Genomic DNA, 114,984 nt, shown 5'->3' with positions numbered 1-114,984 from the left:
GCCGTCCTCGGCGGCGCGCGTCCGGGCCGCCAGTGGAGCCGTGCGGTACCGCTGTTCAGCGTGTTGCGTGGCGCGATGTCGCGGATCATCGACTATCAGCGCGTCGAGCTGCACTCCGTGTCGGAGGTCGCGGTCGTCGGTACCGCCGTCGAGCCGCTGATCCACGCGCTCGCCGAGCTGCTCGACAACGCCACCCGCTACTCCCCGCCGCAGACCCGTGTGCACCTGACCGCCATCGAGGTGCAGTCCGGGATCGCCGTGGAGATCGAGGACGGCGGCGTCAGCATGAGCGAGGAGGCCCGCAAGCGGGCCGAGCGGATGCTTCAGCAGGCACAGCAGGGCATCGACGTGAACGACCTGGGGGAGACCCCGCGGCTGGGTCTGGCCGTGGTCGGCCGGCTGGCGCAGGCGTACAACTTCCAGGTGTCGCTGCGGCCTTCCGCATACGGTGGTGTCCGGGCGGTGCTGATCGTTCCGCAGGACCTGATCACCACCGCCGCCGCGACCGGCCGTGCGCACGGTATCGGCGCGTCCTCGGGCCCGCGTACGGCCTGTACGGAGCGCCGCCAGGTGAACGGCGTGCCGCGGGCCGCCGGCCCCCGGCACGCCGCACCGCCCCCAGCCGTGCAGCCCGCCCCCGCTCCGGCCGCACCGTCCATCCCCGCGGCTCCCGCGCCGGCCGCCGCGGCCGTGCCCCCGCAGTTCCGCGACGACGTCCGGGAGGAGACCCAGGATGACCTCCCTCTCGTGACCGAACGGACCGCCAACGGGCTGCCGCAGCGCCGCCGCAAGTCCCGCGCCACGGCGCCCGTACTCCCCGCGGCTCCGGGCGCCCCTGCGGCACCTGCCGCCACGCCTCCCGCCGTCGGGACGGAGGACGCCGCGCCCGTACAGCCCGGTATGTGGCTCGCCGCGTTCCAGAGCGGCCTGTCCGGCGAGAGCCAGTCGAGCGCGTCGGGCCCGTCAGGCACGTCGGGTACGTCGGGGCAGTCGGGTGCGCGGGGCGCGTCGTCGGGCCGCCAGTTCCAGAACCAGTCGGGCATGGACCAGTCGGGCATGGACCAGTCGGGCATGGACCAGCCGGGTCAGAACCGGCCGAGCCACGACCAGTACGGCCATTCGGCCCCCGACCAGCACGGTCACCACGGTCGGCCGAATCACGACCAGCACGGTCGACCGGGCCAGTGGAACGTTTCCGCCGAGCAGCCCGCAGAGAGCGTCGGCCGGGCCGGTCATCCGGACCCCGCCGGTACGGGGACTTCAGTCAGTGCCGCTAGTGCAGCCAGTGAGAAGAGTGACGAGTCGTCGGAAAAGAGTGAGTAGCCATGATTCAGCACCGGCCCAACATGGACTGGATGCTCAAGGATCTCGCGGAGAGCGTTCCGCAGACCCGTCACGTGGTCGTGCTGTCCTCGGACGGCCTGCGCATGGCCCAGTACGGTACGGACACCGATACCGCCGACCGGCTGGCGGCGGCCTGCGCCGGACTGCAGAGTCTGGCGGGCGCGGTGTCCGCGGAGTTCCCGCACAGCGACGGCCGGATGCGCATGGTCGTGATCGAACTGGACGGTGGCTTCTTCTACTTGATGGCGGCGGGCGCCGGCGCTTATCTGGCGGTCCTGGCCGATGAGGGTGTGGACGCCGGGCTGATAGGCCAGCGGATGCGGGACCTGGTGGCCCGTATCGGCGAGCACCTCAGCAGCCCACCGCGCCACGACGGACAGGACGCATGAGCGGGCGCAGCGAGCGGATCGGTAGGCGGCGCGGGCCGCGCGCGGGTACGGCGGGGCGAAGCGGGGACACGGCATGAGCGGAGCGGACCAGGACTGGGAGGAGCAGAGCCCCGAGCGGCTCTACGTGATCACCGGCGGGCGCAGTGGCGCCTCCGGCCACACCACCTCCCTCGACCTGGTCACGCTGATCGTCTCGAAGGCCGGCCCGAAGCCGGGCATGCAGCCGGAGCAGGCGTCGATCATGCGGCTGTGCCATTCCCCGCTGTCCGTGGCGGAGCTGTCCGCCTACCTGCAGTTGCCGGTCAGCGTGGTCACCGTCCTGCTCGGAGACCTGCTGGCCGACGGGCGGGTGGTGGCACGCGCGCCCGTACCCCCCGCCCAACTTCCCGACCGTGCCCTTATTGAGGCGGTGATCCATGGACTTCAAAAGATCTGAAACGCTCGTCGAGCGCCCCGCTCAGGGGCCGCGGAGCGAGGACGAACTGCCCGAGACGGCCGCCGCCGCGGTCAAGGTCGTGATCGTGGGCGGTTTCGGGGTCGGCAAGACGACCCTGGTGGGCTCGGTGAGCGAGATCCGCCCGCTGACCACCGAGGAGACGATGACGCAGGCCGGTGTCGGCGTGGACGACATCGTCGGTGTCGAGCGCAAGACCTCGACCACCGTGGCGATGGACTTCGGCCGCATCAGCCTCAACGACGAACTGGTGCTGTACCTGTTCGGCACGCCGGGCCAGCAGCGCTTCTGGTTCCTGTGGAACGGGCTGTTCGACGGCGCGCTGGGCGCGGTGGTCCTCATCGACACCCGTCGCCTGGAGGTCAGCTTCGACGTCATCGGCCGCCTGGAGGAGCGCGGCGTCCCCTTCGTGGTCGCCATCAACTCCTTCCCGGACGCCCCCGTCCACCCCGTCGAGGAGATCCGGGGCGCGCTCGATCTGCCCCCCGAGGTGCCGATCGTCGACTGTGACGCACGGCTGCGTACCTCCAGTCGTGATGTGCTGATGACGTTGATGCGTTATCTGCACTCCCTTGCTGCGCGCTGATCGTTCGGAGTGCTTACCTGACCGTTCACTGACCGGTTGAGGCTTGGACGTCTTTCGTACGTGGTCCGTACGCGCCCGTATGTGGTCTCCCTACGAGCCCGTGCATCACCCGTGCGCGCTCGTACGCCGCCCGTACGCCGTCCATTCACCGCCCGGTGACCGCCGTGACACACCGGCGCTCACCGGGCGGCGGCACACCCACCCCGTGACGCCCCGCCGCCCCGCGCGACCTCCGCCTCGCCCCGTCCCCTCCCGTCCCCCCGTCCCTCCCGCCGCTCCTCCCGCCCGGTGCCGCTGCCCCCACCCCCATGGTGTCGCTGAGTGACCCCCCAAGTGGGGTGCGGACGCCCTCGTTGCCACCGCGCCCCGCCCATAGCGTCTGAGCAGCCGAAACATCGGCGAGCAGGTGCAGAGGTCGCAGCAGGTGCAGCAGGCGCCAGGCCAGAGGGTTCACGGAATGATCAGGCTTCGCCCGCGGGGACGCGGCAGAGCGACGGGGGACGCGGCGACGTTCCGCACGTCCGGCAACGACGGTACGGCGCCCCGGCCCGCCGCTCACGCCCCGGACTCGGACTCGGGGGCCGTGGCGACGGCCGACCACCCCCTCGGCTCCGACGCCGCGTTGACACTGGAATCCGTCACCCGCAGCTACCGCCGCGGCGCCAGGACCGTGGCCGCCCTGGATGACGTCAGCGTCACGGTCCGGCGGGGCAGCTCCGTGGCCGTCATGGGGCGTTCCGGCTCCGGCAAGACGACGTTCCTCCAGTGCGCCGCCGGCCTGGACCGGCCGACCTCCGGGACGGTACGCATCGACGGTACCGACCTGTCCCGGATCGGCGAGGAGCCCACCGGTGCCCTCGACCCGGTCACCGCCACCGGCGTACTGTCCCTGCTGCGCGGCGCGGTGGACCGCGCGGGGCACACGGTGGTGATGGTCACCCACGACCCGGTCGCCGCCTCCTGGACGGACCGGGCGCTGTTCATCGACGCCGGGCGCCTCGTCGGCGTACTGGACCAGCCGGAACCTGACGGCGTCGCGCACGCGATGCGGCAGCTCGGCGGCCGGGCGAGCTCATGACGTACGCACCTCGGGGCAAACCCGATATCCGCCCCCGCCGCACCACCCGTTTCCTCGCCGCCCGGTCGCTGAAGCTGCACCGCAAGGCGTGGGCCGCGGTGTTCGCGGTACTGGTGCTCACCTCTCTGGTGCTCGGCGGTTTCGCGCTGGCCACGCTGTCAGCGGTGACGGGGCACGCGCGGGTGGAGCGCTACGCGGGCGCCGCCGCGGTCGTCACCGGTGACCAGACCACCCGTTATACGGCGGAGTCCCTGGGCGGCGAGTCCCGGACGACTTCGGCGGAGCTGACGGAACGGGTGCGGGTGCCGCGTTTGGTACTGCCCAGGATCGCGGCCGTCCCGGGCGTACGGGCCGCCGTCGCGGACGACGCCTTCCCGGTCGCCGTAGCCGCGAAGCCCTCCGCCACCCCCACCGAAGCCCAGGCCACACCTCCCAGCCACAGCCCTAGCCCCAATTCCACCTCCGCTCCTACCTCCGCCCCCACCCCCACCAGTCCCCCCGCCTACGGCCACCCTTGGCAAGCAGCCGCTCTGGTCCCCTTCACGCTGCGCGAAGGGCGTGCCCCCGCCGGCCCTCGCCAGGTGGTCCTGGACGGTCACTTGGCCGACCGCGCGGGCGTTCGCGTGGGCGACGAGGTCACGGTGCAGTCGCTCGGCGACCCCGCCACGTACGAGGTGTCCGGCATCGCCGCCCCCGAAGGGCAGGGTGACCGCACCGGTCTGGCGCACCAGGGCGCCGTCTTCTTCACCGACCAGCAGGCGGTACTGCCGGGCAGCGTTACGAGGAGGACAGCACCGCCCTGCGCGTACTGACCGGCGACAGCCGCGGTGAGCCGGAGTTCCTCGACGCGGCCCCCGGTCGCTGGGGCCTGCTGCAACTCCTGGCGTCGGTCTGCGTGCTCGTCGTGATGATCGCCGTACTCGTGGTGGCCGGCACGGTCGCGCAGGCCGTGCACCAGCGCGCCCGCGAGATGGCGCTGCTGTGCGCGGTCGGCGCCACGCCGGGACAGTTGCGCGCGACGGTCAGCCGGGAGATCCGTACGGTCGCCGTCGCCGCCGTACTCGGCGCGATCGGCGCGGTGCCGGTCTTCGGCCTCCTGCTCCGTCTGCTGCGCAGCCGCGACGCCATACCCTGCCCACTCCCTGGTGGCTGTACGCGGCACCGCTGCCGACCGCCGGACTGACCGTCCTCGTGGCGTGGGCCGCCGGCGCCTTGGCCTGCCGGCGCACGGCCAGGATCCGCCCCGCGCAAGCGGTGGGCGAGGCACAGGGTGAGCCGGGGCCGCGGCCGTACCGTCTCCGGTCTGGTGATGCTGTTCCTCGGCGCGGCGCCGGCCGGTACGGCGGTGCTCCAGTTCGGCGAGGTGGCCGCGATGGCCGCGAGCACCGCGGCGGTGACGCTGGTGATCGGGTGCGCGCTGCTCGGCCCCTGGATCGCCCGCGGTGCCCTACGGGTGCTCGGCGCGCCCGCCCGACGGTTCGGCGGCGCGGGCGGCTACCTGGCTGCCTCCGCCGCACAGGCCAACGCGCGCCGGCTGGGCGCCGCGATCACACCGATCATCCTGATGGTGGCCTTCGTGGCCGTACAGCTGTCGGGTGGCGCGACGCTGGCCCGGCAGGGGGGCGGCAGGGCGAGGACGCGGTGCGCGCCGACCTGGCGGTCACCACGGAGGGTCCGGGCATCACGGAGGAGACCTTTCGCAGGATCGGGCGGGTGCCGGGGTGGCGGCCGCGTCGGGAGTGCTGCACAGCACGGTCGTCCTGGCGCGGGACGAACTGGGCGACCCCCGGCTGGACCGGCTGCCGGTCCTGGCGGTCAGCCCCGCGGCCCTGCCGCGCGTACTGGATCCGGGCATCGTCGAGGGCGACCCGGCCGAGCTGGGCCGCGGCACGGTCGCGGTGGGCAAGGACCGGGCGCGGTCGCTGGGACTCGGCATCGGATCCGTCGTCACGCTGCGGTACGGCGACGGGGCGAACGTCCCGCTGCGCGTGGCGGCCATCTACGAACGCTCGCTCGCCCTCGGCGACTTCCTCTTCGCCACCGAGGAACTGGCGCCCCACATGTCCGCACCCCTGCACTCCCGTGTCCTGCTGAGCCTGGACGCTCAGGCGCGCCCCGCACGGAGCGATTCGGACACCGGGCCCGCTGTCGGCTCCGACGGACACGACCACTCGGAGCAGGTACGGGCCGGGCACGTACTGGCCGGGCAGGCACAGGCCGATCTGCGGCAGGTAAGGGCCGCCGTACAGCGCGTACTGGCGGACACCGCGGTGGGCGCGCGCGTCGTGACGGACCCGGCGGGGGAGGAGCGGGAAGCCGGGGGCCGGGGCGTCGGAGAGGTGATCACCATGGTCGCGGTGGGCGTGATCGGCGGTTTCACCGTCATCGCCGTCCTCAGTATCCTCACGCTCATCATGATCGGCCGCCGCCAGGAGCTCCGGTTGCTGCGCCTCGTCGGCGCGGGGCGGCGGCAGGTCCGGCGGATGCTGCGCATCGAGGCGGCCGTCGTGGGGCTGGCGGGCCTGGTGGTCGGCGCGGTGGTCGCGGTGATCCCGCTGACCGCGCTCAGCCTGCCGCTGACCGGGGCACTGCCGTACCTGCCGCCCGCGCAGGCCGGACTGATCGTGGCGGCGGTGGCGGCGACGGTCGCGGCGGGCACCCTGCTGCCGGTGCGTCCCGTGCTCCGCAAACGCCACCCGGCGGGCCTCGGAAGGACGTGAAGGGCGTACGGGCTGCCGACGCTGCCCGAAGCCGTACGGACTGCCGGGACTGCCGGGACTGCCAGAAGCTGTACGGGCTACCGACTCCGCCCGAAGCCGTACGGACCACCGGGCCTGTCAGAAGCCGTCCGGAACACCGGGACTGCCAAGAGCCGCACGGGCCGGCTGCCAGGGCTGCAGAAGCCGTCAAGGCCCGCCGAATCCCCGACCAGACCCCAACAAACCCTGCCGAACCTCTCCCCCGCCCTTCGGCAGCGCCGCAACCTCACGCATAATCCGAATCTCCACCGGTAACTCCCTCACCGAGAGGTCACTCGCATGACGAACCCCTTCGAAGACCCGGAGGCGCAGTACCACGTCCTGACGAACGACGAGAACCAGCACTCGCTGTGGCCGTCGTTCGCGGAGATCCCGGCCGGCTGGCAGAGCGTCTTCGGCCCGGAGGGCCGGCAGGCGTGCCTGGACTACGTCGAGGAGCACTGGACCGACATGCGGCCCCGCAGCCTGGCGGAAGCCATGGGCAACTGAGCCCCCTGCCCACACGGAAAGCATTCCGGCACGGAGGCGCCGCGAAGCGCTCCCACCCGAAAGCACCCGCTCCGGCCCCGGAGCGGGTGCTCTTCGTGTTGACGGGTGCTCTTCGCCTTCACGAGCCGTAGGCGGCCCCTACCCCGTTCCACCGACACACATCACACCGTCGTCACCCGCAGCGCGAACGCCGCGAACCCCACCGCCAGCACCCCCGCACACACCCGCTGCCCCCGGGAGGCCCCCGTCCACGGCATCTCCAGCCGCCGCGCCACCCGGGCGATGAGGAAGAGCGTGACGGCGAAGAGCGGCAGCCACGGCAGCCGGGTCGCCATCCAGGCGGCGAAGTCGGGTGCGGTGGTCAGCCCCTCCACCGTCGTACCGGCGAACGAGGCCGGTACGGCGAGGGCCAGCATGGCGGTCTGGTGCCAGCACAGGATCGTCATCGCGGACCGGTTGACGGCCGTGACCGGTGCCCACAGCGCGGGCCGTCGCAGCAGGGCCGCGATGCGGTCGCGCAGCAGGATTGCCGCGCCCGACTGTGCCGCGGCGAGGGCGATCACCAGCAGCGACGGCGGGTGGGAGTTCGTACGGTCCTGGCCGGGGACGCCGACCATGCTCGCCGGATAGTGGAAGACCAGGAGCAGCAGCGCGAAGAGTGCGGCGCCGCCGGTCAGCAGCAGCCAGGCGCCGCGTCGGCCGAGCCGCTTCTCGCCCCAGGAGACGCCCAGTTGATAGCCGAAGAGCCAGCCCGGGATCAGGCTGATCAGCGTGGTCCAGTACGGGACCGAGTCGGCGTACGGGCCGTAGCGCAGGAAGTCCATGACGGCGACGACCGCCGCCAGCGGGAGGGCCGCCCAGCCGCCGAGCCTCCGCGAGACCGCCATGCAGTACGGCGTCAGCGCCGTCGCCACCGCGTACACGCCGACGAACCACAGGGGCTGGACGACCAGCGTGGCGGCCGTGTGCAGCGTCGTGACGGGAACTCCGGCCGCGTACAGGACGGCGGCGAGCACGGCCCAGACGGCGGTGACACCGACCGCAGGCCGTAACAGCCGGGCCAGCCGGCCGCGCAGCCAGTCGCCCGGCGACGCGCCGCGTCCGGTGGCGCGCCGGAAGGACAGCACGGAGGCGTAGCCGCCGACGAGGAAGAAGATGCCCAGCATCTGGAGCACCCAGGTGACCGGCGCGAGGGGCGCGAACGCGGACAGCGGGCTGGCGTTGTGCAGGGAACTGTCGGCGTCGCGGACGAAGCCGCCGACGAGCCAGTGGCCGGTCGGCACGGCGAGCAGGGCCAGCGCCCGCAGCCCGTCGACGGCCCGGTCGCGCCGGCCCTCCGGAAGGGCTCCGGGCGGGCCGGGCAGCGGTCTGCGGGGGCGCGACCGTTCGTCCAGGCTCATGCTCCGGCACCCGTTCTGTCCGTGGGACGCGGCATGGCAGCTTTCCTCTCCTCGCGCCCGGCCGGCCCGTGGACGTGCCACGGGCGGGCCGGGAGTCCGTCATGCGGGCGATCGCCGATCGCCGTCCATGCTGGTGCGAGAAGCCGCAGGAAACAGTCGGGCCAGGACCCGGATCAGGGTGGGGCAAACCTCACCGTGTCCCAGGGGGTCAGCCCCCGACGGGGCCCGTATGCGGGCCTGTCGGCCGGTCCCCCTACGGGCGCCCGGTGTTCGTATCATCACCCCTATGACCGCCGAGACTCCGGAACCTGCCTCCTGGGGCGAACTGCGCGCCTCCCACGCCGACCGGGAGGCCGTGGTGGAACGGCTGAGGGAGGCGGCGGGCGAGGGCCGTATCGACCTCACGGAGCTGGACGACCGGCTGGAACAGGCGCTGACCGCCAAGACCTTCGCCGACCTGGCGCCGCTCACCGCCGACCTGCCGCGGGCCGTCTCCGTGGTGGACCCGGGCGAGCCGCTGGTCCTCAAGGGCGGGGTCCACGGCGCCTCCCGTACGGGGCGCTGGGAGGTGCCCGCGCACATCACCGCGCACGGTGGCATGGGCGGCGTACGGCTCGACTTCACCCGCGCCGAGTGCCGACTGCCCGAAGTCGAGGTGGAAGTGTACGGAGAAATGGCGGGCGTCACGGTCGTCATCCCCGAGGAGTGGGCCGCGGACACCGGCGGCATCGCGACCGGCCTCGGCGCCCTCAGGGACAGGACCACCCCCGAGCGGCACCCGGGCACCCCGCTCATCCGGATCACCGGTTCCGTCGGCATGGCCGGTGTCGTCGTCCGCCATCCCAATGCCCGCGAACGCCGCCTCCTGAAGCGCGCACGGCCGAAGTAGGAAGCAGCCCGGCGGTGGGAACTCGTATGAACCCGTCGTCGCATTTCCTGGATGCGCCGACCTGGGCAAAAAGAATGGCCGGGAAGTCGGCCGGACGTTCTTGCGCCGCCTTCCGTGCCACCGCGTTCGTCTCAGCTGACGCGACGACTTCGCGCCTCCCATAAGGTCCGCCTCCCTCCCTTCTCCTCGCGTCCCTCTCGGGAAACCCGAAGGAATGGTTGTCGTGTTTCCGCTGTGGTGAACGCCTGTGACAGCCATGTACGTTGAACCGGGTGGGACCCCGGTTGCCCGGTGCAGCCACAGATGCGCTACAGGAGGCGGCGTGAACACGGAGCGGGCGGGGCGCGGCTTGGCCGGCAAGCTCAACCACCTCTTCGAGACCGTGCGGCGCGGGGACGGCCAGGAGTACAGCAACGAGTACGTGGCTTCCGCGATCCGACGCACCGGAGTGACGGTCTCCCAGAGCTACATCTGGCAACTCCGCAAGGAACGCAAGTCCAATCCCACGCTGAAACACCTGCAGGCGCTGGCCGATTTCTTCGGCGTGCCGGCCGCGTACTTCTTCGACGACGAGGTGACCGGCCGGGTGACCCGGCAACTGGACGAACTGGCGGCCGACCGCAGACAGCGGGAAGCGGCAGGCCACAGCCACGAGGTGAAACTGATGGCGCTGCGGGCCGGCGCGTTGTCGGAGGAAGGCCGCAAGCGGGTCATGGACCTTCTCGACATCGTCTACCGGCTCGAACAGGCCGAGCGCCGCGCCCCGGCGCCGGACGCCACGTAGGCCCCGGCAACCTCGTACCGGCACCCGGCGGTGAGCGGCATCGGCTCCGGCGTACCGGCTCTCCGGCGCATCGGCTCTCCGCCGTGCCGGCCAGGGCCTCCACCGCGGTCGCGGAGGATGGTGCGCCCCCGGCAGGACTCGAACCTGCGGCCAAGTGCTTAGAAGGCACCTGCTCTATCCACTGAGCTACGGGGGCCAGGTGGTGGGCGTGGATCACACGGGCCGCCGACAAGGATAGGGCCCGGTGTGCCTCGTCCCGGTTGCTTCACCTCCGTGGCACGTTGTGGAGGTTCGGTGAAGCGGTCCCGATAATCGCAGGCAGGTACGAATTCTGCACCGTTTTTGGCGCCTCACGCGTCGGGTGTTGTGCACTCGTTATGCCTGAGCCTCTCCGCTCGCGACTGCCTCATGCGTCGCTGATCCCGATCTGTACGGGTTTACGCGGCGCGCACAGAGGGCTATACGCTTCAAAAACCTGCCAAAATTGGGCATTCTGCACGAGTGGCAACCTTGGATGTACAACCCCGGCTCCTTGACGTCCTGTCCGCGCTGCGCGACCGCGTCGACGCCGCGCGCTTCCCGCTGCCACTGCCCGGCGCCGCCCGCGCCCGGCGTACCCGGTCCGAGTTGCTGGACCAGCTCGACGACTATGTGATGCCCCGCCTGCGCGCTCCTCAGGCCCCGCTGCTCGCGGTCGTCGGCGGGTCCACCGGCGCCGGCAAGTCCACCCTCGTCAATTCACTGGTGGGCCGACGGGTCAGCGAGGCCGGCGTGCTGCGGCCGACGACGCGTACGCCGGTGCTCGTCTGCCACCCCGACGACCACCACTGGTTCGCGGGGCGGCGCGTACTGCCGCAGTTCACCCGCGTCTGGGTGCCCGAGCAGGACGGCCCCGAGGAGCCCGACGCGTACGACGACACATGTGAACGCGAGTGCGCGTACACGTACGAAGGTGAAGACGGCGAGGAGAGCCGCGGCCAGGCGGAAAGCGCGGCGGGCGTGGCCCCCCTGCGCGTCGAGACGGACCTGGCGCTCCCCAGCGGGCTGGCCCTCCTGGACGCCCCCGACATCGACTCGCTGGTCGCGCGCAACCGGGAGCTGGCCGCCGAGCTGATCTGCGCGGCCGACGTATGGGTGCTGGTCACCACCGCCGCCCGGTACGCGGACGCGGTGCCGTGGCACCTGCTGCGGACGGCCAAGGAGTACGACGTCACCCTCGTCACCGTGCTGGACCGGGTGCCGCACCAGATCGCCACCGACATCTCGGCGCGCTACGCCGCGCTGCTGACCCGCGCCGGGCTCGGAGACGTACCCCGCTTCACCATCCCCGAACTGCCCGAGTCGGCCGGCGGCGGCAGCGGGCTGCTGCCCGCCACGGCGGTGGCCGCGCTGCGGCGCTGGCTGGAGCGGCACGCCCAGGACCCCGCGGTCCGCAACGCGGCGGCCGCCCGCACCACCGCCGGGATCCTGGCCTCGCTGCACTCCCGTATGCCGGCCCTCGCCGGAGCCTCCGCCTCCCAGCACGCCGCCACGCTGCGGCTGGCCGACCAGGTGGAGCAGGCGTACGAGGAGGCCGCGGCCCGGGTACGGCGGGAGGTCGAACAGGGCGAGGTGCTGTCCGGCGACGCCCGCGCCCACTGGCGCGACCACGAGCTCGGCGGCCGCCCCGACGAACTGCTGGACGCCCTCACCCACGGGCTCACCTCCCTGCTGCGCTGCGCGGTGGAAGAGGCCGACGAGCGGGCCGCCGAGGCGTGGCGCCGGGACCCCGCGGCGGCGGACGCGGCTCTGACGGAGGTCACGGACGCCGCCGCCTCCGCCGCGCGCCTGGGCGTGGTCGTACGGCGGTGGCGGCGCTGCCTGGAGGAACTGGCGGAGGAAGGCGTACGGGAGGCGCGTGCGGCACGAGGCGGACGCGCGGCGCGCGGGGCACGGTCCGGTGAGCGCGCGAAAACCGCGGCCGACCCGGAGGAGGCCGCTGCGCTGCTGGCCACCACCCTGCTGGGCGGCCGCCGGGCCCGTACAGCGGGCGAGGCCCTCGCCGACCTTCTGGGGGCGCAGGCCGCGGTACGGCTGCGCGACCGGGGCGGCCGGCTGCTCGACACGTACCTTCAGCGCGCGTTGGACGGCGAACGGGAGCGGCGCCTGACGCCGCTGGAGTCGCTGGGCGTACGGCCGGACCACCAGGCCGCGCTGATCGCCGCGCTGTCTCTACTGCAGAAGGAGAAGGTGACGCGGTGACTGCTCCTGTGGGGCGCACGGACGGGGACGAGAGCCGGGACCGCCGGAGCGGCCTTGGGAAGGAAGGCGCGCAGCCGGTGGCAGGGGAGCCGGCGGTGGGGGAGACGGGGGCGGGGATGGCCGGTCCGGTCGTACAGGAGGCCGCCGTATGGGAGCCGGACGTACCCGAGCGTCCCGTACGGGCCCCGGAGCCGCAGCCGGAAACGGCCGAGACATCGGCGGCGGCCACGGAAACCGAAGAGCCCCGGCCCTCCCCGACCCCGCCCCCGGCCGAGGCGCGTACCTCCTGGAACGACGGGCTGATCGCACGCCGCGCACAGGACGGTACCGACGCGAAGTCCGCCGGGCGGCGCCACGCCCGCGTACGGGAAGCAGCGGCGGAGTCCCGCGAGGGCAGACAGCCTGAGTGGCGTGAGTGGCCCGAGTGGCTGGAGTGGGAAGACCGGGACCGGGGCCCCCACCAGGAGGAGGACGGCTGGCTGGACGGGGACGAGTGGCACCAGCAGCGCGACTGGCAGGAGTGGGAGGACGAGGGCGACAGCGAACTCGAAGCCGTGCTGGCCGTGCTCCAGGAGCCCGCCGAGCCCGTACAGGAGCCCCGGAGCAGACGCGGCCGGGCACAGGAGACGAAGGAGTGCGTCCCCGCGCCCGCCCGCCGGCCCTCCAGGGAGTTCAGCGATTCCGGGGCCTCCAGGGAACGGCGTTCCGCCGGGCAGCGGCTGCGGCCACGCCTGGACGCCCTCCGGGAGCTGGTCGGGCTGTCCCGGACGCGCCTGGACGGGGCGACGCTGGCCGAGGCGGGGCGGGTGCTGGGCGCGGCGGACGAGCGGTACCGGCTGTCCGGGGAGCACACCGTCGTCGCCGTCGCGGGAGCCACCGGCAGCGGCAAGTCCTCCCTGTTCAACGCGCTCGTCGGGGCGGACCAGTCGGACGTGGCCGCGCGCCGGCCGACGACCTCGGAGCCGGTGGCCTGTGTGTGGGCCGGCGGCCGGCCGGGCGCGCACGAGCTGCTGGACCGGCTCGGCGTACCGGCGCGCCGCAGACACACACCGGCCGGCGGCGCGGCCGCACTGCCCGGCCTCGTCCTCCTGGACCTGCCCGACCACGACTCGGCCGCTACCGGGCACCGCGAGCAGGTCGACCGGATGCTGGAGCTGGTGGACGCGGTGATCTGGGTGGTCGACCCGGAGAAGTACGCGGACGCGGTCCTGCACGAAAGGTATCTGCGGCCGCTGGCGGGCCACGCCGAGGTGATGTTCGTCGTACTCAACCAGGTGGACCGGCTGCCGGGGGACGCCGCGGTGCAGGTGGTCGACGATCTGCGGCGGCTGCTCGACGAGGACGGGCTGGCCCTCGGTGAGCACGGCGAACCGGGTGCCGCCGTGCTGGCCCTGTCGGCGGCCACGGGTGAGGGCGTCGGGGAACTGAAGGAGGCGCTCCGGCAGTTCGTCGCGGAGCGCGGTGCGCCGGACCGGCGGCTGGCCGCCGACGTGGAAGCGGCGGCGGGGCGGCTGCGGCCGGTGTACGTGGCGGACGGGCGGTACGGGCTGACGGAAGCGGCCCGGGAGGAGTTCGAGGACTGGCTCGCCGAGGCGGTCGGCGCCGGGGCGATGGGCAGCGCGGCGGAGCGCGACTGGCTGCGGCACGGGGAGCGGGCGTGCGGCACGCCGTGGCTGCGCCTGCGGCTGCGCAGCCGCAGGCCGGGCGCGGGGCGTGGCCGGTCCGGGCGGACGAGTCCGGGGCGTACCGGGCCGTCGAAGCTGTGGCACCGGGACGCGTACACGGAAGCCGAGGCGGACGCAGCCGACGAAGTGAGCGGCGCAACGGGCGACGGCGACGCGGGCGGCACGGTGAGCGGCTGGGTGCCGGTGGACGGGCGGGCGGCGGCGCGGCCGTTGGTCGAGCAGGCCGTACGGGCCGTGGCGGGGGAGGCGTCGGAGGGGCTGCCGGCGCCCTGGGCACAGGCGGTGCGCGAGGCGGCGGTCCGGGGCGCCGAGGAGCTGCCGGAGGCGCTGGACCGGGCGGCGGCCGTCTCGGAAGGGGCCCTGCGCGCCGGGCCGCAGGTGCGGCCGCGGTGGTGGACGGCGGCCGGCGTGGCACAGGGGCTGCTGACGATGTCACAGATCACCGGGGTGCTGTGGCTGCTGGCCGTGGTGGTGGGCGCGGCGGATGCGGGGGAGTGGCTGTCCGCGCTGCTGGTGACGGCCATCGGGACGCTGGGCGGTCCGGCCCTGTCCTGGGTGTGCGGGGTGGCGGGGCGCGGTGCGGCCCGCCGGTACGGCCAGGAAGCGGAACGCCGGCTGCGTACGGCGGCGGCGGGCTGCGGCCGCGCCGCGGTGCTGGAACCGGTCGCCGCCGAACTGCTGCGCTACCGGGAGGTACGGGAGCAGTACGCGGTGGTGGCGGGGTTGTGAGGCGGTGGGCGGGGGGGGCTGAACCCGCCGCCAGGGTGACGGAGTTGTCCACAACCCGGCGGTAGCACACAGGCCCCGGCGAGCTCCGGCGAATCCGTGCAGCATGGATTCCACGCAGGCCCGGGAAACGGGCCGCAGGGCCCGCCGGGGGCCCGCGACGGGGGAGGCGATGACGATGTACGAAACGATGGTGACGCTGGTGGGGAACGCCGCGACGGCGGTCGAGCACCGGCAGACCACAACTGGCGCTTCGGTGGCGCGGTTCCGCCTGGCGACGTCCACGCGGCGCTGGGACAAGGAGCGCGGATGCTGGGCCGACGGGGACACGAGCTTCTATACCGTCCGCGCGTGGCGGACGCTCGCGGACCACGTCGCCGCCTCGGTCTCGCGCGGCGAACCCCTCGTCGTACACGGCCGTATGCGGGTGTGGGAGCGGGAAGTGCCCGAGGACAAGGGCGGACAGCGGCGGGTGTCGGTCGAGGTGGACGCCGTGGCCGTCGGACACGACCTGTCGCGCGGCACCTCCGCCTTCCGGCGGGGCGGCCGGACGAGTACGGAGTCGGCGCCGCCCCCGACCGGCCGGCCGGACGGGCTCGAGGCGCCCACCGCGCCCGTGGCTGCCCCGGCGTTCCCGGCCTCCCCGCCACCCCCAGCCCCTCCGGTTCCTGTTTCTGCCGACGAACCTGACTGGGCGTCACCGCCCCCGAAGGCCACCCGGGAGGAGGCGGGTATTGCCGCGACCTGACACCGCCCCGATGCTTCGTCGGCAATCTCCGGATGCCGTCCAGCGGCCCCCGATGCGCCTTACGCCTGAGAAGCGTTCAGTGCCCGGAAAGTCCCGGTGATTTGTCGATATTGCCAGGTCAAGTGGGGTGTAGTCGGTAACGATTGTGATTCGGATCGCTTATGGGACGGTATTGAGGGGGACCCTGTTGCGCCCGCTCTCTAGGATCCGTCGGGTACTCACGAGTACTCACGGGGGCTGATGTATTCGGCTGTTGAGTTCTTTGGGTTCATTCCGGCGAGGCATCTCCCCTATCGATCCCGCCTCGCCCAGAGGGGAAATTCATGATTTCAGTGAAGAGGCGGGGCGCAGCCCGCCTTGCCGCCGCGGTCCTGGCGTCGGGCCTGGTCGCGGCGGGAGCGATAGCCACCGCGGGCCCTGCCGCGGCTGACGACGCGGCGCCGGTCCACGGGGGCGCCAGTGCGACACTCGGCGGCCTGAAGACCTACGGCCAGGCGGTTCTGCACGCCAACGGCCGGGACCAGGAGATCGGTGCCGGGCTCTTCGAGATGACCGTCGACAACGGCGGCACCCTCCAGACGTACTGCATCGACATCAGCACGCCGACGCAGCAGCAGGCGAAGTACCAGGAGGTGCCCTGGAGCGCCTCGTCGCTGCACGACAACCAGGACGCCGGCAAGATCCGCTGGATTCTGCAGAACTCCTACCCGCAGGTCAACGACCTGGCCTCGCTCGCTCAGAAGGCCGGTGCCGGGAGCCTGAGCGAGAAGACCGCTGCCGCCGGTACCCAGGTCGCCATCTGGCGCTTCTCCGACCACGTGAAGGTCGACGCCGTCGACCCCGCGGCCGAGAAGCTCGCCGACTACCTGGAGAAGAACGCCAAGAGCCTGGCCGAGCCCGAGGCGTCGCTGAAGCTGGACCCGCCGGCCGTCTCCGGCAAGTCCGGCAGCAAGCTCGGCCCGGTCACGGTCCACACCAACGCCAACAGCGTGACCGTCTCCCCGGGCGCCGGTGCCCCCGCCGGCGTGAAGGTGGTCGGCGCCGACGGCAAGCCCGTGACCAAGGCGGCCAACGGCACCAAGCTCTTCTTCGACGTGCCCGCGGGCACGAAGGACGGCGCCACCTCGCTGACCGCGCAGGCCGCCACGAAGGTCTCGGTCGGCCGCGCCTTCACCGGCAGCGTCGGCCGCGTCAAGAGCCAGACCATGATCCTGGCCGGCTCCAGCGAGTCCACCGCCACCGCGACCGCCACCGCCTCCTGGAAGAAGCAGGGCGCGGCCCCGGCCGTCACCGCGGAGAAGAACTGCTCCAAGGGCGGCGTGGACGTCACCGCCACCAACAAGGGCGACGCGCCGTTCAAGTTCCAGCTCTCCGGCAAGGAGCACGTGATCGCGCCGGGCAAGTCCGAGACGATCACTGTCCCGGTCGGCGAGGACCAGGCGTACGAGATCACGATCGCGGGTGAGGGCGGCTTCAAGAAGACCTTCACCGGCGTCCTCGACTGCAAGACCGCCGGCACCACCCCCGGCAAGCCCTCGTCCCAGCCCAGCCCGGCCTCGGCCGGCGGCACCAGCTCCGGCAGCACCGGTGGCGGCGCGGGCGGCGACCTGGCCGAGACCGGCTCCAGCAACGCCACCCCGGTGATCGCGGGCGTCGCGGTCGCGCTGGTCGTCGTCGGCGGCGGCGCGGTCTTCTTCCTCCGTAAGAAGAAGGCGGGCGCCACCTCGTGAGCGAGGTACGGACGCCATCGCGTGATCAGTGACTCGTGAACAGCGACTCGTGATCCGTGACCGGTGACTGAAATACGGACGTCGCCCGGTCCCGGGGTGTGAGCCCCGGGGCCGCAGCAGGCCCGACCTGGCCCGCCCGCCCCGGCGCGGTCGGGCGCGGTCCGGCCCGGCGCGGCCCGCCCCGCGCCGTGACCGTCCGCACACCACCCACCGCCCTCCGTGCCCGAGCGAAAAACCGCTCCTCGGCCACGGAGGGCGGCGGCGTTTTCCCGGCCCGGGGCGGAACCCGTGCCCGGGCGGAACCCGGCTGCCCGTGCCCAGCCGCCAGCGGACCGCCGATGGCCCATGCCAGGCCCGCCCCGGCAGACCCCCACCGCACCCCCACCCCGTGCCCCGGATCACAGCCCTGTGAGGTACTCGTTTCCGTCGCGGGCTGGCCGTACGGCAAGATGGGGTGTGTTTGGCGGGCCCGCTCCTCCGCAGTGCCTCTGACCAGCTACGCAGTCGCCGAATAGGCGCCCACGGTGGGCCGTGGGCCGTCCGTGGGCCGTCAAGCCGCCTGCGGGAGGGGCCCGGACATCCCGCGCTGGAAAACCGCGGACACGGCTGCCCGGGTCCGCTCCTCACTGCTCGGCAGCAGATGCGTGTAGATCCGCAGCGTGAAACCGGGGTCCGAGTGTCCCAGGTAGACGCTCAACGCCTTGATGCTCTCCCCGCCATCCAGAAGCACAGAGGCGTAGAAGTGGCGTAGCGCGTGCATCCCGTCGTCCGGGGCGGCGGCGTAGCGCTCTCCCGGCCGCTTGGGCGGGATGACCCCCGCGAACGCCAGAGCGGGCTTCCACACGTAGTCGTCGAAGTAGCTGCGCCAGATGGCGTTGCCTACGCCACTGGTGAAGACCAGGTTGCGTGTGACTAACGGTCCGTCCGGGGTCCGCCACGGCAGCTTGACCTCGACCGGAGAAAATCGGGTCATGTGGTCCCGCAGGTATCCGCCCACCACCGGACTGAGCGGTGCGGAGCGAAGCTTGCCGCGCTTGGGCGGAGCGAATACGAGCGCTCCCCGGACACGCTTGACCTGCTGACGTACGTGCAGCCATCCGGCGTCGAAGTCGATGTTCTCGGCGGCCAGACCGAACACCTCTCCCTGGCGCAGGCCGCCTCCGCCGGCGGCGTCCACGGTGGCGGCGTACCGGTCGGGCAAACCGGCGCGGACCGCGAAAACGCGGCTCTCGGGCCACGGCTGGATCAACCGAGGGTCGGGCTCCGGGGCCTTCACGGACCGCGCATGGCACGGGTTCACCTTGATGACTCCGTCGTCAACCGCAGCGTTGAACAACGACGACACTGAGTCATAGATGCCGCGCCGGTAGGTCGCGTTCGGCAGGGCGGTTTGAAGAGTGCTCAGCCAGGTTCGCATGTGTTCGGGCTTGAATGACCCCATGGGGCGAGGACCCAGGTACGGGACGGCGTGAAGTCGGATGCGGCGGTCCACGACTTCCTGACTGCCCAGGTCCGTCGTCAAGCCTGTCAGCCACTTGACGGCGTACTCCCGGAACGTGATCTGTCCGGCCTTCGGGTCGATGAACTGGCCCGCGTCCATGTCTGCCTTGACGCGGTCCAACCATTTCTCGGCACGCTTCTTCTCGCGGTCCGGGAAGCTCTTGGACTGCTCCGTCCCGTCCGGGCCGACATAACGAGCGCGGTAGCGAAGCCCGATGCCGTAGCGGTCGGTCCTGACCCGTGAGGGCTTACCGTCGGGCCCCACCTCGGTCTTGTACCAGCGGTCTTGGATGTGACCTGCCAAGGGGTGAATCCTCCCCGGGAAAGTCGCAGGGGCACAGCGCCCGAGCTGTGCCCCTGCGGTGACGATGTTCAGGTGAGTGGTCAGGCGGCGGCGCTGTTGGCGGCCATCTGTTCCTGGGCCCAACGCTGGACGGCGGCGGGGTCGTAGCGGACGTGGACACCGACGCGGAAGCCTGGCGGGCCGATGCGCTTCTTACGCCAGTGGTAGACGGTCTCCAACGACACGTTGAAGATCGCGGCGACATCGCGAGGGGTGAGATAGCGGTCCGGAAGTTCGCCCCGGAGCATGGCGGTGGCGGGGGGTGTGGCCATTCGGTGGCTCCTCAGCAGTCGGGGGCTAGGGCAGTTTCGGGGGCCGCGCTTGTCCGAAGCGCGGATTTCTGCGTCATTGCGTCATCTGCGTCATTCGGTTCTGTGACCTGCGGCTTTGTATGACGCAGCGGTTCGGGGCTGCGTCATCGGCGCGTCATCGTCTGCGCCAGCGCATGACGCACATGACGCAGAATGACGCAGGCGGCGCTGTCTGCGTCATGCTTTTCGCCGCTGGTCAGGGGCCGGTTTCGCGCCCGCATGACGCACATGACGCAGCCGTCCCTACTTAGGAAAAAGGAGGGCGTCTCTTTGTGGTGCGGTGCACGCTCAAGCGTGGAGAAGGGGCCGCTTCGCGGCACGACCTTGCAGGGCGCCACGGCGCCGAACAGCAAGAGGAGCACCGGGGGCAAGGCGTGCTCCTCTTGCTTGTTCAGCGGCGCGTTCCGGTCAGAACGCCTGCTGCTGCTTGTGCCCCGGCGGTGCTTCCACGCGGGCCATTTCGAGGTAGCGGCCCGCCATGGTGCGGCCCGAGTCGATGAGGAGGCCCCGGGCGGCCAGGGTGGGCTGGAGGCGCTTGAGCCGGTCGGAGAGGACCTTGCCCGTGGTCGGCCAGCCTTTGGGCAGGGGGCGGAAGTCGTCGCCGGTGTAGAGGCTGCTGAGGCAGTGCAGCCATTCGGTGGAGGTCATCTGCTGCGCCGCTCCGGCTTCGATGGTGTCGGCGTGCCGCAGGACGGTCTGCGCGAGCAGATCGCCCTCGATCACGTCGTCATTCAGGTCGTCCAGGCTGGCCCGGTAGGCCGCGAGCGTGGCCCAGCCGGTCGCCGCATCGAGCTGCGCGCACAGATGCGCGAAGTCCGCCATCCGCAGATCGGTCGGCGTCTCCGCCTTAGCCGCACGGACCTTGACCGTCAGATCTAGGAGAGACCCGAGAATGACCGGCAGCACCTCGGCGTACTCCGCCCACAACTCCGCTTCGGTGCGCCGCACCCGCGGGCGTTCCAGGCGCAAGGGCAGGAGGCGTTCGGCGAGGTCGGGCCGGATGACACCCACGTCGATGCCGGTCAGCAGCAGGGGGCGGCGGTAGCGGGCACGGAACACGTCCCCGTCGGTGAACAGCGCACGCTTGACATTCTCGGCGCCGGTGACGATGCAGCACATCGCGTCCGACAGGTCCGGGGTCATGTGGGAGAGGTTGTCCAGGGCGGTGACCCACCCGGCCGCCACCGCCGCAATCAGGTTCTCCTCGTCCTTCGGTGCGCGGCGCAGGTCCCCGCTCATGCCCTCGACGATCCGTACGAGCATCCGCCCGCCGGTGGACTTGCCCGCCCCCTGTGGGCCGGTGAGGAACGGGGCGGGGACGGGCACCGACGGTCCTAGGCAGCCGATCAACCACGCGATGGCCAGGCATTCGGTCTGCGCGGTGGCGAAGTTGCACAGCCGCAGCAGCAGGTCGATGCCCTTGCCGTCGGTGTCCTTGGCCGGCAGGGGCAGTTCCCCGGTGAGCTGGGTGCGCCGCCAGCACACCTCACGCGGGTCAGGGACGGCGATGTCCCAGCCGGTGGGGTGGATACGGACGGACTGTCCGTCGGTGCGGCCCAGGTCGAGCCAGGTGGCGCCGTCGAATCCGGGGGCGACGCGGATGTGCACGGGCTGTACGTGCTCGGTCAGTGCGAGTGCTTCGATCAAGTCCAGTGCCTCCTTCATGGCGGTGCCGTTGAACACGCCGCACCCGTCCCTGAACAGGCCGACCATGAGTTCCTGGCGGTGGCTGCCGGTGGTGCCCTGGGAGCGGATCGGGCGGGCCACGGGGTGGCCGTTCCTCTGCGCGTACACGGTCCCGTCCGCGGTGCGGAAGTAGCGGAAGTGGGCCTGCGCGTAGTCGGTGATGACCTCCCGCGCCGGGGGCTTGCCGTCCTCGGACACGGCTACACCCCCAACTTCGCGCGGGCGTTGGCCCACGCGTCCGTGCAGTGCCGGGCGGTTTCGCCCTTGGCCTGCGCGGCGACGAACAGCCGCGTGACGTGGCCGTCGGTGAGGCAGCCGCACCGGCCGTGCACGGACAGCACCGCGAGGAACGCCCCGTAGACGGTGGCGTGCACCGCGCTGCGGGCGTCGGTGATGCGCTGCTCTGCCATGGCAATGCCCCGCTCCAGGTAGGCGGGTGTGCGGTGCGGGCACTGTCCGCCGCCGGCGGGTGCGGGCGCGGCGATGACCGGCCGGGCCGCGGGCTGCTGCTTCACGACCAGCGCGCGCACGGTGTCGGGCAGACCGGCCGCGCGGGCCAGCAGACCAGACGGGGCGCCGGGACCCGGGCTGATCCAGCGGGCGTAGGCCATGCGGGACTTGATGTCCACGCCGGGCCTCACCGCGTTGGCGGACGGCATCGTGCCGCGGTAGAGCCAGTGCTGGCCGCGGGTGGTCGCCACGACCACGGTGCGCGGCAGGCTGGCCTGTGCCCAGGTGATGGCTTCATCGTTGTCGAGGTCCAGCACGGTCAGCCCAGCCCCGGCGGGGTGGTAGGCGACCGCCCCGGCGCCCTGCCATGCGGTCGCCCATGCAGGCGAGGTGATGACGCCGGTCTCGGTGGTGGCGGCGGCCCAGCCGTGGCAGGGGGCCGGGCAGGTGCAGGGGCCGGGGGCCTTCATGTTCGGGCGCCCACCGCATGAGGTGTAGAGGCACGTGCGGCAGTTGGCGAAGGGGACCTTGCCCTTGCGTAGAGGCAGCACAGGAATCCCGGCCGCGGCGAGTTCCAGGGCCGTACGGAAGGGTGGGGGCGTCATCGCTGACCGTCCTTCCAGCACCCGGGGCAGATGTCGCGCCCGCGGGGGCGGACGTGCCAGCCTTGGGTCCGACGCAGGCGGCGCACCTCGGTGACGGTGCGGGCCGCGGGGTGGTAGCCGCGGGCTGCGCCGCCGGTGCAGCAGTACACATCCAGCAGCCGCGGCCGGAACGGCCGGGGAACGGCTCGCGGGACGGGGGCAGGTTGGGTCATGCTGGAGACCTCCAGTGCTCTGTTGAGGTGTGCTGGGAGGAGAGGGCGGCCCGGTCTTTGGTGAGAGGGGCCGCCCTCAATCGTGGCGCGCACCAGGTGCAGCGCCCGCGAAAGTGGGGGTGTCAGTGGTGCGTCGTACTGTGGCGAGATGTCGAGTGATGATCTGGAACTGAAGCTGGGCCTGGAGACGACCCGTACGGCGTTGGCCGTGGCCTTTGGGGGCCCGGAGGCCCATGAACGCGCGTCTCAGGCAGGGATCGTGCCGGTCCGGGCATCGAACAAGTTGTTCGTGTTCTCCGACCCGCACAAGAGCAAGCAGCACGGTTACAACTTCGATGGCTGGGCCGAAGCCGATGAAGCGGGGGCCGTCTTCGACTACACCGGAACCGGCCCGGTCGGACACCAGGTACTGACCGGACTGAACGGTACGCTGCTCAACCACGTGGCGCAGGGGCTGGAACTGCACCTGTTCATCTCTGACGGCTACGTCAAGCCGGGCGGGGCCAAGCTGCAGCGGTACGTCGGGCAGATGACCGTCGATAGCGTCGTCCCGTATACGGAGCGCTGGGACCACGACCCGAAGGGTATGTTGCGACGGGTTTACGTCTTCCGGCTGCGCCCGGTGGATCCGCAGCAGACCGACATCCGGTCCGACGACTCGGTGCAGCCCGCGCAGGAGACCAGCGTTCTGCCCATTCCCGCGAAGGTCGAGGAGCCGGCCAAGCCGGGCGTCAAGAGCAAGAAGACGGAGAAGCACAGCACGAGCCAGACCACCGCCACTGTTGCCGGCGGTGAGCGGACGGTAAACCGCCGTGAGGGACAGCTCGTGACGGCCTTTGAGGAACACCTCGAAAAGGCCGGGCACGCCTATAGCAGCTTTCAGATCACGGTCGCCGGCGAACGCACCACGCTCACGCCTGATCTGTACGACGAGACCGATCACGTGCTGTACGAGGCCAAGGGCCTCACCACGCGGCCCAATATTCGGATGGCGATCGGGCAGTTGGCGGACTACCGGCGCCATCTGGATAAGCCCGAAACGCTGCGGGTCGCCGTCTTGCTGCCCGGTGAACCTACGCCCGACGAGAAGGCGATCCTGGAAGCTGAAGGCGTCGCCCTGGTGTTCCAGACCGACAACGGGTTCGCCGGCTTTCCGCTGCTCGTCGACCCTGCGTAGTCACAAGGGGCGGCCCCTTCTCACGCCAATGATCCGGGGCCGCCCTCGTGTGTGCGAAGGTTCCGGGATTGCGCACCGCCGCCGTCAGCTCGGCCACCCACTGCTTGACCTCTTTGTCGAAGTGGTCGACACGCTCTTGCCAGTGGCGGCCGTCCGGGCCGCGCAACATCCGGTTCACGGCGCCTCCGGCGCGGGCTGGTCAGCGGTCGCCAGTTCCCGCCGGTGCCAGGCGGCGTATTCCTGGCGGATGTAGCCGCGCGGGTCGCGGGCGGCGTCCAGGGTCTGCGGCGGAACGGTGCCCGCGCCGGCGCTGTCGCCCATGCCGTTGCGGTCGAGGGCGAGCAGGTAGCGGGCGGCGTCGGTGGCGACTTCGGCGGGGTCGCTGAAGATGCTGGTGTCGTCGTCCAGCAGTGCGATGCGGTCCAGGACGGCGGCCTTGCGCAGGTAGAACGTGCGGTCGGCCGGGCCGCGGCGGCGCAGCGCGGCCACGGCCGCCTCTGCCGTCCAGGCGAGTTCTTCGGTGATGCCCGGTGCGGCGGCGTAGGCCGCGTCCGGCGTCGGCCACACGGCGGCCTGCTGCTCGGCGGCGGGCTGGTGGTCGGCGGTGACGTACAACCGGGCCTTGCCCGGGGTGCGCGACGGCAGGCGGCGCACCGCTCCGGTGCGGAAGGCACCTTCGAGGGCGGCGGTCACGGTGCCGGCGTCGTCGGGGTCGCAGATGACGCGGATCTCGAACACGGGGCTCCTCAGGTGTCGGCGGGGATCAGCGGCCACTCGCCGCTTACGTGAGCGGTCGGGTCGGTGCGGCGCTTGTGCTCCTGGAGTCCGGCGGCCTGCTCAGCAGCCCATGCGGTCTGGTTGCGGTGCAGGTCGGGCGGGGACATGGCGGCCAGGGCGGGGTGGGCGCGCGGCAGGCGCCAGGCCAGCCGGGCGGCGGCCATGGCGTCGTGCGCGGCGTCGTTGGGCCCGTCGTGGCGCACCTGGTAGTGCCGGCACAGCTCGGGCAGGGTGCGCCGGCCGCGCCGGTAGCGGTCCATCTGCTTGTCGATGACGTACGGGTCGAGAACCGGCGCGGCCTGGTCGGCGGGGAAGTCGATGTGGTGGCGGGCGCATTCGCGGGCAATGACGGTCAGCGCGTAGGGGGCGCGGAAGACCACCAGCGGTATGTGCCACTGCCCCCGGGGCCCGGTCACGGCCGCGGCGATTTCCGGCAGGGCCTCAACAGCCGGCCTGCCGTCCGCCTGGGCCACATCCGTGGTGATGTGGTGGACGGCGGTGGCCTCGGCGGGGATGTCCACGCCGGGGTCCAGCAGCCAGGTCGTGGTCTCGGCCGGGGCGCCGCCGCCGACGGCCACGAGGGCCGCGGCAACGATACGGGCCGTTTCCGGGTCGGTGCCGGTGGTCTCGATATCCAGGGCCAGCAGCCGGCCGTCCGGCCAGGCGGGAGGGGTATCGGTCACGGGTCAGTCCTCCTTCAGAGGTTGCTGAGGGCGTTGACTACGGCTTCGCTGAGCTGGTTGACGGGCTTGGAGGCGCCGGTGGAGGCGAGGTAGAAGCCGAACATCACGGCGACGAACGCGGCCCCCCAGCTCAGGGACTTGGAGCGCAGCAGGAAGAACAGGACCAGCCCGAACAGGGCGACGAACGAGACGGTGACCGCCACGGCGGCACCTCCTTCGCGAGTGTGGTCAGCGGGTGCCGTCGCGGTGGATGCGCGCGGCCAGGTTGTACAGGCGCCGGCCAAGACGGATGCGGATGCCGGTGCCGTCGCAGCGGCGGCAGTGCTTGCCGCGCTTGAGCCGTCCGCGACGGTCGGTCTTGAGGGCGAAACCGAATCCGCGGCACTTGCGGCAGTTGCCGAACGGCGATGCGGCACACAACGCGCCGTAACACACAGTCACGGCAAGCCAGGCGGATATAGCGAGGAGGGCAGGGGGCATCGCGGGCCCTTCCAGGTGGGTTTCCGGGATTCGCACAGGTGAGGCGCTAGCGGCTAGGTACCTGATCACGGCGGAATTGGGGCGCTAAGGGCGGTGCTAGATCTAGCAGCGGCCGCCGCTAGGTCCAGCACCGGTTTCGGTCAGCCCGCATCCCGCTTTTCGTCACGCTCCGCTACCACTTTGAGGATGCGGGAGCGCTCAATGCCGCGCCGGTTGGCGCCCTTGCCGGCGCTGGTCTTGCCCCACACCTGGATGGTGGGAACGCCATGTGGCTTGAGCATGTAGGCGAGGTGCTCCGGCTCCCACCCGGCGTACACCTCGGGGCGCAGCTCGGCGAGGCGGGCCACCACGGTTTCGGACCACGCCTTGGCCTCCTCGGCCGGGACCACGGCGAGAATGTCGGCGAGCAGGTCGTAGGCCGGGCCGGTGACCTGCTCGGCTGCTTCCCCCAGGGCGTAGCCGGACAGGCGCCCGGCCTTTTCGCGCACGGTGCGGGCGCGCGCGGCGATGGCGTCGGCGCCGGGGGCGTCCACGAAGGCCGCGGAGACGATCCGGGCGTCGGCACCCTCGCCGACGAAGTAGTGCAGGCCTTTGTCACCCCAGGAGAACATCGTGGCCCGCACGCCGCGCTTGTAAGAGCTGGTGCCCAGGACCATGTCATTCTCGGTCTGGCCCATGACCTTCAGGCACCAGCGGGCCCCGGCATTCGCGCTGATGCCGGTGGGCAGCGACTTGGCGTCAGGGCGCTGAGTGGCCAGCAGCAGCACGATCCCGGTCGCCGGCCCGCGCTTGACCAGGTCGGTGGCGATCTCCTCGAACTCCTTGCCGTGGTCGGAGTGCTCGAACAGGACCTGGCACTCATCCACGCCGATAACGATCGGATGCAGTCCGAGCGAGCGCTTGTCGGCGAGGGCGCTGGTCACCTTGGATTCCGGGCAGATGTCCCGCGGCAGCGAGCGGATCACCTTGGTACGCCGGCGCAGTTCCTCGCGCAGCGCGCGGAAGTCGGCCAGCGCGTACTGAATGGTCTCGTCTTCCTCGCCGACGCCGTGCCGGTGCGAGACCTTCTCCCCGACCGGATCCAGGTCGCCGGTGCCCTTCATGTCGTAGGTGTGCAGCTCCGCCCGCGGGTCGAGGGCCGCAATGAGCAGCAGCAGACGCAGCAGGAACGTCTTGCCCATGCGGGGAATCGCGCCGATCACCCCGGCGATGAACATCAGCGTGACATCGACCCAGCGTCCGCGCTGGTCGGTGCCGTAGGCGACGGGCTTGAACAGGTCCACCGTCCCGGACTTGGCCAGTGGCCAGGCGGGTTTGGGGGCCGACTTCAGGTCCTGGTCGCCGACCCACAGCACTAGGCGGGCGGTGTGTTCCTCGGAGACGGCCTCCGGCCACACGCAGCCCAGCGGCCGGCGCAGACCGGAGGCGAGGCGGTCGCGGCGCTCGATCACGTCCGTGACCGTCACGCCGTACGGGAGATCGCCCTCCGCGCGCCAGCCGGGCCCGTCGCGGGTGATCGGGGCGGTGAACTCGAACCCGTCCTTGCCCTTGGACTGCGCCTGGCTGATAGCGGGGATGCCCAGGGCTCCGAGCGCGCGCAGCACGATGTCACTGGTGAGTTTGGTGGCCTTGGGCAGCTCCACCGCCCGGTGGATGACGGGATCGTCCGCCCGCCGCCCGGCTGCCCCCAGCGCCATCGTCACCGCGCCGACGGTCAGGGCCAGCAGCCAGCCCGGGGCCAGCACGTACAGGGCCAGGGCCGCCCCTAGGCCGGTGAACAGGCCCAGCACGGCGGCCAGGGTGCGCAGCCGCACCCGGCCGTCACGCTGACGCGAGAGCCTGAGGTATTCACCGGCGTCCTCGCGGCGCACCGCGGCCAGCCGGACCGGCTCGCCCTCGCGGTCAGCCACCCACCGCAGCATGCCGCCGACGAACCGGGCCGCCCCGGCCGGGACCTGCAAGGCGAGCCGGGCGGCGTAGACGGGGGCGCGCAGCGCGTGGTAGCCGGTGGCATGCGCGTAGTGGCGGGCCACCCAGGAGGCGGCCGTCTTCAGCTCCGCCGCCGACCGCAGCCACTGCGGGATCACGTCGCGGCGCCGGGCCCCGGCCAGGCGACCCAGGTACCCGGGGCCCTCAGCGGCCGGGGCCGGCTGGTCGACCAGCGCCGCAGGCGCGTCCGGGTCCTGTGGCTGGTCCGGCTCCGGCTCCGGTGCCGGGGAGGGGGCAGGTTCGGGCCCGGTGCGGGCGGAGCGTGCCTTGTCCAGGTCGACCACGTCCGCGCCGGGCGGTGCGTTCATTTCGGCTTCGAGCCGGTGGAACAGCTCGGAGTCGTCATCGGGGTGCTTCACTGACAGTCCCTTTCTCTCACGAGGGATGGGGCGGGCCCGGCCGCTGGCTGTGGAAGGTGGGCGGCCGGGCCCGGCAGGACGGCTGTGCGATTCAGTCGTTCTTGCTGCTGAGGCGGGTGGTCAGGGTCGCTTCGAGCAGTTCGGCGGCTTCGGAGCCGTCGGTGGTGCGGGTGGCGAAGCGCGTGCACACCTCACGGACGATCCGTGCGGTGGCCTCGGTGTCGCCGGCTTCCTTGGCGGCGATGTACTCGCGAACGGACTGATGCGCGACGGGCCTGACGGCGTTCTCGCGGATGTCGTCAAGCAAGCCGCAAACGTCCACGTCGGCCTGGGTCCCGCAGGAGCCGCAGGTGTGGACGATGCCGCCGTACTCGTCGGGGCCGGCGGCGGTCATGGTCTCGTCGCAGCAGACGAGGACGGTGTCGGTGCCGACCTCTTCGGCGATGCGGGGTTCGAAGCCGTAGTCGGTGGTGACGGGCATGGCGGGCTCCTCTCAGGCGCGGGCGGGGTGCCCGGCGTCCTCCTCACCGCCCGGTGCGGGTCCGGGCGGATCGGGGGCGGCCGGTCAGCCGACCGCGCGCAGCTCGGAGGTACGGCACAGCACGGGGCCGATGAGAAGACCGACGCCGTGCACGGTCCAGCGGCCGTCCGTGCGGTGCGTCGGCGGCACCTCATCCACGATCCGGCCGGTCCGGCCGGCCGCGCGCGGGTCGTCCTCGCACGAGACGATCAGGACGGTGTCACCCGCCCGGAAGGTCACCGCCGCCACCGCGACACGCGGCGGGCGGCGTCGGCCACGGCGTCGTTCGAGGCCACGAACGCGTCGCTGTTCGGGTCGGCGTCCGCCCGGTTGAAGCGGGCGTTGTGCTCGGCCTTCTTGGCGCGGTAGTCGGCAACGTCCTTCGCATCGTTCTTCTTGTTGAACATGAGGCTCCTCTCGGCACCGGGGCGGTCCCGGCTCCCCTTGCCGCCCCGGCGTGTGCCGGGGCGGCGCGGGCAGCCGTCCCCCCTCAGCGGCGGGCCGCAGGCCTGCCGCCCGGGGCGGGCGGGGAGACGGCGCGCACGACGCTGACCACGCCCCACACGCCGACCGCGACGATCAGCCCGCCGATGACGAGGATCGTGGCGACCGAGACAGCGGCGGTGGCCAGCAGCGGCCCGAAGCACACCCCGGCGGCCACCGCCCCGGCCCCGGCCCCGGCGCCAAGAGCGACGCGCTGTGCGGTGCGGTCCGGCGGCGCCTGATGGATGTGCTGGACGATGACGCGGTACCCGCCCATATCGGCGGCGGACGCCAGAGGTTCGGGCCGGTGGACGACCTCCCCGCGCCCGGCCCGGGGCGCGGGGAGCTGATTGTCGAACTGGTAACGGCGGGGCGGAGACATGAGCGCTCCTTGATCAAGGGGGAAGAGGGGATGACCCGGCGGCCGGGCGGCGCACCGGCCGCCGGGTCACAGGTCGAACAGGCCGCCCTGCTCCGCAGCTGCGGCCGTGCGGGCGGTTTTGCGGGCCGCAGGCAGCCGTCAGCCTTTGTCGTACAGGCACTCGACGCAGGCGCAGTCCTCACCCACGCAGTAGCAGATGCAGCAGCCATCGCCGCACGCGTCGTCTTCTTCGTAGCCGCTGGCCTGGGCGGTCGGTGCACCGTCAGGGCCGAACGTGACGGTCATGGCGTCCGGCGAGGACTCCAGCGGGGTGGTGCCGTTGCCGCGACAGGGCGGGCAGCGGTAGCCGGGCCCCTCGGGGGCCATGAACAGGTGCTCGTCGCAGAACCACTTGCCGCAGCCGTACTCGTCGCCGCCGGGCGTCAGCCCGCACAGGGCGTCCATCCCACGCGAGACCGTCTCAGGGCAGCCCGGCCAGTCACACATGGCCTGGACGCCGTACCCGGCTTGGACCGTCACTCCGTCGCTGCGGGTGATCTCGTAGTGCGCATATCCCACGGGTTCCTCCTCGAATCTGAGCGGACCCACCGCCCGCCGGGTTACAGGCCGAACAGCTCGCCCTGGCCGTCGTCGGCGGTGCGGTGGGTGTGCTTGCGGGCGGCGGTCAGGCAGGTCGGGCACCACGCCCGCAGCGGCGCCGCGCTCAGGGCGGCGGCCTGCCGCTCGGGGACGGCCGGGCCGGCGGGGGCGGCCATCAGCCGCACCCAGCCGCCCGCCGCGCCGGCGTAGCTGTCGTGCTCCCGCGGGCACCGGCCCTCGCTCTTCGCGTGGCCCTGGCCGCACTGGCCGGAGCACTGACAGCGCCATCCGGCGGCCGTCATCACCGCGCGGAACAGGTCCGCGCACACGATCGGGACGGTCATGCGGCCGTCTCCTGCTGTGCGTGGTCGGGCCGCTGGTGCTCGGTGTGCGCGGCGGCGCGCGGCGGGCGCGCGGCAAGCTGCGCGGCGCGCGCGGCACGGAAGTCACGCAGCCAGTTCCGCGCGTTTCCGGCGTCCACCCCGAACCGCGCCGCCAGGGCGGCGGCGGCCGGCTCCTCCTGCCCCTGGGAGGTCTCCAGGGTGAGCAGGTAGTAGCGCCAGCCTGCCTCTTTGGCCTCTGAGCGGAAGGCGGGTCCGTCGCCGGACAGGGCCGCTTCGGGCGCCTGCGGGGCGAGCGCGGCCAGGTCGCCGCGCAGGCGGTCACGGATGAGGGCGGCTTCCTGCACCTGCGTGGTGAGCTGCTGCAACGCCTCCTCGTATTCACGGAGGCGCCCCCGCTCGCCCTCGGTGCGGCCGGTCAGCTCATCCAAGGCGCGCTGCTGCTCGTCGGCCGCCGTACGGACCTCTGCCAGCGCCTGATCAGCGTCGCGGCGGGTGCGGTCGGCTTCCTTGCGCGCGGCGTCCACAATCGCTGCCGCGCGCTGCCGCGCGGCGTCGATGTCCCGCCGCGCGTCTTCCGCGCGCTGCCGCGCGGTCTCGGACTGCCCGGCAATGTCCTCCTGTTCCTCCAGCAGCGTGCGCCGCGCGTCTTCCACGCGTGCCAGCTCCTGGCGCGCGGCGGCCAGTTCCTCTTCCGCGCGTTGCCGCGCGGCATCCGCCTCCTGCCGCGCGGCATCCGCGCGCTGCCGCGCGTCCTCGGCTTCCCGCATGGCCGCCGAGGCGGTGATGCGGTCGGCGGCCGGCGTGACGGCCAGACCCTCGAACGTCGCCACCACCTTCGGGGTGTCGGTGTAGTCGAGCAGCGCCACCTCCGCCGCGCGGGTCAAGGTGGTCATCCGCTGGGCCAGGGCCAGGCTCTGGCGGGTGTCGGTGCCCACGTCCGCCCTGTCCAGCGCGGACTGGGCCCGGCGGCGCAGCCGCTCGGTACGCCGGCAGGACCGCCGGAGGGCCCGCGGACTGCTGGTCACCGCCGGTGCCGGGTTCTCCAGAGCCAGGCGCAGGCGGTAGACGCGCTGTGCGGCCCGCTGGGCCTGCGCGGCGCGGGTGATGGCCGACGATGACGCGCGGGCGTCCAGTCCGAGCAGGGTGAAGACGGCCGCCCAGGCGTGCTGCCACAGCAGCGCCAGCAGCCGGGCCGGACCCGGCCGCGCGTCATCGTCCTCGTTCGGCCGGGCGGCGTGCAGCTTGCTGCGCAGTTGCAGTTCGATCAGCCACGCGGCCAGGGCTGATACCGCCGCCAGCACCGGCCGCGCCCACCAGTTGGGGGCATGCACCGCGTTCATGGCGCCGGAGAAGGCCACCAGGGTCCAGGCGGTGCGGTGCATCAGCCGCAGCTCACGCGTCCACCCGACCTCCGGGTCGGCGGCACGGTAGAGCATGACCAGCAGGACCATTTCCGCCGCATCGAAGACGCCGATGAACGCGACGGCGAGCGGGACCGGCAGGTGCACGGTCTCCGTGGCGAACCCCCACAGCCCGTACACACTGACGGCGACGCCCCCCAGGGCGACGACGGCCTGCGGGCCGATACCGGCCAGCCACACCGACCGGCGCAGTCGCCAGACCGCCAGCGCGACGGCGGCGAGCACGGTCACGGCCAGTGGCAGCACCAGCCACGGAGACCAGCCGGACAGCCCCGGCCAGGACGCGAACACGCCGGGAATCACGCGGCATCACGGCGCGCCGCGCCCGGCTCCTGCTCCGGCACCACAGCCACGGCCTCCACCCGCCACGCCACCTCGGTGGCCGGCCGGTCCGAGGTGGGACCCCAGCCGGTGCGCGACGCCCCGCAGGCGACCGCATGGTCCATGGCAGCCTCCTGCGTGGGGTGCAGGCTGTGCGGCTCCCCGCACTTGCGCAGCAGGTACAGCCACGGCGGCGTCGGGCGGGTGTCGGCAAGCTGCCGTTCCAGCTCGGCGACGCGGTGCTGCTGACGGGCGATGACCAGCAGCGCAGCCACGGCCGCCCGGCACAGCCGGGCGCTCTCTTCGGTGGCCGCGAGCGCGACCCGTTCGGCGCCTTCGCGCTGTTCGGCCATCTCCAGCACGCACCGGACGTGATCGGCCCACTGCCCGTCCAGCGCTTCCAGCAACTCCTGGACGCGACCGGAAGCGGCGTCCCGGTCGGCGTGCAGCGCGGCCAGGTAGGCCGCCCCCACAATGCGGATCATGATGCAGCCCCTTCCAGGGCAGAGGTGGATGCCGGGGCGTCCACCTCGGGATGAGTGAAACGGACCGGCATGCCCAGCTCGCGGGCATAGGTGATCTCGGCACGAGTGCTGTCGCCGATGTAGTCGCCGACCACCAGCACCTCATCCGCCAGCCGGATTTTTGCCCGGTGCAGCGCGTCCAGGTCGGTCTTGACTGCGACGGCGTCCGCGTAGCCCTGACGCGGACGCTTCATGTCCACATCCGGGCGCACGACGATCCGGCCGCGCAAGGTCTCCGACCACGCGGCGTCGGCCATCCGCTCCCAGAAGCGGGTGCTGCCGCAGATCACGACAACCGGCGGGATTCCCAGAAGCTCCTTCGCGCCGGCCAGGTCGGCGGCGCGCTTCTGCGCCAGCCACCGCACGTAGCGGGCCAGGATTTCCGGCTCGGCGTCGTCCCCGTCCCACAGGTTCGGGTCGTCCATAGTCTCGGCGACCGCCTCCGACAGGTGCCGGTAGTCCTTACTCGCCCGCGCCAGATCGTCCCTCTCCGCCGTCAGCCGGCGGATTTGCTCCGACTGCTGGCGGCCGGCCACCGCAGCGGCCCTGGCGAAGTTCAGCAGCCACAGCACGTCCGGGTCCTCACCGGCCCGCGCGCGGACCGCGTCCATCCGAGCCGAGATTCGGGCATTGAGCACGCTCATGCCGCACCTCCGCTCGCCGTGCGGGTGTAGTCCAGAGGGCAGTCGAGGATGTGACGCTGCTCGGCGAGCTGGCCGGCGCGGTAGGCGCGGGGGTGCAGGCGGCGGTAGAGGCGGTGCCGCAGCCGGGCGTGCGGGCGGCGCTTCATGAGATGCCCCCCGCGGTGAGGGCGGCGGCCAGCACGAGCAGCAGGCCGCCGACGGCCGTCAGGTCGATGGCGCGGCGCAGCCGGGTGTACTTGGCGACCGCGATGCGCGAGAGCACCCGGATGTGGTCGGCCCGGCGGTCGGTGCGCAGCTCGTCGCGGACCTCCTCGCCGGTCAGCGTCGCCCACCGCGGGAAGCCCGCCGACCGGCCGGTCAGGTTGGGTCGGACCGTCGCCAGCAGCAGCGCGACGGCGGCCAGCAGGGCCGCGATGCCCAGCGCGCCGACCAGACGGGCCGCCGGCGGTACCCGTACGGCCGTCGCGGCAGTGGCGACACCGAGCAGGACCGCCCCGTTGAAGGCGAGCAGAAGGGCCACCTTGTTGTCGGTGCGGGCAATCTCCGCCTTCACTTCGGCGTGGGCGGCGGTCAGCGCCTCGTGCAGGGTGCTCATGCCCCCACCTCCGGCACGTCCAGGGCGCGGTTGGCCAGGTCGCGGCGGGCGGCCAGCAGCCGCCGCCGGGCCCGACGGATGCGCTGCTCGTCCAGCTGGTTCGGCGTGCGGTCCAGCACCTGAATCCGCGCGTCCAGCAGATCGACCGCCGCGAGGATGACGGGCATCTCCTGCTCGATCGCGTCCAGTTCCGCCGCCGTCGGCCCCTGCATCGGGTCCCCGACGGCGGCCAGCATTCGTACAGTGGTCATGGGTCGTGAGTCCTTCCAAGTGGGACGGCCCAAGCGGTCCCGGGGGTGCCTCCCCGGGGCCGCGGCCGTTCGTGTCGGGCGCAGCCGGACGGCCACGCCGGTGCGAGGCAAAGCGGCCGGTCAGGGCCCTGCGGGGTGAGGCAGGGCGCGGCCCCGGGGGCGCAGTCCCGGGGCCACGCGCCGGTTACGGCTACTCCTCGCCGTCGGCCTTGCCGACGCAACGCCAGTACTCCTCCATCGCGGCCTTGGCGCGGCTCTCGTACTCGGCCTTCAGATCAGGGCTTGAGCGGTAATCGATGGCGCTTGAACGCCAGTACACTTCCTGCCTCGCCGCCTCGTCGGCCTTGTCCTCCCACTGCTTCTTGCTCACAATCAGGTCCTTTCGCCGATCAGCCGGACCCTCCGGCCACCGCACCCGCACGGGACCGCCGCGCGGGACGGAGACGGAAGGGTCAAGCACCGAGAAAGGCGCCAGCGGTGTTCACGAACGCGTCGTGAGCCTCCAGCGCAGAGCGCCGCATGGCCTGAAGTTCGGCCAGGTCAACGGCGTCACGCATGACGTAGGTGGCGGTGGTGGCCGCCGCGGCGGCGGCCCGCACGGCCTCCTCCGCAATCAGCAGCCGCAGCCGCACAGCCGGGTCGGTGATGGCGCTGCGGGTGCGGTGCGACTCGTCGCGCAGCTCCTGTATGCGCTGCGCACTCTGCCCGGTCAGGTCGGCGTCCCGGACCTCCCACATCGCACGGCGGTGGTCCGACAGTGCGACGGCCAGCGCGGTCACCGCGGTCATCTGGTCGCGGCGCTGCTGCTCACTGCGGGCGGAGACACGCTCTATGCGGGCCGCCCGGTGCTGAAGCAGCCCGGAGACGGCGGCACCGGCCAGGGTGCCCAGTACGGCGATGACGCTGGTGAGCATGGTGTCCATCGAGTCGTCCCTCTCAAAGTCGGGGTGAGCGGAGTACGAGTGATCGCGGCGCCCCGCCGCCCGGCGTCGCCTGTGTGGTGGCCGGACGGAAGGGACCGTGAGCACTGGTGCTCAACCGCGCGAAAGCGTGTGGTGCGCGGTGGTGACGCGGTGGGCATAGCCGGCGCCGTGCCGGTCCAGCACGGGCGGCGCCCCAAGCGGTCGTTGCATCGGAAACCTCCTGCTCGGAGGGGTAAGGGGGCAGGCTTCACCGGAGCGCCGTTGCCACGGCGGCCCGGTCCCGAGCCTGAGTCGGTGCGTCATCGTCACTGCTTTGACGCCAGCAGGGCGGCTGCACGTGCGCTCCGAGATCATGCAGAGCTGGTGCAGGTGGCATGTCGTGCCGCCGACGGCATCACCCGGCCGACTCGGGGGCGGTCTTCTCATCCCGCCACGTGCGTTGGGGCCCCGCTGTCCTTCTCCGTAGCCGTCACCGGCCAGCGCCTGCCAAGCGCGTCGGAGAGGAACGACGTTCATCGCAGCGGTTTGCCCCCGGGCCCTCGCCCTAGACACCTACCGCGACCGCCGCTCCCGCGTCAGCCCCGCACGATCACTGTTCAGTTCTCAAGGAAGGCCCGCTTCCTTCGGACCCGTTTCACGGGGCCCTCCGGGCGGAGTTCGTGCAGGTCAAGCAGCACCCTTCCGCCCCCTGTTACCGGGACGTCCGGGCCATGAGATACATGTAATACCTGTCTCGCTTGTTCGTCAAGAGGGGACGTTCGAGGGGTTCTTGGTGGGCGGGCGCCGCCTCGGCTCGGCGGCATGTCTCAGCTTGGCCGCGAAGCGGAGGACGTTGGACTCCGTGCATGTACGACTTGCCCGCGACTCGCTAGGGTCGAAGTCGTCCCAGGACGTCCCAGATGGGAGTAGTCGTATGGCGAACGAGAGGCTTCGTGGGGCGATCACGGCGGCCGGCCTCAAGTTGGAGCAGGTGGCAGAGCGTCTGGGAGTCTCACCGAAGACCGTTGAGCGCTGGATTTCCGACCCCAAACGCAAGCCGTACCGGCGGTTTCAGTACGCCGTGGCCTCAATGCTTCACCGCGAGGTCTCGTATCTGTGGCCGGACGAACGAACCTCCGAAGAGGTCACAGCGTCCAGCGACTCAGAGCTGGTGAAGCTCTACCCGCACCGAAACGTCGTCCCTCAAGACGCATGGGTGAAGCTGTACGCCGGCGCGACGACGCACTTCGACGTGCTGGTGTACTCCGGGTTTTGGCTTACGGAGGACCCTCGATTTCACCGCCTAGTGCGCGAAAAGTCGGCCGCTGGTGTGCCAGTTCGCTTCATGCTTGGAGATCCGGCCAGTGAAGCCGTCGCCGTGCGAGGTGAAGATGAAGGTATCGGACTGGCAATGGCGGGGAAGGTGCGCAACGCGCTACTGAATTACGGTCCCTTATTTCAACTCCCCGGAGTGGAGTTCAGGGTCCATGCCACGACGCTCTATAACTCGATTTATCGATCCGATGACGAGATGTTGGCGAACGGGCACGTTTATGGTGTGGGTGCCTACATGGCGCCCGTGCTGCACATTCAACGCGTCCCTGGTGGCGAGATCTTCGATACGTATACGGAAAGTCTGGAACGTGTCTGGGACGGTGCCCGCAGGATCGCGTCACCCACTGATTGTGAAGGTGCCTACAAGTGAGTCGAGTCGACTACTACCGCGACCCTGCCGCGCCAAAAGCTAACTCGGTCGTCCCATCCGTGACCGCCGTGGTCAGGGACGCGAGTGGGAATCTCCTGCTTATCCACAAGACCGATAACGATCTGTGGGCCCTGCCTGGCGGTGGTCACGAGGTAGGCGAAGACATCTCGCAAACGGTCGTGCGGGAAGTCGAAGAAGAGACCGGAATCATGGTAGTCGTAGAAGGTATTGTAGGTACCTACACCGACCCCCGGCACGTTATGAAGTACGACGACGGTGAAGTTCGTCAGCAATTTTCCATCTGTTTCCATGCCCGGCCAGTTGGCGGATGCCTTCGGACCAGCACGGAATCTAAAGAGGTCCGTTGGGTCTCGCCAACGGACCTCGAAAAGCTAGACATTCACCCGTCGATGCGACTTCGTATCTCTCACGGGCTAGATGCATCACGTAAGGTGCCCTACATAGGCTGATAGGTTTCCTGAACCGCGCTCATTCGCTCGCTGACGCGTTGGACAGCGGCATGGATCTGAGGAGCGGCGCGTTGGATGAAGCGGCCGACGATCGTGTTTGGGCCGTACCGTCCGACGATTTCGGCCACTCGGCTCTCGGAGGTGGTTGGACTGCCGTCAGGGGTGGTTGTCATGTCGCAAAAGATCATGGCATCCACGAGCGTGGAGTTCTCCTTCTCGAACTCGCGCGCCAAGTCCTGGCGCAGTCCTCTTTCCTCGGCCTCAAGGAGGGCGCAGGAGTGATGCGCAACCAAGCGGATCACTCGCTCATCCATTCCCGTGTGGTCTCGCAGGTAGCGAGCGCCGTCCAGGGGATGAAACCCGGTGGAAGCGACTTGGGGCGAATAGCCGATGTCATGCAATACGGCCGCAGACTCCATCAAGGAAGAGTCCTCTCCGAGGATGGGCCGGAGAGAGCGTGCTCGCTCGGCGACTCCGAGGGAGTGTCGCCAGCGTCGGGGCAGGGAGTCGGCTAGCAGCGCTTCGGCGAGGCTGTACGCCCGCTCTGTGGGGTCCATGCTGTTCAAGACTACGGCGCCTCCTGGGCGTCGGGGAGGGCGCGCACAATCCGTCCGCGCCCCGGTCCTTTCTCGACAAGTCCCGCTCCCTCCAGTTGTGCGACAGCGGCCCGGACGGCGGTGCGGGACATCCCGAACTGGTCGCACAGCTCTTTCTCGGAAGGGAAGGGGGAGCCAGGTACGGCTTCCTTGGTGCGAAGAAGGTCAGTCATGCGTTCGACCAAGGGGCGGCGGTCACCTGTCCCGGCCACGAACCAGCCGGCACCCTGAACGGATTCGATCAGACCTTCGCTCCTCAGTGCGTTAAGTGCGCGACCGACGGTAGTCCGTCCTACGCCGTATGTGCGCATGAGGTCGGCCTCAGATGGCAGCGCCTCAGTGATCTTGCCCTTATCGATCTTTTGGCGTAGTGACGCAGCGATCTGCAAGTACGTACCTCGTGGCGTGGCCTGCGGCACGTGACGTTCCCTTCGCCGGCGACATGTTGTGACCCTTCCCAGGGTCCCATGCCCCAACGCGTGGAGGCGGAGGAGGGCGCCCCCTTCGCTGGCCGCTCTGCCGCAGGTCAACGGCGGGCTGACCTGGCCCTCTCACGTCGGCGCCGGGCCGTCTCTGGGCCGTCAGACGGTCGCCGCTGGTCACCAGTGGCAACCAGTGGTCACCACCCCGGGCCCTGACCGGCGGGGCTGCGGCCCAGATCACAGCCCTGTGAGGTACTCGTTTCCGTCGCGGGCTGGCCGTACGGCAAGATGGGGTGTATCTGCCCTCGCGCGGCGGAGCCGCTCATCGGCCCACGCGGCGGAGCCGCATTGACCATGACAGATCCAGACTGCCGGACGGTTTCTCTTGGCTGAGTACATCTACACGATGCGCAAGACGCGCAAGGCGCACGGCGACAAGGTCATCCTTGACGACGTGACGCTGAGCTTCCTGCCTGGCGCGAAGATCGGTGTCGTGGGACCCAACGGCGCCGGCAAGTCGACGGTGCTGAAGATCATGGCCGGTCTTGAGCAGCCGTCGAACGGCGACGCGTTCCTGACCCCGGGCTTCTCCGTCGGGATGCTCCTCCAGGAGCCGCCGCTGGACGAGTCCAAGACGGTCCTGGAGAACGTCCAGGACGGCGCCCGCGAGATCATGGACAAGCTCAAGCGCTTCAACGAGGTCGCCGAGCTGATGGCGACCGACTACTCCGACGCGCTGATGGAGGAGATGGGCAAGCTCCAGGAGGACCTGGACCACGCCAACGCCTGGGACCTGGACACGCAGCTGGAGCAGGCCATGGACGCGCTGGGCTGCCCGCCCGGCGACTGGGCCGTCACCAACCTCTCCGGTGGTGAGCGCCGCCGCGTCGCGCTGTGCAAGCTGCTGCTGGAGGCCCCCGACCTGCTGCTCCTCGACGAGCCCACCAACCACCTGGACGCCGAGTCCGTGCAGTGGCTGGAGCAGCACCTCGCCAAGTACGCCGGCACCGTCGTCGCCGTCACCCACGACCGGTACTTCCTCGACAACGTGGCCGAGTGGATCCTGGAGCTGGACCGCGGCCGCGCGATCGCCTACGAGGGCAACTACTCCACGTACCTCGACAAGAAGCAGGCCCGCCTGAAGGTCGAGGGCCAGAAGGACGCCAAGCGCGCGAAGCGTCTGAAGGAAGAGCTGGAGTGGGTCCGCTCCAACGCCAAGGGCCGCCAGGCCAAGTCCAAGTCCCGTCTGACCCGTTACGAGGAGATGGCGGCCGAGGCGGAGAAGACCCGGAAGCTGGACTTCGAGGAGATCCAGATCCCGCCGGGCCCGCGCCTGGGCAACGTCGTCGTCGAGGTCGAGAACCTCAACAAGGCGTTCGGCGACAAGGTTTTGATCGACGACCTGTCGTTCACCCTGCCGCGCAACGGCATCGTCGGCGTCATCGGCCCGAACGGCGCCGGCAAGACCACGCTGTTCAAGATGATCCAGGGCCTGGAGGAGCCGGACTCCGGCCAGATCAAGGTCGGCGACACGGTCAAGATCTCCTACGTCGACCAGACCCGCGCCAACATCGACCCCAAGAAGACGCTGTGGGCCGTCGTCTCCGACGAGCTGGACTACATCAACGTCGGTCAGGTCGAAATGCCGTCCCGCGCCTACGTGTCGGCGTTCGGCTTCAAGGGCCCGGACCAGCAGAAGCCGGCCGGCGTGCTCTCCGGTGGTGAGCGCAACCGCCTGAACCTGGCGCTGACCCTCAAGCAGGGCGGCAACCTGCTGCTCCTCGACGAGCCGACCAACGACCTCGACGTCGAGACCCTGTCCTCGCTGGAGAACGCGCTGCTGGAGTTCCCCGGCTGCGCCGTGGTCGTCTCCCACGACCGCTGGTTCCTGGACCGCGTCGCCACGCACATCCTGGCGTACGAGGGCAACTCCAAGTGGTTCTGGTTCGAGGGCAACTTCGAGTCGTACGAGAAGAACAAGATCGAGCGCCTGGGACCGGACGCGGCCCGTCCGCACCGCGCCACGTACAAGAAGCTCACCCGGGGCTGAGCCGCGTGCGACACCTGTACTCCTGCCCGCTGCGCTGGTCGGACATGGACGCCTTCGGCCATGTCAACAACGCGGTGTTCATCCGCTACCTCGAAGAGGCACGGATCGACTTCATGTGGCGGCTGGCGCCGGGCGAGGGCAGCACGTCGTTCTCCGGCGGGTCCGTCGTGGCCCGCCACGAGATCGACTACGTACGTCCGCTGGTGCACCGGCACGCGCCGGTGACCGTCGAGTCGTGGGTGACGAAGATAGGCGCCGCGTCGATGACGATCGCCTACGAGATCAAGGACGAGGACGCGGTGTACGTCCGCGCCTCGACCGTCGTCGTCCCCTACGACTTCGGCGCGGGGCGGCCCCGCCGTATCACCGCCGAGGAGAAGTCGTTCCTCGCGGAGTACCTGGACGACGAGGCCGGCACGGAGCGGCAGGAGGGGGCCGTCGCCGCATGACGGCGTTGCGCCTGGCCGATGCCGGGGAGGCGGCGGACCTCGCCGCCTTCCTGGCCCGGCTGATCCACTACGACCGCGCCGCCGCGGTGCGGTTGCAGGCGGGCGGCGGGGTGCTCGCGGTGTTCGGGCGCCCGCCGTCGTTCGAGGTGCTGGCGATCCGTACGGCGCGCCTGGCACCGGCCGTACCCGGCCCGCAGGCCGGTACGGAAACCGCTCCGGTGGCCCTTCCGGCGGCCTCTCCCGCCGCCGGTCTCGACCTCACCGTCGCCGCCGGCGACCTCCTCGAAGGCATCGACGAGTCGGCGGACAGCCTGACGCTGCCCGCCGCCGTGACCGGCCCGCCGTGGGCCGGCGTCCTGCCGCCGCGGGGCGGCTGGCAGCAGGTGCCCGGACTGCCCTCGCCGCAGGCGCTCGGCAGGACCGTGGCGCTCGCCGTCGCCGAGTTCCGCGCCCGGGACGAGGCGCTGCCGCCGGAACGCCGTACGCGCGCCGAGCGCGACCGTATCGGCCGCGAGATCTGGTCCCGCACGCTGGGCGACACCCACCTGCCGCTGCGCGCCGCGCACGCCGCACAGTCCCTGGGCTTCCTGCGCCCCGCCCGGGCCGAAGCGCAGACCGGCGCCTACGGGCCCACGGGTGGCGGCCAGGGCTCCGGTTCCGCGGGAGCCGCACTGGCGGAGCCGCCGACGCCGACCCTGCTGGCCGCGGGCGGCTGGCTGCGCCTGCGGACGCCGTACGGGTCGGTCGCGGTCCGCACGGGCGGACCGTCGGCGCTTTCGGTGACGCCAGCCTGAGGCAGGTGGCTGAGGCGCCGGCTTGAGGTACTCCGGCTCAAGGTGCTTCGGCTCAAGGTCGACTTGAGGTGCTGAGGTACACGCCTGCGGCGTTCACCGGAGAACCACGTCAGAGCCGGGTGCGCCCGGAGCCCCCGCACCCGGCCGGTTCCAGCCGACTGTCCGGCCCCTACGGCGTCACTCAGCCGTATTGATCATCGACGCCGCCGCATACGTCATGTAATTCCACAACTGCGTCTCGTGCTCCGGCGACAGCTCCAGGGAGTCCACCGCGTCCCGCATGTGCTTGAGCCAGGCATCGTGAGCGGCGCGGTCCACCGTGAAGGGCGCGTGCCGCATCCGCAGCCGCGGGTGGCCGCGGCCGTCGCTGTACGTACGGGGGCCGCCCCAGTACTGCATGAGAAAGAGCGCGAGCCGTTCCTCGGCCGGACCCAGGTCCTCCTCCGGGTACATCGGCCGCAGCAGCGGGTCCTCGGCCACCCCCTGGTAGAAACGGTGCACCAGGCGGCGGAAGGTCGGCTCCCCGCCGACCTGCTCGTAAAAGGTCTGTTCCTGAAGCGTGCCGCGCGGAATCTTGTTCACCCTTCCATGGTGTCAGACGACTCGGCGGTGCCGGATTGTTCGGCCGAGGACCTGCGACGTAGGACAGTGGAGACATGAGCGGTACACAGTCCGGTCCGGACCGGGACCGGGACGCGGGCCCGGACCCGGGGCATGAGGCGACGGCCGCGGCGCGCGCCGGGCTGGTCCGGCAGATCAGCGCGGGCGGCCGGCTCCGCGATCCGCGGTGGCGGGCCGCCTTCGAGGACGTGCCACGGCACCTCTTCGTCCCGTACTACTTCGTGGCCACGCCCCGCGGCTACCAGCGGCTGTCCGGCGCCGACCCCGACCCGCGGCGCCGGGCACGCTGGCTGGAAGGCGTCTACACGGACGCGGCGCTGGCGACGTGCATGCGCGACGGCGAACTGGTGTCCTCCAGCAGCCAGCCGTCACTGATGGCCATGATGCTGGAGGCACTCCGCGTCGAGGAGGCGGAGGAGCGGCGCCCGGAAACCGGCTGCCGCGTCCTGGAGATCGGTACGGGCACCGGCTACAACGCCGCCCTGCTGACCCACCGGCTGGGCGCGGACCACGTGACCACCGTCGACCTGGACGAGGACATCACCGGCCCGGCGCGCGACCGGCTGGCCGCGACGGGGCACCGGCCCACCGTGGTGACCGGCGACGGCTCCCTCGGCTGCCCGGACCGCGCACCCTACGACCGGATCATCGCCACCTGCGCGCTCCCGTCCGTACCCCCCGCCTGGATCGCCCAGTGCACACCCGGAGCGCTCGTCCTGGCACCCCTCGCCACCGGCCTGATCGCCCTCCGCGTCACGGATCCCGAGGCCGTACGGGCGGAAGGCCGCTTCCTCCACACCCCGGCGTACTTCGTCCCGCTACGCTCCCGTACGGACCCCGCCGCGCCACCGCCCCGGCCCGAACAGCCCGAGACGGCCGCCGAACCCTTCGGTCTCGCCGAACTCGCCGAACCCGACGGACAGCGCCCAGGCTCCCGCCACCGCATCCCCCGCGAGACCCTGCGCGACGACCGCTTCCACTTCCTCCGCACACTGACTGCCACCAGCCTCACCCCCGACGAAGCCCACACCCTGTGGCAACGGGAGAACCACCCCCACCGCGAACGCTTCGGCGTCACCGTCCACCGCACCCGCCAGTACGCCTGGCTGGACTCTCCGGACGGGCCTTATCGATGGGAGCTGCCCGGGAGCTAGCACGCTGTCCCGTCCTTGTGCCGCATGGCCTGTACGGCGGCGCCGATGGCCGGCGCGAACAGGCCCGCTGCTGCCGCCCACACCCGCCACGCCCCGTTCTCCCGTAGGAGCAGCAGCGCGGTCATGAGCAGCAACGCCGCGGCCGCGCCCGCGAACAGTGGACGTGACACGGTCGAGAGCCAGGCCGCACCCGGATCCAGGACCCGCGTCGTACGCCTGGAATCAGGCCGTACCGGCCCGGTGGGCGACCCGGCCGTGCCCAGGCAGGGGGCGAGCACTTTACCGACTGCCGGGGCCGGCACCGTGCCCGGCAACTGCCAGCCGTCGTCGCAGACGAATTCCGCGAGTAGGTCCCGGCCGCCGCGGCGCCGCGGGTGCCAGAGCAGCCACCCTTCCGCCCCGGCCATCGCTGGTGCGGCGCTCTCGTGCGACAACTGCGCCCGAAAGGGCAGGTGCCCCGGCATGCCGGGTGTCAGGTCCTCCGCGTCCGGCGGACCGAGTACGTCCAGCAGAAGGCAGCTGAAGTGACGGGTGCGTTCCCCGCGCCTCCGCTCGGACGCGGTGACAGTGCCTTCGGCCGGAACGGTGTCCACGTGCCGGCCCGCGCCGGCGACGCGAACGCGCACGGCGGTCCGGTCCGGGCCGGCGGTGCGGGAGCGGCGCCGTAGGCCGTCCTGTTTCCACCAGGCGACGAGCGCCGCGCCGGTGGCCAAGAGCCACGCTCCGGCGGCCGTCCTCGCCGTACGGGCCTCGACCGCCCGGCCCGACAACAGGCGTTCCACCTCCTGCCGTTGATCATCCCCAAGAGTGCCCAGCTCGGGCCGGCCCGGCACGTATGCCACGAAGAGTCTGCTGCCGATGCTGTGCTTGCGGCGTGTGTCGGCGGTGAAAGTGGCCGGCACCGAAGGCCTACCGGCGCCGCCCTCCGGGAGCAGCACGGTGTAATCGGCTCGCGCACTGGAGCGGCGGCTGGCCCCCGCTACGACTTCGTGCCGGACGCCGATGACGGGCAACACGTCGATGACTGCTCCTGCGTCGGCGATCGCGGCGGCTCTGGCCGGCCGGTCCGGTTCTGCAACACCCAACGTCGCCCAAAGGACGAGCAGGGCCGGGACGGTCACGAGAAGGCCGGCCACCCGTACTGCCGCCCACCCTGTCCCGCCTGCCCGCCCAGGCGCGGCTCCCGCGTCCGGGCCCGGGGCGACTGTCGCGTCCCGCACGGCTCGGGCGTACGTCTGCCGACGGGACACCCCGCCCCCGCGCGCCACCGCGACACCGGTGACCGCCATACACAGCACGAGCGAGGCGAGACCGAGCCAGACCACGCCCTCGCGCATCCGGCCGGTCCCGAGGAAGAGCCAGGCGCACGTCACCAGCACCAGCCCGCCCGGCCCGGCGACGGTCACGAACCGCCCGGCGAGACTGCTCGCCGTCCCCGCGGCACGTCCCCCGAACCCGTCGTCCTCGCCTTGCTGAACGCCCGGATGACCGGCCGTGCCGGGGTCCCCGTCCGTTCCACGCCGCTGCTCATCACTCATCCGAAGGCTCCGAATCTGCCGGTGTCCGGCCTGTCGCGGAGGGCCCGGGCGTCCTCGGCGGCTGCTCGGCGGGTGCCGGCTGCCGCTCCTGTGCGGGACGCCGTGTCCTGCGCCTGGGAGTCGCCGTTCAGCTCGGCATCGCCGTCCTTGGCGAGGGCGCCGCTGATGCCGAGCCCGGTGCTGACCGGGATGTTGGTCACGACGTCCCCCGCCAGTTCGCGTGCTCCGGAGACCGCCTGGCCGTCTGTGGCCCTGCGAACGGCCGCGCCACCGGCCCCTCCGGCCAAGCCGCCGGCAGCGGCACCGAGAGCGGCCTGAGAAACGTCGAACTGCTCACCGTTACGCGCGTTATTGATCACGTCACCCGCTACGGAAGTGACACCACCGGCCACCGTGCCGCCCACGGCGTCTCCCAGGGCGCCGCCGATCCGGCCGGCGACGGGACCGGCGACGAACCTGCCGCCGAGCGCGCCCACCGCGCCGCCCACCATGTTGTCGCCCAGTTCGGCTTCGCCTTCGGTGGCGAGACTGGTCAGAACACCGCTGCCGGTACCCGCGCCGAACTGCACGCCCAGTTCGACGGTCAGCCGCTCCACCGCGCCACGGCGGGCGAACGCCCGGAGGTCGCGGAAGACGCGCGCCGCCAGCGCCAGCAGCTTTCCCAGCTTGGTCGCGGCGTCGGCAGCCTGGACACCGAGGCGTGCGGCGTTGGCGGCCCCGGCCGCCGCCGAGAATCCCAGAGTGACGAACGAAAGGGCGACGGAGGCCCCGATCGAGACACCGATCTCCAAGTAGATTCCATGGATCTGGTCATTGATCGTTTCGATGTTCCGTGCCGCCTCGTCGAGTCCTTCGGCAGCCTCTTCGAACAGGGGAAGGGTAAGAGAAACGGTCTTTCCGATGCATTCCCAGTGCGCGTGGAATGCTTCCGCGGACTCTCCTTGCCAGTGTTCTCCTACGGTGGCAGTGATGCGCCTGTCCAGGGCCCGGTAGGTGTCGCCCAGCTCTTCGCCCATTCGACGCCACCCCTGGGCCGCCTCGCGCAGGACATCCGGTCTGCCGCCCGGATTCACGAGTTCGATCCCGGCCTCGAATGCTTTCTCGATGCTGCCCTCCCTGCTCACCTCCTGCCCCTGTCGAACAGATCCTCAAGCTGCTCGTCGGCTGTTTCCGAGCGCCTCGCTCCGGCCTTGAGCGCCGCGCCCACCTCATCGAGGTGACGCGCTAATGCGGACAGAGCTGTGGCCATCTCGCGCGCGAGGTCGCCGTAGGCCGTGGTGACCTCCTGGGACTCGGTCAGAAAACCGAAACCGTCCTCGATGTGCTCCGTGTCCGTTCTGCTGCGAAACGCTGTCACGGCACGGGAAAGGTCGTACGCCCGTGTATCGAATTCCCTGGCGAGGCCGAACAATTCCTGACTGTTCAAGAGAAAGCGACCGGGTATGCGTGAGTCCCTTGTTCGGTTCGGGCAAGCCTTCCGCCGGCTTTCCCTGAGAATTGCAGGAGAGAGCTGATGTGCCCGCCGGTTGGAGCGTGCGGTGCTTGCGGTGGGGGCCAGCTTGACGGTGGCGCCACCGTGCGTCAATTCATGTCAACCGGCGTACCGCGCGCAGCAAAAAGCGCCGACCGCATTCCCGGGGGATGCGGTCGGCGCTTTAAGGTTTCGCCGCCGGCGGTGCCATGGCGTTGTCATGGCGCCTGCCCGTACTCGGGCGGCAGGCCTGGTGATCAGGCCCGGCGGACCGTGATGGTCGTCCAGGCGCCCACGTGGATGCGGTCGCCCTCGTGGAGGGGGGTGGGGACGTACGGCTGGATGGGGTCCTCGGCGAGGTTGACGGTGGTGCCGTTGGTGGAGTTCTGGTCGACCACGGCCCAGCTGCCGTCGGGCTGCTGGACGAGGAGGGCGTGCTGGTGCGAGACGCCCGGGTCCTCCGGCGGGCGGCCCAGGTCGATGTCCGGGGACTCGCCCGTGCTGTGCCGGCGGCGGCCGATGGCGATCTGGGTGCCGGTGAGCGGGACCTGCTGCTCGGGGGAGTAGGCGGGCAGGTTCAGGCCGGCCGCCTCCGGGCCGCTGCGGCCCATCATCGCCATGAAGTACTCGCGGTCGGGGGCGATCGCCACGACCCAGCCGTCACCGACGACCGGCGGCGGGCCGGGCGGGGCGGCGGGCCCCGGCGCGGGCTGGTTCCACTGCTGGTCGGGCTGCGGCTGCTGGTGCGCGTCCGGCTGCTGGGGCGTCCGGCCGAAGGGGCCGGGCTGCTGCTGCGGCTCGAACGGGGCCTGCGGTGCGCCGTGTTGGGCGGCCTGCGGGTCGTACGGAGCCTGCGGCGGCTGTTGTTGGGGAGGCTGCTGGGGCTCGTACGGGCCATGCTGCTGGGGCGGGGTGGGCGGGCCCTGCTGCGGCGGCGGGAAACCGTAACCGCCCTGACCGCCCTGGCTGCTCTGACCGCCTTGACCGCCCTGGCTGGGGTCCTGGCCGCTCTGCGGGCCCGGTGGCGCGGGCGGCGGGGGTGCGGCCTGGGAGTTGGGTGGGGGCAGCGGCCAGTCGTCGTCGGCAGCGCGGGGCGGGGGCGTCGGACCGGGCTGGCCGGCGGGCGCTCCGTGGGGGCCGGGCCGGCCGGGCGGCTGCTGTCCGGCGTGCGGTGCGGGGGGCGGCGTGGGCTGACCCGGCTGACCGGCCGGACCCGGCTGTCCGCCCTGCATGGGCTGTCCGAACTGCCCGAACTGGCCGGGCTGCCCGGACTGCTCGGGCTGGCCGAACTGGCCGGACTGCTCGGGGGAGAGCGGTTCGGCGGGGCGGTTGATCTGTGACGGGCGCGAGCCCTGGTACTCGTACTGCTGCGGCGGGGTGGGCGGGCCCTGCTGCGGGGGCGGGAAGCCGTAACCGCCCTGACCGCCCCGAGGGCCCTGACCGCCCTGAGGGGTCGGGGGCGGCGGGGCGTACGAGGTGGCCGAGTGCGCCAGGAAGTTGTAGCGGCATTCCTCGCAGAACGGAGCCATCGCTTCACGCGGCGTACGGCACTGGGGGCACAGCTCCGGCTGTCCGCCCGGCCGGCCCTGCTGTCCCGGAGGGGTCGGCGGCCCCGGCTGGGGCTGCTGACCGGGGCCCGGACCGGGGCCCTGCCGCGGAGGAGCCGCGGGGGTGTTCGGGCTGGAGGCCGGGGGTGGGAAGCCGTAACCGCCCTGACTGCCTTGGCCGCCTGGGGTGCCCTGACTGCCTTGACCGCCCTGGCTGCCGTGCGGGCCGGGGCCCTGGCCCATCGGGCCCTGCGCTGCCGGTCCCTGACCGGTGGGGCCCTGCGGGGCGGGCGGCGGGGTCTGGGGGGACGGAGCCTGCTGAACCGGGGGCTGAGGGGCCGGAGCCTGCTGAGGCGGCGGGGCCTGCCCGGGGAAGCCCTGCCCGCCCTGGGAGGCGCCGGGTCCGCCGGGGCCACCAGGACCAGGGCCGCCCGCGTCGCCGGGACCGTTCTGGGGGCCCGGGCCGCCCTGGGGTGCGGGCGGCGGCGGGGTCGGCTGGCCGGCCGGAGGTGTATTGAGGAATCCCGCGGGCAGGGAGGGCGGCGGGGGAACAGCGCCCGCCATCCGGTGGCCGCACACCTCGCACCAGTCTTCGGCCACCGACTGATGGCCGTTCGGGCAGGTCGGCATGTCGGATCTTCCCCCTCAGTACCGATTGTGTTCGGTAGTACGTCTAGTTTGTTATTTCTTGACGCGAACTGTCTTGGTCGAGCGCGTTTCGAGCGTCATCTCGTCCGCCTCTGTGACCTTCGCCTTCAGTCGCACAGTACCGGTCGCCGCGTCGACGACGTCCACCACCTTCGCAAGCAGTTTCGCAGTGTCCTCGTTCCCGGACGCGCTCGCCAGTTGCACGGCCCGGCCCAGCTTCGCGGTGGCGCCATCCGCATCGCCCGACTTGCGGGCATCCAGCCCTTGCTGGATGACCTGGGCCAGTTCGGCCTGTCCCGTGTAATGGGCGACCTGAGGGCTGATCGTGGTCGAAGCGGTCATATCGTCCGTCCACACCGCGCGTACGAGTCCCTGCGCCAGGGTCTGCGGCGTGCCACCACCGGACTCGGGAAGGACGAGCGAGACTCGCGCGGCCAGCATCTCCTGTCCCACCCCGGCAGCCGGAACGCGTATGCAAACGTGGTAGTCGCGCGACTCGTCACCCCACGAACCTGTCGGATAGTCGCCGGTCCGCGGGCCGGAATCGGTACGGCGGCCGGTCAGGTCCTCGACCGTCGGCGCCACTTGCTTCACGAACGCGACCTGCGCGCCCTGAGGCGTCCACAGCCGCAGGGTGACGTCCGCCACCTCCTTGCCCATCGCCGCCTCCATCATCCGCGTGAAGTCGGCGGTCAGCCCGGACGGGTCGGCGACGATGTCGGCCGTGCCGAGCAGTGCCGAGGCGATACCGGTGACCTCCTTGACCTCCCAGTCCGTACCGACGCCGCGGGCGTCGCAGGTGAAGCGGCCGGCGCAGGCGTCGAGGGTGGCGCGCAGGTTCTGGGGCGACTCGTGCTCGTTGCGGCCGTCCGTGAGCAGGATGCCGTGCCGGATGCCGACGTCCGCGTCGGCCAGCAGCCGGTCGGCCAGCCGTAACCAGGTGCCGATGGCCGTGCCGCCGCCGGCGCTCAGTTTGCGCAGCGCCTCCTTGGCCTGCGCGCGGGTGGCCGGGCCGGCGGTGGCGAGCCGCCCGCCGCCGGGGTAGGCCTCGGCGGCCTGGTGCGTACCGGCCACCACCGCGAAGGCGACGCCGTCCCGGACGGTCTCGATCGCGGCGGCCGTCGCGTCGCGCGCGTTGCGCATCTTGGTGGGCGGGTAGTCCATCGAACCGGAACAGTCCACCATGATCACGACGCCCGCGTGCCGTTCGCCGCCGTGGACGCGGGCGGCCCCGGCCGCGTCCGTACCGGCCGCGAAGAGCGGCAGGCCGCCGCTGGTGCCGCCCCCGGTGGCGGTGACGGTGACGATGGCGTTCACCTCGCGCCCGCCCTCCGGCAGGTACGCGTTCTGGTACACCTCGGCGGCGAACCGCGGCACGCCGGACTTGGAGAAGTTGGCCATATGTTCCGCTCCTTTGTGCCGCCGCGAGGCTCCGCAGCGCAGTCCTCGCGGCGGTGAAGACACACATGGGCGGGCGGAAGTCCCCGTGATCATCCCCCCGTTGGCGCCTTGCTCCTGGTGGTTCGTGCGGTTACGGACGGTTTCGATGGGGCGGTTTGGCACGTATGGGCTGTGCTGTGCGTACGGGCTGTGTGCCCGTGGCGTGGGTCCTTGGCGTGGATCCTTGGTGTGGGCTCTTGGTGTGAGCCCGTGGTGCGGGTGCGGGTGCGGGTGCGGGTGCGGGTGCGGTGTGTGTGACGTGTGCGGTTGCTGGTACGGGGCATGCGGGTGTGGCCGGGAGTGTCACAGCTCCCGGCCACCGCTGCCTACGTGGCGGACGGTGCCCCCGGCGATTGCTCAGGCCGATCCTGCCCGTCCCCGCGGCGCCGGGAACGGCACCACCGCCACTGTTACGTTGTCGTGGCCCCCGCCGGCGAGAGCGTGGGCGACCAGGGCCCGCGCGCTGTGCAGCGGCTGGTCGTGCGCGTCGCCCGGCAGCACCGCGGCCAACTGCTCCGCGGCTTCCGCGTAGTTCCACAGCCCGTCCGTGCACACCACCACTACACCCGGTCCGTCGGGCTTGAAGGAAGCGGTGTGCGGCTCCAGTTCGTACGCGTCCGCACCGAGCCAGCCCGTGATCGCGTGCGCCCGGTCGTCCGCGTACGCCTCCGCCTCCGACATCAGGTTGTTGGCGACCATCTGCGCCGCCCACGAGTCGTCCTCGGTGAGGCGGACGGCGGGCGCGCCGCGGTCGTCGGGGACCCAGTACGCGCGGCTGTCGCCGACCCAGCCGATCACGAGCAGCCCGCCACCGACCATCGCGCCGACGAACGTGCAGGCCGGGGCGTTCTGCTGGCGGTAAGGGTCGTGCTGCTGGGCCTGGCCGGGCGCGGTGGCCAGGGCGTTGACTGACTTGGCGGCGGCGAGGATCGCGTCGTGCATGGCCCGCTGCGGGTGCGTACCGCCGGGCAGGGCGGCCAGCAGCGACCGGACCGCGGTCCCGGACGCGGCGGCGGACGCGTCGTCGGGGCGCGAAGCGGAGGAGACACCGTCGCAGACGATGGCGAGCACGGCCGGCGAGCCGTCCGGCAGCGCCCCTTCGGCAACCGCGAAGAAGTCCTCGTTGCGGTGGTGGCGGCGGCCCCGGTCGCTGACCGCCGCCACACCCGCCAGCTCCCGCTCCATGTGGTCACGTTCGCGCGGCTGGGCGTGCCCGCAGTTCTCGCAGTAACCGTCCCCGGTGACCGTCCCTGCGTGGCAGACGGCGCAGATGCGGGTGCCTTGGGCGGGGGTCTGGTGTTCGGGGGAGGGAGGTGCGGCAGGAGGGGCGGGAGGGGCGGGATGGGTGGGGGTGGCGGGGATGGCCGGGGTGGTGGGAGACGGTTCCGGTGATCCGGTTGGTCCCGTGGGGCCTGTGGCTCCTATGGGGCCTGTGGCACCGGTGGGGTCCGGCGTGCCCGGCGGTTCCGTCGGGGGCATCGGGCCGGGCTCCGGGCCGGAACCTGAACCGCTCGCGTCCGCGGGACGGTCCGCCGCCTCGGCGGCGAGGTCGTAACCGACGATGCGCGGGTCCGGAGCGCCACCGTGGTGGGCGGCCGGTTCCGTGTGGCCGTGGCCGTGGCCGTGCCCGGCCGACGGCGGAACGCTTGCCTCCGCATGGGGCGCCCGGGCCTGCGCACCGGCCTGCACGGGGGCGTGCGGCCCTGCGGGCGCGTAACCCGGCGGGGGCGGCGGTGATACGGGAGCGTGGGGGACGTGCGCCGCACCGTTCGCGTGGGAGGCGGCCGTGGCGTACGCGGGCCCGCTCTCGTGCCGGGCTTGCGTACCGTACGGGGCGGGGCTGCCGTACGACGGGACCGCGCCCGGCACGGCCACCGGCGCGGGCGGCGCGGCCTGCCCTGGCACCGGCTGGGACGGGGAAGTGGGAGCCGGCGGCGGAGCCTGCCCGGGCGCCGACGGCGGAACGGCCGAAGGCGATGGAGCAGCTGAAGGCGATGGAGCGGCTGAAGGCGGCGGAACGGCCGAAGACGGCGGAATGGCTGAAGACGGCGGAACGGCCGGCACCCCCGACGCCCCCACCGCCCCTCCAGACCCACCCGCCCCCGGAATCAGAAACGACGCGGGCAGCGCGACGGCCCCCGGCGTGGCCCCCACTCCAGATGCGGGATGTGCCGTGTCGCCCAGCGGGACCGTGGGCCGGTCACCGGCCCCGTCCGGCCCGGTGGGGGCCACGACGTCGGCGCCGCAGAACCCGCAGTAATTGTCCCCCGGTTCGAGCGGCTCACTGCAGCTCGCACACCGGAACGGCCCTGTCTCACCCATGTCACACCCACGTCCTGGGGCGGAAGCGGTTGGCCCGTTCCACCAGCTCGATCCTTTCCTCGCCGCGCTGCGCCAGCCGGGCGAGCAGTCTGTACGACCGCTCCAGGCCGAAGCGCAGGCCGCGTTCGTCCAGTGCGCTGCCGAGCAGACCGGGCCGGGCGGCGGTGCCGCCGGAGCCGGGGCCCTGGGCCCCGGACGGCAATGTACGCCCCCGCTGCTCGGCACCGTGGCTACCGGAGAGTACCCAGTCGAGGGCACAGCCCAGCACCTCGGTCGTCAGCTGTTCGCGGCGCTCCGCGTCCAGCCCGGAGTCCGCCAGCTGCTCGACCTGCCCGGCCGCCGCCCGCAGGTCCTCCAGCAGCGCGTCGTGGGCGGGCCGTTGCCGCAGCCGGGCCCGGACCGCCGCGATGCGCGCCGCAGTGTAGTGAATGGAGGACTCCGGTACGGATTCCAGGGCGGCCACCGCTCCGGCCCGGTCACCGGCCGCCAGCCGCACCCGGGCCAGCCCGAACGCCGCGCTGACGTAACTGTGGTCGGTGGCCCACACCAGCCGGTAGTACTCCGCCGCGTTGTCCAGCTGCCCCAGCACCTCGGCGCAGACGGCGAGCGCCAGCTTCGGCGCCGGCTCGCCGGGGAACGCGTCGTACATCGCGTCGAACGACAGGGCCGCCGTCTCGCGGTCGTCGTTCGCCAGCGCCACCAGGCCGCGGTACCAGACCACCCGCCAGTCCTCGCCCCAGCTCTGGTCGGGCTCCGCCTCGACGGCGCGCAGTTCGCGCAGGGCCGCCGCGCCGTCGCCCATCTCCAGCTGGGCCCGCAGCCTGCGCAACCGGGTCTCTATCGTGTCGGCGGGGGCCGCGCGCAACGCGCTGACCAGCTCGGCGGGGGCGGCGGCCAGCAAACCGGCCAGGAAACCCGCGTTCGGGTCGGCGGGGTCGACGCGCGGTACGGGCAGGGCGAGTACGGCGAGGCCGGTGTCGAGCGGACGGAGCGCGGGCACGCCGCGCGCCCCGCCGGCCGTCACGGCGGCCGCCCCGGTACCGCCGGTCATCGTCTGCGGACCGGTGGCCGACGTGACCTCGTAGGCAACCTGAGCAGGACCAGTGGCCTGAGCAGGGACAGCGGCCTGTGCGGGACCAGTGGCCTGTGCGGGGCCAGGACCAGTGGTGGCCTGGGCCGGGACGGCGGGCTGTGCGGCGTTGCCGGCTGACAACGAGCCCCCACCGCCCCCACCAGCCCCACCGCCCCCACCAATCCCCCCAGGCGCCCCGATCCCGGCGGCCGGGCCGACCACCGCATACCCCGAACCCGGCCCCTTACGTCCCATCCACCCCATCCACCCCTGCCGCCCCTTCCGCCTCTGCTGCCCCACCAAAACCGCACGCGCTCCCAGCAGCGACGTGTCCCCCTCCGCACGTGCCACCACATCCGTGTCCACGACGCGCAGCTCGGGCCCGAACAGGGTGGAGAGCGCGGGCCGCTGCTCACCCGTCCGGAGGGCCATGACTTCCCGCAACACCCCTGTCAGCTGCTCGGCCATCTCCTCCGCCGACGAGAACCGCCGCGCCGGGTCGGGGTCGGTGGCCCGCACCAGCAGGCGGTAGAAGGACTCGTACGTACGGAAGACCTCGATGTTGTCGGGGTCGGGCAGCGAGTCCACGAAGACGTTCGTGTAGCCCTGGAAGTCGAAGGTGAGTACGGCGAGGGTGCGGGCGACCGTGTAGAGGTCGGAGGCGACGGACGGGCCCGCGGCGGCGACCTCGGGCGCCTGGTAGCCGATCGTGCCGTAGATCGCGCTCTCGTCGTCGTCCATCCGGCGGACCGCGCCCATGTCGATCAGCTTGAGCTGGTCGTGCTGCTGGATGGCGTTGTCCACCTTGAAGTCGCAGTACAGGAGGTTGCGGCTGTGCAGGTGGCCGAGCGCCTCCAGGGCCTCGATGCCGTACGCGCACGCCTGCTCGACCGGCAGCGGGTCGCGGCGCCCGTTCGCCGTACGCCGCTCGTTGGCGATGTCCTTGAGGGACTTGCCTCCGACGTACTCCATGACGATGTAGCCGTCCAGGCTGCCGGTCGTGCGGTCCAGGTGTTCGACGAAGTTGTAGATGCGGACGATGTTGGAGTGTTCGATCTCGGCGAGGAAGCGGCGCTCGGAGGCGGCCACGGCGAGGGCTTCCTCGTCGCCGGTGTCGAGCAGGCCCTTGAGCACCACCCAGCGGTCGGAGACCGCGCGGTCGATCGCCAGGTAGATCCAGCCCAGACCGCCGTGGGCCAGACAGCCGACGACCTCGTAACTGCCGTGCACCACGTCGCCGGGGCGCAGCTTGGGCACAAAGCTGTACGGGTGGCCGCACTTGGTGCAGAAACCTTCCGTACGGCCCGGGCGGTCGCCGCGCGCCCGGCCCACCGGGGCGCCGCAGTCACCGCGGCTGCAGAACCGCTTGCGCTCGGGCACCTCCGGGTTCTCCAGGACGGCCGTACGCGGATCCGGACGCGGCACCTCCGGTACCGCCACCAGCCCCGCCCCCAGCCGCCCGCGGGACGGCCCGGACCCGGTGCGGGTGCCGCGGCCGGCGCTGCGCACCGACACGGACATCGACCGCGTCGAGGCGCCCGGCAGGGAGCGGGAGAGGCGTCCGGAGACGGAGCGCCGCGACGTCGAGGAACGGGCGGAGGAGGAAGTACGCCCATCGGGAGACGAAGTGCGCCCCCCGGCGGGCGTCATGGAGCCGGAGCCACGCCCCTCCACCGCCCCGGCCTCGGCCTCGGCCCCGGCCCCCTCCCCACTCCCGGTCTCACTCCCACTGCCGCCCCCACCGGCACTCCCCCTGCCCCTCCCACCAATCCCCAGCCCACCCCGCCGCGCCGCCGTAACTCCCGTGGGCGGTGACCCCACCAACCCCTCCGGTGAGACGACCGGCGCCAGGCCGCACGTGTCGCAGTACAGTTCGCCGCCGCCCACGTCCTCGTACGTGCCCGGGCACTCGCGCCGCTGGCACGGGTCGCCGCCGGTCCGCTCCTCGCTCATGTTCCCCCCTGTGCTCCGTCCGACGGTCCGCGGTCCGGCCCCGGCGGCTGGAGTGCCTCGGCCACCGTCCGCTGGTAGCGCAGCACCGCCTGTTCGGCCACCCGCAGGTCGCACGGCGCGCTCCACAGCATCCGCCGCGCGACGTCGTAGCGTTCCATCAGCAGCGGGTCCTCGGCCAGACCGTGCCGTGCGGCCTTCGCCTTGTACGCGTCCAGGCGGCCGCGCAGCTCGGCCCGCACGGCCAGGGGGGCGGTGACCGCCGTCAACGATTCACGGGCGCGGTGCAGTTCGTCCTCGGCGCGCTGTTCCAGGCTGTCGAGCAGGGGGGAGAGGCGGTGCCATTGGGCGTGCCGGCGGTACTCGGCGGCGGTGGACAGCTGCTCGTGCAGCGCCGTGGACGGGCCGCTGACGGCGGGCACCTCCGACGCGGCGATCTTCGCGAGCACCTCGCCGCGGGCCTGCCGCGCCTCGGTGAGCGTCCGGTCCGCGCGGGAGAGCACGTCGCGCACCTGCATCAGCCGGCGCTCGGCGTCCTGCCGTACGTCCAGGACCGCTTCGATCTCCCGCCGGGCGTCCTCGAGGGCGAGCGCCGCGCGGTCGTAGCGGGCGGTGTTCGGGCGGCCGCCGCCGGGCGCGGCGCTGCGGTCGGCGTCCGGCACCCAGAAGGCCAGCGGGTCGGCCACCACCTGGGCGCGCAGTTGCGTCAGCTCGTACGTGATGCGCTCCAGGTCGTCGCCGGTCGGATGCTCCCCGGGCCGTACGCCGACCGAGCGCGCCAGGGACAGGGTGCGGCGCAGTTCGGCGGCGAGCAGGTCTATCCGGGCGGGCAGCGCGGACCACACGGCGTCGGCCGAGACGATCACGTCGAGGGCCGCCGCGTACAGGCCGTTCATCCGCTCGACCAGCTCGTCCAGGCTGAACTGTCGGCTCAGCCGGGCGGGGCCGCCGTCAGGCTGAGCCGAGCCGGCGCCGGTGGCCGCGCCGGAGACGGTGACGCGGGTGCCGCGGAGCAGCTCGGTCAGTTCGGCGAGGTCGTCGGGGGACGGCCAGCGGCGCCGGGCGCGCAGCTCGCGGGCGGTGGTGAGCGCTCTGGTGTACGCGTCGAAGTGCGCCCACAGGACGGTGATGGACTGCTCGGTGGCGGCCCAGCGGTCCTTGGTGAGGCCGGTCAGCTCGGCGCCCTCCAGGAGCCTGCGTCCGGCGTGGTCCTGCAGGGCGAGCAGCGAGGTCTCGATCGCCTCGTACTCGGCAGCGAGCCGGCCCAGGGCGCGGTCCACCTCCTCCCGGCTCAGCACCGGGTCTTGGGACTTCCCCGGGGAGCCGGGGAAGGGTCCAGGGGCCCCCATCGATCACCTCTCCAAAGTGCTTGTGGTGCGCGGCGGTTGTGACGGTCGTCGCGGCTGTCCAGTCGGTCGTCGGGTCGGTCGTCGGGCTGGGCTGTCGGGCTGGGGCGTCGGGCCGGTTGCCGCGGCGCTCGTGACGGCCGCCGCGGCGGTTGCGTACGGCGGTACGGGGCAGGCGCCTCCGCGCGGCCCGGCTGCAAGCGGTCCTGCTCCGTATGGTCCTGCTCCATACGGTCCCGGCCCGCACCGTCCTGCCCGGCGCGATCCCGCCCCGCACGGCGCTGTTCCGTAAACGGTCCTGCTCCGTATGGTGCTGCGGACGGCATCGCGCGCCGTGCTGCTGCCGGGCGGTGTCCCGCGGTACGACCGTGCGGCGGCCTGCGGCCTCGTGTCCGCGCCCCCGTCGGCCCCCGTCCGGCATCCCGCCCGGCCCCCACCCGGCATTCCGTCCGGCACACCTCCCCACCGGTCCCGCTCCTCCTGCCTCCCTCCCTCCGGCCCCGCGCCCGCGGTGCTCCTTCCATGGTGACGCGCCCGGCGGGCGAACGCCGGGCCGCAGCGGGCCGCCCGGCCCCGCCAGGTGCCGTCCGGTGTGCGGTGCGGCGCCCGGCCCCCGCACGGTTCAGTCGCTGTACTGGGGCTCGGGCGCCTTGGTTATGCCGGGCAGGTCCGCCTGCAGCCACTCCTTGTAGGCGGCCATCCACCGGCTCTCGCTGCCGCCGGCGCGGTAGTCCTCCAGGACCTTGTTGACCCGCCGCACCAGGTCGGTGTCGGCGTGGTTGACGGCGACGCCGTACGGCTCGTCGGTGAACGGCTTGCCCTTCAGCTGCACCGTCGGGTCCTGCGCGGCCTGCGCCGCGGCCAGCGCGTTGTCCGTCACCACCGCGTCGGCCTCGCCGAGCTGGAGGCGCACCAGGCAGTCGAGCTGGTTCGGTACGGTCACGACGCGGGCGCCGTGCCGCTCCTCGGCCAGCCGGGCCTCGCCCGTGGAACCGGCCGCCGTACAGACGCGTTTGCCCTTCAGCGAGTCGTCGAAGGCGGTGATCGTCGAGTTCTTGGGCGCGAGGACCTGCTGTCCGCCCTGGAAGTAGGCGGTCGAGAAGGCGACCTGGCGTTTGCGGGCGCAGTTGATGGTCATGGTCCGTACGACCAGGTCGACGGTGCGCTTCTGGAGGGCGGGGATGCGCTGGTTGGTGGGGATCGCCCGGAACGTGATCTTCGGGTCGGGGCCGAGGATGTCCTTGGCGATCTCCCGCACCAGGGCGATGTCGAAGCCCTCCAGGTCGCCGGTGGCCGGATTGCGGTAGCCCCAGCGGTAGGTGTTCTGGTCGACGCCGACGATCAGCCGGCCCCTGGCCTTGATCCGGTCCACCGCGGGGCCGTCGTCGGGGGAGGGCCGCAGGCTCGCCGCGGCGTTGGCGGGCGTGCAGTCCGCCGCCGCGGCGTCGGCGCGCGCGGTGCCCGTTCCCTGGGGCACGGGACGGGGCGCCGGGGGGCTCCCGCCGAGCACCGGGACGAGGACGGCGGCCGTCGCCGCCATCACGCACACCCCTGCCGCCACCGGGGCCAGCGCGGCCCGCAGGTTCCGCAGACCCCTCGCGCGCATCGTCATGTCGCCATCACCAGGCCTCATCACCGGTACTCCGAAAGCCTGCGCCCGATGCCCAGCACCGCGCCCGTCGCCCCCAGGACGGCCAGTACCACGGCGCCGGTCACCAGCCCGTCCAGCGCCCCGCGCCCGTCGTCGGCGGCCCGCCGGAACTCCTGCTGCTCGTGGGCCAGGGCCTGGGCCAGCCGGTTGTCCACCCGGTCGAAGGACTGGCCGGTGGCCGCGTCGCCGCCGATCACCTTGGCCAGGGCCCGGTCGTAGTCCCCCTGGTCGTCGGCGGTGCGGGCCTCGGCGTGCCGCGCCTGCCACTGCCGTACGGTCTCGACCGCGTCCTGGACGGGCCGCCGGCCGGTGTCGTCGTCGGCGAGCGTCAGGGCCGTGCCCAGTTTGCTGTCCGCCGCGGCGGCGCCGGTGCGGCCGGGCCCCGCCAGGTCCTTCATGCCGGCGCGGTAGCCGACTTCGTAGAAGTCCTGCTGGTCCTTGGTCACCACGGCGCCGCGCGCGACCAGGGTCAGGTTCTCGTCGCCGCGGGCCTGGAGGGCGTCGATGCGGGCCTCGTTGAGGACCTTCAGCGACCGCGCCCCGTTCTCGTACGACGTGTTCATGCCTGAGCGGGCGACGGAGTGGCCGGCCACCAGCCACAGCAGGACGACGGCCGAGGCGGTCGTGGCGGCCAGCAGGCCGCGGTTGAACACCCGGTTGGTGCGGAGGTAGTTGCGGCGCTGGGCCCAGGCGAGGGCGCCGAGCGCCAGCACCCCGGCGGTGAGTGCGAGCCAGGGCCACGCCTTCGCTTCGTCGTAGTCCTCCCCGAGGCGCTCCGTCTCGGTGGTGTACAACCCGCGGGCGGCCGGGAGGAGTTCGCCGCGCATCTGCGCGTTGGCGTAGCGCAGGTAGGCGCCGCCGAGGGGGAGGCCCTGCCGGTTGTTGGTGCGGGCCGTCTCGATCAGGCCAGTGTACCGGGGGAGGAGGCTGTTGAGCTTGCCTATCTGGCGGGCCGCGGTGTCCGAACCGCTGGTGTTGGACGAGGCCTTGGCCAGCAGCCGGGCGGCCGTCGCGATGTCGTTCTCGTACCGGTCGCGGGTGGTCTGGGTCTCCTTGCCGCCCGCCAGGAAGCCGGCGGCGGCGGTGGTGTCGGCGTCGGCGAGCGAGCGGTAGATGTCCGCGGCGTCCGCGGTCAGCGGCTGGCTGCGCTCCACGACGTCGCGTGCGGCGGCTGACCGGTCGGCGACCTGCCAGGCCGTGGCGGCGCCGAACGCCAGGACCAGGAAGGCCAGTACGGCGCCGATGATCCGCAGCCGTCCCGGCTCGGTCGTGGCAGTGGCCCGCAGCTGGTCCACCCCGTCGGCCCATGCCGTACGCCGCCGGGCGGGCGGTGCGGAACCCGTACCCGCGGCTGAGCCCGCACCCGGGGAGGCGGCGGAAGCGGAGGCGGTGGGACCGGAGGCGCGGCCGGACGGCGGCGGCACAGTGCCGGTCTGCGGGTTGGACACGGAACCTCCCCCTGGTCGCGGACGGCGGCCCCGGCCCCGTGCGCACGGGAACAGATGCACGGCCAGCAGTCAGTATGGCCGCAGGGACTGACAACCACACCGTTATTGCCTGGATCATGTGCGGATCAGGCCCCGCCGAATCCTCCTGTCCGGAGGGCTTTCCGTGTTCCCGTCCTGGACCACGCACGGTTCACCGGGCGTGGTTCCCGACATAGGCATGCGTGTACGGATTTCCGCCGTACGGCCGGAAGGGCGCTACGGTCCGCGCCCGAAGAGCGGTGACCCGGTGTCCCTAGACGAACTCCCCCCGCACCCGCTCATAAGCCCCCGCCCCCGCCCCCGCCCGGTCCAGCGCGTGCAGGGCGGCCCCCAGCACCGGCGGCGCCGTCACCACGCGCGGTTCCGCTTTCGGGGCGCGTTCCGCCAGCAGTTGGGTCAGCTGGTCGTGCAGGAGCGGGTGCCGCGCGGTCAGCACGCCGCCGCCCAGGACCACCGGCGTCGGCTCGTCCAGCAGGTCCAGCCGTTCCAGCGCCACCGACGCCAGCAGCGCGATCTCCTGCGCCTGCCGCGCCACCAGGGCCTGCGCGACCGCGTCACCGGCGGCGGCCACCGCGAAGAGCAGCGGCGTCAGCTCGTAGCGGCGCTCGCGGGCGATGTGACCGAGATGCAGGGCCTCGATCAGCTCCGGCATGGTGGCCAGCCCGAAGTGGGCGGGCACCGCACGGGCGAGCGCGCTCGGCTCGCCGCGTCCGTCGTCGGCCCGCGCGGCCCACCACAGGGCCTCTTCGGCCAGGTGGCCGCCGCCGCCCCAGTCGCCGGAGAGCCGTCCGACGGAGGGGAAGCGGGCGGTGCGGCCGTCGTGTCCCAGGCCGGCGCAGTTGATTCCGGCGCCGCACACCACCGCGACACCGACCGGTTCGCCGCGGTCCGGGAGCCCGGCGCGCAGCAGCGCGAAGGTGTCGTTGGCGACGGTGACCGTACGGGCCCAGCCGTACGAGGTGATCTCCGCGGCCAGTTCGGTCTCCTCGGCGGGCAGGTCGGCGTTGGCCAGGTAGGCCGACACCTGGCCCACCGGGCCGGTGACCCCGGCCCGTTCCCGTACCGCGTCCACCAGTACGGCCAGGCCGCCGACGGCCCGCGCCACGCCGACCACCGGTGGCTGGAAACCGCCGCCGCGGGCCGTCGCCAGCACCGTCCCGTCCGGGGCGACCAGCGCCACGTCGGTCTTGCTGTTGCCCGCGTCCACGGCGAGCGCCGGCCCGTCGGCGCCCGGACCGGCGGAGGGCGACGTGTGCGCCTCCCCGGCCACCGCCGCGGCCCCCTCGGCTTCGCTCAGAGCCACGTGAGGTGCTCCCGGTTGTGCGCGATCAGCTCGTCGGTCAGCCGGTCCGCGTAGGCGATCTGGCCGATGAGCGGGTGGGCGAGCAGCGCCTCGAAGACCCGGCCCCGGCCGCCCTTGAGGGCCGCTTCCAGCGCCAGGTGCTCGTACGCCGTGACGTTGGCGATCAGCCCCGAGTAGAGCGGTTCCAGCGGTCGTACGGGCAGGGGTGTCGCGCCGCCCGCGTCCACCGTCGCCGGCACCTCGATCACCGCGTCGTCGGGCAGGAACGGCAGGGTGCCGTTGTTGAACGTGTTGACGATCTGCACGTTCCCGGTGTCACCGAGCAGTGCCGAGGTCAGCGCCACGGCCGCCTCCGAGTAGAACGCGCCGCCGCGCTTGCCCAGCAGCTCCGGCTTCTCGTCCAGCGACGGGTCGCCGTACATCTCCAGCAGCTGCTTCTCGATGGCCGCGACCTCCGCCGCACGCGACGGCCTGCCGCGCAGTTCCTCCACGACCTCGTCGTGCTGGTAGTAGTAGCGCAGGTAGTACGACGGTACGACACCGAGGCGGTCCACGAGGGAGCGCGGCATGTGCAGGTCCTCGGCGATGGCCGCGCCGTGCTCGGTGATCAGCCGGGGCAGCACGTCCTTGCCGTCCACCCGTACGGCGCGCTCCCAGGTCAGGTGGTTCAGTCCGACGTGCTCCAGCTCCACCCGCTCCGGCGCGATGCCGAGCAGCCGCGCGAACTTCCGCTGGAAGCCGATGGCCACGTTGCACAGGCCGACGGCCTTGTGGCCGTGCGACAGCAGCGCGCGGGTGACGATGCCGACGGGGTTGGTGAAGTCCACGATCCACGCGTCGGGGTTACGGCGGCGGATGCGCTCCGCGATGTCCAGGACGACCGGGACGGTGCGCAGCGCCTTGGCGAGACCGCCCGCCCCGGTGGTCTCCTGCCCGACGCAGCCGCACTCCAGGGGCCACGTCTCGTCCTGGTTGCGGGCCGCCTGGCCGCCGACGCGCAGCTGGAGCAGTACCGCGTCGGCGCCGTCCACCCCGGCGTCGACGTCGGACGTCCAGGAGATCCGGCCCGGGTGGCCCTGCCGGGCGAAGATCCGCCGGGCCAGGCCGCCGACCAGGTCCAGCCGGTCGGCCGCCGGGTCGATCAGGACCAGTTCCGCCAGCGGCAGGACGTCCCGCAGGCGGGCGAAGCCGTCGATGAGTTCGGGGGTGTAGGTCGAGCCTCCGCCGACCACTGCGATCTTGAGGTGGGGGTGTGGGGGCGTTCCCCCGGCGGACGACAGCATGGATCGATCAGCCCTTCACTCCGGTGAGCGTGACGCCTTCGACAAAAGCCTTCTGGGCGAAGAAGAAGACGATGATGACGGGGGCCATGACGAGCAGCGTCGCGGCCATGGTCAGGTTCCAGTTGACGCTGTGTGCGCTCTTGAACGATTCGAGTCCGTAACTCAGCGTCCAGGCGGCGGGATTCTGTGCGGCGTAGATCTGCGGCCCGAAGTAATCGTTCCAGCAGTAGAAGAACTGGAACAGTGCGACGGCCGCGATACCGGGCTTCGCCATCGGCACGACGATGCGCAGCACGGTACGGATCTCGCCGCAGCCGTCCATCTTCGCCGACTCGATGTACTCCTGCGGAATGGTCAGCAGGAACTGCCGCAGCAGGAAGATGGAGTACGCGTCACCGAACGCCATCGGGATCAGCAGCGGCCACAGCGAACCGGACAGGTGCAGCTGCTGCGCCCACACCAGATACATGGGAATCACGATGACCTGGGGCGGCAGCATCATCGTCGAGATCACCAGGACCATCGCGGTACGCCGGCCACGGAAACGGAACTTGGCGAGCGCGTACGCCACCGGGATCGCCGAGCAGACCGTGAAGAGCGTGCCCAGGCCCGCGTACATCAGCGAGTTCTTCCACCAGTCCAGGAAACCCGGTGTATTGAAGACCGTCGCGTAATTCGACCAGTTCCACTCGTGCGGCCACAGCTCGCCGCTCATCGCCTGGTCGTCGCTCATGACGGAGGTCAGGAAAATGAACACGAACGGCAGGACGAAGAACAGTGCGGCGGCTATGGCGACGGCGTGCACGGCTATCCAGTGCAGCAGCCGCTTGCGGCGGGCGCGGGCGGCGGCCGGGCCCCGGTCGGTGGAGCCGGTACGGGCCGGAGCGTGGCCCGCCCTCAAGGTCGTCGTGGTCATGTCGGTTCAGTCCTCCGCCGGGAGCAGGCCGGCGCGCTTGCGCATCAGCAGGGTGGTGACAGCCATGGCGATCACGAAGAGCACGAGCGAGAGCACACACGCGGCGCCCGTGTTGAAGTTCTGGAAGCCGAGCGAGTAGACGAGCTGCGGCACGGTGAGGGTGGAGTGGTCGGGGTAGCCGGGCTGGATGACCGAGCCGGGGCCGATGTTCACGCCGGAGGCCAGCTTCCCCGCGACCAGCGCCTGCGTGTAGTACTGCATGGTCTGTACGACCCCGGTGACCACCGCGAACATCACGATCGGCGTGATGGACGGCCAGGTCACGTACCGGAACTTGGCCAGGGCGCCGGCCCCGTCCAGCTCGGCCGCCTCGTACTGCTCCTTCGGCACGTCCAGCAGCGCCGCCATGAAGATCACCATCAGGTCGCCGATGCCCCACAGGGACAGCATGACCAGCGACGGCTTGGCCCAGGCCGCGTCGTTGAACCAGCCGGGCGCCGGAACGCCGACGGCTTCGAGCAGCTGGTTGACCGGGCCGGTACCGGGATTCAGCAGGAAGACGAAGGCGACCGTCGCCGCGACCGGCGGGGCGAGATACGGCAGGTAGAAGGCGGTACGGAAGAAGCCGACACCCGACTTGACCTTCGTGACGAGCAGCCCGACACCCAGCCCGAAAACGACGCGCAGCGCCACCATCACCACGACCAGCCACAGCGTGTTCCACAGCGCCGGGCCGAAGAGCGGCATCTGCGTGAAGACGTACTTCCAGTTCCGCAGCCCGACGAACGACGGCTGCTGGATCTGGTTGTAGTGCATGAAAGAGAAATAGACCGTGGCGATCAGCGGATAGCCGAAGAAGATGCTGAAACCGACCAGCCAGGGCGAGAGGAAACCGAGCGTACGCAGCCGCTGCCGGGTGTGCTTACGGCGCAGCGCGGGAGCCTTCGGACGCGGCACGGTTGCCGCCGGACGCTCGGGGGATTCGACGAGGGACATGGCAGGACTCCGTCAGTTCACGGACTGGAGATTGTCGGTGTCTATCTGGGCGTCGAGCTCGCGCAGCCCCTTGTCGAGATCGGGAACTTTCCCGGCCTCGACGTCGTACGAGAAGTCCTGCAGCGACACCACGTACTGCCCGCCGTTGACGGACGGCGGCAGCGCCGTACTGTGCCGGTTCCGCGCGATGTCGAGGAACGTACGGAACGACGGATCGGCGTCCAGCTGCGGCGACTTGAGCGCGGCGAAGGTGGAGGGCACATTGTGGATGGCATTGGCGAACCGCACCACCTGATCCGTGTCCATCGTCAGGAACTTCACCAGTTCCCATGCCGCGTTCTGGTGCTTGCTGCTGTGCGCGATGCCCGCGACCGTACCGGTCAGAAATCCCCGCCCGTACGTGTCCTCCTGGTCGTCCGGCACCGGCAGCGGCGCCGTGTCCCACGCGAACTTCGCCTTGCCCTCCTTCAGCATCAGACCGCGCCATTCACCGTCCAGATGCATCGCGGCCTTCTGCGTCATGAAGGAACTCTGCGACGACATCTCGTCACCGAACGTCGTACGGAACTTCTCCAGCGCGGCATAACCGCCCTGCGCGTCGATCAGCTCCCGCTGGGTGGCGAAGAACTGCTTGCTGCGCGGGTCCTTCGACAGCCGAGCCTTCCCCTCGCCGTCGAAGTAGGTCGGACCCCACTGCGCGAACAGTCGGTCCGGACTGTTCTGGTAGAGCCGGAAGTTGGGTACGAACCCGGCGCGCGCCAGCGACCCGTCCGGCTTCCGCTTGGTCAGCTTGGCCGCGTCCCGCTTGAACTCGGACATGGTGCGCGGCGGCCGCTCGATACCGGCCTCATCGAACGCGTCCTTGTTGTAGTACAGCCCGTACGAGTCCGCGAGCAGCGGCAGAGCGCACTGATTCCCTCGATAGCTCGTGTAATCGAGAAAAGTCTTGGGAAATATCTTCGCCTTCTCCACCCCTGCCTTCTTCATGAAGGGGTCGAGATTCACCCACATACCGGACGAGCAGTACTGCCCCACATTGTTGGTCGTGAACGACGACACCACATCCGGGGAATCGTCCCCGCCGGCGCGCAGCGCCTGGTTCACGGTCGCGTCGGTGACGTTGTTGACCGTCTTCACCGTGATGTTCGGGTGCCGCTTCTCGAAACGGGCGATACTGTCGTCGATCGCCTTCACCTCGGCCGCATTGGACCAGCCGTGCCAGAACTTCAGCGTGACGGGCGCGGTGGGATCGTCGCGGTCGCTGCCGACGCTCGGATTGGCACAGCCCGAAAGAATCAGACCGGCCGCGGCGAGCGCCGCCGACAGGCAGATGCGCATACGCGGACGCATGGCGGACTTCCTTTACGGCAGGGGTGATGACAGGAGGTGGGGCGAATGCTGAAGTGTGCGGAGTGCGGGGCGGTTTTGCCGCTGGTGCACCCGGCACGCACGGAGCCGTGCCGGGTTGCGGAGTTCCCGGCCGCGTGGACATGGCGGCTTGCGGATCACCGGATCGCCAAGGGCGCCAGGGGACCGCTGCGCCGCCTCATCAGGCCGTGTCGAACACGGAGTTCCGCGCCTCGGCGAGCGCCGTACGCAGCGCGCCGATGAGCATCGGATTTCCCTCGATATTGCTGAGCCGAAGCTCCGGCCGGGGCAGCGCGAGCCCGGTGAACTCCCCTTCGACCAACTCCCGCAGAGCTTCACCCCCCGCCTGGGCCACCTCGCCCGAGAGCACCACCAGCCGGGGGTCCACGACGGCGACCACCGCCGCCAGCCCGGTCGCCAACCGCCGCGCGACCTCGGCACGCACTCCGCTGTCGGCCAGCGCCTCACCGACGGTACGGGCGTCCTGCACCCCGTACTCCCGCGCCAGCTCCACCACACTCGGCGCCCCGACGAGCCGCTGGAAACCCCCGCCGGCGTCCGGCCGGGCCGCGCTGCGGTCCCCGTCCCGTGCGAGCGGCGCGTCCGGCAACGGCATGTAGCCGATCTCCCCCGCGCCGCCCGTGGCCCCGCGCAGCAACTGCCCGCCGAGCACGATGGCGGCACCGACTCCCTCATCGGCCCACACCAGCACGAAATCGTCAAAGTCCTGCGCGGCACCGTCATGCTGCTCGGCAACCGCCGCCAGATTCACGTCGTTCTCGATCACGATCGGTACGCCCAGGACCCCGCCCAGCTCTTCCCTGAGCGTCCGCGAGTGCCAGCCGGGCAGGTGTGGTGCGTACCGCAGGACACCGGCCTGCGGGTCGAGCGCGCCCGGCGTCCCGATCACCGCCCCGTGCAACCGCTCCCGTACCAGCCCGGCCTTGGCCAACGCACCGTCCACCGCCGACGCGACCAACTGCGCCGTCCGGCGCGGCGCACCCTCCTCCACGGCATCCGTCCCGACCCGCTCCTCACCGAGCACCCGCCCGGTGACATCGGCGACCGCGGCGGTGATCCCGCCTTGGTCGACGGCGAGCGCGGCCACGTACGCGGCGTCCGGGGCGATCTCGTACAACTGAGCGTTCGGCCCCGGCCGCCCGGTCACGTTCCCCGTCGTCCGCACCAGCCCGGCGGCCTCCAGCCGTCCTAGCAACTGCGACGCGGTGGGCTTGGACAGCCCGGTCAGCTCCCCGATCTGGGTCCGGGTCAACGGCCCCTGCGACACGAGCAGGTCGAGCGCGGCCCGGTCGTTCATGGCCCGCAACACCCGCGGCGTCCCAGGAGCCCCCTGCCCGCCCTGCCCTCCGGCCATGACGCCCGCCCCACCTCTCGCTGCGCGATCTGTTAGGAAAGTTTCCAATCGATGCACAGGAACGTAGGCGCCGCGTCAGCACCCCGTCAATGGGTCTGGACCACTGAGTTCGAGCACGGTCCAGGCGGTCTTTCCCGGACCCGGCCGGCTCGTCGCCCCCAATCGTCCGCCGGTACGTCGACGAGCACCATGCCCCGGCCGTGCTCGACCAGCGGCTTGGGCGAGCGGAGGGCGGGCGGCCCCTCCCCGGCCTCCGAGTGAAGCTGGTTGCCCCTCGCCGTGCCGAATATCGACTCCAACCACCCCACCGTTGGCGCCATGGCCACGGCCAGCAGCGCCTCTCCGTCCACGCCCTCTCGGCCCGCCTGCCCCGCGATACCGCCCATCGGTCAGCCCCCGTACCTTCCTCACCGGTCCGTCTCGCTGAAACCAGTGAAGCGCACGGCACTGACAACCGACCGGGAAGCACGGGCGGCACGGACCGCCCGCCGCCCCTACTTCTCCCGCAACCCCTCCAACACCTTGTCCAACGTCACCGGCACCCCCCGCACCCGCACCCCCGTCGCATGGTGGACCGCGTTGACGACGGCCGCTGCCGTGCCCGTGATGCCGATTTCGCCGATGCCCTTGGCGCCCAAGGGGTTGACGTACGGGTCGTCCTCGTCGATCCAGTGGGCCTCGATGTGCCGGACGTCCGCGTTGGCGGTGATGTGGTAGTTCGCCAGGTCGTGGTTGACGAAGAGGCCGTAGCGCGGGTCGGTCACGGTTTCCTCGTGGAGGGCCATGGACAGGCCCATCGTCATGCCGCCGATGAACTGGGAGCGCGCGGTGCGCGGGTTGATGATGCGGCCGGCGGCGAAGACGCCGAGGAGACGGGGGACCCGCACCTCGCCGGTGTCGGCGTCCACCCGTACCTCGGCGAACTGGGCTCCGAAGGCGTGCATCGCGAAGCGTTCGGCGTGCGGGTTGCCGGGTGTCTCGGCCTGGGCCCGGTCGCCGTCGGACGGATCGTGTCCGTAGCGCTTACGGAAGGCCTCCGCCGCCGCCATGATCGCTGAGCCCCACATCGCCGTGCCGGAGGAGCCGCCGGCGACGGTGGCGTTCGGCAGCTCGGTGTCGCCGATGCGCAGGTCGACGCGGTCCACGGGCACGTCCAGCGCGTCCGCCGCGATCTGGGCCAGCACGGTCCACGCGCCGGTGCCGAGGTCCGCCGCCCCGATGCCCACCCGGTAGCGCCCGTCGGGCCCGTACCGGACCGACGCGGCCGAGCCGGGCATCCGGTTGACCGGGTAGGCCGAGGAGGCGACGCCCGTACCGACCAGCCAGCGGCCGTCCCGCCGTACGCCCGGGCGCGGATCGCGCTCCTGCCAGCCGAAACGGAGCGCGCCCTCGCGCAGGCAGGCGACCAGGTTGCGGCTGGAGAAGGGTTTGCCCGTCTCCGGGTCCACCGGGGCGTCGTTGCGGATGCGCAGTTCGACCGGGTCCATGCCGAGGCGTTGGGCGAGTTCGTCCATCGCCACCTCGGGCCCGTACATCCCGGGGCACTCGCCGGGTGCCCGCATCCAGGACGGCACCGGTACGTCCAAGGCGGCCAGCCGGTGGGTGGTGCGCCGGTGTTTCGCCGCGTACATGGTGCGGGTCGGGTTGGCGGACTGTTCCGCGTACTCCTTGATGCGTGATGTCTGCTCGACGGCGTCCATGCCGATGCCGGTGAGCCGCCCGTCGGCTCCGGCCGCGAGCCGTACCCGCTGGTACGTCGGGGTGCGGTAACCCACCAGAGTGAACATCTGCTGTCGGGTCAACGCGAGCTTGACGGGCCGTCCGGGTAGTGCCCGAGCGGCCAGCGTGGCGAGCACGGAGTGGGCGTGCGGTTCGCCCTTCGAACCGAAGCCGCCGCCTACGTAGGGGCAGATCATCCGGACCCGCGCGGTGTCGAGCCCGAACACCCCGGCCAGCGTCTTGCTGTGCCCGTGCACGCTCTGGCTGGAGTCGTAGAGCGTCAGGTCGCCGTCCTGCCACAGGGCGATGGTGGCGTGCGGCTCCATCGGGTTGCAGTGGGTCATCGCGGTCACGTACGTCTCGTCCAGTGCCACCGCGCCCGGGTCCGCCTGGGCCGCCTTCATGGCGGCGTCCAGGTCGCCCAGCACGCTGTCCGTGTCGGCACCGCCGTTGGCCGACTCCGGCCGGTAGAGCTCACTTTCGCCCGGTTTCAGTTCGGATTCGTGCGGTTCCTCGGCGTACGAGAACCGTACGAGCGACGCCGCTTCCCGCGCCGCCTCCGGGGTCTCGGCCACCACCGCCGCCACGACCTGCCCCCGGAACGCCACGTCCGCACTCTGCAGGACCGCCAGCTCCGCGTCCTCCGTGGACGCCAGCCGCTCGGCGTTCTCGTGCGTCAACACGGTGATGACGCCATCCGCCTGGCACGCGGCCTCGGTGTCGACGGCCGTGATGCGGCCGCGGGGTACGGAGGAGAGCACGGCGTGCGCGTAGCAGGGACGTTCCATCGGGTGCTCGAAGGCGTACGGGGCCCGGCCGAGCACCTTGTCCCGGGCATCGGCGCGCTCCTGGTCCGCACCGACGGCACGGGGGCCCGCCGGTCCTCCGTCGGACGGGCGGTTCCCGGCACCCCGGCTCTCGGACGTACTCGTCATCGTGACCCCTCCAGGCCGGCCGGAGCCTCCGGCGCGAGGTCGCGTACGACGGCGACCAGCGTGTTGTGGACGAGCGGGATCTTGAACGCGTTGTCCCGCAGCGGATGCGCGTCCGCCGTCTCGGCCTCCGCGGCCGTACGGCAGCTCTCCTCGGTGGCCGGCAGCCCGCGCAGGGCCTGTTCGGCGCGCTCGGCCCGCCAGGGTTTGTGCGCGATCCCGCCCAGCGCGATCCGTGCCTCCCGTACGGTGCGGCCGTCGTCCTCCAGGTCCAGCGCCACCGCCACGGAGACCAGGGCGAAGGCGTACGAGGCACGGTCGCGCACCTTGCGGTAACGGGAGCGGGCCGCGTACGGCACGGCGGGCAGCTCGACGGCGGTGATCAGCTCACCGTGCCGCAGGACCGTGTCGCGGTGCGGCGCGTCACCGGGCAGCCGGTGGAACGCGGTGACCGGGATCCGGCGCTCGCCGTCCGGGCCCAGCGTCACGACCACCGCGTCCAGGGCGGTCATCGCCACCGCCATGTCGGAGGGGTGCACGGCCACACAGTGCGAGGAGGCGCCCAGGATGGCGTGGTAGCGGGTCCAGCCCTCCAGGGCGGCGCAGCCGGAGCCGGGGTCGCGTTTGTTGCACGGGGCGCTGGGGTCCTGGAAGTAGGCGCAGCGGGTGCGCTGGAGGAGGTTGCCGCCGGTGGTCGCGAGGTTGCGGAGCTGCCCGGAGGCGCCGGACAGCAGGGCCTGGGAGAGCACCGGGTAGCGCGTACGTACGGCGGGGTGCGCGGCGAGATCGGCGTTCCGTACGTTCGCGCCGACCCGGAGACCGCCGTCGTCCAGCTCCTCCACCTGGTCCAGCGGCAGCCGGCTGACGTCGACCAGCAGGTCGGGGGAGGCGATACCGAGCTTCAGGTGATCGACGAGGTTGGTACCGGCCCCGAGGAACGTGGCCCCGGGGTGCGCCGCCACGGAGGCCACGGCCCCGGCGGCGTCGGCGGCACGCTCGTACCGGAAGGGCTTCACCGGCCCGCTCCTTCAACCTCGGCTTCGGCGGCGGCCGCGACGGCCGGGACGATGTTCACATACGCCCCGCAGCGGCACAGATTGCCACTCATCCGCTCAGCGATCTCGTCATGACCCAGCGCATCCGGCGCGATGTCCCCCTCCGCACCCACCTCGGTGACCGCACTCGGCCATCCCTGAGCCGCCTCCCGCAGCACCCCCACCGCCGAACAGACCTGGCCCGGCGTGCAGTACCCGCACTGGAGCGCATCATGATCGACGAAAGCCTGCTGAACGGGATGCAGCTCACCGCCCTCGCCCAGCCCCTCGGCCGTGGTGATCTCCGCCCCGTCGTACGACACGGCCAGCGCGAGACAGGTCGTCGCCCGCCGCCCGTCCAGCAGCACGGTGCACGACCCGCACTGCCCGTGATCGCACCCCTTCTTGGGACTGGTGATTCCCAGCCGCTCCCGCAACGCGTCGAGCACGGTGGTACGCGTATCCACCGTCACCTCGTACACCTGCCCGTCGACGCGCAGCCTGATCTCGGTCTCCATGGTCAGCCGAGTCACCCGGGGACGGGTCCGTAAACGGCTGCATACAGGTGATGGGCGACGGTGCCCGCAAGACCTGCCGAAGATGTCGGCTCATTACCCCCTTGAAGAACCGTTCGCGCAGGTGGCAGCGTCCTCCGGACTGTTACCAGTGTGAACGGGTGTGCTCAAACGGGGGGCGTGTTCTGCATGGGTGTGGTGCTGCCGGGGTGGGCCGACGAAATCCTGGACATCATCGGGGTGTCGTGGCCGAATGTGGACGAGGACGATTACCGCGAGATGGCGACGGCCATGCGCGAGTTCGCCGGAGACATCAACGACGGCGCCGGCCAGGCGCACGAGGCGGTCCAGGCGCTGGTCTCCTCGGCCGGCGGCGGTCAGGCCGCGGAGGCGCTGAACGCCCACTGGGGCAAGATCAACGGTACTCACCTGGCCAAGCTCGCCCAGTGCGGTGAGCTGGCCGCCACCGCGCTGGACGGCGTCGCGGTCCTGATCGAGGGCGCCAAGCTCGGCGCGATCGTCCAGCTGGGCATCCTGGCCGCCGAGGTCATCGCCGCCCAGGCCGCCGCGCCCTTCACCTTCGGCCTGTCCGAACTCGGCGCGCTGGCGGCGACCCAGGCCACCCGCGTCATCGTCAAACGCCTGTTCAAGGAGGCCTGCCAGCAGGTCGCCGAACAGGTCGTCAGCATCGCCCTGACCCCCGTCGAGGAGGCCCTGGCCGCGATGGTGGCCGACCTCGTCGTCCAGCTCGGCGCCAACGCGCTGGGCGTCAAGGACGGCGTCGACCTGGGCCGCACCGCCGAGTCCGGCAAGGAGGGCTTCAGCCAGGGCGTCCAGGGCGCCAAGGACGCCGCCGGCAGCTCGATGCAGCTGCTGAGCGCGGGCGGCGGGGGCGGCGGGGGCGGTGGCGGTTCGGGCAGCGGCGGCTTCACCTTCGACCACGACGCCCACGACAAGGCCGTCACCGGCCTGCAGAGCGCCGGCGGCCACTTCCGCACCACCGCCGGCGGCAAGATCGGCCGCGCCAGGAACCATCACAGCCGCACCCGCGGCAAGGACGCCATCGCGGATGCGGCCAACACGATGCTCGACAAGGTCATCGACGGCATCGAGGACGCGGTCAAGAAGTCCGCCAAACACCTCGACGACAGCATGACCCGCGGCGTCAAACAGATGGCCAAGAACCACAAGGAGAACGATCAGAAGCTTTCCAGCCACTTCTCCGGGCTCGGCAAGGGAGGCAAGAAGGACCCGAAGGGGCCGAATGCGGGCGGAGGCGGCGGAGGCGGCGGAGGAGGAGGCCAAGGTTCGGGCCGGGGCGCCGGGGGCGCGCCTGACTGGCACGGGAGAAGCGCCGGCGAGATGAGGCATCATCGTACTGACCCGGTGGACGTGAGCCATCTGGACAGAACCGCTCAGATGGAGCGACTGGAATACGAATCCCAGCGGGTGGCTGACGAAGCCCGTGATGCCAAGGACAACAATCGGGTTCCTGGAAAGGACCGGCGGAACGACGGATGCGCGGGAAGCCTCTTGCATGACGGCACCATCACGGCTCACACCAGTACGGTCCGACGTAAACCTGTCCTCAGTCCACAGGAATCGAAGTTGATCAAAGAGGGGAAGATGGAAAGGCCGCAGCCGCAGACGCGAGCGGATGCGCACCCTGCTGTCCGTCAGGTCCTCGATGAGATCGAAGCGGACAAGCGGGCTCGGGATGAACGCCCGGGGGTCGGCCATGGAAACTGTGCCGAAGTGTCACTGATATCCGATCGGCTCTATCAAATGGATCCGGACGGTACGAGGATCCGCACCCCGGAGGAAGCTCGGCAGGCCCTTGACGGAGCCGTCGTGCATACGCGGCAGATAGGGCAGCTGAAGGACAGGGACACCGGGGAGATCGACCTTGATCACGGAGACTACAAAGAGCCGTGTCGGTCGTGCAGTTCCATGCTTCCCCGGCTGGGAGTGAGAGCTCACCGTTGATCGTTCGACTGCGAAAAGGAGGTTCTGGCGTGCTGTCCGATGCGCAGCGCACGGAGATCGACCGACTGCTGGAGGAAGCGGGCTGGGAATCGGAACGTGATGTCTCGGACCGGGCTGCCGAGTTGATGCGGTTTGTGGAGGCCGATCTGGCAGGCCACGGTTGCCCTCTCTCGGTGTTCCCGGCGGCGGAGGAGTTCCTGGCGTCTTACGGCTTCCTTGACATCCGGTTCCGGTATGACGCGCAGCGCACAGAGCATTTCAATACATGTGCGAGGTACTGTGATGACAAGGCGGAGGAAATCGGCGAGCTCATGGAGGAGCTGCAGCAGCCGGTGTTCCCGGTGGGCTGGGACAAGATCGAAGGCGGTCTTGCTGTAATTGATCCCTCCGGTCGGATCTTCTACATCCATCACACCGGGTTCTATTTCCTGGGAACGGGAATTCATGAAGCGATCGAAAGCCTCCGGACCGGGGGCGTGAAACCCGCCGAGGATTACTATGTCTAGCCTGGTTCCGGGTACTGCGTCATCGCTTCTGGTCAATGGGAAGATCATCAGTCATACCAACTTGAGCGGCGACGGAGAGCCCCATCTTCACCCGTCCGTTCGGGCCTTCTTCGACGCGTTGCCCATCGATCTGCGGGAGCCGTTCATCGGATACTGCGCCGAGTCGGCTCTCATTTCCGACCAACTATGGGCCTTGGATGCGGAGCGAGGCGGTGCGGAGCCGGTGAGCCTGCAAGAAGCCGTACCGCATTTCGTGGGCTCGGCCATGGTGTCCAAGATGATCCGCGAGGAAGGGGATCCGGACCACGGGCAGCCGACGACACCGTGTGGTGCCTGCCGGGCACTGCTGGATCGTCTGGCGGTCGAATGCGTCGGGGGCTGAAGGGATGGAAGGACCGGAGGAGTGCTCGGTGCGCAGTGCGGTCGAGGTGCTCCGGGGAGCGGGATGGTCACCGGAACGCGATGCGGGGCCGAGCGCGCTGCTGGCCGTACTGGAGACCGTGAGCACTGTTGCTGCGGGCACCGATGCGGGTTGGGACATCTTTCCCGCAGCGGAGACCGCCGTGCGTCAATTCCACGGGTTGGAGATTCTTTTGCGGGGCCCCGGCGTAGAGGTCGGCTTGCGGGAACTCGTACTCGATCCCCGTGAGGGACGCTATGCCGCGGCCACCATGCGCCGCTTCGCCGACCGGCTCGGAAGCCGGCTCTTTCCCCTCGGCGTCCACGGGGACGCCTCTCTGCTCGCCGTGGATGAGGAAAGCCGGCTGTTCATGGTCAACCATGGCGGCTGGTGGTTCCTCGGGGACAGCGTGTTCGCGGGGCTGACCGTGTTGCTCGAAGGGCGTCGTCCACTGCGGGTACGGGAGGACGGGACATGGGTCCCGGAGGCCAAAGCGGCCGGGGAAACCCCGGTGGTCCCGCAACAGGAGGCGGAGCCGGCGGGTTCCGCGGTCAACGCCGGTGCCGACGTGGTGCGGAGCGTCTTCGGCTGAGCAGCCGAGCGCCCTGGCCCGGTAGCGGCCGGGCCAGGGCGGTGGGCAGTGGCCCCTCGGTGAGCAGGCGTTCTACTTGCTCAGGTTGGGCGGTGGTATCGGCGTGGTGGCCAGCGACTGTGGTGAAGTCGGGCTGGCCAGGGCCGACGGGGCCGCTACCGCGGCGGTCGGGTCGGGGGTGGGGGGTTCTTCGGTGGTGGGGTCGGGGAGGGGGCGGGGGGCCAGGGTGATGCCTTCGGCGTCGAGGGCCTTCTTGATGCGCCAGCGGAGTTCGCGTTCTATGCCGGGGGCCTTGCCTGGCATGGTCTTGGCGGAGACGCTGATGGTGACGGAGTCGAGGTGGACCTCGCTGAGGCCGAGGACCTCGACGGCCTCCCAGAGCTGTTCGTTCCAGGGCTCGGCCTTGGACATCTCCTCGCCGACGGCGGTGATGATCTCGCGGGCGCGGTCCAGGTCCTGGTCCGGGGCGATCATGACGTCGACGGTTGCGGTGGACCAGCCCTGGCTGAGGTTGCCGATGCGCTTGACCTCGCCGTTGCGGATGTACCAGATGGCGCCGTTGGGGCCGCGCAGCTTGGTGACGCGCAGGCCGACCTCGACGACCGTACCGGTGGCCACGCCCGCGTCGATCTCGTCGCCGACGCCGTACTGGTCCTCCAGGATCATGAAGACGCCGGAGAGGAAGTCGGTGACGAGGTTGCGGGCGCCGAAGCCGATGGCGACGCCCGCGACGCCGGCGCTGGCGAGCAGCGGGGCCAGGTTGATCTTGAGGACGGACAGTACCGTCAGGGCGGCGGTGCCCATGATGACGAAGGACGCGACGCTGCGCAGCACCGAGCCGATGGCCTCGGAGCGCTGGCGGCGGCGTTCGGCGTTGACCAGGAGCCCGCCCAGCGCGGTGCCTTGGGCGGCCGTCGCGGTGCGGTTCATCCGCTCTATGAGCTTGGTGATCGTGCGCCGGATCACATGCCGCAGGATCACGGCGATCACGATGATCAGCGCGATCTGCAGGCCGGAGGTGAGCCAGGTCGCCCAGTTCTCCTCCACCCATCCGGCGGCGTTGGTGGCCTTCTCCGTGGCGTCGTCGAGCGACGCCCGGCGATGCGCGCCGGGCGGCGTGGCGGCTGGGGAAGCGGACCAGAACACAGCAGGGACCTCCGTGTGGGACAGCAGACCCGGGTCGGTACTTACCGTGCCTCGGGCAGACCAACCACACTAACGGGGCAACGGGGGCGGTCCGCGCCGGTGTTCGAGAGTGACCGGACCAATTGCGGGCCTGTTTGGGGGGAAGTAAAACGGTGTGGTCGAAAACACCTCGGGCCCGTTACCCGGTGATGGTGGCGCTCCGACCAGGCGCCGGGGGACACTGTGGAGAGATCGTCCCGGCGCGAGCCACGCGCCGCCGGCGTACAAGGAGGCACCCGTGCCGCACGTCCTGGTCCTCAACGCGTCGTACGAGCCGCTCGGCGTCGTACCGCTCCGCCGCGCGCTCATCCTCGTCCTCAACGAAAAGGCCGTCAGCCTAGAGGAGTCCGGCGCCCTGATGCACAGCGCGACCCGTGTGTTGCCCGCTCCGAGTGTGGTCCGCCTCAAGCGGTTCGTGCGGGTGCCCTTTCGCGGCCCCGTACCGCTGACCCGCCGTGCCCTCTTCGCCCGGGACGGCGGGCGGTGCATGTACTGCGGTGGCGTCGCAACCAGCGTCGACCACGTCGTTCCGCGCAGTCGTGGCGGGCAGCACACCTGGGAGAACGTCGTCGCCGCGTGCCGCCGCTGCAACCACGTCAAGGCCGACCGGCATGTCGCCGAGATCGGCTGGCGGTTGCGGCACCAGCCCGCGCCGCCGTCGGGCCTGGCCTGGCGGATCATCGGCACGGGGCATAGGGACCCCCGTTGGCTGCCATATCTGCAGCCGTACGGGGCGGATGACGCACTGGCCCGGATCGATGCCGTATCGGCATAGATCCGGGTTTTGCGTAGGGAGCCTCCCGGACGGGGCCGGACGAATCCGGGTGGTTTCGGATGGTTTCGGACGCTTCCGGGTGGTTCAGAACGGGGGCGCTGGGTTCGGGTGTGAGGTGTGGGCATGAGGGCCGTGTCCGGGCGTGGCCCCCGCGCCTGCCGGGCGTCGCGAGGCCACGGAGATCCATCGGAAGCGCTCTAGCCATCGTCCGCCGGCCACGCCTCGTGTGCCGAAGGCCCGCCTCCCGGCCCGCCTTCGGGCGCGCCCCCGGTGGACCCCGGCCGGGCAGGCGTGCCGGGCTGGGAGCCGCCGGACGGACGGGTGGGCGGCGGGGCCGGTTTGTCCGAGCCGTCGCCCGGGCCCTTTTCCGAGCCTTTCACCGCGTACGCCTCCACGCTCCACAGTGAGTAACCGAAGCGGGTTGCGCGCTTGTCGCCCTGGATGCGGACGAAGCGGACGTCCTTCACGTCCGTCCGGACGGACTCGCGGCCGCCCTTGCCGTCGCGGACCGTGGCCGCCGTGCGCCAGGTGACGCCGTCCGCGGACACCTGGACCCGGTAGGCGGCCGCGTAGGCGTCCTGCCAGGTGAGGACGAGCCTGCCCAGGCGGGTGGGGCGCGGAAGTTCGAACTGGAGCCAGGCGTCGTCCTGGGCGGGGGAGGACCAGCGGGTCTTCGGGTCGCCGTCGGTGGCGGCCGCGGCCGGGAAGTCGGGCGTCTCGTCGCCGGAGGACGTCGCCGTGGCCCCGCGGGCCAGGTCGGGGCCGGCGGTGGGCGGGTAGGTCCGGACGGTCAGCGTCCGCTTCTGGTCGCCGTAGGTGACGGGAATCTCGTATGTACCGGATGTGGCGTCGCGCGGGACCGTGACCCGGATACGGGCGGTCGCCGTGCCGCCGCGCGGGGCGGTGACGTGCTCCGGCGCCCGTACGGTGAAGCCCTTGGGTGCCTTGGCCGTGAGCTTGCCCTCCACGTCGGCGGGGCGGCGGGAGAAGATCCGGGCGTCCACGGAGAAGGTGCCGCCGGTGTCGGCGTCGATCTCGTCGTGGGACAGCTCCAGGCCGGCCGCCGGGGTGTCGGCGAACCACGGGGTGAAGGAGTGCACGGACGGCGCGGCGGTGCCGTCCTTCCAGGCGAGCCGGATGGCGTCGGCCTTCAGGCCGCGCGCCTCGGTCTGCGTCCAGCCGGTGCTGGAGAGGCCGCCGAGGCGGCGCCAGCCCTCGCCGGGGACGTGCGCCTGCACGGAGACGGCGGCCGCGGACGGGCTCGGCTCGGTGAGCGAGGTGACCGCGGTCAGCGGGCGGGGACGGTCGAAGGGAACGGTCAGGGAGGTGGGGTGGGGATCCTCGCTCGGCGGCGGGGTGGTGTCGGAGCGGGCACCGGTCCATGCGTCGGACTCGGTCATCGCGCGGTCGAGGAAGGGGCCCAGAACGCCCTTTCCGACCGTCACCGGGCTTTTTTTGATCTTCTTGAGCAGGTCCTGGACGGCGCGCTGCGCGGTCCACGCCGCCGAACCGTCACCACGGGCCTGTGCCACCAGCATGTCCACGGCGCGCTCGCCCGCCGAACCGTACCGTGCCAACTGGCGGGCCCAGGGGCGCACTTCGTCGGCCAGGCCGGGGGAGAGGCGTTCCGGCGCGCCGCTCATCGTGTGGAAGGCGGCCCGCAGCCGGGCGGCGGCCCGGGTGTAGTGCTCGTCGTCGTCCGGGTCGTCGCTGTTCGTGGCGGCGGCGCGGGCCTTCCAGAACGCTTCGATCAGCGGCTTGAGGTACGCGGACTCGTCGGTGCCGAGGACCGAGGAGGCGTCGTTGCCGGCCAGGGCGTGCAGGGCGGCGCGGGAGGAGGCGTCACCGCCGGAGAGGTCGTCGATGGCGGCCTGCCAGGAGGCGCCGGGCCGGTAGCCGCGCGGGTTCCAGGCGAAGTCGGCAGCCGTGAACAGTGCGATACGGGACGCGGTGGGCTGCGCCATGGCGTTGGCCAGCAGGGCGCTGGAGCCGGTGGCGACGGCGGGTTCGCGGCCCGTGTAGGGGCCGAGGAAGATACGGTCCTGCGCGTAGTCGTTGACCGGATAGTTGTCCATCGTGACCATCCGGTGCCCGAAAACCTCACGGGCCGTGGCCAGTTCGCTTCCGGTGATGGTGCGGGGGACGACACCGACGCCGGTCCACGCGACCTCGACCCGGTCGGACAGCGCGGCCGCCAGCGCCTCGCGGTAGGCCGTAGCACCGTCCTGGAAGTACTCGGTCGGCATCAGCGTGAGCGGCGGCGCCTCGGGGTGCTTGGCGGCGAGGTGGCCGGCGAGCGCGTCCGCCACCTTGGCGTGCGCCTTGGCGGCGGCCTCCGGGCCGGAGCCGAAGGTGTCGGCGTCCGCGTCGCAGTGCCACTCGCTGTAGCTGACGTCCTGGAACTGGAGCTGGAAGGCGCGCACGCCCAGCGCCCACATCGCGTCCACCTTGCGGCGCAGCGCCTTCAGGTCGTCCTCGGAGGACATGCACATGGCCTGCCCGGGCGAGATGGCCCAGCCCAGCGTCACATGGTTGGCGCGGGCCCGCGCCGCCAGCGCGCGGAAGTCCTCGCGCTGCTCCGCCGGGTACGGCTCGCGCCAGCGGAACTGGCGGTACGGGTCGTCGCCGGGCGCGTAGAGGTAGCGGTTCTGCTTCGTACGGCCCAGGAAGTCCAGCTGGTCCAGGCGCTGCTCACGGGTCCAGGGCTGGCCGAAGAACCCCTCGGTCGTGCCGCGTACGGCGGTGCCGGGCCAGTCCCGGACGACCACGGAGGCCAGCTCCTTGCCGCCACCGTCCTTCCCGGAACGCTCCACGACGAGCTGCCGCAAGGTCTGTACGGCATGGAAGAGACCGTCCGGGCCGACGCCGTCCAGAGCGACCGTGTCCCGGCCCGCCACCTCGCCGACCGCGAGGCGGTAGCCGCCGGACGGCAGGTCGCCGCGCGCGGGCACGCGCAGGGCCCGCAGCGCGGTATCGGCGTCCGGGCCGCCGACGCGGAAGACCGGGCCCTCGCCGGGCGGCGCCTGCCCGGGGGCGACGTCGTGGACCGTGCGGACCCCGGCGTCGCGCAACAGGGCACGCAGCGCGTCCAGGGCATATGGGTCGGCGTCCGGCGCGGCGACGACGGCGGCCTCCTCGCCCAGCCGTACGGAAGCGCCGGCCGACCGCATCGACTGCGGGCGCGGCCACACGGCGGGCAGCTGCCCGGCGGAGGTGCTCCGGCCGGTGCCGTCGGAGCCGTCGGACTGCCCCGGCAGGTCGGGAGTGCCGACGGCCGGGTCGGCGGGCGCCGCGTGGGCGGGAACGGTGCTCCCGAGGAGCCCGCCGATGACGGCGGCGGCGAGGGCGGTGGCTCCGGCGACGCGGGTACGCGCCCGCGCCCGTACGACACCGAAGCGGCCGCTGGTGCCGACGCCGATGCTGCCGGTGCCGATGCTGGTGGGGCCGGTCAGCGGGGCGTCGGCGCTCCCGGCCCGGCGGGCGTCACCGCCCCCGACCGGGCGCGTACCGCCGTCTCCGGCTCCGCCGCCCCGCTCGCTCTGCCTGCCGCCCCTTCCGGCGTCCCGAACGCTGTTCCGGACTCGCACGGTCTCTCCTCAGTCCCCGTCACCACTACTCACCGGCCGACCGGTCGCACCGGCCGGCCGCAGCCCGGCCGCCCCGTGGCCGCGCGCCCCTGAGCCGACTGCCGCGGCGGGGCCTCGTACCCCGTGGAACCCCGCCGGACAAGCCTTCGGCAGTGAGCCCACCACTGTGGTGGTGAGGGTGTCAACGGCAGCAGGCGAAGTGCCGGGTTTGCCCTGTGTGACCGGCGTGTCGCGGCGTGTTCCGGGGGTGGAGCGGGGGTGGAGCAGGAGTGGCCCGGGAGTGGGCCGTGGGTGCGCCGAAGGCTGAACCGGGGGCGGACCGGAGGCCGCCGAAAGGGCCTTCCCCGGCGCTGAAGGACTTCCTCCGGAACGCCCCGCCCATGGGCATCCCTGCGCCGTCACCCGTCCGCCACCGGCAAATCGCCTGCACGAGGGATGTGTGACCTGGACCATGTTGGTTGAATGGATACGTCTGCGGCCGCCCGGACTGGGTAGGGCAGGTCGTGTCCCACTACCGACGAACGGGAGGCCCTCCGTGGCCGCGTCCGCTCAGCTTCTCCTCGACGCACTGTCGTCCGCCCCCGAGTACCCGGCAGAGCGCGTCAAACCCTCCGGGCCGGAAAATTCCGCGCCGGAGAAACCCGTCGAGCCGGATCTGTTCGCCGGGGTGTCCGACCCCGACTCCGGCCTGGACGGCTCCGGCTCGCTCTGCTTCTGCGAACCGCCCCTGACCAGCGAGCCCCCGCTCGCCGACGCCGCCCCGCTGACCAGCGAGTCCCCGATCGCCGCCGAGCTGCCGCTGACCAGCGAGCCCACCGCGGCCGGCCTGGGCACGGAGACCATGGAGGTCTGATGGGCCGACCGCGGCTCGCCGGTCTGCACGGTGTGTGCACGTCCTATGAGCCCGCACCGGGCCGCATCGAACACGTCGGTGACGACACGGTCGTCGCCGTGCTCGCCGCGCTCGGGGTCGACGCCTCGACCCCGCACGCCGTACGCGCCGCACTGGAGGCGTACGACCACGGCGCGGGCCGGGCCCTGCTCCCGCCCACCGTCGTGGTGCGCCCCGGACGCCCCCCGAATCTGTCGCGCCTGCCCGAGGGCACGGCCCTGCGGGTGGAGACGGAGTCGGGCGAGGTGCTCGACTGGGGACCGGACCCCGGGGGCCGCGCGGAGTACGCGTACGAGCCGCCCGCCCACGACCCGGGCCGCGACGGCGCCCGGACGCCGCGCCGGACCCCCGCCCGAGGTTCCGGCGACTACGTGGGCTGCCTCCCCCTCGGCATCCACACCCTGCGCGCCCACACGCCCGACGGCCGCTCCGCCCGCGCCCACCTGATCGTCGCCCCCGACCGGATGCCCGCGCCGCGCGGCCGCGCCCACGGCTTCATGGTGCAGCTCTACTCCCTGCTCTCCGGCCGCTCCTGGGGTATGGGGGACCTGGGCGACCTCGCCGACCTGGCCGCCTGGTCCGGACGCGTGCTAGGCACCGGCTTCGTACAGATCAACCCGCTGCACGCCGCCGTACCGGGAGCGCCCACCGACCCCTCGCCGTACCGCCCCTCCTCCCGCCGCTTCCCCGACCCCGTCCACCTGCGCATCGAGGACGTCCCCGAGTTCGGCGCCCTCGAAGGCGACGCCCGCCGTCAGGCCGACGCGCTGCTCGTACGGGCCCGGAACCTGCGCGAAACGGTGCTCCGCAAGGGCGCGCTGATCGACCGGGACGCCGTGTGGGAGCTAAAGAAGGAAGCGCTGGAGCTGCTCTGGAAGGTGCCGCTGAGCCCCGGCCGGCGCGCCGCTTACTGCGACTTCCTCGCCGAGCAGGGCCCGAGCCTGGAGGACCACGCCACCTGGTGCGCGCTGGCCGAGCGGTACGGGCCCGACTGGCGCGGCTGGCCTGCCGGCCTGGACGACCCGCGCTCCGCCCGTACGGCGCGGATGCGCGGCTGCCTGCTGGACCGCATCGACTTCCACAGCCGGCTCGCGTGGTTCACCGACCAGCAGCTCGCGGCCGCCCAGCGCGCCGCCGAGGAGGCCGGGATGGGCATCGGGCTGGTGCACGACCTGGCCGTCGGCGTCCACCCCTCCGGCTCCGACACCTGGGCCCAGCAGGACGCCTTCGCGTCCGGTATGTCCGTGGGCGCGCCGCCCGATGCCTTCAACTCGCGCGGTCAGGACTGGGGCCTGCCGCCCTGGCGGCCGGACGCGCTGGCCGCCCTGGGTTACGCCCCGTACCGCGGTCTGCTGCGCGGCATGCTGCGGCACGCGGGAGCCCTGCGCATCGACCACGTCATGGGCCTGTTCCGGCTGTGGTGGGTGCCGGAGGGCCGGCCGCCGACGGACGGCGCGTACGTGCGGTACGACGCCGAGGCGATGCTCTCCGTCCTCGCCCTGGAGGCGCACCGCGCGGGCGCCGCCGTCATCGGCGAGGACCTGGGGACGGTCGAGCCGGTGGTCCGTACGGAGCTGGCCGGACGCGGCGTGCTCGGCACGTCCGTGCTGTGGTTCGAACGCGACTACACCGAGGAGCCGGCGCGGCCGCTGCCGCCCGGGGACTGGCGCGCCGACTGCCTGGCCACGGTCACCACGCACGACCTGCCCAGTACGGCGGCCCGGCTGACCGGGCAGCACGCGGCGCTCCGCCATGACCTCGGGCTGCTGGACCGCCCGCTCCAGGAGGAGCAGGCGGCGGAGGCGGTCGAGGTCGGTGAATGGCTGGAGACGCTGCACCGGCTGGGGCTGCTGCCGGAGGGGCGGGGGAGTGAGGAGGCGGCGGTCAAGGCGCTGCACCGCTATCTGCTGAGCACGCCCGCCCGCATGGTCGGTGTGTGGCTGCCGGACGCGGTGGGTGACCGGCGTCCGCAGAACCTTCCGGGGACATCGGACGAATATCCCAACTGGCGGCTGCCGATCGCCGATCCGGCGGGGCGTCCGCTGCCGTTGGAGGAGATCGCCGCGTCGCCCCGGCTTCATGAGTTGATGCGGGAACTGCGCACCAAGGCAGGGTAGTTGGGCAGTACGGGCGGAAGGGTGACGGCCCGCCGCCGGTCTTCCGGTTGCTCCGGCCGTACGGCACCATGCCGTGGACGCCATCCAAGACATCCGACCCATCATGGTCGGGGAGTTGGAGGGAACCATGGCAGGAAGCCGACCACGCGCCCGGCTGCGCACCGGCTTGGCGTTCACCGTCACCGCCGCTCTCGTCCCACTGGCCCTGCCGCCCACGCTCCAGGCCACGGCCGCCGGCCGGCATCCCGTCCCGGCCTCCGCGCAGTCCACGGCCCCCGTACGGCCGCCCGCATCCGCCCACCGCCCCGCCGCGCCCTGCCAGGACCCCGTACGCCCCGCCTCCCAGATGACCGTCCAGCCCTGCGACACCCCGGCCCGGATCATCGAGAAGGCCGCGAACATCGTGCCGACCGCCGCCCAGCGCGCCTGGCAGCAGCGGGAGGTCACCGCGTTCACGCACTTCGGCATGAACACCTTCACCGGCCGCGAGTGGGGCTCCGGGACCGAGGACCCGAAGTGGTTCGCGCCGCCGCGCATCGACGTGGACCAGTGGATGCGCGCGTACCGGGCGGCGGGCGCCGAGCAGGTCATGCTGACCGTGAAGCACCACGACGGCTTCGTGCTCTACCCCAGCCGCTACACCCCGCACACCGTCCGGGCGAGCCCCGGGCGGCCGGACGTCGTCGGCGCGTACGTGCGGGCCGCCCGCAAGGCCGGGCTGAAGGTCGGCCTCTACCTGTCCCCGTCCGACGGCGCCGAACTGCCGCACGCCTGGCACGCGCGGTGGGTCGAGGAGGTCCGGCGCAAGCAGGCCGAGGGCAAGCCGCTGAGCCTGCCAGAACGGGTCGCCCTGGAGGACCGCGGCCGGGCGCCCGCCGGGCTGGGGCGCTTCGGCAACGGCAGCGCCGTCACCGGGCGCACCCTTCCCACCCTCGTCCCCGGCGACGACCGCGCCGACGCCGTACGCGACGGCCGCCTGCCCTCCTTCACCGTCCGCGCCGACGATTACGACACGTACTACCTCAACCAGGTCTACGAACTGCTCACCCAGTACGGCCCGGTCGATGAGCTGTGGCTGGACGGCGCGAACCCGTGGGCGGACGCCGGCATCACGCAGAACTACGACGTGCGGCAGTGGTTCGAGACGATCCGCTGCCTCTCGCCGCGCACCGTCGTCTTCCAGGGACCGCAGGGCGCGCGTTGGGTCGGCAACGAGCGGGGCGTGGCGCGCGAGACGGAGTGGAGCGTCACTCCGTCCGCCGTCGATCCCTGGTCGGTGCTCTCCGGCGGCCTGCCCAACGACTCCACCGACGCCGACATCGGCTCCCGCGCCAAGCTGCTCGCGCCCGCCACCAAGTACCTCCAGTGGTATCCGGCGGAGGCGGACGTCTCGGTCCGGCCCGGCTGGTTCCACCACCCCTGGGAGTGGCCCAAGACGCCGGCCCAGCTCCTGGCCCTGTACGAGAAGAGCGTGGGCCGCAACGCGTCGCTGCTGCTCAACGTGCCGCCGGACCGCCGCGGGCGGATCGGCGCGGCGGACGCCGCCTCCCTCGCCGGCTTCGGGCGGGCCGTACGGGAGACGTACGGCAGGGACCTTCTGGAGGGCGGCCGGGTCCCGGCCACGCGCCCGGGAGGCGTCACGTTCGACCGGGTCGGCCTCGGGGAGGAGCTGCGGTTCGGGCAGCGGGTGGAACGGTTCGCCGTCGAGGCGCGGACCGGCGGGACGTGGCGGCGGATCGCCGGCGGGACGACCGTCGGTCACCGGCGCATCCTGGCGCTGCCCGCGCCGGTGACCGCCGACGCCGTACGCGTACGGGTCCTGGCGGCCCGGGCAGCGCCGCGTCTGACGCCGGTGACGGCTCATCTGTCACGGCCGTGAACGGCCCCGGGGCGGTCATGGCCCGACCCCGGCCCGGCCCGGAGCGGCCCCGAACAGCCGCGTCAACCGTTAGGCCACCCCGGGCGCGCGCGGGTGAACGGCGTCCGATACGTTGACCTCGTGAGCAATCTGGTCAAGAAGAACGCCCTGCGCGCCGGAACCATCACGGCCGGCACCGCGCTGATGCTGCTGATGTCGTCCCCCGCGTTCGCGCTCACCCGCGACGATGGTGACGACCCGGGTCCGGGCCTGAGTGTCGTCCAGACGCTCGGCCTCTATGTCGCCGCTCCCGTCGTCCTGTTCCTGGTCATCGCCGGTCTGGTGATGGCCGGTGACAAGTCCCGCAAGCAGTCCAAGGCCTGATCCAGGACTCTTCCCCACGCCTCTTCGAGGGCGCCCGCAGGTTCGCGAGAACCGGCGGGCGCCCTCTTTTTCGTGCCCGCGTATACCGCACCGGACCGCTCCGGCCTGCCGCGGAGGGAGGGATTCCGCCGGGGGCTTGTTTTCACGCGGTCCTAACCTACGATGGCGTAACCTACGGAGCCGTAGGTAACCCCGTCCCCAGGAGTATCCGTGACCATCGCCCCCGACCGCCATGCCGGAGAGCGCGGCCAGGCCGCATGGAGCGACACCCGGCTGCTGTACGCCCTCGAAGAGGTCGTCGACAAGGAGCTCAACCGGCACCTGAAGGCCGCCAAGGACTGGATGCCGCACGAGTACGTGCCCTGGAGCGACGGCCGCAACTTCGACGGCGTCATGGGCGGCGAACCGTGGGCCCCCGAGCAGTCCAAGGTCACCGACATAGGGCGGATCGCCCTGGTGGTCAACCTGCTGACCGAGGACAACCTGCCCAGCTACCACCACGAGATCGCCAGCCTCTTCGGGCGGGACGGCGCCTGGGGGACCTGGGTGCACCGCTGGACGGCGGAGGAGGGCCGGCACGGCATCGTGATGCGGGACTACCTGCTCACCAGCCGGGCCGTGGACCCCGTCGAGCTGGAGCAGTTCCGGATGGCGCACATGTCGGCCGGGTTCGAGTCCGACAACGCGCACAGCATGCTGCACTCGATCGCCTACGTCGCCTTCCAGGAGCTGGCGACCCGCATCTCGCACCGCAACACCGGCCACCACTCCGGCGACCCGGTCTGCGACCGGATGCTGGCCCGCATCGCCACCGACGAGAACCTGCACATGGTCTTCTACCGGAACCTGCTCGCCGCCGCCTTCGAGCTCGCGCCCGACCAGACCATGTGCTCCGTACGGGACGTGGTCACCGGCTTCCGCATGCCGGGGCACGGCATGCCCGGCTTCGAGCGCGCCGCGGCCCGGATGGCGCTCGGCGGGATCTACAACCTGCGCATCCACCACGACGACGTGCTCCAGCCGGTGCTGCGCTACCTGAAGGTGCTGGAGATCGGCGGCCTCGGCCCGGCAGGCCTGCGGGCCCAGGAGGAGCTGGGGCTGTTCATGGGCGGGCTGGACGACCAGGCGCGCAAGTTCGACGAGCGGCTGGCGGCCCGGGAGGCCCGCCGGGCCGCACGGGGGTGAGGGACTCCCCGTCCCGCCTGCGTACGCTGCCCGCATGGCCGACTGGGACATCAAGAAGCTGCGCATCCTGCGCACCCTCCACGAGCTGGGCACGGTCACCGCGGCCGCCGAGGCGCTGCACCTGACGCCCTCGGCGGTCTCGCAGCAGCTGACCGGGCTGGCCAGGCAGCTCGGGGTGACGCTCCTGGAGGCGCACGGCCGGCGCGTGCGCCTGACGGACGCCGCGCACCTGGTCCTGCGGCACGCCGAAGCCGTCTTCGCGCAACTGGAACGCGCCGACGCCGAGTTGCTCGGCTACCTCCAGGGCGAGGCGGGGGAGGTGCGGGTCGGCGCGTTCTCCACCTCGATCCCCGCGCTGGTGGTCCCCGCCGTACGGGACCTGCGCGGCTCGCACCCCGGCCTCGCGGTGTCCGTACGGGAGGCGGAGGCGGCGGAGGCGTACGAGCTGCTGGCGGAGGGCAGCGTCGACCTCGCCCTCTCGCTGGCCGCGCACGCACCGACGCCGCGCGACCCGAAGTTCACCCGGCTCGCCCTGCTCGCCGACCCGCTGGACGTGGCGCTGCCCGCCGGACATCCGCTGGCGGACGAGCCGGGACTGCGGCTCGCCGACCTGGCGGGCGAGCAGTGGATCTTCGGGAGCAGCGGCCCCTGGTCGCAGATCACGACCACCGCCTGCGAGCACGCCGGCTTCGTGCCGGAACGGGCGCACGCCGCCGCCGACTGGGACGCCATCCTGGCCATGGTCGGGGCGGGCATGGGGGTGGCGCTGATGCCCCGGATGGCGATGTCGGGCGTACGGGGGCGGACCGGGCCGGGGCGCGGGGACGGGCCCGCCGCGGGGGCCGGGGTGGCGGTCCGGGTGCTCCGGGCCGATCAGCCGCGGCGGCATGTCGTGGCGGCGGCGCGGCGCGGGTCGGAGGGGGCGCCGGGGCTGACCCGGGTGCTGGCCGCGCTGCGGCGGGTGGCCGCGGGGCTGGCCGCATCGCCGGACGCAGGCGCCGACGACGGGCCGTGACCCTTCGGCCCTCCCGTCGCTCAGCCCACCCGCCGGCTCGACCCACCATCATTCAGGCCGCCTGAACGTAATCTCCAGAAACTTTCGATAGTCCTGGAGTAATCGTTCCTGCCATCGTCGAGGAGTCCGCGTCACCCCCTCACCGAAGGGCAGAGATGACCAGCACCCCGGCCGTTGCCTCCTCCACCGACCCGCACGCCAACGACGCCGCCCCGTACGGCGGCGGCGACCCGTACGCGGACTACCGCGGCGGGGACTTCCCCTTCACCTCGCTCGTCGACCTCGCCGACCGCCGCTTCGGCGCCGGTGTCATCGCCGCGAACGACGAGTTCTTCGCCGAGCGCGAGAACCTGCTGAAGCCCGGCCCCGCGGTCTTCGACCCGGAGCGCTTCGGCCACAAGGGCAAGATCATGGACGGCTGGGAGACCCGGCGGCGGCGCGGGGCCGACGGCGCGCACCCCTTCCCCACCGACGACGAGCACGACTGGGCGCTGATCCGCCTCGCCGCCCCCGGCGTCGTCCGCGGCGTGATCGTCGACACCGCCCACTTCCGCGGCAACTACCCGCAGCAGATCACCGTCGAGGCCACCTCGGTCCCCGGCAGCCCGAGCCCCGAGGACCTGCTCTCCGACGACGTGAAGTGGGAGGACATCGTCCCCCGCACACCGGTACGCGGCCACGCCGCCAACGGCTTCGAGGTGACGGCCGAGCGCCGCTTCACCCACCTGCGCCTCAAGCAGCACCCCGACGGCGGCATCGCCCGGCTGCGCGTGTACGGCGAGGTCGTGCCCGACCCGGCCTGGCTGGACGTGCTCGGCACCCTCGACCTGGCGTCCGTCATGCACGGCGGTGTCGTCGAGGACGCCTCCGACCGCTTCTACTCCTCGCCCGCGCAGATCATCCAGCCCGACCTGTCCCGCAAGATGGACGACGGCTGGGAGAACCGCCGCCGCCGCGTCCGCGACACCAACGACTGGGTACGGTTCCGCCTCGCCGCGCAGGGCGAGATACGCGCCGTCGAGATCGACACCGCGTACCTGAAGGGCAACTCGGCGGGCTGGGCGGCGCTCCACGGCTGCGACGCGGCGACCGCCGACCCGGCGGACGACGCGTCGTGGTTCGAGATCCTGCCGCAGACCAGGCTCCAGCCCGACACCCCGCACCGCTTCGCGCTCCCGCGCCCGGTGACCGCGACCCACGTACGGCTGGACGTCTTCCCCGACGGCGGCCTGGCCCGAATGCGCCTGCACGGCGACCTCACCGACGCCGGCCGCGCCGAACTCGTCCGCCGCTTCGACGAACTGAACGGCTGACGCGTCCCGCGCGGGGCCGGCCGGAGGGGGGCCGGCCGTGCGCGGCCACCGGCCCGCCCGGCAGGCGCCCGCCTGCCGGGCGTCACCATGTGTGGGGCACGAGAGACGCCCCGGGCCGGCCGGCCCGGGGCGTCTCACCCTTCCTCAGCGCCGCACGGCCGTTACGCCGCCGCCTCGTCCGCCCGCTGCGCCTTCAGCGCGCGCTCGATGCCGGAGCGGGACTCCGTCACCAGGCGGCGCAGGGCCGCGCTCGGCTCGGCCGAGCCGAGCCAGGCGTCGGTCGCGACCAGCGTCTCCTGGGAGACCTGGAGCGCCGGGTACATGCCGACCGCGATCTGCTGGGCCATCTCGTGGCTGCGCGCGTTCCAGACGTCCTTGACCGTGGCGAAGTACTTCTCCGCGTACGGGGCCAGCAGCTCGCGCTGGTCGGTCTGGATGAAGCCGCTGATGACGGCCTCCTGGACCGCGTTGGGCAGCTTGTCGCTCTCGACGACCGAGGCCCAGGCCTCCGCCTTCGCCTCGGCGGTCGGCCGGGACGCCCGGGCCGCCGCGGCGTGCCGCTCGCCCGCCGAGGTCCGGTCGCGCTCCAGCTCCGCCTCGATGGCCTTGTCGTCGGCGCGGCCGGTCGCGGCCAGCCGCTGCACCAGCGACCAGCGCAGTTCGGTGTCCACGGCCAGGCCGGGGATCTCCTGCGTACCGTCCAGCAGGCCCTGGAGGAGGTCCAGCTGCGCGTCGGTACGGGCCGCCGCGGCGAACGCGCGCGCCCAGGCCAGCTGGTGGTCGCTGCCGGGGGCCGCGGCCCGCAGCTGCTCCAGCGTCGCCCCGGTCCACTTCGCCAGGCCCGTCTCGCGCCAGGCCGGGGCCGCGTACAGGTCCAGCGCCAGCTTCACCTGGCGGTGCAGCGACTGCACGACGCCGATGTCGGACTCCTTGGTGATGCCCGACAGCACCAGCTCCAGGTACTCACGGGTGGGCAGCTCACCGTCCCGCGTCATGTCCCACGCCGACGCCCAGCACAGCGCGCGCGGCAGCGACTCGGTGAAGTCGCCCAGGTGCTCGGTGACGACGCGCAGCGAGTCCTCGTCCAGCCGGACCTTGGCGTACGACAGGTCGTCGTCGTTGAGGAGGATGACGGCGGGACGGGGCGTGTTCGCGGGGAACGGCACCTCGGTGCGCTCGCCGTCCACGTCCAGCTCGATCCGGTTCGTGCGGACGAGCTTGCCGTCCTTCAGGTCGTAGCAGCCGATCGCGATGCGGTGCGGGCGCAGCACCGGCTCGCCCTTGGCACCGGCCGGCAGCGCCGGGGCCTCCTGGCGTACGGCGAAGGAGGCGACCGTGCCGTCCCCGGCGACCTCCAGCTCCGGGCGCAGGACGTTGATGCCGGCCGTCTCCAGCCATGCCTTGGACCAGGTCTTCAGGTCCCGGCCGCTGGTCTCCTCCAGCGCGCCGAGCAGGTCGGACAGGCGGGTGTTCTTGAAGGCATGCGCCTTGAAGTACGCCTGCACGCCCTGGAAGAACTCGTCCATGCCGACATAGGCGACGAGCTGCTTGAGCACGGAAGCGCCCTTGGCGTAGGTGATGCCGTCGAAGTTGACGAGCACGTCGTCCAGGTCGCGGATCTCGGCCATGATCGGGTGCGTGGACGGCAGCTGGTCCTGCCGGTACGCCCAGGTCTTCATCGAGTTCGCGAACGTGGTCCAGGCATGCGGCCAGCGGCTGCCCGGCGCGTGCGCCTGGCAGGCGATGGAGGTGTACGTGGCGAACGACTCGTTCAGCCACAGGTCGTTCCACCACTCCATGGTGACCAGGTCGCCGAACCACATGTGCGCCAGCTCGTGCAGGATCGTCTCGGCCCGCGCCTCGTACGCGGCGTCGGTCACCTTCGAGCGGAAGACGTACTGGTCACGGATGGTCACCGCGCCCGCGTTCTCCATCGCGCCCGCGTTGAACTCCGGCACGAAGAGCTGGTCGTACTTGGCGAACGGGTACGCGTAGTCGAACTTCTCCTCGAACCAGTCGAAGCCCTGCCGCGTGACCTCGAAGATCGCGTCCGCGTCGAGGTGCTCGGCCAGCGACGGACGGCAGTAGATGCCCAGCGGCACCGAACGCCCGTCGCCCTCCCAGGTGCTGTGCACGCTGTGGTACGGGCCGGCGACCAGCGCGGTGATGTAGGTGGAGATCCGCTGCGTCGGCGCGAACCGCCACACGTTGTCCCGCGGCTCCGGCGCCGGCGAGTTGGAGATCACCGTCCAGCCGTCGGGAGCCTTGACGGTGAAGGTGAACGTGGCCTTCAGGTCCGGCTGCTCGAAGCTGGCGAACACCCGGCGGGCGTCCGGAACCTCGAACTGCGTGTAGAGGTACGCCTGCTGGTCGACGGGGTCGACGAAGCGGTGCAGGCCCTCACCGGTGTTGGTGTACGCGCAGTCCGCGACGACCTTCAGCTCGTTACGGCCCTCGCGCAGCCCCGGCAGCGCGATCCGGGAGTCCTCGAACACCGTGCCCGGGTCCAGGCTCTCACCGTTCAGCACCACCTCGTGCACGGCCGGCGCCACCAGGTCGATGAACGATTCCGCACCCGCCTCGGAGGCGTCGAACCGTACCGTGGTCACCGACCGGAAGGTGCCGCCCTCACCCGCCTCCTGCGCGCCGGAGAGGTCCAGATCGATCTCGTACGCGTCCACACTCAGCAGCCGCGCCCGCTGCTGCGCCTCGTCGCGGGTCAGATTCGTGCCAGGCACCCGTTCATCTCCTTCGCATCGGACTTTGGGCCATCCTTCCACGCGGCGCGGGATCACCCGATAGAGGGCAACGACGGATATCGTGCGCCCTGCTCACCGCGCAGGTGCTCGCCGAGGGGTGGGAGGCGCTGCCCGGGCAGGCGCTCATCTCGGACATCTCCAGCTTCGAGCCCAAGGCGGATCTCACCGTCACCACCGAGGACGCGATCCGGGGCAACGTGAATCCCCTCCCCGCCGACCGCGTCGACCTCGTCGTGGAGGTCGTCTCCTCCGACCGGGACAGCGACTACATCAAGAAGCGCTTGTGGTACGCGATGAGCCCGATTTCCGCAGCGACGACGCGCAGCTGTGGGACCGGGGGGCGGGGAGGCGCCCCGCCTCCACGTCCGATTCCCGCCGGAAATCGTCCCGTCGTCCACCCACTCTGTACGTATGACGACGTACACACCCCTCCCCATCCCCGAAGCCGCCCTCCAGGAACTGCGTGTCGCGGACGACTCCGGGCGGGCCATGGAGCCCTTCGCCGCCGGGTCCGTGAGTGACCGGATGGACAGTGTGGGCAGTCCGCTGCGCTGCTGTCTGCGGTCGATCGAAGAAGGCGAGCGGGTCGCGCTCGTCTCGTACGCGCCGTTGCGGCGGTGGGCCGAGGAGGGCCGGGCGCGGCCGGGGGCGTACGACGAGTGCGGGCCGGTGTTCCTCCATGCCGGGGAGTGCGGCGGGCCGGACGCGGGGCGCACCGGGTATCCGTTCGCGCGGCCGGGGGCCCTGCGGACGCTGCGGCGGTACGACGCGGACGGGCACATTGTCGGCGGGCGGTATTTCGAGATTCCCGAGGACGCGGACGCCGGGTTCGACGAGGCCTTCGCGGAGGCGTTCGCGCGGCCGGAGGTGGCGCTGGTGCACGTGCGCGCCCTTGAGTACGGGTGTTTCCACTTCGAGGTGCGGCGGCCGTAGCCCGGCACGACGGTGCCGAGGGGCCCGTACGGAAGGTCCGTACGGGCCCCTCGACACCTGCGGAAACGTCTCAGCCGCGCAGTTCCGCCGCGACCAGCTCCGCGATCTGGACCGCGTTCAGCGCCGCGCCCTTGCGCAGGTTGTCGTTGGAGAGGAACAGGGACAGGCCGTGGTCGACCGTCTCGTCCTTGCGGATGCGGCCCACGTAGGAGGCGTCCTGGCCGGCGGCCTGGAGCGGGGTGGGGATGTGCGAGAGGGCGACGCCGGGGGCGCCGGCCAGCAGCTCGTTGGCGCGCTCCGGGGTGATCTCGCGCTCGAAGCGGGCGTTGACCTGGAGCGAGTGGCCGCTGAAGACCGGGACGCGCACGCAGGTGCCGGAGACCTTCAGCGCCGGGATCTCCAGGATCTTGCGGCTCTCGTTGCGGAGCTTCTGCTCCTCGTCGGTCTCGTTCAGACCGTCGTCGACGATGGAGCCGGCCATCGGCAGCACGTTGAAGGCGATCGGACGCACGTACTTGTCCGGCTCGGGGAAGTCGATGGCCGAGCCGTCGTGGGTGAGCCTGGTCGCGTCCTGCTCGACGGCCTTGCGGACCTGTTCGTCCAGCTCGGCGACGCCCGCCAGCCCGCTGCCGGACACCGCCTGGTAGGTGGCGACGACCAGCGCGGTCAGCCCGGCCTCGGCGTGCAGCGGGCGCAGCACCGGCATGGCGGCCATGGTGGTGCAGTTCGGGTTGGCGATGATGCCCTTGCGGCGCTCGGAGATCGCCTGCGGGTTGACCTCGGAGACGATCAGCGGGACGTCGGGGTCCATGCGCCAGGCGGAGGAGTTGTCGATCACGACCGGGCCGGCGTCGGCGACCTTCGGGGCCAGCGCCTTGGAGGTCGCGCCGCCCGCCGAGAAGAGCACGATGTCCAGGCCGGAGTAGTCCGCGGTGGCCGCGTCCTCGATCGTGATCTCGGTGTCCTGCCACGGGAGCGTACGACCGGCGGAGCGGGCCGAGGCGAACAGTCGCAGCTGCTCCACCGGGAAGTTCCGCTCGGCGAGAATGCCCCGCATCACGCCGCCGACCTGACCGGTGGCTCCGACGATTCCGATCCTCATGGCACTCCTTGTTCGGTACGTACAGCAGCGGAACGGGTGCCGTCGAGGGCACCCGCCCCGTTACTGTCCACTATCTCAGGCCGCTACGGCACGACCTTTTCGATGCGCACGCCGCCGCTGCCCGTGACCGTGCCGGACGCGCTCAGCAGCTGGACCTCGCCGGAGAACTCGCGTCCGGCGGGGGCCGGGCCCGCGACCGAGACCTCGGCCGTGACCTGCGTCGATGTGCCGCTACCCAGCTTCACCTGTTTCGATTCGTCCGTCTTGAGGGAACCGAGCGCGGCGGAGTAATACACATCACGGTAGTCGTAGGCGGTGCTGCCGGCGGGGACCGCGTAGCCGTCCACGACGACGGTGTACGTGCCGGGGGCGGGCCTGGCGATGCTGACCGCCTCGTCCGAGCTGCCGGTCGCCGACGAGGCGACGATCTTGCCGCCGAGCAGGACGCTCAGGTCCAGGTCGGCCTTGGCGTCGGCGGGCGCGCCGATCGCGGCGTCCAGCCGGGACACGCCGCTGCCCACGACGATCCCGTACCGCTGCGACGTGCCTTCCTCGATCGTCGGGCGTTCGGTGCGGGACGAGCCCAGCTCGCCGCCCTTGAGGGTGCCCTCGACGGCGGCGAAGGCGTTGGTGACCTTCCAGGCCACCGGGGCCGGGCTGCCGGCCTTGGCCTCCGGCAGGACGCGGACGGCCGGGTCGAAGGTGACGCCCAGCGCGGACGCGGTGACCGTGTAGGGGTTGTCCAGCAGCGGCGAGGTGCGCCGCGACTCGACCTCGATCTCCCAGACGCCGGGCGCGGGGTTCTTGTAGGTGCGCCGCGTCGGGTCGCAGGTGTTGGCGGGGTTGGGGTGGTTCGGGTAGCAGTTGGGGGTGCCGGTCGGGTCGGCCGGGACGCCCTGCGGGGTGATCGCGATCCAGCGGGTCTGGCTGCCCGCCGCGAGCCCGCTCATCGAGACCTGGAGGGCTTTGGCGCCCTTCGGGACGGTGATGAAGTGGGAGGTGGTGGCGTTGCGCTGGACGGTGCCGGACTTGGCGAGCGCGTGGGTGGGCGCGGCCAGCGGCTCGGCGGCCACGACGGTGGCGAGGATCTTGCGGTCCACGCCCTCGGTGCGCGGGTCGTCCAGGTCCAGGGTGACGCTGTGGATGCCCGCGGTGCGGGGCCTGGCGGTGATCTCGACGGTCACCGGCCGGTTCAGCGGCAGCCAGACCGCGCCGTCCTCGTCCGGCAGGTCGAAGGTGCCGTCGTTGTTGATCAGGTCCAGTTCGTGGCGGACGGGACGGTCGGGGCCGGTGGTACGGGTGAGGGTCACCTCGTAGGTCCGGGACTGCCGCACCTTCAGGCCGCCCTCGCGGTCGTAGAGGCCGGTGCCGTAACCGGGCGTCTTCAGGAAGTCGGACAGGGCCGTCTTCACGGGGGCGCGGACGGTGTACTCATGGGCGGCGGCGCCGTCACGGATCGCGGACCAGGCGGCCCGGATGTCCATCAGGCCGGAGCCCTGCTCGTACGACTGGAAGCCCTTGATCTGCTTGGCGGTCGAGGTGAGCGCGGTACGCAGCTTCGCCGGGGGCAGCGCGACGCGCTGCTGCTTGGCGGCGGACAGCAGCAGGGCCGAGGCGCCGGTGGCCTGCGGTGCGGCCATCGAGGTGCCCTGGAGCATGGCGTAGCCGGGCGGCAGCTCGTAGCCCGCCTCGGCGGTGGGGCCGCCGGGCTCCCAGGTGGGGATGGTGTTGACGGAGGCGCCGGGCGCGGTGATGACCGGGGTGAAGCCGCCGTCCTCGCGCGGGCCGCGGGAGGAGAACGGAAGCATGGCGTACTTCCGCGTCACCGCCGAGCCGTAGTTCGCCGCCCAGGTCTCCTTGGAGATGGACGCGCCGACGTTGATGACCTTGTCGGCCAGGCCGGGGTCGCCGATGGTGTTGGCGCCGGGGCCGCTGTTGCCCGCCGAGATGATCAGCTGCACGCCGTAGGTGTCGATGAGCCGGGTGTACAGCTCGGCGCGGGCGTTGTTGCCGTCGTTGAGCGCGGGCAGGCCGCCGATCGACATGTTGACGATGTCGACACCGCGCTTGGTGACGAGGTCGATCATGCCTTCGGTGAGCGCGATATTGGTGCAGCCGCCACTCCAGGTGCAGGCGCGCGAGGAGACCAGCTCGGCGCCGGGCGCCGCGCCGTTCATCTTCCCGCCGAACAGGCCGTTCGCCGCGGTGATGCCCGCGACGTGGGTGCCGTGCTCGGACTCGACGACGCCGATGTTGACGAAGTCGGCCTTCTTGCCCGCCCAGTCCCCGCCGAGCGGGTCCATCGGGACGTCCTTGCGGATCTCCACCGTGAACGGGATGCGCTCGGCGATCGGGGTGTCCGGCCTGTCCGTGCCGAAGTAGCCGATGCCGAAGCCGTCCTTGTACGGCTTCATGGGCGCGTCGTCGGTGAAGTCGCCGTTGTCGTTCAGGTCCACGCGGACCGTGCCGGCGGCCGGGTCGTACAGCACGCCCCAGCGGTCGGTGGTGTCCCCGTCGCGGTTCAGGTCGCCCTTCATGTCGCCGCCGGTGGTGGCGGCCTCGGCGAAGGTGCTGATCCGGTACGTGCCTTCGGGCGCCTTCCAGGTGCGGCCGCCGTAGGTGAAGGACGGGCCGGAGACGGCGGTGGTCATCGGGCGCCAGGTCTGGTCGCCGTCGCTGACCGGGTCGGTGGCCGTCACCCAGTCGACGATCTTGCGCTCGCCGGTGGTGGTCTTCTGCAGCGCGGGGTGCGCCAGGTCCACGCCGGAGTCGAGGATGCCGATGGTCACGCCGCGGCCGTCGGCCTTCGGGTGGTCACGCACGAAGTCCACCGCGCCGGTCTCGAAGGACGGCTGGTACGGGTTCTTCGCCGGGGTGTCCTTGCCGGGCGCCGGGTGACTTCCGGCCTGCGGCGCGCCCTTGGCCTTGCTGTCCGCGCCGGGCCGCGGGTCCGGCAGCCTGATCTCCTGCCGGAGGTCGATGGCGTGCACGGAGGACAGCTTCTGCATCTGCGCGATGGCCGCGTCGGCCTGGGCGGTGGGCACGGTGGCCCGGACGTAACCGAGCTTGTCGTCCGTACGTCCTACGGAGGCGCCCTTCAGGGCGTCCAGCCCGGCGGTCGCCTGCTCGGTGGAGCCGGGCGCGGTGGCCAGCATCATCGAGACGAACCGGGCGCCGCCGGACTTGGCGCGGGCGAGCAGTTCGGCGTCCTGCGAGCCGAGCTTGTCGTGCGGGGGCTTCGGTACGGCAGCGGTGCCGGCGGATATTCGGGTGCCCGCGTCGCCGTCCGCCGCGTGGGCGGTGCCGGCCGCGGCGAGCGCGGGCCCGGCCGCGGTCGCGACGGCGACGGCCGCGACGGCCGCGATCCGGGCCGTGCGTCTCGCCCGGCCCGCGGGCGGACGTGCTGTGTCGGGGGTCATGGCACACCTCTTCAGGGTGAAGGGTCCGGAAATCGGACCTGTATGACCGCTCAATATGACGTAAGGGGATGGTGTTTGGGGAGGGTTGAGCGCGATCACGCGGGATGCGCGGGGCGTACGTCCGGTGTCGTCACCCGGCGCCCGACCCCTCCCGGACGGCCGCCCGGCTACCCCGTGAGATGAACCTCCGGTGGCCGGGGGCCGCACCCGGCCCGAGGGCCCGGTGACCATCGGCGCGCGCCGTGATCCCTGTGCGGCGATCGGCGGCAGGCGTTGCGGCGCGGTTCACCCCTGGGTCATGCCCGCTGCCGACGCTCCCTGGAGAGAGGGCGGTTGCGCCCACCCGGCGCGCCGCCCCCGCCGCCGCCCGTCCGTATCAGGGAGCTCGTGCATGTCCCGTACACGGTCCGCCGCCCCCGCAACCGCCCCCGGATCACCCACCGTCGGCCGCCGGGCCTTTCTCGCCGCCACCGGTGCCGTCGGCGCCACGACCGCGCTCGCGCTGGCGTACGGGCCCGGTGCCGCCCCGGCCGGCGCGGGGCCGAGACCGGCCCCGCCCCTCGTCGCGCCGGAGCCGGTCACCGCGCCGCCCGTTCCCCGCGTGCCCTACACCGAAGGCACCACCCTCGCCTCGGTGGCCACCCCGGGCGGCGCCCCGGCCGGATACCGCAGGCTCGCCGAAGGCCCCGGCTGGGACCGCGCCGTACGCCGCGACCTCGCCGCCGCGCGGCCGGGGCGGGACGACCGGCGCACCGTACTGGCCGCGTTCGTGCAACTCACCGACCTGCACGTGGTCGATGTGCAGCACCCGCTGCGCTACGAGTACCTGCGGGTGCGGTCCGCGGGGGCCTGGCGCCCGCAGGAGGCGCTGTCCGTCGCGGGCGCGGTCTCCCTCGTGGAGCGCGTCAACAGCCTGCCCGGCGGGCCCGCCACCGGGGCGCCGCTGTCCTTCGCGATGACCACCGGCGACAACACGGACAACAACGCCGGCATCGAACTCGACTGGTTCCTGACCGCGCTGAGCGGCGGCCGGATCACCCCCAACTCGGGCGACCCGCGGCACTACGAAGGCGTGCAGAACAGCGGCCATCCGCTCTACTGGCAGCCCGACAGCGCCCTGCGCGACACCGACAAACTGCGCGGCTTCCCCTCAGTTCCCGGCTTCCTGGAGGCGGCGACCCGTACGGTCACCAGCCCCGGACTGCACCTGCCCTGGTACTCGACCGTCGGCAACCACGACTCGCTGCCCGCGGGCTGCTGCGCCCCGGACGACCCGTTCCTGGCGGAGATCGCGACCGGCGGGCGCAAGCTGGAACTGCTGCCGCCCGACGAGGCGATCCGCGCCTACCTGGCGGTGCGCCACGGGCCGGGCCCCGGCAGGCGGGAGTTCGCGGACCTGCTGAAGGCGCACGGGAAGCGGGCGCGCTCCGTCACCCCGGACGAGCGCCGCGTCCCCTTCACCCGTGCCGCGTACCTGCGCGCGCACCTGGATCCCCGGTACACCGGCCCCGGCCCGTACGGCCACGGCTACACGGCGGCCGACCTCGAAGCGGACCGGCTCCACTACACGTTCCGCATCGCGGAGGACGTGGTGGGCATCAGCCTCGACACCACCGACCCCGGCGGCCACCACACCGGCTCCGTCGGTTCCGGTCAGCTGCGCTGGCTGGACCGTACGCTGCGGGCGCACGCCTACGAGCACGTCCTCGTCTTCAGCCACCACACCAGTACGTCCATGGACAACACCCTGCCCGACCCGTCCCGCCCGGCCGAGCGGCGGCACAGCGGGCCCGAGCTGGTCGCGCTGCTCTCCCGGCACCGCAACGTGCTGGCGTGGATCAACGGGCACAGCCACCGCAACCGCGTCACCCCGCATGGCACCTTCTGGGAGGTCACCACCGCGTCCCACATCGACTTCCCGCAGCTCGCCCGGGTCGTGGAGGTGACGGACAACCGCGACGGCACGCTGTCCCTGTTCACCACGCTCGTGGAGTCGCACGCGCCGCACCGTACGGACTTCGGCGACCTGTCGCAGCGGGGCCTGGCGGCGCTCTACCGCGAACTGTCCTGCAACGCCCCCGGAGCCCGCAGCGATCTCGCCGGTGACCCGGGCGACCGCAACACCGAGCTGCTGCTGAGGCGGCGCTGAACGATGCGCCCACACACACCTTGGGGCGGCGTCAGCGCGGCAGCACCACCACGTACGGCCCCGGCTCATGGTCGTCCGCCGCCATCAGAGCCGTACGGACCACCGCCGCCTGCTGCTCCGGGGCGTCCCGCAGCTTGCGCGGGGTGACGTGGACGACGGTGATACCCAGCCGCTCCAGGTGCTCACGCTTGCGGACGTACTGCGCCCGCAGAGCGTCGTCCTCCTGGCGCGGCACCCGGGCGTCGATCTCCACGGCCACCGCCTGCTCCGGCCAGTACGCGTCCACCCCGCCCAGATGCGGACCGCCCGGCAGCCGCAGGTCCACGCTCCACAGCGGGTCCGGCAGGCCGTACCGCCGCACCAGCTCGTACAGCCGGCCCTCGGCCAGCGCGCGGCCCTCGGCCAGCAGCGCGTGTACAGCGTCCACCACGTGCGGCAGGTTCAGCAGCCGTGACTGGCTGAACTCCCGCACGACCGCGCTCGCTTCGCAGTGGCCGCCGCGCACCGCCTCGGTCAGCAGCCGGCCGACCGTGCAGGCGTCCGAGAGCCCGCCGACGGCGTCCGCCAGTGCCCGGGGCACGGGGGCGACCGGCACACCGGTGACCTGCTGCGGCGGCGGCATCACCTGGGCCCGGACGACCCGCGCGAAGCCGGTGGTGCGCAGCCGCCGGGTACGCGGCACCAGGACGTCGATACGGTCCAGGGAGAGCAGCGGGGGAGCGGAGGAGAACCGGTGCAGGGCCAGCGCCGCCAGCCCGGTGATCATCGGCTCCCCGTCGGGCGCCGTACCGCCCTGCGCGGGGACGGAGGGCGGCCGGCTCGCCGCGTACAGCAGCACCGCGTGCAGGCGTTCCTCGCTGGTGGGTGGCCCGGGGTGGAGCAGGTGCACGCCGGGCAGCACCTGCTGCCAGGGGCCGCCGGGGCGGCACCGCTCGGCGGCCTCCGCCGCGCCGATGCCGTGCTCGCGCAGTTGACGGGTGGTCAGTACGCGGGGTCCGGTGGCGGAGCGGTCGTGCAGCGGACGGGGGGAGAGCGGGGTGGGAGACTCCCCGCCGGAGGTTGGGGAAGTGTGGTTCATACCCCGGCCATTCCCGCCGCCGTACGGCCTTCAACGCCTGTTACACGCCCGTCGACAAACCCGGACAACGCCGTCCTAAAGTACGGGCGTTCGACTGCCGAAAATCGCTGGTCCGGGCGGAGTTGACGCGCCTGCGCGCGCCCGGGCTCGCGACCGGGAACCGCACGCAGGCGCCCGTGGACCTCCGTACGCGAGCACCGACGGATCCCTGCGCGCGAGCGCCAACGGCTCACGTACGGAACGCCATGTGCTCACGTACCGGGCGCCGACGGCTACCGCGCCGCCTGCGCGTCGCAGGCCTGCGCCCGCAGCGCCCGTGCCAGGTCGTCGCGCGACTCCGACACCAGCCGCCGCAGCGCGGGCGGCGCCTCCGGGTGCCCGGCCAGCCAGGCGTCCGCCGCGTCCAGCGTCTCCTGGCGGTCCTGGTGGACCGGGAACAGGCCCCGGACCACGGCCATGCCGATCTCGATCGACCGCTCCCGCCACACCCGCTCGACGGCCGCGAAGTACCGCGGCGCGTACGGGGCCGTCAGCTCACGCTGCGACGCCTGCACGAAGCCGGAGATGGTCGCCTCGACCAGCGCGTTGGACAGTTCGTCGGACTCCACCACGTCCGCCCAGGCCCGCGCCTTGACCTCGGCTGAGGGCCGGGCGGCCAGGCACCGTACGTGGTGGCGGCGGCCGGAGGCGGTGTCGTCGCGCCGCAGTTCGGTGTCGATGGCGGCCTGGTCGGCGGCGCCGTGCGCGGCCAGCGGCTCCAGGATCGTCCAGCGCAGCTCCTGGTCCACCTCCAGGCCGTCGATCTTCGCCGTACCGTCCAGCAGGCCCTGGAGCAGCTGGAGGTCGGCGGCCGTGGTGGCCACCGAGGCGAAGAACCGCGCCCAGGACAGCTGGTGCCCGCTGCCCGGTTCGGCCAGCCGCAGTTCGTGCAGCGCGCCCTGCGCCAGCTCCTGCGCGGCCTGGTCGCGGTGGCCGGCCGCCGTGTAGTGCGTGAGCGCGTAGCCGGCCTGGGCGTGCAGCGACTGGAGCACGCCGATGTCCGACTCGCGGCCCGCGAAGCGCAGGACGAGGTCGAGGTAGTCGCGGGCGGGCATCAGCCCGTCGCGGGTCAGGCCCCACACCGCGGACCAGCACAGCGCGCGCGAGAGCGGCTCGGTGATCTCGCCGAGGTGACCGCGCAGCGTGGCCAGCGACCGCTCGTCGAACCGGGCCTTGCAGTACGTCAGGTCGTCGTCGTTGACCAGGATCAGCTCCGGGCGGTCGGCGCCGGTCAGCTCGGTGACGACCGTGCGCGGGCCGGAGACGTCCAGCTCGGCGCGGGCGTAGCGGACCAGGGCGCCGTCCGCGTTCTCCCGCCGGTACAGGCCCACGGCCACTCGGTGCGGGCGCAGTTCGGGGCGCTCGGGGGAGGCCTCCTGGAGGATGCTCAGTTCGGTGATGCGGTCCTCGGCGTCGTACGTGGCCTGCGGGGACAGCGCGTTGACGCCCGCGGTCTCCAGCCAGGCGCGCGACCAGGTGGCCAGGTCGCGTCCCGAGGTCTCCTCCAGGACGGACAGCAGGTCGGCCAGGCGCGTGTTGCCGTACGCGTGCCGCTTGAAGTAGCGCCGCGCGCCCTCCAGGAACGCGTCCCGCCCCACGTACGCCACGAGCTGCTTGAGGACGGCCGCGCCCTTGGCGTACGTGATGCCGTCGAAGTTGAGCTTGGCGTCCTCCAGGTCGCGGATGTCGGCCGTGACCGGGTGGGTGGAGGGGAGCTGGTCGGCGCGGTACGCCCAGGCCTTGCGGCCGTTGGCGAAGGTGATCCAGCCGTTGGTGAAGCGGGTCGCCTCCACCAGGGACAGTGCGCCCATGAAGTCGGCGAACGACTCCTTGAGCCACAGGTCGTCCCACCACCGCATGGTCACCAGGTCGCCGAACCACATGTGTGCCATCTCGTGCAGGATGACGTTGGCCCGGCGCTCGTACGACGCGTCCGTCACCTTGCCGCGGAAGACGAACTCCTCGCGGAAGGTGACGCAGCCCGGGTTCTCCATCGCGCCGATGTTGTACTCGGGCACGAACGCCTGGTCGTACTTGCCGAAGGGGTACGGGTAGTCGAAGTGGTCGTGGAAGAAGTCCAGGCCCTGCTTGGTGACGGTGAAGATGTCCGCGGGGTCGAAGTGCCGCGACAGTCCCTTGCGGCACAGCGCGCCGAGCGGGATCTCCAGTTCCGTGCCGTCGTCGAGGGTGCGCCGGTAGGTGTCCGAGACGTAGTGGTACGGGCCGGCGACGACGGCCGTGATGTACGTCGAGATCGGCTGCGTCTCGGCGAACCGGTACGTGCCCGCCTCGGGCTCGCCCACCAGGGCGCCGTTGCTGAGCACCACCCAGCCGTCGGGCGCGGTCACCTCGAAGCGGAACGGGGCCTTCAGGTCGGGCTGTTCGAAGGTGGCGAAGACCCGGCGGGCATCGGCCGGCTCGTACTGCGTGTAGAGGTAGACCTCGCCGTCCTCCGGGTCCACGAAGCGGTGCAGGCCCTCGCCGGTCCGGCTGTACGCGCACTGCGCGTCGACCACCAGGGTGTTCTCCGCCGCCAGGTCCGCCAGGGCGACCCGGGTGCCGTCGAAGACCTCCGCCGGGTCCAGCTCCCGGCCGTTGAGGGTGACGGCGGTGACGGACGGCGCCACGAGGTCGGCGAAGGTGGCGGCGCCGGGCTCGGCGCACCGGAAGCGCACGGTGGTGCGTGAGCGGAAGGTCCGCGCGGCCTCGCCCTCGCCGACCGCGGAGCGCAGGTCCAGCGCCACGTCGTACCCGTCGACGCTCAGCAGTGCTGCCCGCTCCCGGGCCTCGTCTCGGGTCAGATTCTCACCGGGCACGACGTGACTCCCTCGTCCTCGTCTCGTATATCGAACACTGGGAATCATGGCACGCCGGACCCCGGTTGAAGCCGGTGACCGATCCTCCGATCGGCCGCCGCCCCGTACGCCCGAGGAGCAACCGTGTCCCAGACCGCTGCCGCAACCGGCCGCACCCCGGCCGACTTCTGGTTCGACCCGTCCTGCCCGTGGGCGTGGCTGACCTCCCGCTGGATGCTGGAGGTGGAGAAGGTGCGCCCGGTGGACGTGCGCTGGCACGTGATGAGCCTGGGGGTGCTGAACGAGGACAAGCTCGACGAGCTGCCGGAGGAGTACCGCGAACGGAACCGCCCCGGCGGCGTGGTGTGGGGCCCGGTGCGCGTGTGCGTCGCCGCCGAGCAGCAGTACGGCCAGGAGGCACTGGCCCGCCTCTACACGGCGCTCGGCACCCGCTTCCACCACCAAGGCCTGCCCCGTACGAAGGAGATGATCGCGGCCGCCCTGGAGGAGGCCGGACTGCCCGCCGAGCTGGCCGACGCGGCGGACACCGACACGTACGACAAGGAACTGCGCGCCTCCCACAAGGCCGGAATCGACCTGGTGGGGCAGGACGTCGGCACCCCGGTCATCGCCGTCCCCGGCGCCGACGGCGAGCAGATCGCCTTCTTCGGCCCGGTCGTCACCCCGGCCCCCAAGGGCGAACAGGCCGCCCAGCTGTGGGACGGCACCCTGATGGTCGCGTCCGTCCCGGGCTTCTACGAGATCAAGCGGACGCGGACGCGGGGGCCGGTCTTCGACTGAGCCGCCGCGCCGCCCCGGGACGGGCATCCGTGCCGCCCTGCCGCCCGGGCCCACAGAAAGACCCCCGTGAGTCATGTCCTCACGGGGGTCTCTCCTTCATCCGCCTGCCGGGTGAAGGTTGAGAAGACGATCACGAGGCAGGACGCTCACCGGGGCGCCACGGGGCGCCGGGCTCAGGGAGCGATCAGCAGGACGTTGGAGCGCTCCTTGGCGGCCGCGTAGCGCTTGGCGACGTCCTGCCAGTTCACGACGCGCCACATCGCCTCGATGAAGTCCACCTTCTGGTTCTTGTACTGGAGGTAGAAGGCGTGCTCCCAGGCGTCGAAGACCAGGATCGGGACCGAGCCCTGGCCGACGTTGCCCTGGTGGTCGTAGATCTGCTCGACGATCAGGCGGCCGGTGATCGGCTCGTAGGCCAGGACGCCCCAGCCGGAGCCCTGGGTGGTGGCCGCGGCCTTGGTCAGCTGGGCCTTGAACTTGGCGAACGAGCCGAAGTTCTCCGCGATGGCGTCCGCGAGCTCGCCCACGCCGTCCTTGTCCAGCGGCTCGCCGCCGCCGTCACCGGTCATGTTGTGCCAGTAGATGCTGTGCAGGATGTGGCCGGAGAGGTGGAACGCGAGGTTCTTCTCCAGGCCGTTGATCGAGCCCCACTGGTCCTTGTCGCGCGCCTCGGCGAGCTGCTCCAGGGTGTCGTTGGCGCCCTTGACGTATGCGGCGTGGTGCTTGTCGTGGTGCAGCTCGATGATCTCGGGGCTGATGACGGGTTCGAGCGCCGCGTAGTCGTACGGAAGTTCCGGAAGATTGTAGGTGGCCATGTCGAGCCCTCCAGCTGCTTACGACCTTTAATTGCAATCGACTTGCAACTGCACGCTACCAGCATGAGTGATCACGAAGCGGCCGAGGGGCGGGTTCTGGGCCAAAAGAAGGAGGCGGTGCCCGACCTCGGTCCGAGGTCGGGCACCGCCTCCGAAAAGCGCGGCGCATTCGGGTGAGGTAAGCCTTACCGCACTTTGATTTTGGTGAGGTAAGCCTTACTTGCGCTTACCCGGCGACGTCCTTTTGACGCGCCATTCGCTGCTTGGCGAGACCGACGGCGATGAGCACAACCGCGAATCCGCCCGTGAAGTACAACTGCACGCGCTGGTTCTCGTCCCGCAGCATCAGCAGCAGCACCGCCACCACACCCGCCAGCGCCACCCACGTCAGGACCGGGAAGAGCCACATCCGTACGACCAGCTTCTGCGGCGCCTCGCGCTCCAGGCGGCGGCGCATCCGCAGCTGGGCGACGGCGATGAAGCCCCACACGACGAGGATCGCCGCACCCACCATGTTGAGCAGCCACTGGAAGACGGTCTCCGGCCACCAGTAGCTGAACAGCACCGCGAGGAAGCCGAACGCGGAGCAGAGGACCACCGCGCGGCGCGGCACGCCGCCGCTGACGGTGCGCAGGAAGCGCGGGCCCTGGCCGCGGGAGGACAGGGAGTGCGCCATCCGGGAGGAGCCGTAGATGTTGGCGTTCATCGCGGACAGCAGCGCGATCAGGATGACGACGTTCATGATCTGGCCGGCCGCGGGGATGTGCAGGTAGTCCAGGACCGCGACGTACGGGCCGTTCTTGGCGATGTCCGCGTTGTCCCAGGGGATGACGGTGACGATGACCGCCATCGAGCCGACGTAGAACAGGGCGATCCGCCACATCGCGGTGCGCACGGCGCGCGCCACGCCGCGTACCGGGTCCTTGGACTCGGCGGCGGCGATCGTCACCGTCTCCAGGCCGCCGTAGGCGAAGACGGAGGCCAGCAGGCCGATCACCAGGCCCTCGGAGCCGTTGGGCAGGAAGCCGCCGTCGCCGGTCAGATGCGTGACGCCGGGGGCGGAGGTGCCGGGCAGTACACCGAAGATGGCGAGCAGGCCGAGGACGAGGAAGATGCCGATCGCGGTGATCTTCAAGGCGGCGAACCAGAACTCGAACTCGCCGAAGTTGCTGACTGCCGCCAGGTTGGCACCGCAGAGGACCGCCATGAACAGCAGCACCCACATCCAGGGCTGCGTGTCCGGGAACCACCCCGTCATGATCCCGGCGGCGCCGATCGCCTCGACGGCCACCGCCACACAGAGCTGCGCGGTGAACATCCAGCCCGTGGTCAGGCCGGCCCACGGGCCGATCGAGCGCCCGGCGTGCACGGAGAACGAGCCGGAGGCGGGGCTGGCCGCCGCCATCTCGCCCAGCATCCGCATCACCAGCATGACCAGGCAGCCGGAGACGGCGTAGGCGAGGACGATCGAGGGGCCGGCCGCCGCGATGCCTTCCTTGGAGCCGACGAACAGCCCGGCGCCGATCACACCGCCGAGGGCGATCATCGACAGATGGCGCTGCTTGAGCCCGTTGGACAGCGGGGAGCCGGCCCCTGGGCCCGCCGCGGCGGCGGTGCCGTCCGTGCCAGGTCCGGCGCCCGGGACCTGGCCGGTCCGCTCGCGCTCGGGCGTGGTGGACGAAGGTGTCCGATTCATGGTCGTACCTGTCCCATTAAGTGAGAGCGGAGCGAGACGATCGACGGAAAACGCGCTCAGTTTGAGTGTCTGTGTCCGCTGAGGGCAACAGTCGTGCAGCAGTTGTTCGGTATTCAGACGTGATCGTGACCGGCCGTATTCACACCGTTGTGAGACGTGACCCTGGGTATTTCCGGAGCGGAAGTGGGGCGGCCGATTCCGGCCTGCCACCGCGCCCCGCGGCGGCGCGACGGACGCCCGTCAGCGGCCGGACCGCCGCATCCGCAGCTCCCGCAGGCCCGCGATCGCCAGCACCGCGCCGGTCGCGGCGGCCGACCACAGCAGCTGCGGCCGCGCACCGTCGTCGGTCAGCATCAGCACCAGCACCGCCACCATGGCCGCCAGCGCCGTCCACGTCAGATACGGGAAGCCCCACATGCGCAGGGTCAGCTTCTCCGGCGCCGTGCGCTCGATCTGCCTCCGCAGCCGCAGCTGCGACACCGCGATCAGGGCCCAGACGAACAGCAGCACCGCGCCGACCGCGTTGAGCATGTAGAGGAAGACCGTGTCCGGCCACAGCAGGTTCAGCAGCACCGAGACGAAGCCGAACGCCACCGAGGACAGCACCGCCCTGCGCGGCACCCCGCCCGCCGTCACCTTCAGCAGCGAGCGCGGCGCCTCGCCCCGCTCGGCCAGCGAGAAGACCATCCGCGAGGACCCGTAGAGGTTGGCGTTGAGCGCCGACAGCAGCGCCACGAACACCACCACGTTCATGATCTGGCCCGCACCCGGCACACCGATGCTGTCCAGCACCGCCACGTACGGGCTCTTGCCCGGCTGCATCGACGACCACGGCAGCAGGGTCACGACGACCAGCATCGAGCCCACGTAGAAGAAGAGGATGCGCCACACCGCGCTGCGCACCGCGCGCGCCACGTTGCGCGCCGGGTCGTCGGACTCGGCCGCGGCGATGGTGACGACCTCCAGGCCGCCGAAGGCGAAGGCGACGGCGAGGACGCCGGAGACCACGCCCTGCCAGCCGTTGGGCAGGAAGCCGCCCTGACCGGTGAGATTGGCCAGCCCGACCGCGTCGGTGTCCGGCAGCACACCGAAGATCGCGAGCAGGCTGAGCGCCAGGAACAGCACGATCGCGGCGACCTTCAGCGTCGCGAACCAGAACTCGAACTCGCCGAAGCTCTTGACCGCGGTGAGGTTGGCGGCCGTGAACACCAGCATGAAGATCAGCACCCAGCCCCACTGCGGGACCGCGGGCACCCACCCGTTCGCGATCTGCGCCGCACCGGTGGCCTCCACCGCCAGCACCACCACCAGCAGGAACCAGTACAGCCAGCCCACGCTGAAACCCGCCCAGCGGCCCAGCGCACGCTCCGCGTGCACCGAGAACGCGCCGGACGCGGGCATCGCCGAGGACATCTCACCCAGCATCCGCATGATCAGCATGGCCAGCGCGCCCGCGATCAGATACGAGAGGACGATCCCGGGGCCGGCCACCGCGATGCCGGCGCCGGAGCCCACGAACAGGCCCGCGCCGATCACCCCGCCCAGCCCGAGCATGGTCAGGTGGCGCTGTTTGAGCCCGGCGGACAGCGGTTCTCGCTCGCCGGCGCCCTCGCCCGGCGGTGGCGTTCCGGTGGCGGTGGGTGCGTCGTGCATGGGCTCGTACTCTCGCAAAGGGTCTTTGGGGGAACCCCACAGGGTTCCGCGTTGTGCCCCAGTTTCCCCGCCCGCCGCGCGCTACCACAAAATGCGCACCCGTCCGGGGTGCGGGCCGTGATGAGCATCACGTGACCTGCGAAGACCGCTGACGAGGCGGTACGGCCCGGCGCCGTTGGCGTTGTACGGAACTCTCCAAGGACACCATTGCGCCTTTGTCGCCGCCACACGATGATCGGCTCAGGGGCGCTGGACTAACGTCATCGCGTCCCACCTGTCCCCGCTGAACCTCACACCCCGCGGAGTTCCGATGAGCACTGCTGACGCAACCACCAGGCCCGGTGCGGTCCTCGCCGATCTGCTGCCCGCGGCGGACGCCACCCGCGCTCGCGTCCGCGACGCCGCACTGGTCGTCGGCGGCGCCGCGCTCACCGGCATCGCCGCGCAGATCGCCCTCCCGGTCCCCGGCTCCCCGGTCCCGGTCACCGGCCAGACCTTCGCCGCCCTGCTCGTCGGCGCCTCGCTCGGCGCGGGCCGCGGCTTCGTGTCGCTCGCGCTGTACGCGCTGCTCGGCATGGCGGGCCTGCCCTGGTTCGCGAACGGTGCCTCCGGAGCGGGCGGCGCGACCTTCGGTTATGTCCTCGGCATGCTGCTCGCCTCGACCGCGGTGGGCGCGCTGGCCCGCCGCGGCGGCGACCGCGGCGCGCTGCGCACGGCCGGCACGATGGCGGCCGGCACGGCCCTGATCTACGCGGTCGGCGTCCCCTTCCTGGCGCTGAGCACCGGCATGTCGCTGGGCCAGGCGGTCGCGGCCGGCCTCGCCCCCTTCCTGGTCGGTGACGCCATCAAGGCCGCGCTGGCGATGGGCGCGCTGCCCACCGCGTGGAAGCTGCTCGGCCGCCGCGGCTGACACCGCGCGCGCCGTCCCTCCGTACGGAACCGGACCGGGCCCCGTACCACCGCCTCGCGTGGTGGTACGGGGCCCGGCGGCATTCCGCAGGCGTACGGCCCGTACGGCTCACTTCGCCCCGTACGCCCCGTACGCCCCGTGCTCACCTGTGCGTCGACCTGCGGGTGGTGACCCACACCCCGGCACCGCCGAGGAGCAGCAGGCCCGCGGCGGCGCCCGCCAGCGGCAGGACCGACGGCGTGCCGGTCTCGGGCAGCCGCTCCCCGGGAATCGCGGTCGCCGACTCCGACGGGGACGGTGCGGTGGTCGCCGAACCGTCCGGCACATTCACGGTGTTGAGCATCAGTGGTGTGTCCGGCGCGTCGGACACCGGATTCCGGGTGCCGAAATTCACCGGCCCCTGCTGCCACAGCAAGGTCTCCGTGTTTCCCAGTGTCACCGGCAGACAGATCTGTCCCTGCTTGTCGAGATCGAAATGTGCGGAGACGTCGAACGTTCGGCTCTTTCCGCTCGCCAGTGAGCCGATGGCGCAGGTGTACGCGCTGTTCGCACCCTCCGGCAGCCGCGCCTTCGGCACCTTCGTGCACCCGGCCACGTTCCGCACCGTCAGCCCCTGGAAACCGGCGACCGTCAGCCGTACGGCACCGGTGGCGGTGTCCCCCTTGTTGGTGACCTTGGCGGTCAGCCCGGTCTTCCCGGTGCTGTTGTCGACGGAAATCCGCTGCGGCAGTTCCGTGGTGATCCGATAGCCCGCCGGCGCGCTCGGGCCGGCCTTGCCGCCCGCGCTGCTGCCCGGAGCGGGATCGGCCGCGAAGGCCGCGGAACCGGCCGGCAGCGCCAGCGTGGCCGCCACCGCGGCCACCACGAACGCGCGTTTTCCCTGTCGGGTTGCGTACATTCCTGAACCCCCCTTTTCCCCGTCCTCGACCGAGGTATTTGATGGGTACCACAAGATTCCGCGGGTGCTGTGGGGGCTGGGCATGGTGGGGAATGCGAGCGAGGTGGGGCCCGGGCGTCTGGCAGCCGGCCGTTACCGCCTGCTGGAATTGATCGGACGCGGCGGAATGGGGCGGGTCTGGCGCGCCCAGGAGGAAATTCTCGACCGGTGGGTCGCGGTCAAGGAAATACATATCGGCGAACACGCCGGCGAGGAAAGCGTGGTGCAGCGCGAACGCAGTCTGCGCGAGGCCCGCGCCACCGCCCGTATCGACCATCCGAACGTGGTGCGGGTCCACGACGTGGCCGAGGAGGGCGACCGGCTGTGGATCGTCATGCAGCTCGTCCAGGCCCGTTCCCTGGAGCAGGTCCTCACCCCAGGACGGCCCGCTGGCCCCGGAGGCGGCGGCCCGGGTCGGCACGGGACTAGGGCGCTTCTGATGGATCTCCGTGGCCTCGCGACGCCCGGCACGCGCCCTCGCCGCACGGTGTGAAGGGACAGGTGGCTCCGCCACCTGTCCCTTCACACCGCACTCCCCCAAGCTCTTCGAGCAGGGGGACCCCCAAGCGCACGCACCGAACGCCGCTCGGTGCCCTCCACGGAGATCCATCAAAAACGCCCTAGCCCGCGCCCTGCGCGAGGTGCACGCCGTGGGCGTACTTCACCAGGACATCAAGCCCGGCAACGTCCTGCTCGACGACCGCGGCACGGTGGTGCTCACCGACTTCGGCATCGCCGCCATGCAGGACGCCACCGCGCTGACCATGGCCGGCATGCTCATCGGCTCGCCGGACTACATGGCGCCCGAGCGGGTCGCGGGCCAGGAGCAGGGGCCGCCCTCCGACCTGTGGTCGCTGGGCGCCACCCTGTGTGCCGCGGTCGCGGGCCAGTCCCCGTTCACCCGTGCCACCACCCTCGCCACGCTCCACGCCGTCCTGCACGAGGAGCCCGCCATCCCGCCCGCCGCGGGCCCGCTGCGCGAGGTGCTGACCGCCCTGCTGAACAAGGCACCCGAGGCGCGCCCCACCCTCGACGAGGTCGAGGCGCGCCTCGACCCGCTGGTCCGCCGGGGCGCGGCGGCGAACCCGACGGCGCCGATGAACCCGGCGGGGGCCGTGGACGTCCGTACGCCCACGGTGGCCGATCCGGCGCCGGCCGCGTCACCGGAACAGGAAGCTCCGGCCGAAGCCCCCGAAGCCCGTACGGCCTCTGGCCCCGACCCGGAACCCCCGCCCGCTCCTTCGGCCCCGCCGACCCCCTCCGCCCACCCCCGCCGCAAACGCCCCGCCCTGCTCGCCGCCACCGGTGTCCTCGCGTCGGCCGCCGCGGTCGTGGTGATCCTCGTCGCGACGCAGGGCGCGGATTCCGGCGGAACAGCCGGAACCGGAACCGCTACCGGCCGGCCCTCCACCGCCGGCGCGAACACCGGTACGGGCACCGGCAGCGGCGACCCGGCCGCCACGTCCGGCCTCCGCCGTACCGAGAACGGCTTCAGCTGGGTGCCGCCGGCCGGCTGGAACCGCACCGAGGAGTCCACCAGCGACGTCACGTACAGCACGAAGGACGGGTCCACGCTCGTCTCGGCGCGCCAGGGCCCGTCCTCCGGCGGTGATCTGCTGACGATCTGGCAGCAGTACGAGGCCGAGCAGCACGACGTGCCGGGCTACCGCAGGATCCGGCTGGAGCGCACCACCTTCCAGGGGCACCCCGCCGTCGTCTGGGAGTTCGCCCACACGCGCGACGGCAGGCCGGCGCACGGGCGGCAGCTCGGCTTCCGTGCCGGGAACCGGACCTACCAGCTCAACCTCTGGTACCGGGATTCCGCCGAAGCCGCCGCCCTGCGCGCCTACGACCGGGTCAAGGAGTCCTTCCGGACGTCTCCCTGACCTTCCGGGCCGCCGCCCACCGCGCCGGCGGCGCCCGCCCCGCCGCCCTTGGCGCGCCGCCGGCGGTCCAGTACCAGGCCGAGGATCAGCACGACCACGGCCGCGACCACCGACAGCACCATCTGCTTGCGCCCGTCGGGGCTGTAGAACATGTAGCCGACGACGAAGAGGATCAGCGCGATCGTCGCGTACGTCAGGTACGGGTACAGCCACATCCGTACGGTCAGCCGCTCCGGCATCTCCCGCTCGATGACCTTGCGCATCCGCAGCTGCGAGAAGCAGATGACCAGCCAGACGAAGAGGGCCACCGCGCCGGAGGAGTTCAGCAGGAACTCGAAGACGGTGTCCTTCGAGGTGTAGCTGAAGATCGTCGCGACGAAGCCGAAGGCCACCGACGCCCAGATGGCGGTCGCCGGGACGCCGCCCTTGTTCACCCGCGCGAAGGACTTCGGCGCGTCGCCGCGCTCGCCGAGCGAGAACGCCATCCGGGAGGCCGTGTAGAGACCGGAGTTCAGGCAGGACAGCACGGCGGTGAGCACCACGACGTCCATCACGGTGCCGGCCGCCGGGATGTCCAGCGACCTCAGCACGGCCACGTACGGGCTCTTGTCGAGCGCCGGGTCGTCCCACGGCAGCAGCGTCACGATCACCGCGATCGAGCCGAGGTAGAACAGCGCGATCCGCCAGATGACGCTGTTGACGGCCTTGCGGACGGCCTGCACCGGGTTGGGCGACTCACTGGCCGCCAGGGTGACGATCTCGCTGCCCATGAAGGAGAAGACCACCAGCAGCATGCCGGAGAGGATCGCGCCGGGCCCGTTCGGCAGGAACCCGCCGTGGCCGGTCAGGTTCGCCATGCCCACCGCGTGGTCACCGGGCGGCAGCCCGAAGATCGCCAGCGCGCCGATCACGATGAACACCACGATCGCGACGACCTTGATGCCGGCGAACCAGAACTCGAACTCGCCGAACGAGCCGACGGAGATCAGGTTGGTGCCGGTCAGCACGATCATCACCAGCAGCGCCCACGCCCACTGCGGGACGGCGGGGACCCAGCCGGTGAGGATCGAGGCGGCGGCGGTCGCCTCGACGGCCAGCACGACCGACCAGAAGAACCAATACAGCCAGCCGATGGTGAAGCCCGCCCAGCGGCCCAGCGCCCGGTCCGCGTACGCGGAGAACGAGCCCGAGGTGGGGGAGGCGGCCGCCATCTCGCCGAGCATCCGCATCACCAGGACGACCAGCAGGCCGGTCAGCGCGTACGAGATCAGGATGCCGGGACCGGCGGCCGCGATGCCCGCGCCGGAGCCCACGAACAGGCCCGCGCCGATCACGCCGCCGATGGCGATCATCGACAGATGGCGGTTCTTGAGACCTGCCTGAAGACCGTCGGGAGACTGGCCTCCGCCGGGGCCGCCGGGGTCACCGGCGGCCTTGCCCGCGTTCATGGTCGGCGGATGCGCGCCCATGTGCACCGTCCTTCTGTGGTTCTCGGTGTCGAGTCCCCGCATTAGAACTGCGTTAACGGGCGTTTTGGAAGATCTGAATCCGGATCGTTGCGTGGATCTCATTTCCGCACGTCACCGCGTGTACACCGCACGTATGGCGGCGGGGGGACCCGGCGACACCTACCCCCGGCCCGGTGGACCACACGTCCGTGCAACACTCAGCACATGCGCGTGTATCTCGGCTCCGACCATGCCGGTTTCGAACTGAAGAACCACCTCGTCGAGTGGCTCAAGGCCCACGGCCACGAGCCCGTCGACTGCGGCCCGCACATCTACGACGCCCAGGACGACTACCCGCCGTTCTGCCTGCGCGCCGCCGAGCGGACCGCCGCCGACCCGGAGAGCCTGGGCGTCGTCATCGGCGGCTCGGGCAACGGCGAGCAGATCGCCGCCAACAAGGTCAAGGGCGTACGGGCGGTGCTCGCCTGGAGCGAGGAGACCGCCAAGCTGGGCCGCGAGCACAACAACGCCAACGTGATCTCGGTCGGCGGCCGGATGCACACCCAGGACGAGGCGACGAAGTTCATCGAGGCGTTCCTGGCCACGCCGTACTCGGACGAGGAGCGGCACACCCGCCGCATCGAGATGCTCGCCCGCTACGAGACCACCGGTGAGCTGCCGGACATCCCGGCCCACCACCCGCAGCAGGGCTGAGCCCGCCTGCCCCTGCCGCCCGCGCCGCCACTGGCGCGGGCGGACGCCGTACGGTCCCCTTCCACCCCGCCGAGGAGGCGTCGAGCCATGCCCGAGGGGCACACGATCCACCGCCTCGCGCTGGACCACCGTGCGCTCTTCGAGGGCGCGCCGGTCCGGGCGAGCAGCCCCCAGGGCAAGTTCTCCGACAGCGCGGCGCTGATCGACGGCCAGGTCATGACCACCGCCGAGGCGCACGGCAAGCACCTCTTCCTCGGCTTCGGGCCCGCCGGGTGGGTCCACATCCACCTCGGCCTCTTCGGCAAGCTGAACTTCGGCGACGCCCCCGCGCCGCCGCCCACCGACACCGTACGGCTGCGGCTGGCCAACGGCACCGCCTACGCGGACCTGCGCGGGCCCACCGCCTGCGCGCTGCTCACGGACGCCGGGAAGCAGGCGATACACGACCGGCTCGGGCCCGACCCGCTGCGCCCCGAGGACGACGGCGAGCGCGCCTGGGCGCGGATCTCCCGCAGCCGTACGTCCGTCGCGGCGCTGCTGATGGACCAGAAGGTGATCGCGGGCGTCGGCAACGTCTACCGCGCCGAGGTCCTCTTCCGGCACGGCATCGATCCGTACCGCGCCGGGCGTGATCTTCTCCGGTCCGAATGGGACGCCATCTGGGCGGACCTGGTCGCGCTGATGCGCGAAGGCGTCCGGCACAACCGCATCGACACGGTCCGCGCCGAACACCTCCCCGAGGCCATGGGCCGCCCGCCGCGCGTCGACGACCACGGCGGCGAGGTCTACGTCTACCGCCGAGCCCGCCAGGAGTGCCACATCTGCCGCTCCGCGATCCGCACCGCGGCCCTGGCCAACCGCAACCTCTTCTGGTGCCCCGCCTGCCAGCCGAAGTGAGCAGCGGGCCGCGCCGGGGAGCGTCCGACGGGCCAGGGCCCCGGGCCTCCTAGGGCGTTTCTGATGGATCTCCGTGGAGGGCACCGAGCGGCGTTCGGTGCGTGCGCTTGGGGGTCCCCCTGCTCGAAGAGCTTGGGGGAGTGC

At 71.8% G+C, this 114,984-nt stretch carries 100 protein-coding genes and 1 tRNA gene (1 of these 101 only partly in view); 42 read left to right on the top strand and 59 right to left on the bottom strand.

The features are described 5' to 3' along the window. The 9 genes from ACZ4Z1_RS13695 to ACZ4Z1_RS13655 form a co-directional block, all read left to right on the top strand. A protein-coding gene (locus tag ACZ4Z1_RS13695; protein ID WP_468487017.1) for a sensor histidine kinase crosses the window boundary here: on the top strand, nt 1-1,323 show its 3' portion. 651 nt of this gene lie to the left of the window's left edge; only the last 1,323 of its 1,974 coding nucleotides appear in the window; its start codon lies off the left edge, out of view; it ends in the stop codon at nt 1,321-1,323. A 2-nt stretch (nt 1,324-1,325) separates the two neighbouring features. Next, nucleotides 1,326-1,733, top strand: a complete 408-nt coding sequence (locus tag ACZ4Z1_RS13690) for a roadblock/LC7 domain-containing protein (protein WP_360122739.1) — start codon at nt 1,326-1,328, stop codon at nt 1,731-1,733. Between the two features lie 73 nt (nt 1,734-1,806). Beyond that, complete coding sequence (locus ACZ4Z1_RS13685) at nt 1,807-2,169, top strand: DUF742 domain-containing protein (RefSeq protein WP_468486769.1); 363 nt, start codon at nt 1,807-1,809, stop codon at nt 2,167-2,169. Continuing rightward, the gene (locus ACZ4Z1_RS13680) at nt 2,150-2,773 is read left to right on the top strand and encodes a GTP-binding protein (protein ID WP_468486768.1); all 624 of its coding nucleotides are present in this window, start codon (nt 2,150-2,152) and stop codon (nt 2,771-2,773) included. Before ACZ4Z1_RS13685 ends, ACZ4Z1_RS13680 begins: the two co-directional genes overlap by 20 nt. A 457-nt stretch (nt 2,774-3,230) precedes the next feature. Beyond that, nucleotides 3,231-3,851: an ATP-binding cassette domain-containing protein gene (locus ACZ4Z1_RS13675; RefSeq protein WP_468486767.1), complete on the top strand. Its 621-nt coding sequence runs from the start codon at nt 3,231-3,233 to the stop codon at nt 3,849-3,851. Next, nucleotides 3,848-4,663 carry a hypothetical protein gene (locus ACZ4Z1_RS13670; RefSeq protein WP_468486766.1) on the top strand — a complete coding sequence of 272 codons (816 nt, stop codon included), beginning with the start codon at nt 3,848-3,850 and terminating at the stop codon, nt 4,661-4,663. Before ACZ4Z1_RS13675 ends, ACZ4Z1_RS13670 begins: the two co-directional genes overlap by 4 nt. A 95-nt stretch (nt 4,664-4,758) precedes the next feature. Further along, on the top strand, nt 4,759-5,034 hold the full coding sequence (locus ACZ4Z1_RS13665; protein ID WP_468486765.1) for an FtsX-like permease family protein: 276 nt from the start codon (nt 4,759-4,761) through the stop codon (nt 5,032-5,034). A 538-nt stretch (nt 5,035-5,572) separates the two neighbouring features. Further along, nucleotides 5,573-6,571, top strand: coding sequence for an FtsX-like permease family protein (locus ACZ4Z1_RS13660; protein WP_468486764.1), 999 nt, complete (start codon nt 5,573-5,575; stop codon nt 6,569-6,571). Between the two features lie 318 nt (nt 6,572-6,889). Beyond that, on the top strand, nt 6,890-7,099 hold the full coding sequence (locus ACZ4Z1_RS13655) for an MbtH family protein (RefSeq protein ID WP_468486763.1): 210 nt from the start codon (nt 6,890-6,892) through the stop codon (nt 7,097-7,099). Nucleotides 7,100-7,260: 161 nt separating this feature from the next. Here the strand turns inward: ACZ4Z1_RS13655 and ACZ4Z1_RS13650 are convergent, their stop codons facing one another. Next, nucleotides 7,261-8,499 (bottom strand): acyltransferase family protein, encoded by a 1,239-nt coding sequence (locus ACZ4Z1_RS13650; protein ID WP_468486762.1) that lies wholly within the window; start codon nt 8,497-8,499, stop codon nt 7,261-7,263. Nucleotides 8,500-8,785: 286 nt separating this feature from the next. On the opposite strand from ACZ4Z1_RS13650, the gene ACZ4Z1_RS13645 reads away from it, so the two are divergent. Further along, nucleotides 8,786-9,388, top strand: coding sequence for a DUF1707 SHOCT-like domain-containing protein (locus tag ACZ4Z1_RS13645; protein ID WP_468486761.1), 603 nt, complete (start codon nt 8,786-8,788; stop codon nt 9,386-9,388). A 322-nt stretch (nt 9,389-9,710) separates the two neighbouring features. Continuing rightward, nucleotides 9,711-10,172: a helix-turn-helix domain-containing protein gene (locus tag ACZ4Z1_RS13640; protein WP_468486760.1), complete on the top strand. Its 462-nt coding sequence runs from the start codon at nt 9,711-9,713 to the stop codon at nt 10,170-10,172. Between the two features lie 123 nt (nt 10,173-10,295). Here the strand turns inward: ACZ4Z1_RS13640 and ACZ4Z1_RS13635 are convergent. Further along, nucleotides 10,296-10,368, bottom strand: a tRNA-Arg gene (locus ACZ4Z1_RS13635). A 314-nt stretch (nt 10,369-10,682) separates the two neighbouring features. On the opposite strand from ACZ4Z1_RS13635, the gene ACZ4Z1_RS13630 reads away from it, so the two are divergent. The 4 genes from ACZ4Z1_RS13630 (at nt 10,683) to ACZ4Z1_RS13615 (ending at nt 17,302) form a co-directional block, all read left to right on the top strand. Continuing rightward, nucleotides 10,683-12,413 carry a dynamin family protein gene (locus tag ACZ4Z1_RS13630; protein ID WP_468487016.1) on the top strand — a complete coding sequence of 577 codons (1,731 nt, stop codon included), beginning with the start codon at nt 10,683-10,685 and terminating at the stop codon, nt 12,411-12,413. A gap of 116 nt (nt 12,414-12,529) precedes the next feature. Beyond that, complete coding sequence (locus tag ACZ4Z1_RS13625; protein WP_468487015.1) at nt 12,530-14,827, top strand: GTPase; 2,298 nt, start codon at nt 12,530-12,532, stop codon at nt 14,825-14,827. Between the two features lie 169 nt (nt 14,828-14,996). Continuing rightward, nucleotides 14,997-15,572, top strand: coding sequence for a single-stranded DNA-binding protein (locus ACZ4Z1_RS13620; RefSeq protein WP_468486759.1), 576 nt, complete (start codon nt 14,997-14,999; stop codon nt 15,570-15,572). Between the two features lie 323 nt (nt 15,573-15,895). Then, complete coding sequence (locus ACZ4Z1_RS13615) at nt 15,896-17,302, top strand: Cys-Gln thioester bond-forming surface protein (protein ID WP_468486758.1); 1,407 nt, start codon at nt 15,896-15,898, stop codon at nt 17,300-17,302. A 550-nt stretch (nt 17,303-17,852) separates the two neighbouring features. Here ACZ4Z1_RS13615 and ACZ4Z1_RS13610 read toward each other — a convergent pair. From ACZ4Z1_RS13610 to ACZ4Z1_RS13595, 4 genes are all read right to left on the bottom strand, one after another. Further along, complete coding sequence (locus ACZ4Z1_RS13610) at nt 17,853-19,106, bottom strand: tyrosine-type recombinase/integrase (RefSeq protein ID WP_468486757.1); 1,254 nt, start codon at nt 19,104-19,106, stop codon at nt 17,853-17,855. Between the two features lie 80 nt (nt 19,107-19,186). Beyond that, a complete protein-coding gene (locus ACZ4Z1_RS13605; protein ID WP_468486756.1) occupies nt 19,187-19,417 on the bottom strand; it encodes a helix-turn-helix domain-containing protein in 231 nt (76 codons plus the stop codon). A gap of 447 nt (nt 19,418-19,864) precedes the next feature. After that, a complete protein-coding gene (locus ACZ4Z1_RS13600; protein WP_468486755.1) occupies nt 19,865-21,340 on the bottom strand; it encodes an ATP-binding protein in 1,476 nt (491 codons plus the stop codon). Nucleotides 21,341-21,342: 2 nt separating this feature from the next. Next, nucleotides 21,343-22,197 carry a bifunctional DNA primase/polymerase gene (locus tag ACZ4Z1_RS13595; protein ID WP_468486754.1) on the bottom strand — a complete coding sequence of 285 codons (855 nt, stop codon included), beginning with the start codon at nt 22,195-22,197 and terminating at the stop codon, nt 21,343-21,345. 360 nt (nt 22,198-22,557) lie between these two features. On the opposite strand from ACZ4Z1_RS13595, the gene ACZ4Z1_RS13590 reads away from it, so the two are divergent. Further along, on the top strand, nt 22,558-23,586 hold the full coding sequence (locus tag ACZ4Z1_RS13590; protein WP_468486753.1) for an SRA domain-containing endonuclease: 1,029 nt from the start codon (nt 22,558-22,560) through the stop codon (nt 23,584-23,586). A gap of 174 nt (nt 23,587-23,760) precedes the next feature. On the opposite strand, the gene ACZ4Z1_RS13585 is transcribed toward ACZ4Z1_RS13590, so the two are convergent. From ACZ4Z1_RS13585 to ACZ4Z1_RS13495, 19 genes are all read right to left on the bottom strand, one after another. Continuing rightward, nucleotides 23,761-24,324: a hypothetical protein gene (locus ACZ4Z1_RS13585; protein ID WP_468486752.1), complete on the bottom strand. Its 564-nt coding sequence runs from the start codon at nt 24,322-24,324 to the stop codon at nt 23,761-23,763. Between the two features lie 8 nt (nt 24,325-24,332). After that, nucleotides 24,333-25,046, bottom strand: coding sequence for an exonuclease domain-containing protein (locus tag ACZ4Z1_RS13580; RefSeq protein ID WP_468486751.1), 714 nt, complete (start codon nt 25,044-25,046; stop codon nt 24,333-24,335). A 14-nt stretch (nt 25,047-25,060) separates the two neighbouring features. After that, nucleotides 25,061-25,249 carry a hypothetical protein gene (locus ACZ4Z1_RS13575; protein ID WP_060728256.1) on the bottom strand — a complete coding sequence of 63 codons (189 nt, stop codon included), beginning with the start codon at nt 25,247-25,249 and terminating at the stop codon, nt 25,061-25,063. 25 nt (nt 25,250-25,274) lie between these two features. After that, nucleotides 25,275-25,526: a hypothetical protein gene (locus ACZ4Z1_RS13570; RefSeq protein ID WP_468487014.1), complete on the bottom strand. Its 252-nt coding sequence runs from the start codon at nt 25,524-25,526 to the stop codon at nt 25,275-25,277. A 140-nt stretch (nt 25,527-25,666) separates the two neighbouring features. Next, the gene (locus ACZ4Z1_RS13565; RefSeq protein ID WP_468486750.1) at nt 25,667-27,874 is read right to left on the bottom strand and encodes a cell division protein FtsK; all 2,208 of its coding nucleotides are present in this window, start codon (nt 27,872-27,874) and stop codon (nt 25,667-25,669) included. Nucleotides 27,875-27,965: 91 nt separating this feature from the next. Continuing rightward, on the bottom strand, nt 27,966-28,355 hold the full coding sequence (locus tag ACZ4Z1_RS13560) for a hypothetical protein (protein ID WP_468486749.1): 390 nt from the start codon (nt 28,353-28,355) through the stop codon (nt 27,966-27,968). A gap of 84 nt (nt 28,356-28,439) precedes the next feature. Beyond that, the gene (locus tag ACZ4Z1_RS13555) at nt 28,440-28,634 is read right to left on the bottom strand and encodes a hypothetical protein (RefSeq protein WP_468486748.1); all 195 of its coding nucleotides are present in this window, start codon (nt 28,632-28,634) and stop codon (nt 28,440-28,442) included. After that, nucleotides 28,631-28,801, bottom strand: a complete 171-nt coding sequence (locus ACZ4Z1_RS13550) for a hypothetical protein (protein WP_468486747.1) — start codon at nt 28,799-28,801, stop codon at nt 28,631-28,633. The genes ACZ4Z1_RS13555 and ACZ4Z1_RS13550 overlap by 4 nt, the downstream gene beginning before the upstream one ends. 83 nt (nt 28,802-28,884) lie before the next feature. After that, nucleotides 28,885-29,259 (bottom strand): DUF6251 family protein, encoded by a 375-nt coding sequence (locus tag ACZ4Z1_RS13545; RefSeq protein ID WP_468486746.1) that lies wholly within the window; start codon nt 29,257-29,259, stop codon nt 28,885-28,887. 138 nt (nt 29,260-29,397) lie between these two features. After that, a complete protein-coding gene (locus tag ACZ4Z1_RS13540; protein ID WP_468486745.1) occupies nt 29,398-29,817 on the bottom strand; it encodes a hypothetical protein in 420 nt (139 codons plus the stop codon). 41 nt (nt 29,818-29,858) lie between these two features. Further along, nucleotides 29,859-30,182 (bottom strand): hypothetical protein, encoded by a 324-nt coding sequence (locus tag ACZ4Z1_RS13535; protein ID WP_468486744.1) that lies wholly within the window; start codon nt 30,180-30,182, stop codon nt 29,859-29,861. Continuing rightward, nucleotides 30,179-31,894: a DUF2637 domain-containing protein gene (locus ACZ4Z1_RS13530; RefSeq protein ID WP_468486743.1), complete on the bottom strand. Its 1,716-nt coding sequence runs from the start codon at nt 31,892-31,894 to the stop codon at nt 30,179-30,181. Before ACZ4Z1_RS13530 ends, ACZ4Z1_RS13535 begins: the two co-directional genes overlap by 4 nt. Nucleotides 31,895-31,902: 8 nt before the next feature. Further along, nucleotides 31,903-32,409: a hypothetical protein gene (locus ACZ4Z1_RS13525; protein ID WP_468486742.1), complete on the bottom strand. Its 507-nt coding sequence runs from the start codon at nt 32,407-32,409 to the stop codon at nt 31,903-31,905. After that, the gene (locus ACZ4Z1_RS13520) at nt 32,406-32,813 is read right to left on the bottom strand and encodes an RNA-binding protein (RefSeq protein ID WP_468487013.1); all 408 of its coding nucleotides are present in this window, start codon (nt 32,811-32,813) and stop codon (nt 32,406-32,408) included. Before ACZ4Z1_RS13520 ends, ACZ4Z1_RS13525 begins: the two co-directional genes overlap by 4 nt. A gap of 275 nt (nt 32,814-33,088) precedes the next feature. After that, on the bottom strand, nt 33,089-33,238 hold the full coding sequence (locus tag ACZ4Z1_RS13515; RefSeq protein ID WP_468486741.1) for a hypothetical protein: 150 nt from the start codon (nt 33,236-33,238) through the stop codon (nt 33,089-33,091). Beyond that, a complete protein-coding gene (locus ACZ4Z1_RS13510; protein WP_468486740.1) occupies nt 33,235-33,687 on the bottom strand; it encodes a Pycsar system effector family protein in 453 nt (150 codons plus the stop codon). Before ACZ4Z1_RS13510 ends, ACZ4Z1_RS13515 begins: the two co-directional genes overlap by 4 nt. Further along, the gene (locus ACZ4Z1_RS13505; RefSeq protein ID WP_468486739.1) at nt 33,684-33,938 is read right to left on the bottom strand and encodes a DUF6284 family protein; all 255 of its coding nucleotides are present in this window, start codon (nt 33,936-33,938) and stop codon (nt 33,684-33,686) included. The genes ACZ4Z1_RS13510 and ACZ4Z1_RS13505 overlap by 4 nt, the downstream gene beginning before the upstream one ends. Before the next feature lie 190 nt (nt 33,939-34,128). Beyond that, complete coding sequence (locus ACZ4Z1_RS13500) at nt 34,129-34,308, bottom strand: hypothetical protein (RefSeq protein WP_468486738.1); 180 nt, start codon at nt 34,306-34,308, stop codon at nt 34,129-34,131. An 82-nt stretch (nt 34,309-34,390) separates the two neighbouring features. Continuing rightward, nucleotides 34,391-34,861 (bottom strand): pRL2-23, encoded by a 471-nt coding sequence (locus tag ACZ4Z1_RS13495; RefSeq protein WP_468486737.1) that lies wholly within the window; start codon nt 34,859-34,861, stop codon nt 34,391-34,393. 913 nt (nt 34,862-35,774) lie between these two features. Between ACZ4Z1_RS13495 and ACZ4Z1_RS13490 the strand changes: the two genes are divergently transcribed. After that, nucleotides 35,775-36,545 carry a helix-turn-helix domain-containing protein gene (locus ACZ4Z1_RS13490; protein ID WP_468486736.1) on the top strand — a complete coding sequence of 257 codons (771 nt, stop codon included), beginning with the start codon at nt 35,775-35,777 and terminating at the stop codon, nt 36,543-36,545. Continuing rightward, on the top strand, nt 36,542-37,015 hold the full coding sequence (locus tag ACZ4Z1_RS13485; protein ID WP_468486735.1) for an NUDIX hydrolase: 474 nt from the start codon (nt 36,542-36,544) through the stop codon (nt 37,013-37,015). The genes ACZ4Z1_RS13490 and ACZ4Z1_RS13485 overlap by 4 nt, the downstream gene beginning before the upstream one ends. Here the strand turns inward: ACZ4Z1_RS13485 and ACZ4Z1_RS13480 are convergent. After that, complete coding sequence (locus tag ACZ4Z1_RS13480) at nt 37,003-37,572, bottom strand: HD domain-containing protein (protein WP_468487012.1); 570 nt, start codon at nt 37,570-37,572, stop codon at nt 37,003-37,005. The two genes, ACZ4Z1_RS13485 and ACZ4Z1_RS13480, sit on opposite strands and share 13 nt — an antisense overlap. An 11-nt stretch (nt 37,573-37,583) precedes the next feature. Further along, complete coding sequence (locus tag ACZ4Z1_RS13475) at nt 37,584-38,030, bottom strand: GntR family transcriptional regulator (protein ID WP_468486734.1); 447 nt, start codon at nt 38,028-38,030, stop codon at nt 37,584-37,586. A 388-nt stretch (nt 38,031-38,418) separates the two neighbouring features. Here ACZ4Z1_RS13475 and ettA point away from each other — a divergent pair, with 388 nt between their 5' ends. The 3 genes from ettA to ACZ4Z1_RS13460 are packed head-to-tail and all read left to right on the top strand — an operon-like array spanning nt 38,419 to nt 41,326. Then, complete coding sequence (gene ettA / locus ACZ4Z1_RS13470) at nt 38,419-40,083, top strand: energy-dependent translational throttle protein EttA (RefSeq protein ID WP_468486733.1); 1,665 nt, start codon at nt 38,419-38,421, stop codon at nt 40,081-40,083. Nucleotides 40,084-40,088: 5 nt separating this feature from the next. Continuing rightward, nucleotides 40,089-40,532 carry an acyl-CoA thioesterase gene (locus tag ACZ4Z1_RS13465; protein ID WP_468486732.1) on the top strand — a complete coding sequence of 148 codons (444 nt, stop codon included), beginning with the start codon at nt 40,089-40,091 and terminating at the stop codon, nt 40,530-40,532. Then, nucleotides 40,529-41,326: a DUF8010 domain-containing protein gene (locus ACZ4Z1_RS13460; protein ID WP_468486731.1), complete on the top strand. Its 798-nt coding sequence runs from the start codon at nt 40,529-40,531 to the stop codon at nt 41,324-41,326. The genes ACZ4Z1_RS13465 and ACZ4Z1_RS13460 overlap by 4 nt, the downstream gene beginning before the upstream one ends. A gap of 177 nt (nt 41,327-41,503) precedes the next feature. Here the strand turns inward: ACZ4Z1_RS13460 and ACZ4Z1_RS13455 are convergent, their stop codons facing one another. Next, nucleotides 41,504-41,908 (bottom strand): globin, encoded by a 405-nt coding sequence (locus ACZ4Z1_RS13455; RefSeq protein ID WP_030018984.1) that lies wholly within the window; start codon nt 41,906-41,908, stop codon nt 41,504-41,506. A gap of 74 nt (nt 41,909-41,982) precedes the next feature. Between ACZ4Z1_RS13455 and ACZ4Z1_RS13450 the strand changes: the two genes are divergently transcribed. Beyond that, the gene (locus ACZ4Z1_RS13450; RefSeq protein WP_468486730.1) at nt 41,983-43,101 is read left to right on the top strand and encodes a methyltransferase domain-containing protein; all 1,119 of its coding nucleotides are present in this window, start codon (nt 41,983-41,985) and stop codon (nt 43,099-43,101) included. Here ACZ4Z1_RS13450 and ACZ4Z1_RS13445 read toward each other — a convergent pair. The 19 genes from ACZ4Z1_RS13445 to ACZ4Z1_RS13355 form a co-directional block, all read right to left on the bottom strand. Continuing rightward, a complete protein-coding gene (locus ACZ4Z1_RS13445; protein WP_468486729.1) occupies nt 43,098-44,639 on the bottom strand; it encodes a hypothetical protein in 1,542 nt (513 codons plus the stop codon). The genes ACZ4Z1_RS13450 and ACZ4Z1_RS13445 overlap by 4 nt on opposite strands. Further along, nucleotides 44,636-45,763 (bottom strand): WXG100 family type VII secretion target, encoded by a 1,128-nt coding sequence (locus ACZ4Z1_RS13440; RefSeq protein WP_468486728.1) that lies wholly within the window; start codon nt 45,761-45,763, stop codon nt 44,636-44,638. The genes ACZ4Z1_RS13445 and ACZ4Z1_RS13440 overlap by 4 nt, the downstream gene beginning before the upstream one ends. Next, nucleotides 45,760-46,050, bottom strand: a complete 291-nt coding sequence (locus ACZ4Z1_RS13435; RefSeq protein ID WP_468486727.1) for a hypothetical protein — start codon at nt 46,048-46,050, stop codon at nt 45,760-45,762. Before ACZ4Z1_RS13435 ends, ACZ4Z1_RS13440 begins: the two co-directional genes overlap by 4 nt. 317 nt (nt 46,051-46,367) lie before the next feature. Next, nucleotides 46,368-47,639, bottom strand: a complete 1,272-nt coding sequence (locus ACZ4Z1_RS13430) for an FHA domain-containing protein (RefSeq protein ID WP_468486726.1) — start codon at nt 47,637-47,639, stop codon at nt 46,368-46,370. 699 nt (nt 47,640-48,338) lie between these two features. Beyond that, nucleotides 48,339-49,706 carry a vWA domain-containing protein gene (locus ACZ4Z1_RS13425; protein WP_468486725.1) on the bottom strand — a complete coding sequence of 456 codons (1,368 nt, stop codon included), beginning with the start codon at nt 49,704-49,706 and terminating at the stop codon, nt 48,339-48,341. A 396-nt stretch (nt 49,707-50,102) separates the two neighbouring features. Next, the gene (locus tag ACZ4Z1_RS13420; protein ID WP_468487011.1) at nt 50,103-51,614 is read right to left on the bottom strand and encodes a PP2C family protein-serine/threonine phosphatase; all 1,512 of its coding nucleotides are present in this window, start codon (nt 51,612-51,614) and stop codon (nt 50,103-50,105) included. A 454-nt stretch (nt 51,615-52,068) separates the two neighbouring features. Beyond that, a complete protein-coding gene (locus tag ACZ4Z1_RS13415; protein ID WP_468486724.1) occupies nt 52,069-55,092 on the bottom strand; it encodes a serine/threonine-protein kinase in 3,024 nt (1,007 codons plus the stop codon). Beyond that, the gene (locus tag ACZ4Z1_RS13410; protein ID WP_468486723.1) at nt 55,089-56,438 is read right to left on the bottom strand and encodes a coiled-coil domain-containing protein; all 1,350 of its coding nucleotides are present in this window, start codon (nt 56,436-56,438) and stop codon (nt 55,089-55,091) included. The genes ACZ4Z1_RS13415 and ACZ4Z1_RS13410 overlap by 4 nt, the downstream gene beginning before the upstream one ends. Before the next feature lie 619 nt (nt 56,439-57,057). Continuing rightward, on the bottom strand, nt 57,058-58,047 hold the full coding sequence (locus ACZ4Z1_RS13405) for a glutamate ABC transporter substrate-binding protein (RefSeq protein WP_468486722.1): 990 nt from the start codon (nt 58,045-58,047) through the stop codon (nt 57,058-57,060). Nucleotides 58,048-58,067: 20 nt separating this feature from the next. Next, nucleotides 58,068-59,534, bottom strand: coding sequence for a hypothetical protein (locus ACZ4Z1_RS13400; RefSeq protein ID WP_468486721.1), 1,467 nt, complete (start codon nt 59,532-59,534; stop codon nt 58,068-58,070). Between the two features lie 292 nt (nt 59,535-59,826). Further along, on the bottom strand, nt 59,827-60,843 hold the full coding sequence (locus tag ACZ4Z1_RS13395) for an N-acetylglucosamine kinase (protein WP_468487010.1): 1,017 nt from the start codon (nt 60,841-60,843) through the stop codon (nt 59,827-59,829). Between the two features lie 23 nt (nt 60,844-60,866). Continuing rightward, complete coding sequence (locus ACZ4Z1_RS13390) at nt 60,867-62,159, bottom strand: 6-phospho-beta-glucosidase (protein ID WP_468486720.1); 1,293 nt, start codon at nt 62,157-62,159, stop codon at nt 60,867-60,869. A 7-nt stretch (nt 62,160-62,166) separates the two neighbouring features. Further along, complete coding sequence (locus ACZ4Z1_RS13385; protein ID WP_468486719.1) at nt 62,167-63,075, bottom strand: carbohydrate ABC transporter permease; 909 nt, start codon at nt 63,073-63,075, stop codon at nt 62,167-62,169. A gap of 6 nt (nt 63,076-63,081) precedes the next feature. Then, complete coding sequence (locus ACZ4Z1_RS13380) at nt 63,082-64,071, bottom strand: carbohydrate ABC transporter permease (RefSeq protein ID WP_468486718.1); 990 nt, start codon at nt 64,069-64,071, stop codon at nt 63,082-63,084. A 12-nt stretch (nt 64,072-64,083) separates the two neighbouring features. Beyond that, nucleotides 64,084-65,421, bottom strand: a complete 1,338-nt coding sequence (locus ACZ4Z1_RS13375) for an ABC transporter substrate-binding protein (RefSeq protein WP_468486717.1) — start codon at nt 65,419-65,421, stop codon at nt 64,084-64,086. A 199-nt stretch (nt 65,422-65,620) separates the two neighbouring features. Continuing rightward, nucleotides 65,621-66,757, bottom strand: coding sequence for an ROK family transcriptional regulator (locus ACZ4Z1_RS13370; protein ID WP_468486716.1), 1,137 nt, complete (start codon nt 66,755-66,757; stop codon nt 65,621-65,623). A 551-nt stretch (nt 66,758-67,308) separates the two neighbouring features. Next, complete coding sequence (locus ACZ4Z1_RS13365) at nt 67,309-69,468, bottom strand: xanthine dehydrogenase family protein molybdopterin-binding subunit (RefSeq protein ID WP_468486715.1); 2,160 nt, start codon at nt 69,466-69,468, stop codon at nt 67,309-67,311. Then, nucleotides 69,465-70,481, bottom strand: a complete 1,017-nt coding sequence (locus ACZ4Z1_RS13360) for an FAD binding domain-containing protein (protein ID WP_468486714.1) — start codon at nt 70,479-70,481, stop codon at nt 69,465-69,467. Before ACZ4Z1_RS13360 ends, ACZ4Z1_RS13365 begins: the two co-directional genes overlap by 4 nt. Beyond that, nucleotides 70,478-71,017, bottom strand: coding sequence for a (2Fe-2S)-binding protein (locus ACZ4Z1_RS13355; protein ID WP_468486713.1), 540 nt, complete (start codon nt 71,015-71,017; stop codon nt 70,478-70,480). The genes ACZ4Z1_RS13360 and ACZ4Z1_RS13355 overlap by 4 nt, the downstream gene beginning before the upstream one ends. A gap of 186 nt (nt 71,018-71,203) precedes the next feature. Here ACZ4Z1_RS13355 and ACZ4Z1_RS13350 point away from each other — a divergent pair, with 186 nt between their 5' ends. From ACZ4Z1_RS13350 to ACZ4Z1_RS13335, 4 genes are read left to right on the top strand one after another with little or no spacing between them, the layout of a single operon-like run. Further along, nucleotides 71,204-73,000 (top strand): YwqJ-related putative deaminase, encoded by a 1,797-nt coding sequence (locus ACZ4Z1_RS13350; RefSeq protein ID WP_468486712.1) that lies wholly within the window; start codon nt 71,204-71,206, stop codon nt 72,998-73,000. A gap of 29 nt (nt 73,001-73,029) precedes the next feature. Beyond that, nucleotides 73,030-73,506 (top strand): SUKH-3 domain-containing protein, encoded by a 477-nt coding sequence (locus ACZ4Z1_RS13345; protein WP_468486711.1) that lies wholly within the window; start codon nt 73,030-73,032, stop codon nt 73,504-73,506. Continuing rightward, nucleotides 73,499-73,888: a YwqJ-related putative deaminase gene (locus tag ACZ4Z1_RS13340; protein WP_468486710.1), complete on the top strand. Its 390-nt coding sequence runs from the start codon at nt 73,499-73,501 to the stop codon at nt 73,886-73,888. The genes ACZ4Z1_RS13345 and ACZ4Z1_RS13340 overlap by 8 nt, the downstream gene beginning before the upstream one ends. Nucleotides 73,889-73,916: 28 nt before the next feature. Continuing rightward, nucleotides 73,917-74,498 (top strand): SUKH-3 domain-containing protein, encoded by a 582-nt coding sequence (locus ACZ4Z1_RS13335; protein WP_468486709.1) that lies wholly within the window; start codon nt 73,917-73,919, stop codon nt 74,496-74,498. 72 nt (nt 74,499-74,570) lie between these two features. On the opposite strand, the gene ACZ4Z1_RS13330 is transcribed toward ACZ4Z1_RS13335, so the two are convergent. Next, complete coding sequence (locus tag ACZ4Z1_RS13330; protein ID WP_468486708.1) at nt 74,571-75,644, bottom strand: mechanosensitive ion channel family protein; 1,074 nt, start codon at nt 75,642-75,644, stop codon at nt 74,571-74,573. Nucleotides 75,645-75,921: 277 nt separating this feature from the next. Here ACZ4Z1_RS13330 and ACZ4Z1_RS13325 point away from each other — a divergent pair, with 277 nt between their 5' ends. Next, nucleotides 75,922-76,458, top strand: coding sequence for an HNH endonuclease (locus tag ACZ4Z1_RS13325; RefSeq protein WP_468486707.1), 537 nt, complete (start codon nt 75,922-75,924; stop codon nt 76,456-76,458). 197 nt (nt 76,459-76,655) lie between these two features. Here the strand turns inward: ACZ4Z1_RS13325 and ACZ4Z1_RS13320 are convergent, their stop codons facing one another. Continuing rightward, nucleotides 76,656-79,787, bottom strand: a complete 3,132-nt coding sequence (locus tag ACZ4Z1_RS13320) for a beta-N-acetylglucosaminidase domain-containing protein (protein ID WP_468487009.1) — start codon at nt 79,785-79,787, stop codon at nt 76,656-76,658. 793 nt (nt 79,788-80,580) lie between these two features. On the opposite strand from ACZ4Z1_RS13320, the gene ACZ4Z1_RS13315 reads away from it, so the two are divergent. From ACZ4Z1_RS13315 to alc, 7 genes are all read left to right on the top strand, one after another. Continuing rightward, nucleotides 80,581-80,898: a hypothetical protein gene (locus ACZ4Z1_RS13315; protein WP_468486706.1), complete on the top strand. Its 318-nt coding sequence runs from the start codon at nt 80,581-80,583 to the stop codon at nt 80,896-80,898. Beyond that, entirely contained in the window at nt 80,898-83,054 is a 2,157-nt protein-coding gene (gene malQ, locus ACZ4Z1_RS13310; protein WP_468486705.1) for a 4-alpha-glucanotransferase, read from the top strand. The genes ACZ4Z1_RS13315 and malQ overlap by 1 nt, the downstream gene beginning before the upstream one ends. A gap of 127 nt (nt 83,055-83,181) precedes the next feature. Continuing rightward, nucleotides 83,182-84,933: an alpha-L-fucosidase gene (locus ACZ4Z1_RS13305; RefSeq protein WP_468486704.1), complete on the top strand. Its 1,752-nt coding sequence runs from the start codon at nt 83,182-83,184 to the stop codon at nt 84,931-84,933. Nucleotides 84,934-85,053: 120 nt separating this feature from the next. Then, a complete protein-coding gene (locus ACZ4Z1_RS13300) occupies nt 85,054-85,296 on the top strand; it encodes a hypothetical protein (protein ID WP_468486703.1) in 243 nt (80 codons plus the stop codon). A gap of 210 nt (nt 85,297-85,506) precedes the next feature. Further along, a complete protein-coding gene (locus ACZ4Z1_RS13295; protein ID WP_468486702.1) occupies nt 85,507-86,481 on the top strand; it encodes an acyl-ACP desaturase in 975 nt (324 codons plus the stop codon). Between the two features lie 34 nt (nt 86,482-86,515). Continuing rightward, nucleotides 86,516-87,496, top strand: a complete 981-nt coding sequence (locus ACZ4Z1_RS13290; RefSeq protein WP_468486701.1) for a LysR family transcriptional regulator — start codon at nt 86,516-86,518, stop codon at nt 87,494-87,496. A 155-nt stretch (nt 87,497-87,651) separates the two neighbouring features. Further along, on the top strand, nt 87,652-88,809 hold the full coding sequence (gene alc / locus ACZ4Z1_RS13285) for an allantoicase (RefSeq protein WP_468486700.1): 1,158 nt from the start codon (nt 87,652-87,654) through the stop codon (nt 88,807-88,809). A 161-nt stretch (nt 88,810-88,970) separates the two neighbouring features. On the opposite strand, the gene pepN (ACZ4Z1_RS13280) is transcribed toward alc, so the two are convergent. Continuing rightward, entirely contained in the window at nt 88,971-91,547 is a 2,577-nt protein-coding gene (gene pepN, locus ACZ4Z1_RS13280) for an aminopeptidase N (protein ID WP_468486699.1), read from the bottom strand. A 432-nt stretch (nt 91,548-91,979) separates the two neighbouring features. On the opposite strand from pepN (ACZ4Z1_RS13280), the gene ACZ4Z1_RS13275 reads away from it, so the two are divergent. Continuing rightward, nucleotides 91,980-92,501: a DUF1203 domain-containing protein gene (locus ACZ4Z1_RS13275; RefSeq protein ID WP_468486698.1), complete on the top strand. Its 522-nt coding sequence runs from the start codon at nt 91,980-91,982 to the stop codon at nt 92,499-92,501. Between the two features lie 70 nt (nt 92,502-92,571). Here ACZ4Z1_RS13275 and ACZ4Z1_RS13270 read toward each other — a convergent pair whose 3' ends face one another. Together ACZ4Z1_RS13270 and ACZ4Z1_RS13265 are read right to left on the bottom strand one after the other, a co-directional pair. Continuing rightward, the gene (locus tag ACZ4Z1_RS13270) at nt 92,572-93,603 is read right to left on the bottom strand and encodes an aspartate-semialdehyde dehydrogenase (RefSeq protein WP_468486697.1); all 1,032 of its coding nucleotides are present in this window, start codon (nt 93,601-93,603) and stop codon (nt 92,572-92,574) included. An 83-nt stretch (nt 93,604-93,686) separates the two neighbouring features. After that, nucleotides 93,687-97,022: a S8 family serine peptidase gene (locus ACZ4Z1_RS13265; RefSeq protein WP_468486696.1), complete on the bottom strand. Its 3,336-nt coding sequence runs from the start codon at nt 97,020-97,022 to the stop codon at nt 93,687-93,689. Between the two features lie 391 nt (nt 97,023-97,413). Between ACZ4Z1_RS13265 and ACZ4Z1_RS13260 the strand changes: the two genes are divergently transcribed. Then, nucleotides 97,414-99,171 (top strand): TIGR03767 family metallophosphoesterase, encoded by a 1,758-nt coding sequence (locus tag ACZ4Z1_RS13260; protein WP_468486695.1) that lies wholly within the window; start codon nt 97,414-97,416, stop codon nt 99,169-99,171. A 31-nt stretch (nt 99,172-99,202) separates the two neighbouring features. Here the strand turns inward: ACZ4Z1_RS13260 and ACZ4Z1_RS13255 are convergent, their stop codons facing one another. Together ACZ4Z1_RS13255 and pepN (ACZ4Z1_RS13250) are read right to left on the bottom strand one after the other, a co-directional pair. Then, nucleotides 99,203-100,249 carry a hypothetical protein gene (locus ACZ4Z1_RS13255; protein WP_468486694.1) on the bottom strand — a complete coding sequence of 349 codons (1,047 nt, stop codon included), beginning with the start codon at nt 100,247-100,249 and terminating at the stop codon, nt 99,203-99,205. Between the two features lie 272 nt (nt 100,250-100,521). After that, nucleotides 100,522-103,104: an aminopeptidase N gene (gene pepN, locus ACZ4Z1_RS13250; RefSeq protein ID WP_468486693.1), complete on the bottom strand. Its 2,583-nt coding sequence runs from the start codon at nt 103,102-103,104 to the stop codon at nt 100,522-100,524. Between the two features lie 123 nt (nt 103,105-103,227). Here pepN (ACZ4Z1_RS13250) and ACZ4Z1_RS13245 point away from each other — a divergent pair, with 123 nt between their 5' ends. Then, nucleotides 103,228-103,884 (top strand): mycothiol-dependent nitroreductase Rv2466c family protein, encoded by a 657-nt coding sequence (locus ACZ4Z1_RS13245; protein ID WP_468486692.1) that lies wholly within the window; start codon nt 103,228-103,230, stop codon nt 103,882-103,884. Nucleotides 103,885-104,057: 173 nt separating this feature from the next. Here the strand turns inward: ACZ4Z1_RS13245 and ACZ4Z1_RS13240 are convergent, their stop codons facing one another. From ACZ4Z1_RS13240 to ACZ4Z1_RS13230, 3 genes are all read right to left on the bottom strand, one after another. Then, nucleotides 104,058-104,699 (bottom strand): superoxide dismutase, encoded by a 642-nt coding sequence (locus ACZ4Z1_RS13240; protein ID WP_031001846.1) that lies wholly within the window; start codon nt 104,697-104,699, stop codon nt 104,058-104,060. 226 nt (nt 104,700-104,925) lie between these two features. Next, nucleotides 104,926-106,395 (bottom strand): amino acid permease, encoded by a 1,470-nt coding sequence (locus ACZ4Z1_RS13235; RefSeq protein WP_468486691.1) that lies wholly within the window; start codon nt 106,393-106,395, stop codon nt 104,926-104,928. Nucleotides 106,396-106,635: 240 nt separating this feature from the next. Beyond that, a complete protein-coding gene (locus tag ACZ4Z1_RS13230; protein ID WP_468486690.1) occupies nt 106,636-108,048 on the bottom strand; it encodes an amino acid permease in 1,413 nt (470 codons plus the stop codon). A 310-nt stretch (nt 108,049-108,358) separates the two neighbouring features. Between ACZ4Z1_RS13230 and ACZ4Z1_RS13225 the strand changes: the two genes are divergently transcribed. Then, nucleotides 108,359-108,958: a biotin transporter BioY gene (locus ACZ4Z1_RS13225; RefSeq protein WP_468486689.1), complete on the top strand. Its 600-nt coding sequence runs from the start codon at nt 108,359-108,361 to the stop codon at nt 108,956-108,958. A gap of 142 nt (nt 108,959-109,100) precedes the next feature. On the opposite strand, the gene ACZ4Z1_RS13220 is transcribed toward ACZ4Z1_RS13225, so the two are convergent. Next, entirely contained in the window at nt 109,101-109,856 is a 756-nt protein-coding gene (locus ACZ4Z1_RS13220) for a hypothetical protein (protein WP_468486688.1), read from the bottom strand. Nucleotides 109,857-109,920: 64 nt separating this feature from the next. Here ACZ4Z1_RS13220 and ACZ4Z1_RS13215 point away from each other — a divergent pair, with 64 nt between their 5' ends. Both ACZ4Z1_RS13215 and ACZ4Z1_RS13210 read left to right on the top strand, forming a co-directional pair. Continuing rightward, entirely contained in the window at nt 109,921-110,388 is a 468-nt protein-coding gene (locus tag ACZ4Z1_RS13215; RefSeq protein WP_468486687.1) for a protein kinase domain-containing protein, read from the top strand. A 157-nt stretch (nt 110,389-110,545) separates the two neighbouring features. Then, nucleotides 110,546-111,781 (top strand): protein kinase domain-containing protein, encoded by a 1,236-nt coding sequence (locus ACZ4Z1_RS13210; protein ID WP_468486686.1) that lies wholly within the window; start codon nt 110,546-110,548, stop codon nt 111,779-111,781. Here ACZ4Z1_RS13210 and ACZ4Z1_RS13205 read toward each other — a convergent pair. Next, on the bottom strand, nt 111,742-113,250 hold the full coding sequence (locus ACZ4Z1_RS13205; protein WP_468486685.1) for an amino acid permease: 1,509 nt from the start codon (nt 113,248-113,250) through the stop codon (nt 111,742-111,744). The genes ACZ4Z1_RS13210 and ACZ4Z1_RS13205 overlap by 40 nt on opposite strands. 204 nt (nt 113,251-113,454) lie before the next feature. On the opposite strand from ACZ4Z1_RS13205, the gene ACZ4Z1_RS13200 reads away from it, so the two are divergent. Continuing rightward, complete coding sequence (locus ACZ4Z1_RS13200; protein WP_468486684.1) at nt 113,455-113,943, top strand: ribose-5-phosphate isomerase; 489 nt, start codon at nt 113,455-113,457, stop codon at nt 113,941-113,943. 87 nt (nt 113,944-114,030) lie between these two features. Then, the gene (locus ACZ4Z1_RS13195) at nt 114,031-114,840 is read left to right on the top strand and encodes an Fpg/Nei family DNA glycosylase (RefSeq protein WP_468486683.1); all 810 of its coding nucleotides are present in this window, start codon (nt 114,031-114,033) and stop codon (nt 114,838-114,840) included. The last annotated feature ends 144 nt before the right edge of the window (nt 114,841-114,984 follow it).

Source organism: Streptomyces sp. NPDC030165, from assembly GCF_055573595.1.
This window is presented reverse-complemented; position numbering and strand designations above follow the sequence as displayed.

Coding starts and splice junctions, on each gene's coding strand:
- ACZ4Z1_RS13445 (WP_468486729.1), bottom strand. CDS start 44,639: ATGAGTGATGAGCAGCGGCGTGGAACGGACGGGGACCCCGGCACGGCC.
- ACZ4Z1_RS13645 (WP_468486761.1), top strand. CDS start 8,786: ATGACCGCCGAGACTCCGGAACCTGCCTCCTGGGGCGAACTGCGCGCC.
- ACZ4Z1_RS13195 (WP_468486683.1), top strand. CDS start 114,031: ATGCCCGAGGGGCACACGATCCACCGCCTCGCGCTGGACCACCGTGCG.
- ACZ4Z1_RS13385 (WP_468486719.1), bottom strand. CDS start 63,075: ATGACCACGACGACCTTGAGGGCGGGCCACGCTCCGGCCCGTACCGGC.
- ACZ4Z1_RS13685 (WP_468486769.1), top strand. CDS start 1,807: ATGAGCGGAGCGGACCAGGACTGGGAGGAGCAGAGCCCCGAGCGGCTC.
- ACZ4Z1_RS13655 (WP_468486763.1), top strand. CDS start 6,890: ATGACGAACCCCTTCGAAGACCCGGAGGCGCAGTACCACGTCCTGACG.
- ACZ4Z1_RS13650 (WP_468486762.1), bottom strand. CDS start 8,499: ATGAGCCTGGACGAACGGTCGCGCCCCCGCAGACCGCTGCCCGGCCCG.
- ACZ4Z1_RS13590 (WP_468486753.1), top strand. CDS start 22,558: ATGTCGAGTGATGATCTGGAACTGAAGCTGGGCCTGGAGACGACCCGT.
- ACZ4Z1_RS13370 (WP_468486716.1), bottom strand. CDS start 66,757: ATGAACGACCGGGCCGCGCTCGACCTGCTCGTGTCGCAGGGGCCGTTG.
- ACZ4Z1_RS13480 (WP_468487012.1), bottom strand. CDS start 37,572: ATGGACCCCACAGAGCGGGCGTACAGCCTCGCCGAAGCGCTGCTAGCC.
- ACZ4Z1_RS13425 (WP_468486725.1), bottom strand. CDS start 49,706: ATGGCCAACTTCTCCAAGTCCGGCGTGCCGCGGTTCGCCGCCGAGGTG.
- ACZ4Z1_RS13595 (WP_468486754.1), bottom strand. CDS start 22,197: ATGACGCCCCCACCCTTCCGTACGGCCCTGGAACTCGCCGCGGCCGGG.
- ACZ4Z1_RS13275 (WP_468486698.1), top strand. CDS start 91,980: ATGACGACGTACACACCCCTCCCCATCCCCGAAGCCGCCCTCCAGGAA.
- ACZ4Z1_RS13460 (WP_468486731.1), top strand. CDS start 40,529: ATGACGGCGTTGCGCCTGGCCGATGCCGGGGAGGCGGCGGACCTCGCC.
- ACZ4Z1_RS13490 (WP_468486736.1), top strand. CDS start 35,775: ATGGCGAACGAGAGGCTTCGTGGGGCGATCACGGCGGCCGGCCTCAAG.
- ACZ4Z1_RS13340 (WP_468486710.1), top strand. CDS start 73,499: ATGTCTAGCCTGGTTCCGGGTACTGCGTCATCGCTTCTGGTCAATGGG.
- ACZ4Z1_RS13570 (WP_468487014.1), bottom strand. CDS start 25,526: ATGCCCCCTGCCCTCCTCGCTATATCCGCCTGGCTTGCCGTGACTGTG.
- ACZ4Z1_RS13290 (WP_468486701.1), top strand. CDS start 86,516: ATGGCCGACTGGGACATCAAGAAGCTGCGCATCCTGCGCACCCTCCAC.
- ACZ4Z1_RS13305 (WP_468486704.1), top strand. CDS start 83,182: ATGGCAGGAAGCCGACCACGCGCCCGGCTGCGCACCGGCTTGGCGTTC.
- ACZ4Z1_RS13265 (WP_468486696.1), bottom strand. CDS start 97,022: ATGACCCCCGACACAGCACGTCCGCCCGCGGGCCGGGCGAGACGCACG.
- ACZ4Z1_RS13205 (WP_468486685.1), bottom strand. CDS start 113,250: ATGGGCGCGCATCCGCCGACCATGAACGCGGGCAAGGCCGCCGGTGAC.
- alc (WP_468486700.1), top strand. CDS start 87,652: ATGACCAGCACCCCGGCCGTTGCCTCCTCCACCGACCCGCACGCCAAC.
- ACZ4Z1_RS13430 (WP_468486726.1), bottom strand. CDS start 47,639: ATGGCTCCGTTCTGCGAGGAATGCCGCTACAACTTCCTGGCGCACTCG.
- ACZ4Z1_RS13560 (WP_468486749.1), bottom strand. CDS start 28,355: ATGCCCGTCACCACCGACTACGGCTTCGAACCCCGCATCGCCGAAGAG.
- ACZ4Z1_RS13235 (WP_468486691.1), bottom strand. CDS start 106,395: ATGAATCGGACACCTTCGTCCACCACGCCCGAGCGCGAGCGGACCGGC.
- ACZ4Z1_RS13620 (WP_468486759.1), top strand. CDS start 14,997: ATGACGATGTACGAAACGATGGTGACGCTGGTGGGGAACGCCGCGACG.
- ACZ4Z1_RS13240 (WP_031001846.1), bottom strand. CDS start 104,699: ATGGCCACCTACAATCTTCCGGAACTTCCGTACGACTACGCGGCGCTC.
- ACZ4Z1_RS13260 (WP_468486695.1), top strand. CDS start 97,414: ATGTCCCGTACACGGTCCGCCGCCCCCGCAACCGCCCCCGGATCACCC.
- ACZ4Z1_RS13670 (WP_468486766.1), top strand. CDS start 3,848: ATGACGTACGCACCTCGGGGCAAACCCGATATCCGCCCCCGCCGCACC.
- ACZ4Z1_RS13225 (WP_468486689.1), top strand. CDS start 108,359: ATGAGCACTGCTGACGCAACCACCAGGCCCGGTGCGGTCCTCGCCGAT.
- ACZ4Z1_RS13515 (WP_468486741.1), bottom strand. CDS start 33,238: ATGAAGCGCCGCCCGCACGCCCGGCTGCGGCACCGCCTCTACCGCCGC.
- ACZ4Z1_RS13220 (WP_468486688.1), bottom strand. CDS start 109,856: ATGTACGCAACCCGACAGGGAAAACGCGCGTTCGTGGTGGCCGCGGTG.
- ACZ4Z1_RS13680 (WP_468486768.1), top strand. CDS start 2,150: ATGGACTTCAAAAGATCTGAAACGCTCGTCGAGCGCCCCGCTCAGGGG.
- ACZ4Z1_RS13545 (WP_468486746.1), bottom strand. CDS start 29,259: ATGTCTCCGCCCCGCCGTTACCAGTTCGACAATCAGCTCCCCGCGCCC.
- ACZ4Z1_RS13270 (WP_468486697.1), bottom strand. CDS start 93,603: ATGAGGATCGGAATCGTCGGAGCCACCGGTCAGGTCGGCGGCGTGATG.
- ACZ4Z1_RS13625 (WP_468487015.1), top strand. CDS start 12,530: ATGGCCGGTCCGGTCGTACAGGAGGCCGCCGTATGGGAGCCGGACGTA.
- ACZ4Z1_RS13450 (WP_468486730.1), top strand. CDS start 41,983: ATGAGCGGTACACAGTCCGGTCCGGACCGGGACCGGGACGCGGGCCCG.
- ACZ4Z1_RS13415 (WP_468486724.1), bottom strand. CDS start 55,092: ATGAGCGAGGAGCGGACCGGCGGCGACCCGTGCCAGCGGCGCGAGTGC.
- ACZ4Z1_RS13230 (WP_468486690.1), bottom strand. CDS start 108,048: ATGCACGACGCACCCACCGCCACCGGAACGCCACCGCCGGGCGAGGGC.
- ACZ4Z1_RS13535 (WP_468486744.1), bottom strand. CDS start 30,182: ATGACCGTCCCGATCGTGTGCGCGGACCTGTTCCGCGCGGTGATGACG.
- ACZ4Z1_RS13605 (WP_468486756.1), bottom strand. CDS start 19,417: ATGGCCACACCCCCCGCCACCGCCATGCTCCGGGGCGAACTTCCGGAC.
- ACZ4Z1_RS13380 (WP_468486718.1), bottom strand. CDS start 64,071: ATGTCCCTCGTCGAATCCCCCGAGCGTCCGGCGGCAACCGTGCCGCGT.
- ACZ4Z1_RS13410 (WP_468486723.1), bottom strand. CDS start 56,438: ATGGGGGCCCCTGGACCCTTCCCCGGCTCCCCGGGGAAGTCCCAAGAC.
- ACZ4Z1_RS13365 (WP_468486715.1), bottom strand. CDS start 69,468: ATGACGAGTACGTCCGAGAGCCGGGGTGCCGGGAACCGCCCGTCCGAC.
- ACZ4Z1_RS13550 (WP_468486747.1), bottom strand. CDS start 28,801: ATGTTCAACAAGAAGAACGATGCGAAGGACGTTGCCGACTACCGCGCC.
- ACZ4Z1_RS13405 (WP_468486722.1), bottom strand. CDS start 58,047: ATGACGATGCGCGCGAGGGGTCTGCGGAACCTGCGGGCCGCGCTGGCC.
- ACZ4Z1_RS13350 (WP_468486712.1), top strand. CDS start 71,204: ATGGGTGTGGTGCTGCCGGGGTGGGCCGACGAAATCCTGGACATCATC.
- malQ (WP_468486705.1), top strand. CDS start 80,898: ATGGGCCGACCGCGGCTCGCCGGTCTGCACGGTGTGTGCACGTCCTAT.
- ACZ4Z1_RS13255 (WP_468486694.1), bottom strand. CDS start 100,249: ATGAACCACACTTCCCCAACCTCCGGCGGGGAGTCTCCCACCCCGCTC.
- ACZ4Z1_RS13690 (WP_360122739.1), top strand. CDS start 1,326: ATGATTCAGCACCGGCCCAACATGGACTGGATGCTCAAGGATCTCGCG.
- ACZ4Z1_RS13675 (WP_468486767.1), top strand. CDS start 3,231: ATGATCAGGCTTCGCCCGCGGGGACGCGGCAGAGCGACGGGGGACGCG.
- ACZ4Z1_RS13665 (WP_468486765.1), top strand. CDS start 4,759: ATGATCGCCGTACTCGTGGTGGCCGGCACGGTCGCGCAGGCCGTGCAC.
- ACZ4Z1_RS13200 (WP_468486684.1), top strand. CDS start 113,455: ATGCGCGTGTATCTCGGCTCCGACCATGCCGGTTTCGAACTGAAGAAC.
- ACZ4Z1_RS13375 (WP_468486717.1), bottom strand. CDS start 65,421: ATGCGTCCGCGTATGCGCATCTGCCTGTCGGCGGCGCTCGCCGCGGCC.
- ACZ4Z1_RS13510 (WP_468486740.1), bottom strand. CDS start 33,687: ATGAGCACCCTGCACGAGGCGCTGACCGCCGCCCACGCCGAAGTGAAG.
- ACZ4Z1_RS13505 (WP_468486739.1), bottom strand. CDS start 33,938: ATGACCACTGTACGAATGCTGGCCGCCGTCGGGGACCCGATGCAGGGG.
- ACZ4Z1_RS13615 (WP_468486758.1), top strand. CDS start 15,896: ATGATTTCAGTGAAGAGGCGGGGCGCAGCCCGCCTTGCCGCCGCGGTC.
- ACZ4Z1_RS13355 (WP_468486713.1), bottom strand. CDS start 71,017: ATGGAGACCGAGATCAGGCTGCGCGTCGACGGGCAGGTGTACGAGGTG.
- ACZ4Z1_RS13495 (WP_468486737.1), bottom strand. CDS start 34,861: ATGGACACCATGCTCACCAGCGTCATCGCCGTACTGGGCACCCTGGCC.
- ACZ4Z1_RS13390 (WP_468486720.1), bottom strand. CDS start 62,159: ATGCTGTCGTCCGCCGGGGGAACGCCCCCACACCCCCACCTCAAGATC.
- ACZ4Z1_RS13525 (WP_468486742.1), bottom strand. CDS start 32,409: ATGATCCGCATTGTGGGGGCGGCCTACCTGGCCGCGCTGCACGCCGAC.